Source organism: Actinobacillus indolicus, assembly GCF_004519515.1.
GTDB lineage: Bacteria > Pseudomonadota > Gammaproteobacteria > Enterobacterales > Pasteurellaceae > Glaesserella > Glaesserella indolica_A.
In genome coordinates this window covers 519,042-634,384 of record NZ_CP038145.1, presented here as the reverse complement: position 1 = coordinate 634,384, position 115,343 = coordinate 519,042, and the positions used below count along the sequence as shown (strand labels likewise).

The 115,343-nt window shown below is 40.3% G+C and carries 106 protein-coding genes and 1 riboswitch (1 of these 107 only partly in view); of the genes, 72 read left to right on the top strand and 34 right to left on the bottom strand.

Translation table 11 applies throughout. From position 1 onward, the window contains the following. Together EXH44_RS02990 and luxS are read right to left on the bottom strand one after the other, a co-directional pair. Positions 1–677: the beginning of an ABC transporter ATP-binding protein gene (locus EXH44_RS02990; protein WP_162856209.1), read on the bottom strand. 1,165 nt of this gene lie to the left of the window's left edge; only the first 677 of its 1,842 coding nucleotides appear in the window; the start codon lies at positions 675–677; the stop codon falls past the left edge of the window. Positions 678–737: 60 nt separating this feature from the next. Continuing rightward, entirely contained in the window at positions 738–1,247 is a 510-nt protein-coding gene (gene luxS / locus EXH44_RS02985; RefSeq protein ID WP_162856208.1) for an S-ribosylhomocysteine lyase, read from the bottom strand. A gap of 244 nt (positions 1,248–1,491) precedes the next feature. On the opposite strand from luxS, the gene typA reads away from it, so the two are divergent. Both typA and EXH44_RS02975 read left to right on the top strand, forming a co-directional pair. Next, positions 1,492–3,339 (top strand): translational GTPase TypA, encoded by a 1,848-nt coding sequence (gene typA / locus EXH44_RS02980; protein WP_162856207.1) that lies wholly within the window; start codon positions 1,492–1,494, stop codon positions 3,337–3,339. 45 nt (positions 3,340–3,384) lie between these two features. Next, positions 3,385–3,648 (top strand): GrxA family glutaredoxin, encoded by a 264-nt coding sequence (locus tag EXH44_RS02975; RefSeq protein ID WP_135676153.1) that lies wholly within the window; start codon positions 3,385–3,387, stop codon positions 3,646–3,648. A 36-nt stretch (positions 3,649–3,684) separates the two neighbouring features. Here EXH44_RS02975 and EXH44_RS02970 read toward each other — a convergent pair whose 3' ends face one another. The 4 genes from EXH44_RS02970 to malK all read right to left on the bottom strand — a co-directional run bounded on the left by EXH44_RS02970 (position 3,685) and on the right by malK (position 9,384). Then, on the bottom strand, positions 3,685–5,742 hold the full coding sequence (locus EXH44_RS02970; protein WP_162856206.1) for an alpha-amylase: 2,058 nt from the start codon (positions 5,740–5,742) through the stop codon (positions 3,685–3,687). A 159-nt stretch (positions 5,743–5,901) separates the two neighbouring features. Further along, a complete protein-coding gene (gene malM, locus EXH44_RS02965) occupies positions 5,902–6,756 on the bottom strand; it encodes a maltose operon protein MalM (RefSeq protein WP_162856205.1) in 855 nt (284 codons plus the stop codon). Positions 6,757–6,916: 160 nt separating this feature from the next. Further along, positions 6,917–8,194, bottom strand: a complete 1,278-nt coding sequence (locus EXH44_RS02960; RefSeq protein WP_162856204.1) for a maltoporin — start codon at positions 8,192–8,194, stop codon at positions 6,917–6,919. A gap of 50 nt (positions 8,195–8,244) precedes the next feature. Continuing rightward, positions 8,245–9,384, bottom strand: coding sequence for a maltose/maltodextrin ABC transporter ATP-binding protein MalK (gene malK / locus EXH44_RS02955; protein WP_162856203.1), 1,140 nt, complete (start codon positions 9,382–9,384; stop codon positions 8,245–8,247). 323 nt (positions 9,385–9,707) lie between these two features. Here malK and malE point away from each other — a divergent pair, with 323 nt between their 5' ends. The 4 genes from malE (at position 9,708) to malQ (ending at position 15,730) form a co-directional block, all read left to right on the top strand. Beyond that, a complete protein-coding gene (gene malE / locus EXH44_RS02950) occupies positions 9,708–10,892 on the top strand; it encodes a maltose/maltodextrin ABC transporter substrate-binding protein MalE (protein ID WP_162856202.1) in 1,185 nt (394 codons plus the stop codon). 155 nt (positions 10,893–11,047) lie between these two features. After that, complete coding sequence (gene malF / locus EXH44_RS02945; RefSeq protein WP_162856201.1) at positions 11,048–12,604, top strand: maltose ABC transporter permease MalF; 1,557 nt, start codon at positions 11,048–11,050, stop codon at positions 12,602–12,604. A 113-nt stretch (positions 12,605–12,717) separates the two neighbouring features. Then, a complete protein-coding gene (malG, locus tag EXH44_RS02940) occupies positions 12,718–13,608 on the top strand; it encodes a maltose ABC transporter permease MalG (protein WP_005826016.1) in 891 nt (296 codons plus the stop codon). Positions 13,609–13,717: 109 nt separating this feature from the next. Continuing rightward, positions 13,718–15,730, top strand: coding sequence for a 4-alpha-glucanotransferase (gene malQ, locus EXH44_RS02935; RefSeq protein WP_162856200.1), 2,013 nt, complete (start codon positions 13,718–13,720; stop codon positions 15,728–15,730). A 34-nt stretch (positions 15,731–15,764) separates the two neighbouring features. Here the strand turns inward: malQ and recB are convergent, their stop codons facing one another. Next, a complete protein-coding gene (gene recB, locus EXH44_RS02930; RefSeq protein ID WP_162857520.1) occupies positions 15,765–19,364 on the bottom strand; it encodes an exodeoxyribonuclease V subunit beta in 3,600 nt (1,199 codons plus the stop codon). Between the two features lie 121 nt (positions 19,365–19,485). On the opposite strand from recB, the gene rep reads away from it, so the two are divergent. From rep to treC, 8 genes are all read left to right on the top strand, one after another. Beyond that, positions 19,486–21,507 (top strand): DNA helicase Rep, encoded by a 2,022-nt coding sequence (rep, locus tag EXH44_RS02925; protein ID WP_162856199.1) that lies wholly within the window; start codon positions 19,486–19,488, stop codon positions 21,505–21,507. Between the two features lie 113 nt (positions 21,508–21,620). Further along, positions 21,621–23,456 (top strand): dihydroxy-acid dehydratase, encoded by a 1,836-nt coding sequence (ilvD, locus tag EXH44_RS02920; RefSeq protein WP_162856198.1) that lies wholly within the window; start codon positions 21,621–21,623, stop codon positions 23,454–23,456. Between the two features lie 86 nt (positions 23,457–23,542). Continuing rightward, positions 23,543–24,541, top strand: coding sequence for a DUF3298 and DUF4163 domain-containing protein (locus tag EXH44_RS02915; RefSeq protein ID WP_162856197.1), 999 nt, complete (start codon positions 23,543–23,545; stop codon positions 24,539–24,541). 17 nt (positions 24,542–24,558) lie between these two features. Then, on the top strand, positions 24,559–25,386 hold the full coding sequence (locus EXH44_RS02910; RefSeq protein WP_135676339.1) for a ZIP family metal transporter: 828 nt from the start codon (positions 24,559–24,561) through the stop codon (positions 25,384–25,386). Between the two features lie 94 nt (positions 25,387–25,480). Then, positions 25,481–25,810 (top strand): YbaB/EbfC family nucleoid-associated protein, encoded by a 330-nt coding sequence (locus tag EXH44_RS02905; RefSeq protein ID WP_005712069.1) that lies wholly within the window; start codon positions 25,481–25,483, stop codon positions 25,808–25,810. A 66-nt stretch (positions 25,811–25,876) separates the two neighbouring features. Next, positions 25,877–26,482 carry a recombination mediator RecR gene (gene recR / locus EXH44_RS02900; RefSeq protein ID WP_162856196.1) on the top strand — a complete coding sequence of 202 codons (606 nt, stop codon included), beginning with the start codon at positions 25,877–25,879 and terminating at the stop codon, positions 26,480–26,482. 172 nt (positions 26,483–26,654) lie between these two features. Then, positions 26,655–28,079 (top strand): PTS trehalose transporter subunit IIBC, encoded by a 1,425-nt coding sequence (gene treB / locus EXH44_RS02895; RefSeq protein WP_162856195.1) that lies wholly within the window; start codon positions 26,655–26,657, stop codon positions 28,077–28,079. Positions 28,080–28,155: 76 nt separating this feature from the next. Then, positions 28,156–29,781 carry an alpha,alpha-phosphotrehalase gene (treC, locus tag EXH44_RS02890; protein ID WP_162856194.1) on the top strand — a complete coding sequence of 542 codons (1,626 nt, stop codon included), beginning with the start codon at positions 28,156–28,158 and terminating at the stop codon, positions 29,779–29,781. A gap of 38 nt (positions 29,782–29,819) precedes the next feature. On the opposite strand, the gene rapA is transcribed toward treC, so the two are convergent. Beyond that, on the bottom strand, positions 29,820–32,732 hold the full coding sequence (gene rapA / locus EXH44_RS02885) for an RNA polymerase-associated protein RapA (protein WP_162856193.1): 2,913 nt from the start codon (positions 32,730–32,732) through the stop codon (positions 29,820–29,822). Positions 32,733–33,115: 383 nt separating this feature from the next. Here rapA and EXH44_RS02880 point away from each other — a divergent pair, with 383 nt between their 5' ends. Further along, on the top strand, positions 33,116–35,413 hold the full coding sequence (locus EXH44_RS02880; RefSeq protein WP_162856192.1) for an autotransporter domain-containing protein: 2,298 nt from the start codon (positions 33,116–33,118) through the stop codon (positions 35,411–35,413). A gap of 54 nt (positions 35,414–35,467) precedes the next feature. Here EXH44_RS02880 and EXH44_RS02875 read toward each other — a convergent pair whose 3' ends face one another. Continuing rightward, positions 35,468–36,790, bottom strand: coding sequence for an anti-phage deoxyguanosine triphosphatase (locus EXH44_RS02875; protein ID WP_162856191.1), 1,323 nt, complete (start codon positions 36,788–36,790; stop codon positions 35,468–35,470). A gap of 70 nt (positions 36,791–36,860) precedes the next feature. Between EXH44_RS02875 and rlmD the strand changes: the two genes are divergently transcribed. From rlmD to EXH44_RS02860, 3 genes are all read left to right on the top strand, one after another. Beyond that, on the top strand, positions 36,861–38,180 hold the full coding sequence (rlmD, locus tag EXH44_RS02870; RefSeq protein WP_162856190.1) for a 23S rRNA (uracil(1939)-C(5))-methyltransferase RlmD: 1,320 nt from the start codon (positions 36,861–36,863) through the stop codon (positions 38,178–38,180). Positions 38,181–38,304: 124 nt separating this feature from the next. Continuing rightward, positions 38,305–39,732 carry a type I glutamate--ammonia ligase gene (glnA, locus tag EXH44_RS02865; RefSeq protein WP_162856189.1) on the top strand — a complete coding sequence of 476 codons (1,428 nt, stop codon included), beginning with the start codon at positions 38,305–38,307 and terminating at the stop codon, positions 39,730–39,732. A gap of 62 nt (positions 39,733–39,794) precedes the next feature. Next, a complete protein-coding gene (locus tag EXH44_RS02860) occupies positions 39,795–40,490 on the top strand; it encodes a VIT1/CCC1 transporter family protein (RefSeq protein ID WP_162856188.1) in 696 nt (231 codons plus the stop codon). 78 nt (positions 40,491–40,568) lie between these two features. Here EXH44_RS02860 and lolE read toward each other — a convergent pair whose 3' ends face one another. Together lolE and lolD are read right to left on the bottom strand one after the other, a co-directional pair. Continuing rightward, the gene (gene lolE / locus EXH44_RS02855) at positions 40,569–41,819 is read right to left on the bottom strand and encodes a lipoprotein-releasing ABC transporter permease subunit LolE (protein WP_162856187.1); all 1,251 of its coding nucleotides are present in this window, start codon (positions 41,817–41,819) and stop codon (positions 40,569–40,571) included. Next, positions 41,819–42,505, bottom strand: a complete 687-nt coding sequence (lolD, locus tag EXH44_RS02850) for a lipoprotein-releasing ABC transporter ATP-binding protein LolD (protein WP_162856186.1) — start codon at positions 42,503–42,505, stop codon at positions 41,819–41,821. Before lolD ends, lolE begins: the two co-directional genes overlap by 1 nt. 286 nt (positions 42,506–42,791) lie before the next feature. Between lolD and EXH44_RS02845 the strand changes: the two genes are divergently transcribed. The 14 genes from EXH44_RS02845 to artM all read left to right on the top strand — a co-directional run bounded on the left by EXH44_RS02845 (position 42,792) and on the right by artM (position 55,244). Then, positions 42,792–43,130 carry a carboxymuconolactone decarboxylase family protein gene (locus EXH44_RS02845; RefSeq protein WP_162856185.1) on the top strand — a complete coding sequence of 113 codons (339 nt, stop codon included), beginning with the start codon at positions 42,792–42,794 and terminating at the stop codon, positions 43,128–43,130. Between the two features lie 9 nt (positions 43,131–43,139). Beyond that, positions 43,140–43,499, top strand: a complete 360-nt coding sequence (locus EXH44_RS02840; RefSeq protein WP_162856184.1) for a rhodanese-like domain-containing protein — start codon at positions 43,140–43,142, stop codon at positions 43,497–43,499. Between the two features lie 208 nt (positions 43,500–43,707). Next, the gene (eno, locus tag EXH44_RS02835) at positions 43,708–45,018 is read left to right on the top strand and encodes a phosphopyruvate hydratase (protein WP_162856183.1); all 1,311 of its coding nucleotides are present in this window, start codon (positions 43,708–43,710) and stop codon (positions 45,016–45,018) included. Between the two features lie 117 nt (positions 45,019–45,135). Then, positions 45,136–45,552 (top strand): DUF2251 domain-containing protein, encoded by a 417-nt coding sequence (locus EXH44_RS02830; RefSeq protein ID WP_162856182.1) that lies wholly within the window; start codon positions 45,136–45,138, stop codon positions 45,550–45,552. 97 nt (positions 45,553–45,649) lie between these two features. Further along, complete coding sequence (adk, locus tag EXH44_RS02825) at positions 45,650–46,294, top strand: adenylate kinase (RefSeq protein WP_135672903.1); 645 nt, start codon at positions 45,650–45,652, stop codon at positions 46,292–46,294. Positions 46,295–46,511: 217 nt separating this feature from the next. Next, positions 46,512–48,110: an ABC transporter substrate-binding protein gene (locus tag EXH44_RS02820; RefSeq protein WP_162856181.1), complete on the top strand. Its 1,599-nt coding sequence runs from the start codon at positions 46,512–46,514 to the stop codon at positions 48,108–48,110. A gap of 98 nt (positions 48,111–48,208) precedes the next feature. Then, on the top strand, positions 48,209–49,213 hold the full coding sequence (locus EXH44_RS02815; RefSeq protein WP_160442191.1) for an ABC transporter permease subunit: 1,005 nt from the start codon (positions 48,209–48,211) through the stop codon (positions 49,211–49,213). A gap of 133 nt (positions 49,214–49,346) precedes the next feature. Further along, complete coding sequence (locus EXH44_RS02810) at positions 49,347–50,240, top strand: ABC transporter permease subunit (RefSeq protein WP_162856180.1); 894 nt, start codon at positions 49,347–49,349, stop codon at positions 50,238–50,240. A 10-nt stretch (positions 50,241–50,250) separates the two neighbouring features. Continuing rightward, the gene (gene dppD, locus EXH44_RS02805; protein ID WP_035491070.1) at positions 50,251–51,234 is read left to right on the top strand and encodes a dipeptide ABC transporter ATP-binding protein; all 984 of its coding nucleotides are present in this window, start codon (positions 50,251–50,253) and stop codon (positions 51,232–51,234) included. A 13-nt stretch (positions 51,235–51,247) separates the two neighbouring features. Next, on the top strand, positions 51,248–52,228 hold the full coding sequence (locus EXH44_RS02800) for a peptide ABC transporter ATP-binding protein (RefSeq protein ID WP_162856179.1): 981 nt from the start codon (positions 51,248–51,250) through the stop codon (positions 52,226–52,228). Positions 52,229–52,388: 160 nt separating this feature from the next. Beyond that, positions 52,389–53,123 (top strand): arginine ABC transporter ATP-binding protein ArtP, encoded by a 735-nt coding sequence (artP, locus tag EXH44_RS02795; protein ID WP_162856178.1) that lies wholly within the window; start codon positions 52,389–52,391, stop codon positions 53,121–53,123. A 32-nt stretch (positions 53,124–53,155) separates the two neighbouring features. Beyond that, complete coding sequence (locus EXH44_RS02790) at positions 53,156–53,884, top strand: transporter substrate-binding domain-containing protein (protein WP_162856177.1); 729 nt, start codon at positions 53,156–53,158, stop codon at positions 53,882–53,884. A 5-nt stretch (positions 53,885–53,889) separates the two neighbouring features. Further along, positions 53,890–54,561 carry an arginine ABC transporter permease ArtQ gene (gene artQ / locus EXH44_RS02785; protein WP_135672896.1) on the top strand — a complete coding sequence of 224 codons (672 nt, stop codon included), beginning with the start codon at positions 53,890–53,892 and terminating at the stop codon, positions 54,559–54,561. After that, on the top strand, positions 54,561–55,244 hold the full coding sequence (gene artM, locus EXH44_RS02780) for an arginine ABC transporter permease ArtM (RefSeq protein ID WP_162856176.1): 684 nt from the start codon (positions 54,561–54,563) through the stop codon (positions 55,242–55,244). The genes artQ and artM overlap by 1 nt, the downstream gene beginning before the upstream one ends. A 33-nt stretch (positions 55,245–55,277) precedes the next feature. Here the strand turns inward: artM and nudC are convergent, their stop codons facing one another. Beyond that, a complete protein-coding gene (gene nudC, locus EXH44_RS02775) occupies positions 55,278–56,039 on the bottom strand; it encodes an NAD(+) diphosphatase (protein WP_162856175.1) in 762 nt (253 codons plus the stop codon). A gap of 177 nt (positions 56,040–56,216) precedes the next feature. Here nudC and purD point away from each other — a divergent pair, with 177 nt between their 5' ends. Next, a complete protein-coding gene (purD, locus tag EXH44_RS02770) occupies positions 56,217–57,509 on the top strand; it encodes a phosphoribosylamine--glycine ligase (protein WP_162856174.1) in 1,293 nt (430 codons plus the stop codon). Between the two features lie 40 nt (positions 57,510–57,549). On the opposite strand, the gene uvrD is transcribed toward purD, so the two are convergent. After that, positions 57,550–59,733 (bottom strand): DNA helicase II, encoded by a 2,184-nt coding sequence (uvrD, locus tag EXH44_RS02765; protein WP_162856173.1) that lies wholly within the window; start codon positions 59,731–59,733, stop codon positions 57,550–57,552. Between the two features lie 210 nt (positions 59,734–59,943). On the opposite strand from uvrD, the gene EXH44_RS02760 reads away from it, so the two are divergent. Further along, complete coding sequence (locus EXH44_RS02760) at positions 59,944–60,444, top strand: OmpA family protein (protein WP_162856172.1); 501 nt, start codon at positions 59,944–59,946, stop codon at positions 60,442–60,444. 63 nt (positions 60,445–60,507) lie between these two features. Here EXH44_RS02760 and EXH44_RS02755 read toward each other — a convergent pair whose 3' ends face one another. Continuing rightward, positions 60,508–60,720 carry an HP1242/YdcH family protein gene (locus tag EXH44_RS02755; RefSeq protein ID WP_162856171.1) on the bottom strand — a complete coding sequence of 71 codons (213 nt, stop codon included), beginning with the start codon at positions 60,718–60,720 and terminating at the stop codon, positions 60,508–60,510. Positions 60,721–60,898: 178 nt separating this feature from the next. On the opposite strand from EXH44_RS02755, the gene EXH44_RS02750 reads away from it, so the two are divergent. Together EXH44_RS02750 and EXH44_RS02745 are read left to right on the top strand one after the other, a co-directional pair. Continuing rightward, complete coding sequence (locus EXH44_RS02750; RefSeq protein WP_162856170.1) at positions 60,899–61,702, top strand: pyruvate formate lyase-activating protein; 804 nt, start codon at positions 60,899–60,901, stop codon at positions 61,700–61,702. Continuing rightward, the gene (locus EXH44_RS02745; RefSeq protein WP_162856169.1) at positions 61,702–62,640 is read left to right on the top strand and encodes a LacI family DNA-binding transcriptional regulator; all 939 of its coding nucleotides are present in this window, start codon (positions 61,702–61,704) and stop codon (positions 62,638–62,640) included. The genes EXH44_RS02750 and EXH44_RS02745 overlap by 1 nt, the downstream gene beginning before the upstream one ends. Here EXH44_RS02745 and EXH44_RS02740 read toward each other — a convergent pair. The 9 genes from EXH44_RS02740 to EXH44_RS02700 all read right to left on the bottom strand — a co-directional run bounded on the left by EXH44_RS02740 (position 62,637) and on the right by EXH44_RS02700 (position 68,590). After that, complete coding sequence (locus tag EXH44_RS02740; protein ID WP_162856168.1) at positions 62,637–63,257, bottom strand: LysE family transporter; 621 nt, start codon at positions 63,255–63,257, stop codon at positions 62,637–62,639. The two genes, EXH44_RS02745 and EXH44_RS02740, sit on opposite strands and share 4 nt — an antisense overlap. Position 63,258: 1 nt before the next feature. After that, the gene (locus EXH44_RS02735) at positions 63,259–63,732 is read right to left on the bottom strand and encodes a phosphatidylglycerophosphatase A family protein (RefSeq protein ID WP_162857519.1); all 474 of its coding nucleotides are present in this window, start codon (positions 63,730–63,732) and stop codon (positions 63,259–63,261) included. Continuing rightward, positions 63,732–64,700 (bottom strand): thiamine-phosphate kinase, encoded by a 969-nt coding sequence (gene thiL, locus EXH44_RS02730; RefSeq protein ID WP_162856167.1) that lies wholly within the window; start codon positions 64,698–64,700, stop codon positions 63,732–63,734. The genes EXH44_RS02735 and thiL overlap by 1 nt, the downstream gene beginning before the upstream one ends. Before the next feature lie 8 nt (positions 64,701–64,708). After that, complete coding sequence (gene nusB, locus EXH44_RS02725; protein WP_162856166.1) at positions 64,709–65,122, bottom strand: transcription antitermination factor NusB; 414 nt, start codon at positions 65,120–65,122, stop codon at positions 64,709–64,711. Between the two features lie 78 nt (positions 65,123–65,200). Next, complete coding sequence (gene pilQ / locus EXH44_RS02720) at positions 65,201–66,493, bottom strand: type IV pilus secretin PilQ (RefSeq protein ID WP_162856165.1); 1,293 nt, start codon at positions 66,491–66,493, stop codon at positions 65,201–65,203. A gap of 9 nt (positions 66,494–66,502) precedes the next feature. Then, complete coding sequence (locus EXH44_RS02715) at positions 66,503–66,844, bottom strand: hypothetical protein (protein ID WP_244238743.1); 342 nt, start codon at positions 66,842–66,844, stop codon at positions 66,503–66,505. Positions 66,845–66,888: 44 nt separating this feature from the next. Next, positions 66,889–67,419 carry an ATPase gene (locus tag EXH44_RS02710; RefSeq protein ID WP_162856163.1) on the bottom strand — a complete coding sequence of 177 codons (531 nt, stop codon included), beginning with the start codon at positions 67,417–67,419 and terminating at the stop codon, positions 66,889–66,891. Then, positions 67,416–67,937 carry a hypothetical protein gene (locus EXH44_RS02705; RefSeq protein ID WP_162856162.1) on the bottom strand — a complete coding sequence of 174 codons (522 nt, stop codon included), beginning with the start codon at positions 67,935–67,937 and terminating at the stop codon, positions 67,416–67,418. Before EXH44_RS02705 ends, EXH44_RS02710 begins: the two co-directional genes overlap by 4 nt. Beyond that, complete coding sequence (locus tag EXH44_RS02700) at positions 67,913–68,590, bottom strand: competence protein ComA (protein WP_162856161.1); 678 nt, start codon at positions 68,588–68,590, stop codon at positions 67,913–67,915. Before EXH44_RS02700 ends, EXH44_RS02705 begins: the two co-directional genes overlap by 25 nt. A gap of 156 nt (positions 68,591–68,746) precedes the next feature. Here EXH44_RS02700 and EXH44_RS02695 point away from each other — a divergent pair, with 156 nt between their 5' ends. The 5 genes from EXH44_RS02695 to EXH44_RS02675 all read left to right on the top strand — a co-directional run bounded on the left by EXH44_RS02695 (position 68,747) and on the right by EXH44_RS02675 (position 75,441). Beyond that, entirely contained in the window at positions 68,747–71,374 is a 2,628-nt protein-coding gene (locus tag EXH44_RS02695) for a penicillin-binding protein 1A (protein ID WP_162856160.1), read from the top strand. A gap of 227 nt (positions 71,375–71,601) precedes the next feature. Further along, on the top strand, positions 71,602–72,123 hold the full coding sequence (gene aroK, locus EXH44_RS02690) for a shikimate kinase AroK (protein WP_162856159.1): 522 nt from the start codon (positions 71,602–71,604) through the stop codon (positions 72,121–72,123). 14 nt (positions 72,124–72,137) lie between these two features. Beyond that, on the top strand, positions 72,138–73,226 hold the full coding sequence (gene aroB / locus EXH44_RS02685; protein ID WP_162856158.1) for a 3-dehydroquinate synthase: 1,089 nt from the start codon (positions 72,138–72,140) through the stop codon (positions 73,224–73,226). A gap of 9 nt (positions 73,227–73,235) precedes the next feature. Then, positions 73,236–74,054 carry a Dam family site-specific DNA-(adenine-N6)-methyltransferase gene (locus EXH44_RS02680; RefSeq protein WP_162856157.1) on the top strand — a complete coding sequence of 273 codons (819 nt, stop codon included), beginning with the start codon at positions 73,236–73,238 and terminating at the stop codon, positions 74,052–74,054. Between the two features lie 28 nt (positions 74,055–74,082). After that, positions 74,083–75,441: a sodium-dependent transporter gene (locus EXH44_RS02675; RefSeq protein WP_162856156.1), complete on the top strand. Its 1,359-nt coding sequence runs from the start codon at positions 74,083–74,085 to the stop codon at positions 75,439–75,441. A gap of 41 nt (positions 75,442–75,482) precedes the next feature. Here the strand turns inward: EXH44_RS02675 and EXH44_RS02670 are convergent, their stop codons facing one another. From EXH44_RS02670 to argR, 5 genes are all read right to left on the bottom strand, one after another. Continuing rightward, positions 75,483–75,941, bottom strand: coding sequence for a pyridoxamine 5'-phosphate oxidase family protein (locus tag EXH44_RS02670; protein ID WP_162856155.1), 459 nt, complete (start codon positions 75,939–75,941; stop codon positions 75,483–75,485). Positions 75,942–76,090: 149 nt separating this feature from the next. Continuing rightward, entirely contained in the window at positions 76,091–77,017 is a 927-nt protein-coding gene (locus EXH44_RS02665) for a LysR family transcriptional regulator (RefSeq protein WP_162856154.1), read from the bottom strand. 182 nt (positions 77,018–77,199) lie between these two features. Continuing rightward, positions 77,200–78,834, bottom strand: coding sequence for a glutamine hydrolyzing CTP synthase (gene pyrG / locus EXH44_RS02660; protein ID WP_162856153.1), 1,635 nt, complete (start codon positions 78,832–78,834; stop codon positions 77,200–77,202). A gap of 95 nt (positions 78,835–78,929) precedes the next feature. Next, positions 78,930–79,811, bottom strand: coding sequence for a TIGR01777 family oxidoreductase (locus EXH44_RS02655; RefSeq protein ID WP_162856152.1), 882 nt, complete (start codon positions 79,809–79,811; stop codon positions 78,930–78,932). Beyond that, entirely contained in the window at positions 79,811–80,272 is a 462-nt protein-coding gene (gene argR / locus EXH44_RS02650; RefSeq protein WP_162856151.1) for a transcriptional regulator ArgR, read from the bottom strand. Before argR ends, EXH44_RS02655 begins: the two co-directional genes overlap by 1 nt. A 195-nt stretch (positions 80,273–80,467) precedes the next feature. Here argR and mdh point away from each other — a divergent pair, with 195 nt between their 5' ends. The 4 genes from mdh to trxB all read left to right on the top strand — a co-directional run bounded on the left by mdh (position 80,468) and on the right by trxB (position 83,695). Next, a complete protein-coding gene (mdh, locus tag EXH44_RS02645; RefSeq protein ID WP_162856150.1) occupies positions 80,468–81,412 on the top strand; it encodes a malate dehydrogenase in 945 nt (314 codons plus the stop codon). Between the two features lie 102 nt (positions 81,413–81,514). Beyond that, a complete protein-coding gene (locus tag EXH44_RS02640; RefSeq protein WP_244238742.1) occupies positions 81,515–81,781 on the top strand; it encodes a DUF3761 domain-containing protein in 267 nt (88 codons plus the stop codon). Between the two features lie 47 nt (positions 81,782–81,828). Continuing rightward, a complete protein-coding gene (locus EXH44_RS02635) occupies positions 81,829–82,677 on the top strand; it encodes a co-chaperone YbbN (RefSeq protein WP_162856149.1) in 849 nt (282 codons plus the stop codon). A 67-nt stretch (positions 82,678–82,744) separates the two neighbouring features. Next, entirely contained in the window at positions 82,745–83,695 is a 951-nt protein-coding gene (trxB, locus tag EXH44_RS02630; RefSeq protein ID WP_135675583.1) for a thioredoxin-disulfide reductase, read from the top strand. A gap of 59 nt (positions 83,696–83,754) precedes the next feature. Here trxB and EXH44_RS02625 read toward each other — a convergent pair whose 3' ends face one another. Next, positions 83,755–83,967 (bottom strand): cold-shock protein, encoded by a 213-nt coding sequence (locus tag EXH44_RS02625; RefSeq protein ID WP_162856148.1) that lies wholly within the window; start codon positions 83,965–83,967, stop codon positions 83,755–83,757. Positions 83,968–84,224: 257 nt separating this feature from the next. Between EXH44_RS02625 and proQ the strand changes: the two genes are divergently transcribed. The 6 genes from proQ to EXH44_RS02595 all read left to right on the top strand — a co-directional run bounded on the left by proQ (position 84,225) and on the right by EXH44_RS02595 (position 90,593). Then, the gene (proQ, locus tag EXH44_RS02620) at positions 84,225–84,761 is read left to right on the top strand and encodes an RNA chaperone ProQ (RefSeq protein WP_162856147.1); all 537 of its coding nucleotides are present in this window, start codon (positions 84,225–84,227) and stop codon (positions 84,759–84,761) included. Positions 84,762–84,792: 31 nt separating this feature from the next. Next, positions 84,793–86,799 carry a carboxy terminal-processing peptidase gene (prc, locus tag EXH44_RS02615; protein ID WP_162856146.1) on the top strand — a complete coding sequence of 669 codons (2,007 nt, stop codon included), beginning with the start codon at positions 84,793–84,795 and terminating at the stop codon, positions 86,797–86,799. Between the two features lie 85 nt (positions 86,800–86,884). Next, the gene (locus EXH44_RS02610) at positions 86,885–88,489 is read left to right on the top strand and encodes a L,D-transpeptidase family protein (RefSeq protein ID WP_162856145.1); all 1,605 of its coding nucleotides are present in this window, start codon (positions 86,885–86,887) and stop codon (positions 88,487–88,489) included. Positions 88,490–88,642: 153 nt separating this feature from the next. Then, positions 88,643–89,197, top strand: coding sequence for a peptidoglycan L,D-endopeptidase MepK (gene mepK / locus EXH44_RS02605; RefSeq protein ID WP_162856144.1), 555 nt, complete (start codon positions 88,643–88,645; stop codon positions 89,195–89,197). 15 nt (positions 89,198–89,212) lie between these two features. Next, positions 89,213–89,842 carry an MBL fold metallo-hydrolase gene (locus tag EXH44_RS02600; protein WP_162856143.1) on the top strand — a complete coding sequence of 210 codons (630 nt, stop codon included), beginning with the start codon at positions 89,213–89,215 and terminating at the stop codon, positions 89,840–89,842. Between the two features lies 1 nt (position 89,843). Beyond that, positions 89,844–90,593 (top strand): MlaA family lipoprotein, encoded by a 750-nt coding sequence (locus tag EXH44_RS02595; RefSeq protein ID WP_162856142.1) that lies wholly within the window; start codon positions 89,844–89,846, stop codon positions 90,591–90,593. Between the two features lie 107 nt (positions 90,594–90,700). Here EXH44_RS02595 and kdsB read toward each other — a convergent pair whose 3' ends face one another. The 3 genes from kdsB to EXH44_RS02580 are packed head-to-tail and all read right to left on the bottom strand — an operon-like array spanning position 90,701 to position 92,600. After that, a complete protein-coding gene (gene kdsB, locus EXH44_RS02590) occupies positions 90,701–91,456 on the bottom strand; it encodes a 3-deoxy-manno-octulosonate cytidylyltransferase (protein ID WP_162856141.1) in 756 nt (251 codons plus the stop codon). 8 nt (positions 91,457–91,464) lie between these two features. Continuing rightward, positions 91,465–92,031 carry an elongation factor P hydroxylase gene (locus EXH44_RS02585; RefSeq protein ID WP_162857517.1) on the bottom strand — a complete coding sequence of 189 codons (567 nt, stop codon included), beginning with the start codon at positions 92,029–92,031 and terminating at the stop codon, positions 91,465–91,467. Between the two features lie 5 nt (positions 92,032–92,036). Then, entirely contained in the window at positions 92,037–92,600 is a 564-nt protein-coding gene (locus EXH44_RS02580) for an NAD(P)H nitroreductase (protein ID WP_162856140.1), read from the bottom strand. A gap of 108 nt (positions 92,601–92,708) precedes the next feature. Here EXH44_RS02580 and sppA point away from each other — a divergent pair, with 108 nt between their 5' ends. From sppA to EXH44_RS02490, 18 genes are all read left to right on the top strand, one after another. Next, positions 92,709–94,574, top strand: coding sequence for a signal peptide peptidase SppA (gene sppA, locus EXH44_RS02575; RefSeq protein ID WP_162856139.1), 1,866 nt, complete (start codon positions 92,709–92,711; stop codon positions 94,572–94,574). Between the two features lie 153 nt (positions 94,575–94,727). Then, on the top strand, positions 94,728–95,726 hold the full coding sequence (locus tag EXH44_RS02570; protein WP_162856138.1) for a RodZ domain-containing protein: 999 nt from the start codon (positions 94,728–94,730) through the stop codon (positions 95,724–95,726). Positions 95,727–95,728: 2 nt separating this feature from the next. Next, the gene (gene ispG, locus EXH44_RS02565) at positions 95,729–96,838 is read left to right on the top strand and encodes a flavodoxin-dependent (E)-4-hydroxy-3-methylbut-2-enyl-diphosphate synthase (protein WP_162856137.1); all 1,110 of its coding nucleotides are present in this window, start codon (positions 95,729–95,731) and stop codon (positions 96,836–96,838) included. A gap of 22 nt (positions 96,839–96,860) precedes the next feature. Beyond that, positions 96,861–97,850 (top strand): 2-hydroxyacid dehydrogenase, encoded by a 990-nt coding sequence (locus EXH44_RS02560; protein ID WP_162856136.1) that lies wholly within the window; start codon positions 96,861–96,863, stop codon positions 97,848–97,850. A 64-nt stretch (positions 97,851–97,914) separates the two neighbouring features. Next, positions 97,915–99,204, top strand: a complete 1,290-nt coding sequence (gene hisS, locus EXH44_RS02555; protein WP_162856135.1) for a histidine--tRNA ligase — start codon at positions 97,915–97,917, stop codon at positions 99,202–99,204. Positions 99,205–99,213: 9 nt separating this feature from the next. After that, the gene (locus EXH44_RS02550) at positions 99,214–99,834 is read left to right on the top strand and encodes a YfgM family protein (RefSeq protein WP_162856134.1); all 621 of its coding nucleotides are present in this window, start codon (positions 99,214–99,216) and stop codon (positions 99,832–99,834) included. A gap of 130 nt (positions 99,835–99,964) precedes the next feature. Further along, the gene (pnuC, locus tag EXH44_RS02545; protein WP_162856133.1) at positions 99,965–100,648 is read left to right on the top strand and encodes a nicotinamide riboside transporter PnuC; all 684 of its coding nucleotides are present in this window, start codon (positions 99,965–99,967) and stop codon (positions 100,646–100,648) included. Positions 100,649–100,739: 91 nt separating this feature from the next. Next, complete coding sequence (gene hda, locus EXH44_RS02540; protein WP_162856132.1) at positions 100,740–101,450, top strand: DnaA regulatory inactivator Hda; 711 nt, start codon at positions 100,740–100,742, stop codon at positions 101,448–101,450. Further along, positions 101,451–102,077 carry a cytochrome c biogenesis heme-transporting ATPase CcmA gene (ccmA, locus tag EXH44_RS02535; protein ID WP_075606521.1) on the top strand — a complete coding sequence of 209 codons (627 nt, stop codon included), beginning with the start codon at positions 101,451–101,453 and terminating at the stop codon, positions 102,075–102,077. Positions 102,078–102,086: 9 nt separating this feature from the next. Further along, entirely contained in the window at positions 102,087–102,749 is a 663-nt protein-coding gene (gene ccmB, locus EXH44_RS02530; RefSeq protein WP_135675549.1) for a heme exporter protein CcmB, read from the top strand. Between the two features lie 46 nt (positions 102,750–102,795). Then, entirely contained in the window at positions 102,796–103,536 is a 741-nt protein-coding gene (locus EXH44_RS02525; protein ID WP_162856131.1) for a heme ABC transporter permease, read from the top strand. Between the two features lie 8 nt (positions 103,537–103,544). After that, positions 103,545–103,742 carry a heme exporter protein CcmD gene (gene ccmD, locus EXH44_RS02520; RefSeq protein WP_162856130.1) on the top strand — a complete coding sequence of 66 codons (198 nt, stop codon included), beginning with the start codon at positions 103,545–103,547 and terminating at the stop codon, positions 103,740–103,742. 151 nt (positions 103,743–103,893) lie between these two features. Further along, positions 103,894–104,868: an IS30-like element ISApl1 family transposase gene (locus tag EXH44_RS02515; RefSeq protein ID WP_075283441.1), complete on the top strand. Its 975-nt coding sequence runs from the start codon at positions 103,894–103,896 to the stop codon at positions 104,866–104,868. A gap of 113 nt (positions 104,869–104,981) precedes the next feature. After that, positions 104,982–106,382, top strand: coding sequence for a DASS family sodium-coupled anion symporter (locus EXH44_RS02510; protein WP_244238741.1), 1,401 nt, complete (start codon positions 104,982–104,984; stop codon positions 106,380–106,382). 240 nt (positions 106,383–106,622) lie between these two features. Beyond that, positions 106,623–107,798, top strand: coding sequence for a phosphoglycerate kinase (locus EXH44_RS02505; protein WP_162856129.1), 1,176 nt, complete (start codon positions 106,623–106,625; stop codon positions 107,796–107,798). Between the two features lie 104 nt (positions 107,799–107,902). Continuing rightward, positions 107,903–108,982, top strand: coding sequence for a class II fructose-bisphosphate aldolase (gene fbaA, locus EXH44_RS02500; RefSeq protein ID WP_162856128.1), 1,080 nt, complete (start codon positions 107,903–107,905; stop codon positions 108,980–108,982). Positions 108,983–109,045: 63 nt separating this feature from the next. Then, positions 109,046–109,846, top strand: coding sequence for a peptide ABC transporter ATP-binding protein (locus EXH44_RS02495; protein WP_162856127.1), 801 nt, complete (start codon positions 109,046–109,048; stop codon positions 109,844–109,846). Positions 109,847–109,863: 17 nt separating this feature from the next. Then, positions 109,864–110,502 carry a nitroreductase family protein gene (locus tag EXH44_RS02490; RefSeq protein ID WP_162856126.1) on the top strand — a complete coding sequence of 213 codons (639 nt, stop codon included), beginning with the start codon at positions 109,864–109,866 and terminating at the stop codon, positions 110,500–110,502. A gap of 14 nt (positions 110,503–110,516) precedes the next feature. Here EXH44_RS02490 and EXH44_RS02485 read toward each other — a convergent pair whose 3' ends face one another. Further along, on the bottom strand, positions 110,517–111,305 hold the full coding sequence (locus tag EXH44_RS02485) for an SDR family oxidoreductase (RefSeq protein ID WP_162856125.1): 789 nt from the start codon (positions 111,303–111,305) through the stop codon (positions 110,517–110,519). Between the two features lie 98 nt (positions 111,306–111,403). Between EXH44_RS02485 and EXH44_RS02480 the strand changes: the two genes are divergently transcribed. Both EXH44_RS02480 and gorA read left to right on the top strand, forming a co-directional pair. Continuing rightward, entirely contained in the window at positions 111,404–111,937 is a 534-nt protein-coding gene (locus EXH44_RS02480; RefSeq protein ID WP_162856124.1) for a TIGR00645 family protein, read from the top strand. Between the two features lie 55 nt (positions 111,938–111,992). Then, the gene (gorA, locus tag EXH44_RS02475; RefSeq protein WP_162856123.1) at positions 111,993–113,363 is read left to right on the top strand and encodes a glutathione-disulfide reductase; all 1,371 of its coding nucleotides are present in this window, start codon (positions 111,993–111,995) and stop codon (positions 113,361–113,363) included. A gap of 44 nt (positions 113,364–113,407) precedes the next feature. On the opposite strand, the gene queC is transcribed toward gorA, so the two are convergent. Continuing rightward, positions 113,408–114,067 carry a 7-cyano-7-deazaguanine synthase QueC gene (queC, locus tag EXH44_RS02470; RefSeq protein WP_162856122.1) on the bottom strand — a complete coding sequence of 220 codons (660 nt, stop codon included), beginning with the start codon at positions 114,065–114,067 and terminating at the stop codon, positions 113,408–113,410. A gap of 3 nt (positions 114,068–114,070) precedes the next feature. Next, a riboswitch (PreQ1 riboswitch) is annotated at positions 114,071–114,115 on the bottom strand. Between the two features lie 234 nt (positions 114,116–114,349). Here queC and EXH44_RS02465 point away from each other — a divergent pair. Beyond that, positions 114,350–115,222: a pirin family protein gene (locus tag EXH44_RS02465; protein WP_162856121.1), complete on the top strand. Its 873-nt coding sequence runs from the start codon at positions 114,350–114,352 to the stop codon at positions 115,220–115,222. The last annotated feature ends 121 nt before the right edge of the window (positions 115,223–115,343 follow it).

The following is a 115,343-nucleotide window of genomic DNA, read 5'->3' as shown; positions in this document are numbered from 1 at the left end:
CGTCCAGTCATTAAACTACGGGCATCGGACTGCTCTTGAGATGCCTTTGCCAAACGTGGCACAAAGAACCAGACACTCACACCGAGTACAACCACCCAAAGCATAAAAGGTAGCAATAGCCACGCATCGAATTGCAATAAAATGACGCTGGATGTGGTGAAGTAGATCACCACATAAACCACCATTTCAATAAAGGTCATCACCACGTCCCGTGTGGCTAATGCTGTTTGCATCACTTTAGCAGAGACTCGTCCTGCAAATTCGTTTTGGTAGAAACTCATGCTCTGCCCAAGCATTAAACGGTGGAAATTCCAACGTAAACGCATCGGGAACACACCCTGCATACTTTGAAAACGGAAACTGGCGTAGAGATAGGTGGCGATAAAGCCAAGTACGATCACAAACAGCATAAATAACATACTGTGCCATTTTTCCGCTAATAATTGTGACGGACTGTACTTGCCGACCCAATCGACAATCTCCCCAACAAATTGGAATAACGCCGCATCGGTCACGCCGATAATCACACTAAAGAAAATCGCTGCGGCTAAATAAGGGCGCATGCCTTTAGTGGCATTCCAAATAAACGGGATTAATTTCGCTTTCGGTGTTTGGGGAATATCGTCGGGATAAGGATCGATTCGGCTTTCAAACCATTCAAAAAGCTTGTTTATCATAACTTTCCTTAAAAAATAAATTCCCCCTGAATACAGGGGGAGCAAAATGAAAATAACCGATTATGGATTTAACAATTTCTCATCTAATGCCAAATCTTCGTTACGATTCACGCCAATCGGCTGTTTTAACACATTACGAGCGATTTCGTGTGCATCGGCTAAAGAGTGTTCTTTATAAGAGCCACATTGATATTCGTTTAATTCAGGGATTTTAGACTCATCCGGTACTTTCTCTAACGCATCACGCATAGAGGCTTCCCACGCTTTTGCTACTTCTTCAGCTGAAGGTGAACCAATTAACGACATATAAAATCCCGTACGACACCCCATCGGCGAAATATCAATAATTTCAACGCTCTCGCTATTTAAGTGATCACGCATAAAACCCGCAAATAGATGCTCCATCGTATGAATACCACGTGGCGATAAAATCTCAATGTTCGGGTGGACAAAACGTAAATCAAATACAGTAATGGTATCGCCCTTCGGGGTTGTCATGGTTTTTGCAACACGTACCGCTGGGGCATTCATTTTAGTGTGATCCACTTTAAAACTATCTAGTAAAGGCATAACGATTCTCCAATAAATAAAATTATTTAGGGATTATAGCCTATTTAAGCCTGAGTTTTCATACAAGCGGTAAGTTATTCGAAATAATTTGCAAATTTTTACGCCAATCTGACCGCTTGCTTTCTAGTCAGTTTGGCGAAAATTCTGTATAATCGCCCGTCTTTTTGTGATCTCTATCACAATTCAGGATTCGTCTGGTGGGGTATCCCACCATTTTTATACTTTCAAAAATAAAGAAATTTCAATGCAACAATTAGATACTCAAAAATTGCGTAATATCGCAATCATTGCCCACGTTGACCACGGCAAAACCACTCTCGTTGATAAATTATTAAAACTTTCAGGCACATTAGATACTTCTCGTGGTGATGTCGATGAGCGTGTTATGGACTCAAACGATCTTGAGAAAGAGCGTGGTATTACCATTCTCGCGAAAAATACCGCAATTAACTGGAATGGCTATCGTATCAATATCGTAGATACCCCAGGACACGCGGACTTCGGTGGTGAAGTTGAGCGTGTACTTTCCATGGTGGATTCGGTATTACTTGTGGTTGATGCCTTTGACGGTCCAATGCCACAAACCCGTTTCGTAACCCAAAAAGCGTTCTCTCACGGTTTAAAACCAATCGTGGTTATCAACAAAGTTGACCGCCCAGGTGCGCGTCCTGATTGGGTTGTGGATCAAGTGTTTGATTTATTCGTAAACCTTGGTGCAACGGATGAACAGTTAGACTTCCCAATTATTTATGCTTCTGCATTAAACGGCGTGGCTGGTTTAGAACATGAGGATCTTGCACCAAACATGGATCCACTCTTTGAAGCCATCGTAGAACACGTTTCTCCGCCAGATGTTGAGCTAGATGCGCCATTCCAAATGCAAATTTCGCAGTTGGATTACAGCAAATATTTAGGTGTTATCGGTATCGGTCGTATCAAACGTGGTACGGTTAAACCAAATCAGCCTGTCACTGTGATTGATTCAGAAGGTAAAACTCGTAATGGCCGTATCGGCCAAGTGTTAGGCCACTTAGGTTTACAACGCTATGAAGCCACCGAAGCTTATGCAGGCGACATCATTGCAATTACCGGTTTGGGCGAATTAAACATTTCAGATACCCTTTGTGATGTTAACAACGTAGAAGCGTTACCTGCTTTATCGGTTGATGAACCAACCGTAACCATGTTCTTCTGTGTAAATACCTCTCCGTTTGCAGGACAAGAAGGTAAGTTTGTTACCTCTCGTCAAATTTTAGAACGTTTGAAGAAAGAGCTTGTTCACAACGTGGCATTACGCGTAGAAGAAACCGATGACTCTGATATTTTCAGCGTATCGGGTCGTGGTGAATTGCACTTGTCTGTGTTAATTGAAAATATGCGTCGTGAAGGCTATGAATTAGCGGTATCTCGTCCAAAAGTTATCTTTAAAGAGATCGATGGCCGTAAACAAGAGCCGTTTGAGCAAGTAACTATTGATATTGAAGAACAGCACCAAGGTTCTGTGATGGAAGCCTTAGGTATCCGCAAAGGTGAAGTGCGTGATATGGTTCCAGATGGTAAAGGTCGTACTCGTTTAGAATACATTATCCCAAGCCGTGGTTTAATTGGTTTCCGTAACGAATTTATGACAATGACATCAGGCACAGGCTTACTTTACTCAAGCTTCAGCCACTATGACGATGTAAAACCAGGTGAAATCGGTCAGCGTATTAACGGCGTATTAATTTCAAACGGCACAGGTAAAGCTCTGGCTTACTCACTTTATGCATTACAAGATCGTGGTAAATTAATGATCGATCACGGTGCAGAAATTTATGAAGGGCAAGTCATTGGTATTCACAGCCGTTCAAATGACTTAACAGTAAACGCATTAGAAGGTAAAAAACTCACCAATATGCGTGCATCGGGTAAAGATGATGCGTTAACACTCACTACGCCAGTAAGAATGACGCTAGAACAAGCGTTAGAATTTATCGATGACGATGAGTTAGTCGAAGTGACCCCAGCTTCTGTTCGTGTTCGTAAAAAATTACTGACAGAAGTAGAACGTAAACGTGCAAGTCGTACCACGACAAGTACCAGTACGAAATAATGAAAATTAGGGGCTGAAATGCCCCTAAATTATAGGAGATTGAATATGTTTGTAGAAATTTACGGCCGACTAAGTTGCCCTTATTGTGTTCGAGCAAAACAGCTTGCAGAAAAAATGAAAGCAGAATTGCCTGATTTCGATTTTAAATTTGTTGATATGATCGCAGAAGGTATCGAAAAACAAGATTTAGAACCGCGTGTAGGTAAGCCTGTTGCAACCGTGCCACAAATCTTTTTAGATGATGTTCACGTTGGTGGATATTCAGATTTTGCACCGCTAGTAAAAGAAAAATTCGATATTTCTCTCTAACAAAAATGCCATACAACAGTATGGCATTTTTTATCTCTATTTCCCCGCCCAAACAATCATCACTTTGTCTTTTCCATCTTGTCGAGAAAATGCAAAGTATTTGCTGGTTTCGAGGATTTTTTGTTCGCCGTTACCAATAGCAGTGTGATGTTGGCGGAATTTTGCAAGGGTTTGCCAATGTTTCATCAAGGCTTGATGCTCGGTGCTTTTTGCCAAATCCTGCCAGTTCATATCCGATCTTGTGCCTTGAATTGGATCCGATCCTGTTGCTCCGAATTTTCGACCACTTTCATCGCCGTAATAAATTTGTACTGCGCCCGGTGAGAGAAGCAATAAACTGCCTGCAGTTTTCTGTTTATCGACATTATTTTGGCTGTCATCGTGGAAGAACAAGCGGGTATCGTGCGAAGAGAGATAGCTTAACACGTTGAGATTGCTCAGTTTTTCACTCATTTGTTGATAAGTCGGGGCAATTTTGGCAAAGCAACTGAGTGCCTCTTTTGCTTGATCTTGGAAGCTGAAGTTGATCATTGCATCAAAGCCGTTGTTGTAATAATCGCTGGTATGAACGCCGTGTCCCCACGCCTCGCCCGTCATCCAGAATTTATCGCCAAAGGATTGATTTGGATGAGCTTTTTGCCATTTTTCCAAGGCTTTTTCTGCTGATTGTTTCAATTCCAACCAAGTGCTTTTTTCTACGTGTTTAGCGGTATCGACACGGAAACCATCCACGCCGTATTTTTCTACCCAGTTGGACAGCCAACCAATCAGATAATCGCGGACTTTAGCATTTTCACGGAATGTAGCCTGTGTATCAGGTTTATTTGCAAAAAATTCGGGCAATCCGACCGCTTGTTCGCTTTCGGTTTTGAGGTCAGGGAGCGATGCCAGCGACATTTTCAGGTCATCAAATTTCGGGCTGTCGTAATCACCGATGTCGGAACGAAGCCACGCCTTGCCCCACCATTTTTGCCACGCTTCTTTATCGCTAAAGTTAATTAAATTGTTGAACGAGTGCCAGTTTTGACCTGCTTTTGGTGTCCAATTCGTCCAATGTTTGCCGAGCGTTTTCTCAATGTCTTCGCCTTTGAGATGTAATGCGCCAAAGCCATACTGTTGCATATCGGCAAGCGTCGCATAGCCGGTGTGGTTCATCACAATATCGAAAATAACACGAATGCCACGTTTATGGGCTTGGTCAATAAAGGTTTTCAGATCGTCTTCACTGCCCATATTGGCATCAATTTTCGTCCAATCTTGGTGGTAGTAGCCGTGGTAAGCGTAGTGTGGGAAGTCGCCTTTTTCACCGCCACCAACCCAGCCGTGAATTTGCTCAAGGGGCGAGCTGATCCAAATCGCATTTACGCCGAGTTGTTGTAAGTAATCCAGTTTTTGTGTCAGTCCTTTCAAATCACCGCCGTGGAAAGTGCCGATTTCGTCTTTACCGTCTTTTTTACGTCCGTAGCTGTTGTCGTTGCTCGGATCGCCGTTATAAAAGCGGTCGGTTAGAACAAAATAAACAGTGGCGTTTTTCCAAGTAAAAATCGGCTCAGATTTAACCGCTTGCGCCGGTTCTAAGAGCAATAAGCCGTTACTGTCTGCGGACGGTGCCATAATGACTTTTCCATTTTGCACTTTTGCTGTATTACCTGAATAGAAATCTCGCACGGTTTCTCCGTCTTTGAACAGGCTAGAAACTTCAATCTCTAACGGCTTGCCGTCCCATTTCGGACAAACTTGGACTAATTCATTAGCGCTTTTGGTTGCCTCTACAGTCAATTTTGCCGTTGGCGTGCCACTTCGCATATCAATTTCTACGCTGTATTTTCCGTCACGGAACAGCCGGGTAGATTCGGCAGGATCTTTGCAAGGCACAAGGCTGACGACTTGATTTAATTTCAATGCGGTTTGCGGTTGGTAGCATTGTTGATTGAGTGAGAATTGGAAGGGATAATTGCCTTTTTTGAGCTGGGCGTGCGCTTGGTAGAGCAGTTTTTCGTTGGATTCAAAAGTTGGGAAATGTTCACTCTGCCATTGATTTGCCGAAAGGCTAGCGGATGCAAAAAGTGAAAGCCAAAGTAGTGATTTTTTCATTTGGGTTTCCTTGTGTGGTGAAATAGGGAATTATTCCCTATTATCATTTGTAGGGGTGGGGTTTATCCCCACCCGTTAAATCTGATATTGTGTCGGGCGGGGATAAACCCCGCCCCTACGATAGATTCAACATCCCTGATTGACTAAAGATGAGAGAAATCACTTCGCCGAAACGTGTTTAATAAAAATCTGGCGCGGTTCTTTTAAGCCAAGCTGTTCCGCTTCATTGACCAAGTTCATCGCTTTATTCACATCGTTATTTTTCAACGCTTTTAATACGGCTTGATTGAAATAATCTTCGGTGCTGGATTCGACCGGTTGTGTCGGTTTAGTTGCTGATTTTGTTGCAACCGCGGTGGTGCCGACTTGGGTTGGTGCAGGGGTTTTGGCTTCAAATAATGGGCCGTTTAAACCGATAAACTGACTGGATTGAATGTCGTCCACTTCTACATTGACTTTACCTTGGTTGCTATGTGTGACGGTAATATCTGCAATCGCCGGCGGTTGGTTGCCTTTTGCTTTTGCCAAGAGTTTGGCTGGGTGTGTCATCGTGGTTTTACCCTGTAAATCTTGCTCGGTGGTATAAACAAGCAAGTAGATGAAATCTTGATTTGCCGTTGGGGTGAGGCTGAGTTCCGCTTGATATTGTGCCGGACTTAAACCACGTTCTTCGCTGAATTTAAATTGGGAAGACGGATAAGTCATCGCAGGGTTAAATTGTGCATCTAAAATCAAGGCATTCGGGACGAAGACCGTATTATCTTTTTGTACCGAGCTTGTGATGTTAAGTTTAATCGTGCCTTGATTCGCGGGGATTTTGTATGCCACAACCGAACCACTTGCGCCCGCTAATTTGTTCGCAAGGGTTGCCACATTCGTTTCGTTATTTTGTGAAAGCGTAATATCTTGCCATTGAATTTTGGCTAATTCTGCTTTTGTTGGTTGTAATGATGTAGCTGATAATTGAGATGCAAGAAATAGGCTTGAAAGGAAAAGGGCAATTTTGGTTTTCATAAATCCTCCGAGAAATTACCGTGGGCTATACGCCAGTGGCTTAAGAAGTGTTGTAGGGGTGGGGTTTATCCCCACCCGTATTACCTTTAACGGGCGGGGATAAACCCCGCCCCTACGAAAGGCATAACCTAGGGCATAAGCCCTAGGACTTAAGAGTGGCTTACCACCAAGCTTCAAATTGAACACCGCCAACGAATTCGCCGTCTTTCGCTTTATAGCCCGCGTCTGTACGGTTTGCAGTGTTAAATTTGTCATTCCAATGTGCGTAAGTACCGAATACACGGATTGCAGGACGTGCCCAAATGCTTGAGCCAGCTTGCCATTGTTGTGCAAGGGTGTATTTGGTTAAGCTGTTTTTCTTGCCTGTTGCTTGGTCTTTGATTACATCGTAGCCCACTTCAGCAATAGTACTCATGGTGTCATTCCATTTATACATTGGACGAACTCCAGCAGAGTACCAAGTTTTGCCTTGTTTGTTATCTAAGTCTGTTTTTTCGTAGATTAACGCATACATCACTTCAACTTTATCGCTTGCTTGAACAACGCCTTGGTTAATTAAGCGAAGCATATGACCACGGTTGCTAGATAAAGAACCTTGAGCGTGACCGTTGTTCCAAGATGTCATCGAATCTTTTGCATATTGAACGGTGAATTTGTTGAAGCCACCGAAGAAGTTGCCTTGGGTATATTCAGCGGTTGCCATATAACCATTTTTGGTTGCATCACTGTTTACATAAGCTGAATCATCTTTTTTATGTGCGTTTGCGTAGTCAAAACCAAGTTCTAACGAGCCGTCTTTCCAAAGTTCAATGCCAGCTAAACGTACATCAAAGATATCGTTATAGACATCTTTTTTGGTTGAACGATCGCTCTTATAGCTTTTTGTTGCATAGTCATAGTAGTAAGAGAATGCACCGCCAGCTTCTGTATCACGAGTGACTGCTAAAGAGAGTTTACCGATACCCACATCAATATTCTCAACCCCTGCGCCCGGGCCTGAAATATCCCAGTAGTAGAAGTCGTTCATATGCACATCGTGGCGTTGATAGAAGCGTTTACCTGCCCATAATGTTGCGCCCGGCAAGCTGTCTGCGAAGTTTTTGAATTGAACGTTTAATTCACGTAATGCTGGGCTGGTTTCAGTCCAGTCATTGTTTTGTAACGTACCACCGTAAGCCACGTTGGTATCAAAATAAATGGATTTTTCACCGGCTTTATAAAGCTCTTGACCAAGTTTAAATTCTGCATAGGTATCAGATTCGTTACCTAAACGGTATTTTGAACCACCGCCATTTACGGTAAAGGCAGATTGTTCACCACCGCCTGATGTCCAGCCGATACCAGAACGCGCATAACCGTGGAAATCTACCGCGAATGCTGAAGTAGAAAGTAAAGCACCTGATACTAATGTAGCGAGTAAGCTTTTATTGATATTCATAGGAAACTCCTTGATCTCTTTTATTAAGGTTTGACATTATGAAAAAATCGTTAAACACCCAGTTCTTTAAATAAACGTCTGCATGCGGTGCCGTCTTCTTTGAATAAGTGACAGCGGTTCGGGTTGATTCCGACAGACATTTCATCGCCTTCTTCAACTAATACAATGTCGTTTTGGCGATAGACGAGACTTTGCTTGATCGGTGGCATTTCTACGTGAACTTGGGTTTCATTTCCAAGCTGTTCCACCACTTTAACCGTACCGGTAATACACACTTCACTCTGTTCACAAGGCAGTAAATGTTCTGGACGGATACCTAACGAGAGGTTATCGCCAACATTTACCCCTGTGCTATCCACTGGGATCCAGAAATTGAGGTGAGTTGAGTCAGGTAATTCAACTTTTACCCCACCTTCTCTTACATCAATCACTTTCACCGGTAAGAAGTTCATTTTTGGTGAACCGATAAAGCCAGCAACAAAGCGGTTTGCAGGGTAGTGGTAAAGTTCTAATGGTTTACCGACTTGGGCAACGTTAGTGGTAATTTGCGTGTTGTTTCCAAGGGCTTGTAGTACCACGATTTTGTCTGCAAGGGTCATTGCTTCCACTTGGTCGTGGGTAACGTAAATCATTGTTCTACCTAACTTTTTATGCAGTTTGGAAATTTCCACACGCATTTGCACACGAAGAGCGGCATCAAGGTTTGAGAGTGGTTCGTCTAATAAGAACACTTCAGGTTGAGAAACAAGTGTACGACCAATGGCAACACGCTGACGCTGACCACCTGAGAGTTCTTTTGGTTTACGTTGCAACAGGTGGGCAAGTTGTAAAATTTCAGCCACGTGATTCACACGTTGCTCGATTTCTTCTTTTGCTTTACCAGCCAGTTTTAAACCGAAAGACATATTTTCTGCCACGTTTAAATGAGGATAGAGGGCGTAAGATTGGAAAACCATCCCGATATTACGTTTGGCAGGCGGTACATCATTCATACGAGTTTCGCCAATGAAAAGATCACCAGAAGTAATATCTTCTAAGCCAGCAATCATACGCAATAGGGTGGATTTACCACAGCCAGATGGGCCTACAAACACCACAAATTCGCCTTCTTTTATATCTAGGTTAATATTGCGTGAGATATGCACATCGCCGTATGATTTGTTTACACCAATGATTTTTACATTTGCCATTGTCTCGTCCTCTAGGTTACTACTTGTTTTATGGGTGCCAAGCTTACTCATTAGCTTTAGCATTGAAATCATACTTTGAGAAAAAATTTTTCACGAGCGTTAAAAAAAAGTTCAGTCGAAAAAATAGATTTTTTGTGATGTAGATCACAAATTTACACTCTTTTTTTGTGATCCCTTTCACACTTCTTTTAAAAATGGTCAAAAATGTGATACAGATCACTAAAAGGATGAGGGGGGATGATAAGGGGGTATGATGAAGTATGAGACGAAATCATCCACTATTCGATTGCCAAAATTTCATTTAACCAAATGAGGAAACCATCATGAAAAAACTTACTACAGCAGCCTTAACCGTATTAGCAGGATTATGTATCGCGCAAGGCGTTAATGCAAAATTAGTCGAAGGACAACTTAACATTTGGATCAATGCCGATAAAGGTTATAACGGCTTGGCAGAAGTGGGTAAAAAATTTGAAGCAGAAACTGGTGTAAAAGTGGTTGTTGAGCACCCAAGCAAATTAGAAGAGTTATTCCCACAAGTCGCTTCAACAGGTGACGGCCCAGATATTATTATTTTCGCACACGACCGTATGGGCGGTTATGCACAATCAGGCTTATTAGCTGAAGTTCACCCAAGTGCAGATTTCAAAGCAAAATTATCTGATATTGGTTGGGAAGCGACCAAATATAACGGTAAACAAATTGCTTACCCAATCGCAGTTGAATCACTTTCTTTAATCTATAACAAAGATTTAGTGCCAGAAGCACCGAAAACATGGGAAGAAATTGAGAAATTAGATAAAGATCTCAAAGCCAAAGGCAAAAATGCGATTATGTGGAACTTAGCAGAACCGTATTTCACATGGCCAATCATCTCTTCTCAAGGCGCGTATGCATTTAAAGTGACTGCAAACGGCTACGATGCGAAAGACATCGGTGTAAACAATGAAGCAGCACAAAAAGGCTTACAATTTGTCGTTGATCTTGTAAAAAATAAAGTGATCAATGCTGATACCGATTATTCTGTTGCAGAAGCCTCTTTCAATAAAGGCGAAACGGCTATGACCATCAATGGTCCGTGGTCTTGGGCAAATATTGAGAAAAGCGGTATTAACTATGGCGTAGCCGTATTACCAACCTTAAACGGCAAAGCAGGTAAACCATTCGTTGGCGTATTAAGTGCAGCGGTAAATGCTTCAAGCCCTAACCAAGACTTAGCGAAAGAGTTCTTAGAAAATCACTTATTAACCGATGCTGGTTTAGAAACAGTGAACAAAGATACTCCGTTAGGTGCTGTAGCACTTAAGAGCTACCAAGCGAAATTAGCGGCGGACCCACGTATCGCAGCAACGATGACCAATGCGGAAAATGGTGAAATTATGCCTAACATTCCACAAATGAGCCGTTTCTGGTATTCAGAAAAAGCAGCGATTGACAGTGCGGTAAATGGTCGCCAATCTGTCAAAGCGGCATTAGATGAAGCACAAGCGAAGATTGAAAAAGAGTAATCGCCATAAAAAAATGGGACACGAAGCGTCGTGTCCCTACAAAAATTAAGATATCGTAGGGACGCCACGCTTGGCGTCCAAATTAAACAAGCGGTCTTATTCTTTTCATTTTTTGCAATTTCTTCCTCGCAGCACTAAAACAAGGAAAAATTAAAATGCTAACCTCCACTCATTCTACCACTTCACCAGCTCAACTTTGGGGCAAGAGAGCACTTGTTGGCTTCCTTTACCTCATTGCGTTTTATCTGGTTTTTACGATTTATTTGCAGGGTGAAATTCTTTTTGCATTATTAACCCTCGTTGTTGTTACCTCGGGTATTTTTGTTTTTAGTTCAGAACGAGCATACCGTTGGCGCTATCTTTTCCCTGGCGTTTCCGCAATTGGCATCTTTGTGGTTTTCCCTCTTGTGTGTACCGTTGTTATTGCTTTTACCAATTATAGCGGTTCTAACCAATTAGCTTTTGAACGAGTGGTAGGTCAATTACAAAGCCAACGTTACTTTGCCGGCGAACGCTATGATTTTAAATTGCTTGAAACTGCTGACAGCCAATATCAGTTAGTGCTTGAGAATAAAAATACGCAAAAAAATTACCTTTCTACACCGCTTGCATTAAATAATTTAAAAGGCGATGTAAAAATGGAAGAAGTGGCGGCTTTACCTGAAAACAAAGTTGCACCACTCAAAATCATTACGCAAAATCGCCAACAATTACAAAGTATCAATGCGATTTTACCTAACGAAGAAAGCCTCACAATGAGCTCACTTCGTCAATTCTCACAACAAAAAGCCCGCTTTAGTTATGATGAAGCCAATCAAGTTTTAACAAACAATGAAACGGGCGAACGCTTCAAACCAAATGATGATGTCGGCTTCTTTGAGCAAATTGATGAACAAGGTAACTTTACCGGTAAACGTGTTGAACCGGGTTATACCGTAGCAATCGGCTGGCAAAACTTCGTGAAAATCTTAACTGACGAAGGCGTACAAAAACCGTTTATTCAAATCTTTATCTGGACAGTCACTTTTGCATTCTTAACTGTCGTGTTTACCACTCTACTCGGTATGATTTTCGCATCGCTGGTACAGTGGGAAGCGTTAAAAGGTAAAGCCGTTTATCGTTTACTGTTAATTCTACCTTATGCAGTACCGGGCTTTATCTCTATCCTTGTATTTAAAGGTTTATTTAACCAAAGTTTCGGTGAGATTAACTTAATTTTAAATAACTTATTCGGTATCCGCCCAGAATGGTTTAATGACCCATTCTTAGCCAAAACAATGTTGTTAATCGTGAATACTTGGTTAGGTTATCCATATATGATGATCGTATGTATGGGGTTATTAAAAGCCATTCCAACGGATTTATATGAAGCCTCATCTATTGATGGTGCATCGGTATGGCAAAACTTTACCAAAATCACCATGCCGTTGTTAATTAAACCGTTAATGCCATTGATGATTGCGAGTTTCGCCTTCAACTTCAATAACTTCGTGTTAATCCAATTATTAACTCAAGGTCGTCCGTCAATGATCGGAACCAGTACACCGGCAGGACATACCGACTTGTTAGTAAGCTACACCTACCGTATCGCTTTTGAAGGTAGCGGTACGCAAGACTTCGGTTTAGCGGCGGCAATCGCAGTAATCATCTTCTTACTCGTCAGCGGATTAGCGTTGTTCCAAATTCGTTTGACCAAATTACAACAGGATTAAAAATAAGGGACACGAAGCGTCGTGTCCCTACAATCACATCCGAAAAAATAAAGTAGGGACGCCACGCTTGGCGTCCAATAAGATAAGTTATTACAAACATAGGAAGTAACACTATGGCTATCGTTCAACCTAAATCAATGAAAGCACGTTTATTTGCAACGCATTTCTTTCTTATTGTATTCTGTGCGTTGATTATGTTCCCTTTACTGATGATTTTAGGGATCTCACTTCGCCCGGGTAACTTAGCACTGGGGGAAATTATCCCAAGCCAAATTTCATTAGAACACTGGAAACTGGCACTCGGTTTTAGTGTAACTAATGCGGACGGCACTGTTACCCCACCGCCATTCCCTGTACTACTTTGGTTATGGAACTCGGTTAAAGTCGCAGGTGTTACGGCAATCATTACCCTAGCACTTTCCACTACGGCAGCTTACGCTTTCGCACGTTTACGCTTTGCAGGCAAATCAATGCTGTTACAAAGTATGTTGATTTTCCAAATGTTCCCAGCCGTGCTTTCACTTGTGGCGTTATATGCGTTATTTGACCGCTTAGGAACTTATGTGCCGTTCTTGGGCTTAAATACTCACGGCGGTGTGATCTTCGCTTACCTTGGTGGTATCGCAATGCACGTTTGGACGATCAAAGGCTATTTTGAAACCATTGATAAATCCCTCGAAGAAGCCGCCGCACTTGACGGTGCAACCCCGTGGCAGACATTCCGTTTGATTTTATTACCATTGTCTGTGCCAATTTTAGCGGTGGTGTTCATTCTTGCCTTTATCTCTGCAATTATCGAAGTACCCGTTGCTTCTCTTTTATTGCGTGATGTGGAAAATTACACCCTTGCGGTTGGTATGCAACAATATCTGCACCCACAAAACTACTTATGGGGCGACTTCGCAGCAGCGGCAATTTTATCCGCCATTCCAATTACCTTAGTCTTTATCATCGCACAACGCTGGTTAGTCGGCGGATTAACGGCAGGCGGGGTGAAAGGATAAACATAATGGGACACGAAGCGTCGTGTCCCTACAATCACTTCGTTAATATTTCAGTAGGGACGCCACGCTTGGCGTCCGTAAATAAATTACCATTCGGGAAACAATAACAATGAAACAAAACCACCCATTTTTAAATCGTTACTTCGTGGATGAACACGGTCGCCGTATTTATGCCCAACCGTCCGTTTATGGCAAAGTGGCAAAATTGCTCGGTTTGCAAAAAAGTCGCAAAATCCTACCGCTTGTGAAAGTTGTCAAACAAGGCGAACAAGTCTTTATTCCGCTTTTTGTGGCGGATAAAACCCAAACCGTTCACGCAAACTGGACGCTGACCCTTGAAAGCGGTGAGATTTTAACGGGAAAATGCAAACGTAACAGCATTGACCTGCCTCGTGATTTACCCCTTGGTTATCATCAATTAAGCCTAAACGGTACAACTGCAGAATGTCGCATTATCGTTACCCCTGAGCGCGCTTACCAACCGCAAGAACTGGCGGAGCATAAAAAATTATGGGGCGCGATTTTACAGCTCTACACCCTACGTTCAGCACAAAACTGGGGGATCGGCGATTTTGGTGATTTAGCGGAATTTTTGACGAAATTAGCGGAAAAAGGTGGTGATTTTGTCGGTTTAAACCCAATTCACTCGCTATTCCCTGCCAATCCTGAAGGGGCAAGCCCTTACAGCCCGTCTTCTCGTTTATGGCAGAACATTGCTTATATCAATGTTGGGGCGATTGAAGCTTTCCAACAAAGCAGTGAAGCACAAGCGTGGTTTAATTCGGCGGATATTCAACGCCAATTAAACGAAGCTCGCCAAAAAGATTATGTCGATTATTCACAAGTGATGTGGCTGAAATTGCAAGGCTTACGCTTGGCGTATGAACAATTTAAACAGCAAGATCAAACCGCTTTCGAGCAATTTATTGCCGAAAACGGCGAAGCCTTGAAAGTGCAAGGTACTTTTGACGCCCTACATCAATGGCTCTCTTCTCAATTCAGCGAACAATGGGGCTGGAACTGCTGGGACGCAAAATATCAAGATTATCACACCGCTGCAGTACAACAATTCCAACAAGAACAGAGCGATTTAGTCCGTTTCTATATGTGGTTGCAATTTGTGGCACAACAACAGCTTAAAGCCTGTAACGAACTGGCAAAACAGCTCGGTATGCCAATTGGTTTCTACCGTGACTTAGCCGTTGGTGTGGCGGATAACGGGGCGGAAACGTGGGCGGATAAAGATCTGTTCGTGTTAGGGGCATCTGTGGGTGCACCACCGGATATTATGGCTCCTCAAGGACAAAACTGGGGCTTATCGCCAATGCACCCTGAAGTGTTACAAGCGCGTGGCTATCAGCCGTTTATCGACCTACTGCGTGCCAATATGAAAGATTGTGGGGCGTTGCGTATCGACCATATTCTCGGCTTTGCCCGTTTATGGTGGGTGTCGAAAGGCGACTCGGCGAAAAACGGCGCTTATGTGAAATATCCGTTAGAAGATTTACTTTCAATCTTAGCCCTTGAAAGCCAACGTCACCAATGTTTAATCATTGCGGAGGCCTTGGGGACTGTACCAAAAGGAATGTTAGAAACCCTTGAAAGCAAAGGTATTTTAGCCTACAACATTTTCTATTTTGAGTACGATCATCAAGGTAGCAAACCGTTGGCGAACTATCCGTATCAAGCGATGACCACCTTAAGTACCCACGATTTACCAACAGTACAAGGCTACTGGAAAGGCTATGATTTCGAGTTAGGACAAAAATATGGTGTTTACCCGAATGAGAAAGTGCTGAACATTTTAAGAAATGCTCGCCACTCAAACAAAGAAGCGATCCGCCGTGCCGTTGAAGCAGTTCAACCGTTAGAAGCAGACAGTGCAGGCGTTACGCAAACCTTCAACCACCAGCTACAAAGCTATGTGGCAGATACCAACAGCGTATTATTTGGCTCTCAACCGGAAGACTGGCTCAATATGTTAGAACCTGTGAATATTCCAGGAACTAGCACCGAATATCCAAACTGGCGTAGAAAATTGAGTAAAACTACGCAAGAGATTTTTGCGGATAGTAGTATTAGTGCATTGCTACAAAATATTGAAGCGAAACGTAATCAATAATGAAGTAAAAGGTGGGGAGACCCACCTTTATGTTTTACCCAAACAATTGATCCATCTCTTCAATCAACTCCTGACTTGGTTTATCAAAATAAACACCGCTATTTGCTTCACCATTCATTCCTCGTAGGAATAAATAAGCCACACCGCCAAAGTGCTGCTCGTAGTCATAATTTTCCCCTAAGCGAGCGCTTAAATAGCGGTGAACGGCAAGGGTATAGAGTAAATATTGCAAATCATAGCGGAATTGCCCCATTGTTTTGGCTAATTTTTCGGCTTGATAATCTTGTGGCAGATAGCCTAAAAAATTGGATTTATAGTCAATTACATAGAACTTGCCGTCAATTTGGGCAATACAATCGACAAAACCACGCACAAAGCCTTCTAGGTTATATAAGGTCAAATCAGGCAACTGTTTGGCTAAGGGGCTATGTTTTTTCAGTAGCTGATTCAGTCGATATAAGGCTTCTTTGTTTGATAAGCGTAAATAAAATTGCCATTCGTTCAAGCGTTTATTTGTAAAAATCTGCGCTAAACTGACCGCTTGTTCACCAAATGGGGTTTGAATAACTTGCTCAAACCACCTTGTTAAAGGCTCAAGCCACGCTTCGTCTAAATCAAGTTGTTCACACAATGTTTGTAATTGCGTTTGATCCACCGCTTGTTGAAAATCCCAATGCTCAAAGAATTTATGCAACAGATTACCGACTTTCGTGCTATGTGGAAATTGGTAACGACTATATGGCTGAGCGTTCTCTTCAAGAAAATCTGATACGATGAACTCTGTGCGGTCATAATCTTGAGCTTCGTCACCAAAAGTAGCAAGCGGTGTGTTTTGCCCTTTATTTTGCAAACGTTCATTTTGAGCCTGTAATGCCGTAAAGCTAGTAATTTGCCCAACGGTGCGAATTGTGCCAGTAAAGGATTTGGCTTCAATATCAATAGGTTGTACGAGTGTTGGTTGCCAATCGTCTTCAGGAATATCATTCTCAAGAGAAAAGATCTCGGCTTGTATCCCTTTATGCTCAATATAACTTTCTGTCGTTTGACTCGGTGCTTTTCCGCCTAATTCAATTTCACCATTTGTGAGTAAATAACTCATACCATTCCAATTTTTATCAAATTGGGCAGGTAATATACAATTTAATTGATATTTGGCTCGTGTGATTGCCACATAAAGTAATCGTAAGCCTTCGGAAAACTCTGCTCTATTGATATAGCTTTTAATTTCACTCGATTGAGAACCAAAACTCCAATGAGCATTGCCGTCTTTATCCTGATAGATAGCCATTGATTTACTTTTAGCAGGTTGGCTTGCTTTAGCCACAAATGGCAACCAAACCACAGGGTATTCCAACCCTTTTGAGCCGTGAATAGTCACGACTTTGACCAAACTCTCTTCGCTCTCTAAACGCTGTTTTTGTTCATCGGCGTAGCCATCGGGATTATCTAATTGTTGTTCATACCAACGTAGCAAGGCAGATTCGTTCTCTAAATTTGGCATTGCCCCTTGTAGTAGTTCGGCTAAATGCAACAGATCGGTAATGCGACGTTCTGCATTCGGTAAAGCATTGATCCGTTGGATAATATTCTCTTTCACAAAAATTTGGTGCAACATCGGTAAAATCCCCTGATGTAGCCAAACTTGTTGATAGCCCACAAAGGTTTCCACCACATTATCCCACGCTTTTTCATCTTGTTTGATATTAAAAATATCGGTCGATGTTAAGCCCCAAAGCGATGTGCCAATGGCTGAAAGCAAGCTGGATTGACGATAAGGGTTTAAACACGCAGAAAGAATAAAGCGTAAATCTTGTGCTTCTTGGGTTTCATAGACGCTGTTTCGTTCAGAGAAAAAGACTGATGGAATATGGCGTTTTAATAATTCTGCTCGGATTAAGCTAGCTTGTTTATGGCTACGCACAAGGATCGTAATGTCTTTCGCTTCGAGCGGTCGATATTCACTTTCTTTTTTTTCATCTTCTTTTTTTTCTTTTGGTAAGGTAATTAAACCTTGCTCACTTTTTTTCAGCTGTTGTTGAATTTGGTAAGCACAATGCTCCGCAGCAAGCTGTTCTTTAAATTCTGTGGAAATTAAGAAATATCGGGTTGCTTGTTCGCCAATTAATTTTTCAGCATTGTCTTTAGCCTTAACAGGCTGGAATGGAATATCTTTATATAAAAATGGATGATGGCTTCCTTCTGGAAACTGAAATAAACGATTGCAACTATCCACTACTTCAGGCACAGATCGCCAGTTACGGTCAAGGGTTGCTTGTTCCTGAACTTCATTCTTCGCTTTTAAATAGGTGAAAATATCAGCACCACGGAATTTATAGATCGACTGTTTTGGATCGCCGATCATAATAAAACCTTGTCCGCTACTATTTTGCCCCATAAAGATACGCTGAAACACTTCATATTGCTGTTGGTTCGTATCTTGGAATTCATCAATCATCGCAAACGGGTACAAGGCTCGGATTTGTTGGGCTAAGGTATCCCCACGCTCTGATTGCAAGGCGGAGAGCAAAAAGCTCAACATATCGCCAAAACTTTTCTCTTTATGCGTTTGCTTATAATCGGTGAGTTTTTGGCGTAGATGCATTAAGAATTTATAATGTAAGAAAGCTTTTAGTGTCTCTTGTTGAGCTTTAAAGTGCTCTTGATAATGAGTTAAAAAAGCCTGATTTTGCTCTAAAATCGGGTGCTGAAGTGGCGTAAATGCTTTTTTCGTTGCAGATATAACGCAATCTTGGCAAAAATAAATAAAACTTTCATAAGGAAATTCAATGGAACTTCCAGTTGCCCATTTATTAAGATCACAAATCCACGCTTCCACTTTCTCTACCTTATAACTCCCTCGAGAAAGTTTGGTTTCATGAATCTCATTTAAAATCAGTGCACGAGATTCTTCCACAATAGATAACCAATGTCTTTTAATTTCTGTTAAGAAGCTTTGATATTCTGCCACAAAGGTTGAAAAATCATTATTCATCCACTTTTGTTCAATGCTAAGTTGGAGTTGATTTTTATAAAGATAGTTTTTTATTTCATTAAGTGCACTTGCTGGACTTTTTACTTCTTTATTTATAAGTGCGCTTTCTTCTAATCCCATTGGATAAAACAGCTCTCGCCACGTTTCTTCACTCAAACGATTAAGCAGTTCGCTTTCGTTCGTCAATAAATCAATATCAAAACGAACGCCAGAATCAAAGGCAAACTGGAATAACATCTTTTGACAGAAGCTATCAATCGTAAAAATACTGGCTAAATCCATCTCACGCTCTGCGATTTTTAAGCGTAATAACGCTTCATTTAAACGTGGTTGAATATCGAGATAAAGATCTTTAAGAAACGGATCTTTGCCAAATTCTTTTTGTGCCTTATCTGTGTCTGGATCTTTAAACCATTTTCCTACATTGGCGAGTCTTTTACGAATCCGATCACGAAGCTCTTGTGTCGCTGCCTTGGTAAAGGTCACTACAAGAATTTGCTCAACGGTTAAAGGCGCACAGCCAACACCTAAAATCAAACGCAAATATAAATTTGCCATCGTATAGGTTTTGCCCGTGCCCGCAGAAGCTTCAATTAAACAGGATTGATTTAAAGGTAAACGTAGCGCATCTAAAGTTTTCATCATCGTAAAAAAGCAGTAAAAATATCGGCTATTTTACCACCCAAAACACAAGCGGTCAGTTTTATTCGACAATTTGCAAAAAATCACTAAAATCATACCGCTTACATCAAAGGGAAATACCATGAAACTCAATCCACAACAACAACAAGCGGTAGAATATGTCAATGGGGCTTGCCTTGTGCTGGCGGGTGCCGGTTCGGGCAAGACACGGGTGATCATCAATAAAATTGCACATTTGATTGCCCGTTGTGGTTATTCGCCCAAGCAGATTGCAGCGGTGACTTTTACCAATAAAGCTGCCCGTGAAATGCGTGAGCGTGTGGCACATTCTATCGGTAAGGAAAGCAGTCGGGGATTGACGATTTCAACCTTTCATACCCTTGGTTTTGAGATTTTAAAACGTGAATATAAATTACTCGGCTATAAGTCGGGGATGACGCTGTTCGACGAACACGATCAGCTGGCGTTGTTGAAACATCTGTTGCCTGAAAATGTGACGGAAGATAAAGATCTGCTGAAGTTACTGGTGGCGACCATTTCTAACTGGAAAAACGATCTGCTTTTGCCCGATCAGACGATTGCCTTAGCAAAAAGCGATCGTGATCGGGTGTTCAGCCATTTTTACGACCAATATCAAAACCAGCTCAAAGCCTATAATGCCTTGGACTTTGATGATTTGATTATGTTGCCGACCTTACTGTTTAAGCAGTTTCCTGAAGCCAAAGAGCGTTGGCAACAGAAAATTCGTTATCTGTTGGTAGACGAGTATCAAGACACCAATACCAGCCAATATGAATTGATTAAGCTGTTGGTTGGTCACGAGGGCAATTTTACCGTGGTGGGCGATGACGATCAGTCGATTTACTCGTGGCGTGGTGCAAAACCGGAAAATATGGGGCGGCTGCAACAGGATTTCCCGAAGCTCAAGGTGATTAAACTGGAACAAAATTACCGCTCTAGCCAACGGATTTTGCATTGTGCCAACATTCTGATTGATAACAACGATCACTTATTTGATAAACGCCTGTTTTCGCAGTTGGGCGAGGGTGAGAAACTCAATGTGATTGAAGCGAAAAATGAAGAACACGAAGCGGAACGCATTGTCGGTGAGTTGATTGCTCACCGTTTTTCACGCAAAACCAAGTATAAAGATTATGCGATTTTGTATCGTGGCAATCACCAATCTCGCTTGTTGGAAAAGTTGCTGATCCAAAACCGAATTCCCTACAAAATTTCAGGCGGAACTTCTTTCTTTGCTAAAGCTGAAATCAAAGATATGTTGGCGTATCTGCGTTTGTTGGTGAACCAAGATGACGATGCGGCATTTTTACGCATTGTGAATACGCCGAAACGGGAAATTGGGGCTGCGACGCTCGAAAAATTAGGGCAACTTGCCAATGAAAAACAGGTGAGTTTGTTTGAAGCAATTTTTGATTTTGAACTGATCCAACGTTTAACCCCGAAGCCTTATCAAGCCTTGCAGGATTTTGCGCGTTGGGTGGTGGAATTGTCCGATCAAGCGGTCAGATCCGAACCGAAATCTGCAATTCAAGGTATGCTGGCGAAAATTCAATATGAAGCCTATCTCTACGAAACGGCGGCAACCCCGAAATCCGCAGAAATGCAAAGTCGCAATGTGCAAACGCTGTTTGAATGGGTGGAGAAAATGTTGGAAGGCGATGAACTCAGCGAGCCAATGAGCTTAAATCAAGTCGTCACCAATTTGACCCTAAGAGATATGATGGAACGTGGCGAAGGTGATGACGAGAGCGATCAGGTGCAACTGATGACGCTACACGCGTCCAAAGGATTGGAATTTCCTCACGTTTTTTTGATCGGTATGGAAGAAGGCATTTTGCCTCACCAAACCAGTATTGATGAAGATAATGTGGAAGAAGAGCGTCGTCTGGCTTACGTTGGCATTACTCGTGCGCAACAGACGCTTACTTTCTCTTTATGCAAAGAACGCCGTCAATACGGCGAAGTGATTAAACCTGAAATCAGCCGATTTTTACTCGAATTACCGCAAGATGATTTGCAATGGGAAAAAGACAAACCGCAATTAAGCGAGCAAGAACGCCAACAAAAAGTTTCTACTGGATTAAATAATCTCATGGCAATGGTAAAAGCAAATAGAAAGTAGCGTTCCTGTAAAAATCGGTTAGAATGCGATCATTAACAAGCGGTCTGATTCTGCAAATATTTTGCAAAATTTTTTAGATTAAAACACAACATCAACATTTGGAGAGATTATTTATGCCTAAATTACGTTCAGCGACCAGTACACAAGGTCGTAATATGGCAGGGGCACGAGCTTTATGGCGTGCAACGGGAATGAAAGAGAATGACTTTGGTAAACCGATTATTGCGGTGGTGAACTCCTTTACCCAATTCGTACCAGGACACGTTCATTTAAAAGACTTAGGACAAATGGTTGCTGAGCAAATTGAAAAAGCAGGTGGCGTGGCAAAAGAGTTTAACACCATTGCAGTTGATGACGGGATTGCGATGGGACACGGCGGTATGCTCTATTCTCTGCCGAGCCGTGATTTAATTGCGGACAGCGTGGAATATATGGTGAACGCACATTGTGCCGATGCGATGGTCTGTATTTCAAACTGCGACAAAATCACCCCAGGAATGTTAATGGCGGCGTTGCGTTTAAATATTCCAACAATTTTCGTTTCTGGCGGTCCGATGGAAGCGGGTAAAACGAAATTATCTGATCAAATCATTAAGTTAGACTTAGTTGATGCGATGGTGCAAGCTGCTGATAGAAATGTATCAGACGAAGATGTGTCCGCCATTGAACGTTCCGCTTGTCCAACTTGCGGTTCTTGTTCGGGGATGTTTACCGCAAACTCAATGAACTGCTTAACTGAGGCGCTTGGTTTAAGTTTACCAGGCAACGGCTCTTGCCTTGCGACACACGCTGATCGTAAACAGTTATTCTTGGATGCAGGTACGCAAATTGTTGAGCTATGCAAAAAATATTATGAGCAAGATGATTTGTCCGTTCTTCCGCGTTCTATCGCAAGCAAAGAAGCCTTTGACAATGCAATGAGCTTAGATATTGCAATGGGCGGTTCAACTAACACCGTTTTACACTTACTTGCTGCTGCACAAGAAGCGGAAGTGGATTTCACCATGGCGGATATTGATCGCCTTTCTCGCAAAGTTCCTTGCTTAAGCAAAGTGGCACCAAATACAGCGAAATACCATATGGAAGATGTTCACCGTGCAGGTGGGATTATGGCAATTTTAGGCGAGCTAGATCGTGCAGGGTTATTGAACAACCAAACTCGTACGGTGTTAGGCTTAAGCCTTGCGGAGCAGATTGCGAAGTACGACATTGTGTTAACCAAAGATGAAGCGGTACATAAATTCTTCCGTGCAGGGCCGGCAGGTATTCGCACCACTAAAGCCTTCTCACAAGACACCCGTTGGGATACGGTCGATGATGACCGCCAAAATGGTTGTATCCGTAGCAAAGAATTCGCGTACAGCCAAGACGGTGGTTTAGCAATGTTGTCGGGCAATATTGCCTTAGACGGCTGTATCGTCAAAACCGCAGGGGTGGACGAATCAATCTTAAAATTCAAAGGCGAAGCCATTGTGTTTGAAAGCCAAGAAGATGCTGTTGCAGGCATTTTAGGTGGAAAAGTACGAGCAGGACACGTTGTGGTTATCCGCTACGAAGGCCCTAAAGGCGGACCGGGTATGCAAGAGATGCTTTATCCGACTAGCTACTTAAAATCTATGGGTTTAGGCAAGGCTTGTGCCTTATTAACGGACGGTCGTTTCTCTGGCGGTACATCAGGCTTATCAATCGGACATTGCTCACCAGAGGCCGCTGCAGGTGGACTAATTGGGGTTGTTAAAGATGGTGATACCATTGAAATTGATATTCCAAACCGTAAAATCGAACTGGCTGTGCCTGAAGCTGAGCTTGCTCAACGACGCGCAGAACAAGATGCGAAAGGCTGGAAGCCAGCAAACCGTCAACGTGAAGTCTCTTTTGCATTAAAAGTGTATGGACATTTTGCGACCTCTGCGGATAAAGGTGCAGTTCGAGATAAAACCAAAATTTAATTAAACACAAGCGGTGGGATCTTTCTGACATTTTGCAAAATGAAAAGAAAATCTCACCGCTTGTCCAATCACTCTAAGGAGCCATTATGAAAAAGTCCTTCATTGCAATAGCGATTTCTTCTGCGATTTTTTTATCTGCTTGTGATGATAAAGAAAAAAATGCATTAACTGCTCAAGTACAGCAATCTACGCAGGAAATTTCTCAATTAAAAAGTGATTTAGAGAAAACGAAAGCTGAGTTAGACAATGCGAGTAAAGAATTAGTTGATCTAAAAGCTGAAGCGGAAAAAGCAAAATCAGCTTTCCCTGCACTAAGGGTTGAGATCGAAACACTTTTTGATAAGCAAGAAGTGGTAAAACATAAAAAAGATCCGAATAGCGATGATGAATTTTTTCGAGAAGAAACGCTTGTTCAAGTAGGCATTACGCTTCCTAAGACCAACATCGAATGGTTAGATACGTTAATTTATAACGAATTTATTCAAAATTGGAGCGGAGAATTTGATGCTCAAGGCAATAAAATTCCAGTACCAAAAGTAGAAAAAGGCAAAGAGCGTGAAACGGCATTGAAGGTTATTCAAAAACAGTTTGATGCAATGATTGCTGATGCGAAAGAAAATCCAGCTATCGCATATACAGAAGTGATGAATAGTAATTATGTCTATCAGCGTAATAATTTAGTGGTTTTTTCCCAATTTTATAATAGCTATACAGGTGGCGCTCATGGAATGTATAGTACAACATACTTGAATATTGATACTGATAAACAAGCTATTATTAAGTTGTCTGATCTCTTGTCAGAGAAAGAACAAGCAGCTTTGAAAGAAACACTATGGAATCGCTATGTGGACGAATGGGCGCTATTATCTGGTGATAATAGTGAACCTTTTAGCGCTAAAGCAGAGTTAACTTTCTCCGAAGAATTCTATTTTTCAGAATCAGGCATTACATTTGTTTATCCACCTTATGCTTTAGGTCCTTTTTCAATGGGTGAAGTAGAACTAACATTATATTGGGGTGAGATTAATGAGTTCTTACCCAAAGAGTATCAAGGCCGAGACAAGTATATTGAGGCGGGTTTTTAAGTGTTAATGGTATAACAATGCTAGATTACTTTTTATCTTTACACCCTGCAATGCAAGCACTGCTTGCAGGGTTGTTTACTTGGTTTTGTACCATTTTTGGATCCGCTTTTGTCTTTTTCTTTAAAACGGTAAATCGCAAAATTTTAGATTCAATGATGGGCTTTGCCGGTGGGGTTATGATCGCTGCATCGTTTTGGTCTTTACTCGCACCATCACTTGAATATGCTGAACCGAGCTATGGCAGTTTAAGTTGGATTCCTGCCGCTGTGGGCTTTTTAGCGGGCGGATTTTTCATCCGTGCGATTGACTATATTGTGCCACATTTGCATTTGAGCAAATCTATTGAAGAAGCCGAAGGGATTGAGTTAAAACGCAAATTGCCTAAATCTATGCTACTTTTTCTCGCAATTACGATTCACAATATCCCTGAAGGATTAGCGATTGGCGTTGCTTTTGGTGCAGTAGCGGCTAATGTAGCAGGTGTTGATGCTTCGATTATGGGAGCGATTGGTTTAGCCATTGGGATTGGCTTGCAAAATATTCCTGAAGGCTCTTCCCTTGCACTGCCGATTCGAGGTGAAGGGAAAAGCCGTATGAAAGCATTCACTTACGGATCATTGTCTGCCATTGTTGAGCCGATTGCCGCAGTGATTGGTGCATTATTTGTGATTTCAATGACAGCAATTTTGCCTTATGCTCTTGCATTTGCGGCAGGTGCGATGATTTTCGTTGTGGTTGAAGAGCTTATTCCAGAATCACAAAGTAATGGAAACACCGACATTGCTACACTCAGTTTAATGCTTGGATTTGTTATTATGATGATTTTAGATGTCGCATTAGGCTAATTGCAAAAAATTCCTTAAATCTTACCGCTTGCACCGACAGAATGTGTTCAGTAGAATGCGAGCGTTTTTTATTAATTTATCACGAGGTTATCAAATGTTTGGAAAAGGTGGCTTAGGCGGCTTAATGAAACAAGCTCAGCAAATGCAAGAGCGTATGCAAAAAATGCAAGAAGAGATCGCACAATTAGAAGTAACTGGTGAATCAGGTGCTGGCTTGGTGAAAGTGACAATTAATGGTGCACATAACTGCCGTCGTATCGAAATCGATCCATCATTAATGGAAGATGATAAAGAAATGGTAGAAGACTTAGTCGCAGCAGCATTCAACGATGCCGTTCGCCGTGCAGATGAAATGCAAAAAGAAAAAATGGCAAGCGTTACTGCGGGTATGCAATTACCGCCAGGTATGAAATTCCCATTCTAATCATCTAATTAATCACTTTAAGTAGGGGCAATTTGCCCCTGCTACTATTTTTATATCATATCAATTATGCAAAGTAGCCCTTTACTTGAAAATCTTATGGAAGCCTTACGAGCCTTACCAGGCGTAGGTCCAAAATCCGCACAACGTATGGCGTATCATCTTTTACAACGTAACCGTTCAGGTGGTGTGAATTTAGCTAAAGCATTGAGCGAAGCAATGACTCACATTGGGCATTGTAAATCTTGCCGTACCTTTACCGAAGAAGATGAGTGTGCTATCTGCCAAAACTACCGCCGTCAAATGAGCGGACAACTTTGTGTCGTTGAAATGCCAGCAGATATTCAAGCGATTGAACAAACAGGGCAATTTTCAGGGCGTTATTTTGTATTAATGGGGCATTTATCTCCCTTAGATGGAATTGGACCACGTGAAATCGGTTTAGATTTACTGCAAAAACGTTTAGAAGAAGAATCTTTCCACGAAGTGATCCTAGCAACCAATCCAACGATTGAGGGCGATGCTACTGCAAATTATATTGCGGAGATGTGTTCCATTCACAATATTAAAGTCACTCGCATTGCACACGGGATTCCTGTTGGAAGTGAATTAGAAATGGTTGACGGAACAAGTCTTTCTCATTCGTTTGTTGGAAGACGAGATATCTCTCTTTAATCTTTCTTATTTGGGCACAAACAAGTGCCCAATTCTTTTTCCTCCTTTAATCCTTAAATAGTCATTTTGTCTAAATTTTGTGATCTTGATCACATACTGGGAACGTTCCCGTTGATAATGTTTAGGCAAAATCTATAATTTGCACAATTTTATTACTCCATTAGGATTTATTATGGCTAAACAAAAAATCGATCCACAAAATATCGATAAACTTGTGGAATATGTCGGTGGTCGTGACAATATTGCAACTGTGATGCACTGTATTACCCGTTTACGCTTCGTGTTAAACGATGAAAGTAAAATCAATGCTAAGGCGATTGAAGAATTACCTATGGTAAAAGCGAACTTTTCTACTGGCGGTCAATATCAAGTCGTGATTGGGCAAGAAGTGGGCGATTACTACAAACTATTATTGGAAAAAACAGGCTTAGCAAGCGTCGATAAAGAGCAAGTGAAAGCCGTTGCACGCCAAAACCAAAAATGGTATGAAAGTGCAATTTCTCATATGGCGGATATTTTCATTCCGTTATTGCCAGCCTTAATCAGCGGAGGTTTAATTTTAGGTTTCCGCAATGTGATCGGCGACATCAAAATGTTTGAGGACGGTACCAAAACATTGGTAGAAATCAGTGCGTTTTGGGCAAGTATGCACTCGTTCTTATGGTTAATCGGCGAAGCGATTTTCTTCTTCCTACCAGTCGGTATCTGTTGGTCTATTGCACGCAAAATGGGAACATCACCAATTTTAGGTATCGTACTTGGGGTTACCTTAGTTTCATCACAGTTGATGAACTCTTACGCATTAGGATCTCAAGTGCCTGAAGTGTGGGATTTTGGTTTCTTTTCAATTGATAAAGTAGGTTATCAAGCCCAAGTTATCCCCGCGATTATGGCTGGTTTAACGCTCTCCTACATTGAACGTTTTTTAACAAAAATCGTGCCAGATTTCTTGAATTTAATCATTGTACCCGTGACATCAATTATTTTAGCGGTATTCTTAGCCCACGCAATTATCGGCCCTATCGGTCGTGAAATCGGCAATGGCGTAGCTTATGTGGTGAAAGCAGCAATGACAGGTGAATTTGCCCCAATCGGAGCGGCATTATTCGGTTTCTTATATGCACCGTTAGTAGTGACAGGCGTTCACCAAACTTCCCTTGCGATTGATATGCAAATGATCCAAAGCATTGGCGGCACACCGGTTTGGCCTTTAATTGCACTATCCAATATTGCTCAGGCATCAGCAGTCGTTGCGGTATTAATTATGGCGAAAAAAGCAAGCGTGCGTGAAGTAGCGGTGCCTGCGGCATTATCTGCTTACTTAGGTGTTACCGAGCCTGCAATGTATGGTATTAACTTAAAATACCGTTTCCCAATGTTATGCGCTATGATTGGTTCGGCTTGTGCAGCATTAGTCTGTGGTTTTGCTGGCGTATTAGCAAGCAGTATCGGTGTAGGTGGTTTACCAGGTATTCTCTCTATTCAACATCAATTCTGGGGCACCTTTGCGATTGCGATGTTAGTAGCAATTATCGTCCCAATTTTATTAACCATGATGGTTTATAAACGTAAAGTGTTGAAAGGCGAAATCGAATAATTGGATAAACAAGCGGTCGGATTTGCAAAATTTTTTACAAATCTGACCGCTTGTATTTTTTATTTTAGGAAAAAAGATGAACAACAAAAACTGGTGGCAAAACGGGGTGATTTATCAAATCTACCCAAAATCATTCCAAGACACGACTGGGAACGGCACGGGCGATATTCAAGGGATCATCAAACGCCTTGATTATTTACAAACCCTCGGCATTGACGGCATTTGGATTACACCAATGTACGTTTCGCCACAAATTGACAACGGCTACGACATCGCCGATTACCGCAATATCGACCCAAGTTACGGCACAATGGCGGATTTTGAACAACTAATTGCCGAGGCACACAAACGCAATATCCGTATAGTTATGGATATGGTGTTCAATCATAGTTCTACCTTCCACGAATGGTTTAAACAAGGCGAAGATCCAAACAGTCCATACCACGACTACTACATCTGGAAAGAACAACCGACTAACTGGAAATCCAAATTCGGCGGTTCGGCGTGGAAATGGTCGGACAAAGCACAAAAATACTACTTGCACCTATTCGCCCCTGAACAAGCAGATTTAAACTGGGAAACCCCAAAACTGCGGTCAGAATTATTTGATATTTGCAAATTCTGGGCAGAAAAAGGCATTGACGGCTTGCGTTTAGACGTGGTGAATTTGATTTCCAAACCTGAAAAATTTGAAGATGATTTTGAAGGCGACGGTCGTCGTTTTTATACGGACGGACCAAAAATTCATCAGTACTTACAAATGTTAAATCAAAACGCCTTAACGCCATACGGCTTAATGACTGTCGGCGAAATGTCGTCCACCAAATTGGAACACTGCCAACAGTACGCCAATTTGAACGGTTCGGAATTGTCGATGACCTTCAATTTCCACCATTTAAAAGTGGATTACCCAAACGGCGAAAAATGGACGTACGCAAAGCCTGATTATGTGGAATTGAAGTCCATCTTCAACTACTGGCAACAAGGTATGCACGGCAAAGCGTGGAATGCGTTGTTCTGGTGTAACCACGACCAACCGCGTATCGTTTCCCGTTTTGGCGATGAAGGCGAACTTCGCACCACGTCGGCAAAAATGTTAGCGATGTTGCTGCACGGTATGCAAGGCACGCCGTATATTTATCAAGGGGAAGAAATCGGAATGACTAACCCGAATTTTGCCACCATTGAAGAATATCGTGATGTGGAAAGCTTAAACGCCTATGCGGAACTGAAAGAAAAAGGTGTTAGCGAAGATATGATTATCAAAATTCTTGCGCAAAAATCCCGTGATAATTCACGCACACCTGTGCAATGGGACAGCTCGAAAAATGCCGGTTTTTCCACAGGCACACCGTGGATTGATGTGGCACGCAATTACAATGAAATCAACGTAGAACAAGCACTTTCAGATAAAAATTCCGTGTTCTACACCTACCAACAGCTAATCGCCTTACGCAAAAAATTAGTTGTGCTAACCGATGGTGACTATCAAGATTTACTGCCACAACATCCGTCCGTTTGGGCTTATCAACGCACCAACACAACGGAAAAATTGACGGTAGTGGCGAATTTGAGTAATCAAGAGCAGACAGTAGCGCTTACATTACAAGGCACTATCTTAATGAATAATAATGATGAAATAGATATAACATCTAATCAGGTTACATTGAAACCTTATCAAGCAATTTATTTGCTAGCTTAAATTTAATAATTAAAGGCGGTTTTAACCGCCTTTATTATTTATGCCTGATTACTCACAATCACCCTTAAACTATCCAATCGCCAATTTGCTTGGTCTAGGTGTTTCAGTGATACTTCTCGCAACTGCTCTAAGGCTTGGATTTCATCAGCACGAATGTTTTTGTTCACCGCTTGTAGTGATGTCAAGCGGTGTAATTCAGCACCTAAAGTGTGATCCGCATTCTGTTTTGCTTGTTCAATCAAGGCTTGTGCTTGTGGCACAACTTTTTCATCACTGAATGCAATCAGCTTCTCAATATCACCACGAGCCATCTTCGCAATTTTATTTGCCATCTGTTTATTGACCGGCTTGAGCTGTTTTTCTAGCCCTGCAAACGACACCTGCGCTGCCATATCGTTGCCTTTGTTATCCAGCAAGATACGCACAGGCGTTGGTGGTAGGAAACGGGTGAGCTGTAAATCTTTTGGTGCTTGGGCTTCTACGATATAGATCGCTTCAAGCAGTAACGTGCCTGCCGGCAAGTTTTTATTGACGAGTAATGAAACCGCACTCTTACCTATATCACCTGACGTAATAAGATCGATTCCGTTGCGGATCATCGGGTGATCCCACGTTAAGAACAACACATCTTCTCGCATTAGGGCAAGTTCACGGTCAAAAGTCACGGTGTTGCCTTCTTCAGAAAGTCCAGGGAAATCAGGCACCAGCATATGTCCTGTCGGACTTATCACAATGCTTTTTTCGCCTAAGTCTTCCTGTTCTAAGCCAATCACATCAAATAAATTCAAGGCAAAATTGACTAACTGCGGATTGTCGTCTTGTTCAGCAATAGCTTGAGCTAATTGTTGAGCAGTTTCACCGCCGTTCGAGTTGAGTTCTAACAGACGATCTCGCCCTTTTTCTAATTCCACTTTAAGCTGTTGCTGGCGTTTATGGGTCTGTTCCACAAAGGCTTCAAAGGCTTCGCTACGTTCAGGATTGAGTAGGTAAGCGGTGAGTTCCGCATTAAATTCTCTAAATAACGTCGCCCCCATCGGACAAGTTTCTTCAAAGGCATTTAAGCCACGATGGTACCATTCCGCCAAGATCAACTGGGTGGAATGATTGAAACACGGCACATAGATTTCAATGTCGTGTTTTTGCCCGATACGGTCTAAACGCCCAATATTTTGTTCGAGCAAGTCCGGGTTATCAGGCAGATTAAACAGCACTAAACGGCGTGCAAACTGGAAGTTTCGACCTTCTGAGCCGATACTTGAGCTAATTAGCACCTGCGCACCATCTTCTTGTTGAGCAAAGTATGCAGAGGCTTTATCTCGCTCCACAATCGACATTTTTTCGTGGAACACCGCAGAGCGAATAGCTTCTTTTTCACGCAACACTTGTTCTAGCTGAATGGCAGTATCCGCTTGTTTACAAATCACCAGAATTTTTTCATCACGATGATTTTTCAGGAAGGTAATTAACCATTCAATGCGTGGGTCAAACTCGTGCCACTTCGCATTTGGGTTCATACGTTGGAATAGGCGTTCAGGGTAGAGCAGATCTTCCATCTTATTTCCGCCCATCATACCTATTACTTTCAAGGCATTTGCATATTGCGTTGGCATTTCCAGCACAATTTCGTTGTAAATACGGTGTGGGAAGCCTTTTACGCCTTGACGAGTATTGCGGAATAACACACGGCTTGTTCCGTGTCGGTCAATTAACTCACTGATTAACTCTTGGCGGACTTCCCGACGCTGTTCTTCGCTCGCTTCCGAGTTAATGATACGGAACATCGGCTCAACATCTTCTTCCGCCAGCAATTCACTGATACTTTCCTGCTCTTTGGCACTTAACGGCTTATCGTTCAGCAAGGTAGCAACCGCATCGGCGACTGGCTGATACTGTTTCTGCTCTTCCACAAAGGCTTGATAATCGTAGAAACGGTCAGGATCTAGCAAGGCTAAACGAGCAAAATGGCTCTCTTGTCCTAATTGCTCAGGGGTCGCCGTGAGTAACAAGACCGCTGAAATCTGTTTGGATAGTTGTGCGACAAACTGATATGCCATACTTGGATTTTGCTCGTCCCATTCCAAATGATGAGCTTCATCAACAATCAACATATCCCAATCGGCATCAAGCACCAGTTTAGCACGCTGTGGATTTGCCGATAACCAATCAATAGACGCAATCACTAAGGCTTCCGTTTCAAACGGATTTTCACTGATGTCGTTATTATCTTCATCTTTCTTCGTGAAATCGGCACAACGTTCTTCATCAAACAGTGAGAAATTCAGGCTAAAGCGACGAAGCATTTCAACCAGCCATTGATGTTGCAAACTTTCCGGCACAAGCACCAACACACGATCTACTCGCCCAGAGAAAAGCTGTTGTTGCAAAATCATACCTGCTTCAATGGTTTTACCTAACCCCACTTCATCTGCAAGTAACACTCGGGGGGCAAGACGTTGCCCGACTTCTTTAGCAATATGTAATTGATGGGGAATTAGGCTTGCACGAATACCACGCATTCCACGCAGTTCAGATTGAAACTGGGCTTGTTGATGTTTCAAGGCACGATAACGCAGGGCGAAACGATCACTGCGATCAATTTGGGCAGAGAATAGACGATCCTGCGGTTTACTAAAACTCACTTTATGATCGAGTTGCATTTCAGGCAGAACGCTCTCTGCTTGAGTATCGACACGTTTACCTAAATAGAGTACAACCCCTTGATTTTCAACGACATCTTCAATATCTAACTGCCAGCCGTCAACACTGGTAACACGATCGCCTTTTTGGAATTGCACACGGGTTAAAGGGGCAACGGCAACAGCGTACACACGTTGTTCGTCCGATGCAGGAAATGAAAGGGTCACAGTGCGGTTATCCACTGCGGTGACAATGCCTAATCCTAAGTTATTTTCCGACTCACTAATCCAACGTTGTCCGACTACAAAGCTCATACTTACCTCTCTGCTGTTCTACTAAAATTTTCGGGGGTATTTTACCTGATTTTGAATCAACAAGCGGTAAGATTTACAACGAATCTTGCAATTATGCCACAACGGCATACTTCGCTTTTGCATAACGGCATCAGGCTATTTTCAAATCGTGGAATACCCCTTAAATATTTTATTTAAGTTTAGTCAATTTATTAAACAAATGTAAGCACTCATCGTTAGGCTTGACTCTTATTTTTTTTTTTACAATAGGAGAAATTTTATTCATTTTTTAACCTGAGGCTCACTTATGGTTATCTTCAATGGCTACCCACATTCCTTTACCAACAGCGCGATATGCTTGCTATCGTCCTTTTCTATTACGTTTACTATTTAGGAGTCTTACGATGAAAAAACATTCTCTCTTTGTTCAGTCAAAATCCTTTCCATTTGCCCTGAGTGCATTAACCCTATTAATCGCAACTGCCAGTACTCAAAGCTTGGCAAATGGCACTAGCCCTACAATTGAAATCGAAAAAATTTCCTTCGGTGGAGAATATGTGGGTGGCATTAGTGCCGATGGGCGTTATATTGTGAGTAAAGCTTACAATGATAACGGGAAAGGTAGATTCACCCTTTGGCACGGTGAGAACTGGCAAACCAAAACCGACCTTGGCACCTTCAGAAGTGATAATTTAGGCTGGTCTGATGCTAACAACATCAACGCCGATGGGCGTTATATTGTGGGGTGGGCTGAGAATGATAACGGGAGACGTAGAGCCATTGTTTGGCACGGCGAGAACTGGCAAACCAAAACCGACCTTGGCACCTTAGCAAGTGATAATTCAGGCGACTCTGGGGCTGGGGACATCAACGCCGATGGGCGTTATATTGTGGGGTCGGCTTATAATGATAACAGGAAAACGAGAGCCACCCTTTGGCACGGTGAGAACTGGCAAACCAAAACCGAACTTGGCACCTTAAGAAGTGATAATTTAGGCTGGTCTGATGCTATCAGCATCAACGCCGATGGGCGTTATATTGTGGGGAGGGCTGACAATGATAACGGGGAAGAGAGAGCCACCCTTTGGCACGGTGAGAACTGGCAAACCAAAACTGACCTTGGCACCTTAAAAAGTGATAATTCAGGCAACTCTTGGGCTACAAACATCAACGCCGATGGGCGTTATATTGTGGGTGGGGCTGAAAATGATAACGGGGAATATAGAGCCACCCTTTGGCTCGGTGAGAACTGGCAAACCAAAACCGACCTTGGCACCTTAAAAAGTGATAATTCAGGCGAGTCTAGGGCTGGAGCCATCAACGCCGATGGGCGTTATATTGTGGGTGGGGCTGAAAATGATAACGGGGAATATAGAGCCACCCTTTGGCTCGGTGAGAACTGGCAAACCAAAACCGACCTTGGCACCTTAAAAAGTGATAATTCAGGCGAGTCTAGGGCTTACCGTATCAGTGACGACGGCAGTGTGATTGGCGGTTGGGCGAATAGCGATGATGCTGAACAAGTTGCGACACTTTGGAAAATTCGCAATCTTGATGTAGTAAAAGAGAATGTTGAGCCTACGCCTAACTCTGATACAGTGACAGAGAATGTTACCCCTACACCTAACCTTGATGTGGTGAAAGAGAATGTTGAGCCTACGCCTAACTCTGATACAGTGACAGAGAATGTTACCCCTACACCTAACCTTGATGTGGTGAAAGAGAATGTTGAGCCTACGCCTAACTCTGATACAGTGACAGAGAATGTTACCCCTACACCTAACCTTGATGTGGTGAAAGTGAATGTGGAGCATACTCGCCAACTCTTAAGTGAAATGGGGGTAAGCACACTCGCCCTGACAGAAAGCCAACGCCTTGCCTTACAACGCTTACATTATTATTGTAGCCCATCTGTGGCAGGCAAATTCTGTTACCAGCTAGATGCTGAGTGGTCACAACAGGGTAAAGTGAAAGACTCTGCCACTACGCTTGGTGTGGGGTATCGTTTTCTTCCACAGTTAAGTATGAACCTAAAATTCGACCGCTCATTTGCACGCCACTTGCCAGCACATTACCGTAAACAAAGCAGTAATCACGGAATAGGGATTGCCTTTACAGCACATCTGCCAACCGAAAATGGCGAGTGGTATTTACAACCAAGTTTTGCTTGGAACAGCTATGATGTCCAAATCGTTCGCCCTGTATTAGACCATACAGAAGCAGGCGTAGGTAATAGTAAAATGAAAGGGAAATCTTACCGCTTGACCGTGGGCAAAACCTTGAATTTTGCTGAAAATAAATGGGTGGATGCTTATGTGGGCGTAGAACATAGCCAAGTAAAACGCAGTGGCTATACGGAGCAAAATGCGGAATTTCCTGTTACCTTTGCAGGCTTAACCGATAAAAACACTGCTTTGTTTGCTGGTATTCAGACTAAATTGCCAATTACACAACGCCTTGCGTGGTTAGGTGGCGTGGAAGTGGCTCGTTCACTTAACTCAACCCCTGCAACCTACAATGCGACAGCAGACTATATCGGGCAATTTAGCTATCAAGAAGAGAGCCGTAAAAATAGCTTAAAATTCAGCACGGGTTTAAATTACCAAATTACCCCTGCGATTGCCTTTAGTGTTCAACCTTACTATAACGTGACAGGTAAACATCATCGTGGTGTTAGCCTTGGCGTAAAAGGTGAGTTCTAAACGATTATTGAAAAAGTTGGGGCGGACACGGTGTTCGCCCTTTTTTTTTGAAATCTACAAACTTTGATACAACTTAAACGCTTGTCCATCAGACATACTCGCAAGATAGTCGCAAATCACCCTTGGGCGTTGCAGTTCATCTGCTTGAGTCCAACGTTCCGCCACCGATTTAGGCAGTAAGCGAGTTGGATCGCAACTGAGCATATCAAACAGATCCATCAAAATTCGCTGACCTTTGTATTCCACTCGTTGCGTTTTGACATCGCAAATAACGTATTGATAGACAAAGGTTTTTAGTACATCTAACACCGCTTGTACTTCCGTTGGCAATATCGCATTAAAACGCAGTAGTGGCTCTTCAAACTCTGCGGTTTCTGTCCATTTTACATTTGTTACAAAATAATTGACTAATGCCCCAATCACATCTTTGCGTTCATAGCGGTGGCTTGAGAACAATTTTTTGCTGATATCAGGTAACATTTTTTGAATCCAAGCCGATTCACATTGAGAGAAGGCTTGTTCCGCATTTTGCCACGATTGCGGCGTGACCATTCCGCCAACAATCGCATCTTCTAAGTCGTGAACCCCATAAGCAATATCATCAGCCAATTCCATAATACTGCAATCTAAGGATTTATAACGGGTTTTGTGGGGAAGCTGTGGATCTTGGCTTATTTCAATTTGTTGAAATAACGCTCTATCTGCGACAGAAAGCGGTTCAAGCACCCAGTCAAAAAAGTGAGCGTCAGCACGGAAAATCCCCTTGCTTGTTTTTAAATCGTGCAAGTTGATATAACGGCTATTTGGAATCGCTTTTGGAGTTTGTGGCTGAGTTAAATCAATAAAGGTGGGATATTTGATGATACCCAACAAGGTGCGACGAGTCAGGTTCATTCCTGCATTTTGGGTGTAAGGCTCAAGCTGAGTGACAATGCGAAAGGACTGCGCATTCCCTTCAAAACCGCCAAAATCCTGCATTTTATAATTCAATGCCATTTCACCACCGTGTCCGAAAGGGGGATGACCGATGTCGTGGGCAAAGCATAGGGATTCCGTCAAACTACGAGAAGGTAATAAAGCGGTGAGATCTTCATTGAATTTTGCAAATTTTGGATTGGAACAGACCGCTTGAAAGCCTTGTCTATCTTCCGCCAATTTGGCTCTTAAGCTACTGCCAATTTGAGCAACTTCTAGGGAATGGGTTAAACGTGTGCGGTAAAAATCATCTTCGCCCACTGCGTGAATTTGTGTTTTGGCTTGTAAGCAACGAAAGGCTTCCGAGTGTAAAATGCGTCCCCGATCTCGTTGGAAAGGGGAACGGTGATCTTGTTCGCGTTGTTTGTCTGCAATAAAACGTGATGTCCAAGCTGAATCCATTTTATTTTCCTCCTTAGTCACGGTTTAGGCTATAATAGCGGATAATTCTTTTTGTTTAAACCTTATTCAAATGGCACTTTTTTATTCTGACAATTCTGCAAAAAAATCCGCAAAACCGACCGCTTTACAGACCTTTCATATCCAATCTTTAGACTATCAGGGATTAGGCGTGGCGAAAGTCAATGGCAAAACGTGGTTTATTGAAAATGCGTTACCGAATGAAAAGGTGGAAGCCAAGATTATTGAAGATAAACGCCAATATGGACGAGCGACAGCGGTACGATTTTTACAAAAATCCGCAGATCGCCAAACGCCATTTTGCTCAATCTATAACCAATGTGGTGGCTGTCAAATGCAACACATTCCACTGGCTTTACAGCGAGAAACCAAGCAACAGACGCTTTTTAACCGTTTACAAAAACTTCAAGCAGAGCCTATCGCATTTGAGCCAATGCTTGTCGGGCAAGGTACAAACTACCGTCGTAGAGCAAAGCTGAGTATGGCGGTTCAAAAAAATACCTTAGTGGTTGGCTTTCGCCAAGCGAATACGCAAGAGATTATCCCTCTAAATCATTGCGATATTCTTGAGCCTGAACTTAATACGCTTTTACCCAAATTACAGCAACTTTTTGCCAGTTGGAAAAATAAAAAACAGCTAGGGCATATTGAGCTGGTTCAGGCGGATAATGGGGTTGCATTGCTGTTACGCCATATCGGCGAGCTTCATTCACAAGACAGTGAAAAATTACAACGCTTTGCGGAGCAAGAAAATCTCTTGCTGTTTGTGATGACCGATAAAGATCAGATTAGCCAATGGCGTGGTGAAGTTCCTTATTATCAAATCAACAGCTTAACACTTCATTTCTCGATCCGTGATTTTATTCAAATTAACCGAGAAATGAACAAGCAAATGGTGAACAAAGCGATAGCGTGGCTCGATCTGCAACCGACAGATCGTGTGCTTGATCTCTTTTGTGGAATGGGGAATTTTACCTTGCCTATCGCACCGCTTGTGGAAGAAGTGGTTGGCATAGAAGGGGTTGAGCCGATGGTTGCACAAGCTAAACAGAATGCTCAAACAAATCAGATTAACAATGCGAAGTTCTACCAAACCGATCTGGATAAACCTTTTGTGGATCAGTCTTGGGCGAAAGCACATTTTAATAAAGTATTGTTAGATCCTGCTCGTCACGGTGCTTATTTTCTTTTAGAATATTTAAGTGAATTAAATGTCGAAAAGATTGTCTATGTATCCTGTAACCCTGCGACACTGGTTCGAGATGCTGAAAAATTGATGACACAAGGTTATCGATTAGAAAAATCAGCGATGATTGATATGTTTCCCCATACGGCGCATTTAGAATCTATCTCATTATTTGTTAAAAATTAACCATCAAAAAAACTAATCATAAAAATTAATTTTTTTCATTGATATTTCTTTTTCTTGTGGTATTTTAAAAGCGTCTAAGACAATTTTCTATTTTTTAATAACTATTTCAAAGAGGATTACCCTTATGTCTAATGCAAATGCAATTGCTCATGTAGCAAAACTGATTCGTGAAAACGACATCAAATTCGTTTTATTGAAATTTACCGATATTAAAGGTAAAGAACATGGTGTTTCATTACCTGTATCGCTTGTTGCGGATGATTTAGAAGACCTTTTTGAAGAAGGTAAAATGTTTGATGGCTCATCTGTTGAAGGTTGGAGAGCGATCAATAAAGCAGATATGCTATTGATGCCAATTCCTGAAACGGCAGCGGTAGATCCTTTCGCACGTATTCCTACATTAACTTTACGTTGTAGCATCTATGATCCAAACACAATGCAAAGTTATGATCGTGACCCACGTTCTATCGCAACTCGTGCGGAAAGCTATTTAAAATCAACGGGTGTTGCTGACAGTGTAATGTTCGGTCCAGAGCCAGAGTTCTTCTTATTTGAAGATGTGCGTTTCAGTACTGACATGAATAATGTGTCTTATCACATTGATGATATTGAAGCGGCGTGGAACACGAACCGTAAATATGAAAGTGGTAACACGGCTTATCGTCCATTGAAAAAAGGCGGTTACTGTGCTGTTGCACCTATCGACACCGCACACGATATTCGTTCTGAAATGTGCTTAATTTTAGAAGAATTTGGTCTTGTTGTTGAAGCACATCACCATGAAGTTGCAACGGCAGGTCAAAACGAAATTGCAACACGTTTTAACAACTTAACCTTAAAAGCTGATGAAACCCAAATCTATAAATATGTAGTACAAAACGTGGCGCTTGAACATGGTAAAACAGCATGCTTTATGCCAAAACCATTTGCAGGTGACAATGGATCAGGTATGCACTGTAATATGTCATTAAGCAAAGACGGTAAAAACGTCTTTATGGGCGACAAATATGCAGGACTTTCTGAAACAGCATTGTATTACATTGGCGGTATCATCAAACATGCTAAAGCATTAAATGCGTTCACAAACCCAAGCACAAACTCATATAAACGTTTAGTACCGGGTTTTGAAGCACCAGTATTATTAGCGTATTCGGCAAGTAACCGTTCTGCATCAATCCGTATTCCAGCGGTAACAAGCCCGAAAGCAACCCGTGTTGAAGCGCGCTTCCCAGATCCACTTGCTAACCCATACTTATGCTTTGCGGCATTATTAATGGCAGGTCTTGATGGTGTGATCAATAAAATCCACCCAGGCGATGCAATGGATAAAAACTTATATGATTTACCTCCTGAAGAATTAAAAGAAATTCCAGCGGTATCAAGCTCACTAGGTGAAGCGTTAGATAACTTGGAAAAAGACTATGAGTTCTTAACGCAAGGTGGCGTATTCAGTAAAGATTTCATTGATGCTTATATTTCAATGAAACGTAAAGAAGTTGAGCGTCTAAACATGACTCCACACCCAGTGGAATTTGAAATGTATTACGCATAATTTCTCTTCTATTGTAAAATGCAAGGCGACTATTTGGTCGCCTTTTTTTATCGGGATGTATTATGAAGATTAAACACGGAGAACATCATTTAAGCCACCGTAGTAATTGGTTACGTGCGGGAGTACTTGGTGCAAATGATGGCTTGATTTCAATAGCAAGCTTAATGACAGGTATGGTTGCTGCACAACCTGAATTTAATACCTTACTTCTAACTGGGGTGTCTGCCTTAGTTGGCGGTGCTATTTCTATGGCGGCAGGAGAATATGTGTCAGTATCCAGCCAAGCGGATACTGAAAAAGCAGACATGGAAATGGAGAAAAGAGAGTTAGAAATTCATCCAGAAGAAGAATTACAAGAGCTGGCGAGTATTTACCAACAACGAGGTTTAACACCTGAACTCTCCATGGAAGTCGCTAAGCAGTTAACTGCACATAATGCACTTGATGCGCATATGCGAGATGAAATTGGGATTTCAGAAGAATCATTTGCTAATCCACTTCAAGCTGCATTTTCATCAGCTGCTGCCTTTGCAGTAGGTGCAGCAATCCCTCTACTTGTCATTTTATTGCTACCAATGAATATGCTTTTAGGGGCATTGATTATTTCAACGCTCGTTGGATTAGCCTCGCTAGGGTATATTTCTGCTAAGCTTGGTGGTGCCCCTGCGTTACCTGCAATTTCCCGCATTGTTATCTGGGGTGTAATTGCAATGGGCATTACAGGGATTATTGGTAAAATTGTAGGAGTGAGTGTTTAATATACATTAAATGTTATTGAACTATGAGAGATGTGCATAGTAGACAAAATAAGTATTATTTTGTCTACTATGTCCCTATTAATGCCCACTTAACACCTTCGCAGGTTCTAATTTAGACGCTCTAATTGCAGGATAAAGGCTTGCGATTAGGCTTAAAATTAGGGTGGCGAGAAGTACCCAAACAATGTCTAGCCAATGAATTTCGCTCGGTAAAAAATCAATAAAATAGACCCCATCTGAGAGCAATTTCATTCCGATTACACTTTCAAACCATTTAATAATTGCAGTTAAATTCATTGACACAATCACACCTAACACCACGCCGAATAACGCCCCTTTCATACCTGAAATCAAACCGTACCAAAGGAAAATATGTTGAATAAAGCGGTTGTTTGCCCCTAAGGTTCGCTGAATGGCAATATCGCCCTGTTTGTCTTTGACCGCCATTACTAAAGTTGAAATGATATTAAAGCACGCCACGCCAATCACAAGTACCATCGCAATGTACATCACCGTGCGGATCAGTTGAATATCGTTGTACATATAGCCAAATTTATCAATCCACGTTTGCATATATAGTTGCTGTGGGTAATTCGCTAATTCAGGGAAGGTAATCTCTCTGACTTGAAACGGCTGTTTCACTGCTAATTCAATGCCTGTATATTGGCTTGGTTTCAGTTCTAACAGCTCTTGGGCTTTTGCAATCGGAAGCAATGCGTAACTGTGATCAAGCTGTCCGTCTAAACGCAAAATACCCGTCACCGTTAAGCTAAAACGCAAAGGTTGAGCCAATTTGCCGTCGTCAGTTGGCTGTGGCAATAACAGGGTGACTTCATCGCCAACATTAATATCCAAAGAGCGAGCAATTCCAGCCCCTAAAATTAAACCGCCCTCTTGTTTGAACGCTTGCCATTGAGCTTGTGGAATAAATTGAGTGAGCTGGCTCACTTGTTCTTGTTTGGTTGGATCTATCCCTCGAACCTGTGCAATTTTTAGCTGGCTACCGTTTTCAATCAAGCCAGTAAAGCTGACAAACGGCGATAAAGCGGTCACATTAGGGTTATCTTTTACGATATTTTCAAGGCGATCACCTTGAACAATAGTCGCTGATTTGCTTTCGCCATACGCCATAATTTCAGCGTGGGGAACAACGGAAAGCACCCGTTGATTTAGCTCTCGTTCAAACCCGTTCATCGCACTTAAGCCAATAATCAACACCGCAACGCCTAACGCAATGCCGACACTTGAAAAGAGCGAAATCAACGACACCAAGCGATTTTTCTGTTTGCCACGCTGATAACGCCAACTGATAAAAAATGGGGTATTCATCAGTTACCCTCACGCAGTACGCCGTCTTGCATAATTAAACGGCGGTTTAGTTTGTTAGCTAAATTCAAGTCGTGGGTCACTAACAGGAAAGCAATCTGCTGTTCTTGATTTAAACGCTGAATTAGCTCAAAAATACTCTCGGTTGTTTTTTGGTCGAGATTACCAGTCGGTTCATCAGCAAGGACTAACGCAGGGTTATTCACCAACGCACGAGCAATCGCAACACGCTGGCGTTCACCGCCTGATAACGCCGAAGGTCGATGGGTAATTCGGTGAGCCAATCCGACCGCTTGTAGCATTTTTTCGGCACGATCTTTGGCTTCCGTTTTATTTTGTTGCCCGATTAACATTGGCATCATCACATTTTCCAACGCAGAGAAATCCGCCATTAAGTGATGAAATTGATAGACAAAGCCCAGATGTTGATTGCGTAATTTTGCAAGGGCATTGCTACTGAGCTTTTGCAATGATTGTCCTTTGATAAAAACCTCGCCGTCACTCGGTTGATCTAAACCACCAAGGGTGTGTAACAAAGTACTTTTGCCTGAGCCAGAGCTACCAACAATCGCCACAAGTTCGCCTGCATTCATTGAAAAGGAGACATTTTTAAGCACCTGAGTAGCATTTTCGCCCTCTTGATAAAATTTGCTGATATTTTCACAGCGAAGAAGTTCGTTTGAAGACATTTTGTTTTACTTTTCAGAAAGAAATTATTGTGTTTCATCTTAAACAAAAAACGTGGCGGACGCCACCTGAAAACAGCAGGTATTATGTAGTACCTGCTCAAACATTTAATTTTTTCGTAGGGGCAGGGTTTATCCCTGCCCGAATATCAGAACTTACGGGCGGGGATAAACCCCGCCCCTACATAAATTTTCCTAACATTAACTTTTGTGCTATTGCTACATAATATCGGAAAACAGTAGAATTGAACTAGCACTCTACTTCTATTAATAATCGGAGAAAATTATTATGTCATTTCAAAATTGGACAGAGCATACTGCTCACGTTAAAAAATCATTCGGTGAATTAGGTAAAAAACACCCTAAAATGTTACAAGCCTACATCAGCTTAGATCAAGCCGCAGCTACCGAAGCCTTAGATGAGAAAACCCGTGAACTCATTGCTATTGCTGTTGCTATCACAACTCGATGTGAAAGTTGTATCAGCGTTCACGCCGAAAAAGCAGCAAAAGCAGGTGCAACGGAAAGTGAAATTGCAGGGGCATTAGCCACAGCGATTGCCTTAAATGCAGGGGCTGCTTACACTTATGCATTAAGAGCCTTAGAAGCGGTTGAAGAACAAAAATAGGTTAGCCCAATGAAAACATTGACTTCCTTAGCCGTTGCGTTAATCGGTTTAGCCGTGATTGAACCTAGCTTTGCCACTGAACCCCAAACCGTTCAAACACAAGGGCAAAAAGCAAAAGGGATTTGGATTGATGTTCGTAGTGCAGAAGAATACCAAGCAGGGCATTTAGAAGGGGCATTAAATGTGCCACATACGGATATTGCTACTCAGATTGCGAAAATCAGTCCAAATAAAGATGAGCCGATTAATGTATATTGCCGTTCAGGAAGACGCTCCGAACTAGCCTTAAATGAATTGAAAAAATTAGGTTATACCAACGTTACCAATCAGGGCGGTTATACTGAATTGTTGCAAAAAGGCGTCAAGTAAGCGGTACGATTTCATTCAACATTTACACGAAAGGCAATATTTCTACAATGTTGCCTTTTTTGTATGTCACAAAATGCCTTGTTCGATCAAATAACCCATAATTTTTTGTGAAGTACATCACTTTTTTACAAGACAAAACCCTAAAATCCCATTACTATATACACGTTTTTTCAACATTAACTATTAACTCTCATAGAGGATATTAACAATGGCAAAAATCGTTAAAGTAATTGGTCGTGAAATCATTGACTCTCGTGGTAACCCAACTGTTGAAGCTGAAGTTCACCTTGAAGGTGGTTTTGTTGGTTTAGCAGCTGCTCCATCAGGTGCATCAACAGGTTCACGCGAAGCATTAGAATTACGTGATGGCGACAAAGCACGTTTCTTAGGTAAAGGTGTATTAAAAGCTGTTTCTGCAGTAAACAACGAAATTGCTAATGCAATCGTAGGTAAAGATGCATCTAACCAAGCTGAGATCGACCAAATTATGATCGACTTAGATGGTACAGAAAACAAATCCAAATTTGGTGCAAACGCAATTTTAGCGGTTTCTTTAGCAAATGCGAAAGCTGCTGCTGCATCAAAAGGTTTACCACTTTATGCGCACATTGCAGAGCTTAACGGTACTCCAGGCGTGTACTCTATGCCATTACCAATGATGAACATCATCAACGGTGGTGAGCACGCGGACAACAATGTTGATATCCAAGAATTTATGATTCAACCAGTGGGGGCATCAACATTAAAAGAAGCACTTCGTATCGGTGCTGAAGTATTCCACAACTTAGCTAAAGTATTAAAAGCGAAAGGCTTAAATACCGCTGTGGGTGACGAAGGTGGTTTCGCTCCAAACTTAGCGTCTAACGCAGACGCATTAGCGTGTATCAAAGAAGCGGTAGAAAAAGCAGGTTATGTTTTAGGTAAAGATGTAACTTTAGCAATGGACTGTGCGTCTTCTGAGTTCTACAACAAAGACAACGGTTTATATGAAATGAAAGGTGAAGGTAAATCATTCACTTCTCAAGAATTTACTCACTACTTAGAAGGTTTATGCAAAGAGTACCCAATCGTGTCTATCGAAGATGGTCAAGATGAGTCAGACTGGGAAGGTTTCGCATACCAAACTAAAGTATTAGGTGACAAAGTTCAATTAGTAGGTGACGACTTATTCGTAACCAATACTAAGATCTTAAGCCGTGGTATCGAAAATGGTATCGCAAACTCAATCTTAATCAAATTCAACCAAATCGGTTCATTAACTGAAACTTTAGCTGCAATCAAAATGGCTAAAGATGCAGGTTACACAGCGGTTATTTCACACCGTTCTGGCGAAACTGAAGATGCAACAATCGCTGATTTAGCAGTTGGTACAGCAGCAGGTCAAATCAAAACAGGTTCAATGAGCCGTTCAGACCGTGTTGCGAAATACAACCAATTAATCCGTATCGAAGAAGCATTAGCTGCAGCAGGTACACCAGCACCTTTCAACGGTCGTAAAGAAGTGAAAGGTCAAGCATAATTTGCGTTGATTTATTGAATATAGCCACCTTGAGAAATTGAGGTGGCTTTTTTGTTAAAGCATTACCGCTACAAGCGGTAAGATTTTGATAAAAATTTGCAAAATAGGAAAAGAACAATGCTCTATTCAGTCCTAAACGATCATATTACGCTCGGCACGCCCTATCGCAACGGTGCTCATTCCATTAAACACGAGCATTTAGTTGTGATGTTTGAAGATGATGGCGAAACAGGTTATTTCTATGCAATGGATTTACATCAAGAAGCTCAACCTGTGGTCGATAGCTTATTTGTCTACCGTGTCAGCGATGTCAAACCCGAAACCCTAAAAGAGCCACGCCGTTTTCAGATCTGTTGGTCAGATGATGGCTACAAAGCATTTTTGCTGTTAAATGATTATCCACATGCTGTGTTTGATTTCCGTGAATTTGTTGGCTATAACCATACCAAATTCCCTGAACCCGAATTAGGCAGTATGTGGCGACACAAAGAAACGACACAAGAATTAGTTGAGAAATGGTTAATCGGTCAATAATGATAAATATCAATATTGTCGATAAATCTGATTGCAATTTTGAGCGGTAATCGGTAAGGTTACCACTTAATTATTTTTTACTGTTAGAGGTTTTCCTATGAAAATTATCCTGTTAGGTGCACCGGGTGCAGGTAAAGGCACTCAAGCTCAATTTATGATGAATAAATTCGGTATCCCACAAATTTCAACGGGCGATATGTTCCGCGCTGCGATTAAGGAAGGAACTGAACTTGGTAAACAAGCAAAAGCATTAATGGACGAAGGTAAATTAGTACCTGATGAACTAACGGTTGCATTAGTGAAAGATAGAATTGCTCAACCTGATTGTGCAAACGGCTTTTTATTAGATGGCTTCCCACGTACTATCCCACAAGCCGATGCATTAAAAGAGGCTGGCGTAAAAATTGACTTCGTACTTGAATTTGATGTGGCAGATGAAGTCATTGTAGAACGTATGAGCGGCCGTCGTGTTCACCAACCTTCAGGCCGTACTTATCACGTGGTTTATAATCCGCCAAAAGTGGAAGGCAAAGATGATGTGACAGGTGAAGATTTAATCATTCGTCAAGATGATAAACCTGAAACCGTATTAGAACGTTTAGCCATTTATCATAAACAAACCAAGCCATTGATTGCTTACTATACCGCTGAAGCAGAGGCAGGTAATACCCAATATCATCGTTTAGATGGTACACAGCCAGTTGAAGCAGTAAGTGCAGAGTTAAATAAAATTTTAGGCTAATCTGCAAAAAATTAACAAAAACTGACCGCTTGTTTAGATTTCAGCGGTCTTTTTGTTTTAAAAATCTGTGAAGTGGTTAAAATTTTGTAAAAAAATAGTAAAAAGATACTTCTTGCATAAAAAAAAGTATTGCGATTCATAAAAAAACTTGTATATTTCGAATGGCTGGGCAACCGTTTAGCCCCAACTAGCACAAAAATACTTTTGGAGTGAAATAATGAAAAAACTAGCACAACTTTCTTTAGTGGCTTTAGCTGTTGCTGCATCAAGCACAGCAATGGCATCAACAAAAACATTTATCTATTGTATGGAAGCATCGCCTTCTTTCTTTAACCCACAATTTGGTACAGATGGTCCAACGCTAGATGCCTCTGGGCAAGCTATCTTTAACCGTCTAACCGATTTTCAGCCAGGTGAAACCAATGTTGTGCCTTCATTAGCAGAAAAATGGGATGTATCTGAAGATGGTAAAACCTACACATTCCACCTCCGTAAAGGTGTGAAATTCCATGAAACAAAAGATTTCAAACCAAGTCGTGATTTTAATGCGGATGACGTGCTTTTCTCATTTAATCGTCAATTAGACCCTAACCACCCATATCACAAAGTTTCTGGCGGTAACTACGAATACTTTATCGGCATGGATATGCAAAATATCATCGATAAAGTGGAAAAAGTAGATGATTATACCGTTAAAATCAGCTTAAAAGTGCCAAATGCACCATTCCTTGCTAACTTAGCGATGGACTTTGCTTCTATTTTATCTGCAGAATATGCTGATAACATGTTAAAAGCGGGAACACCAGAAAAAGTGGATAACAACCCAGTTGGAACTGGTCCTTTCCAATTTGTAGATTACCAAAAAGATGCACAAGTACGTTATAAAGCGTTTGAAAACTACTGGCAAGGTAAAGCGAAAATTGATCGCTTAGTCTTCTCAATCACGCCTGATGCGTCGGTGCGTTATGCGAAACTGCAAAAAGGCGAATGCCATGCTGCGCCGTATCCAAATCCAGCGGATATTGAAAAATTAAAAAATGATCCAAACGTGACACTCATGAGCCAACCAGGCTTAAACGTGGGTTATTTGAACTTTAATACACAAAAAGCGCCATTTGATAATGTGAAAGTTCGCCAAGCACTAAGCTATGCAATCAATAAAGATGCAATTTTAGAAGCGGTTTACCAAGGTTCTGGTCAAAAAGCGAAAAACCCAATTCCACCAACAATGTGGAGCTATAATGATGCCGTACAAGATTATGAATATAATCCTGAAAAAGCGAAAGCATTATTAAAAGAAGCTGGACTTGAACAAGGTTTTGAAACAGACTTATGGGCAATGCCAGTCTCTCGTCCATATAACCCGAATGCTCGCCGTATGGCAGAACTTATTCAAGAAGACTGGAAAAAAGTGGGCGTAAATGCCAAAATTGTCAGCTACGAATGGGGTGAATACATCAAACGTATGCGTTCTGGTGATCACCAAACAGGTATGATGGGTTGGAATGGTGACAATGGTGACCCAGATAACTTCTTGAATACCTTATTAAGCTGTGCAGCAGTTGAGCAAGGTTCTAACTATGCGAAATTCTGTCACAAACCGTTTAATGATGTCGTAACACAAGCGGCTCAAGAAATTAATCATGAAAAACGTGTAGAGCTTTATAAACAAGCTCAAGTGATTTTCAAAGAACAAGCACCATGGGTAACGATTGCACACTCAACAACGTACTTCCCTGTACGTAAAGAAGTTACTGGTTATAAAGTGAGTCCATTCTCATTACATAACTTCTATGGTGTAGATTTAGCGAAATAATTCTAGCTAATGCCTATTTAGGCAATATTGAAAGCGGTGAGATTTTGCAAAAGATTTGTAATATCTCACCGCTTGTAGTTAAAAATAGAGAATACTGAATGTTTCAATTTATTCTTAAACGTATTTTAATGGTTATCCCAACCTTTATTGCGATAACCTTGATTACCTTTGCTCTCGTGCATTTAATCCCAGGTGATCCGATTGAGATCCGAATGGGTGAACGTGGTTTAACCCCCGAAGTTCACGCACAGATGATGGCACAGCTTGGCTTAGATCTTCCGTTACACGAACAATACTTTAATTATATCAAGGGTGTATTTCAGGGGGATTTAGGTAATTCGTTTCGTAATAACGAACCTGTACTGAAAGAATTTTTCACCCTTTTCCCTGCAACCGTGGAGTTAGCCTTTTTTGCTCTGTTGTGGTCGTTGGTTGCTGGTATTTTGTTTGGTGTGATTGCGGCGGTGAAGAAAGAGTCGTGGCTTTCCCACGCTATTTCGTCGATCTCTTTAACAGGCTATTCAATGCCGATCTTCTGGTGGGGCTTAATTTTAATTCTGTATTTTTCAACGCCATTAGGCTTGCCAGCCTCAGGGCGTTTACCAGCAGAATACTGGATCGAAGCCGAAACTGGCTTTATGTTGATTGATACTTGGAATTCTGACGAACCAGGCGCATTTGTTGCGGCGATTAAATCGTTGATTTTGCCTGCGATTGTACTTGGTACTATTCCATTAGCCATTATTACCCGTATGACCCGTTCTTCAATGTTGGAAGTGTTAGGCGAAGATTATATCCGCACCGCCAAAGCGAAAGGGTTAAACACAACACGTATTGTGATTATCCACGCCTTGCGTAATGCGTTAATTCCAGTGGTAACGGTGGTCGGTTTAATTGTGGGGCAACTGTTATCAGGGGCAGTTTTAACCGAAAACATTTTCTCTTGGCCGGGGATCGGAAAATGGATTATTGATGCGATCAACTCACGAGATTACCCTGTGCTACAAGGTTCGGTGTTGATTATTGCTACCTTGATTATTTTAGTGAATTTAACCGTAGATTTAATTTACGGCGTGGTTAATCCACGGATTAGACATACTTAAAAGAGAATTCCCTTTTTCAAAGAAATGTAGGGGCGGACCGACGTGTCCGCCCGAAAACAACAAAATTATATGGGCGGACACACCGGTCCGCCCCTACGAATATTAGGAATAGATTTATTTGTTGGAGTAATAAATGTCTTCTCAAGTAGAAACAACCTCACCAGCCCCACTAACGCCTTTACAAGAATTTTGGCTCTATTTCCGCCAAAATAAAGGGGCGGTGATTGGTTTAACTTTTATTGTGATTGTTGGGCTTGCCTGCATTTTTGCAGAGTTTGTCGCCCCTTTCGATCCTATTGTGCAAAACCGCAGTGCATTACTGTTACCGCCGGCGTGGTTTGAAGGCGGTAATTCTGCCTATTTACTCGGTACAGACGACATTGGGCGTGATATTCTTTCTCGTATTATTTATGGTGCAAGATTATCGATTTTTATCGGTCTGTTGATCGTAGTGATGTCCTGTATTCTGGGAGTCATTTTAGGTTTATTGGCGGGTTATTATGGCGGCACTATTGATATCGTGATTATGCGTTTTGTCGATATTATGCTTGCTATTCCAAGCCTATTATTAACCATCGGCGTTGTTACAATTCTTGGACCTTCGCTACTGAATGCGGCGATTGCGATTGCTGTGGTGTCTATTCCAAGCTATGTGCGTTTAACCCGTGCTTCCGTATTAAGTGAAAAAAACCGTGATTATGTGACCGCTTCCCGTGTGGCTGGAGCTGGCGTATGGCGTTTGATGTTTATTGTGATTTTGCCAAACTGTTTGGCACCGCTGATTGTCCAGATGACAATGGGGATCTCTAATGCGATTTTAGAACTGGCTGCACTCGGCTTCTTGGGTATCGGCGCACAGCCACCGACACCAGAACTTGGCACAATGCTTGCTGAATCTCGTGGTTTTATGCAATCGGCAAACTGGTTAGTGACTATCCCAGGTTTAGCGATTCTATCTCTCGTGCTTGCCTTTAACTTAATGGGTGACGGCTTGCGTGATGCACTTGATCCAAAATTAAAACAGTAAGGGGAACGAAATGGCATTATTAAAAGTAGATGAACTTTCCGTTCACTTTGGCGATAAAAAAGCCCCGTTTAGAGCAGTGGATCGAGTAAGTTATGAAGTCAATGAAGGCGAAGTGTTAGGTATTGTGGGCGAGTCAGGTTCCGGTAAATCGGTCAGTTCTCTTGCAATTATGGGGTTAATTGATTTCCCTGGACGTGTAATGGCAAATTCGTTACGTTTCAACGGACATAATCTGCTTGATTTAAAACCAAAAGAGAAGCAGAAAATTGTCGGTGCTGATGTGGCGATGATTTTCCAAGATGCAATGACAAGCCTGAACCCAAGTTACACTGTGGGTTATCAAATTATGGAAGCCTTGAAAGTTCACCAAGGCGGTTCAAAAGCGTGGCGAAAAGAGCGTGCGATTGAATTATTGACGATGGTTGGTATTCCTGACCCAACATCTCGTTTAGAGGTCTATCCGCACCAACTTTCAGGCGGTATGAGCCAACGTGTGATGATCGCCATGGCGATTGCTTGTAACCCCAAATTATTGATTGCTGACGAGCCGACAACGGCGTTAGATGTGACTATTCAAGCGCAAATTATTGATTTATTGCTTGAGTTGCAACGCAAAGAAAATATGGCGTTGATTTTGATTACCCACGATTTAGCCTTAGTCGCCGAGTCGGCTCACCGCATTATCGTGATGTATGCAGGGCAAGTGGTGGAAGAAGGCAAATCTGAACAGATTTTCAAATCACCGCTTCACCCTTATACCCAAGCGTTATTAAAAGCACTGCCTGAGTTTGCGGAAGGTAAATCTCGCTTGCAGTCACTACCGGGTGTCGTACCGGGTAAATATGACCGTCCGCAAGGTTGCTTGCTCAACCCACGCTGTCCGTATGCAACGGATTTATGCCGACAAAAAGAGCCAGAGCTACGCACGGTAAACGGCAGACAAGTGAAATGCCATACGCCGTTGAATGAAAGTGGATTGCCACAACCAATTTAGTAAGAAGATAAATATGCAAAACAATACCCAAAACCCACCGCTTCTCAATGCGGTGGATCTCAAAAAATACTACCCTGTAAAAAAGGGAATGTTTAGCAAGCCGAAACTGGTAAAAGCGGTGGACGGCGTTTCTTTTACCCTTGAACGTGGCAAAACCCTTGCTGTGGTGGGCGAATCGGGCTGTGGTAAATCAACTTTAGGGCGTATGCTCACCATGATTGAACCACCAACAGAAGGGGAATTGTTCTACAACGGACAAAATTTCTTAGTCAGCGATACGGAAACGGAAAAATTACGCCGTAAGAAAATCCAGATCGTTTTCCAGAACCCTTATGCGTCGCTTAATCCACGTAAAAAAGTCGGGGCAATTTTAGAAGAACCTCTGCTTATTAATACCGAATTGTCTGCACAAGAGCGTAAGGCACAAGTGTTAGAAATGATGGCAAAAGTGGGGTTAAAACCTGAGTTTTATGACCGCTATCCTCATATGTTCTCAGGCGGACAACGCCAACGTATTGCAATAGCCCGAGGTTTAATGCTGAAACCTGATATTGTGGTGGCAGATGAACCTGTGTCGGCTCTTGACGTATCTGTCCGTGCACAAGTATTAAACTTGATGATGGATTTACAAGAAGAGCTTGGACTGTCCTATGTATTTATCTCTCACGATTTATCGGTGGTAGAGCATATTGCCGATGAAGTGATGGTAATGTATTTAGGGCGTTGTGTAGAACAAGGCAACACCAAGGATATCTTCGGCAACCCACGCCACCCTTATACCCAAGCCTTGCTATCAGCCACGCCACGTTTGGAAGCGGAACATCGCCGTGAGCGAATAAAACTTACAGGCGAATTGCCAAGTCCGCTTAATCCACCGAAAGGCTGTGCCTTCCACGCTCGTTGCCGTTTAGCGACAGAACGTTGTAAGCAAGAACGCCCAGAGCTAAAAACCTATGAAAATGGCACAAAGATAGCCTGTTTTATGGTGGAATAACGTTTTATTCATTCGTCACATGATACAAGCGGTACGATTTTGCAAAAATTTTGCAATCGTACCGTTTCTTTTTGAAAAATTTGTAAAAATCACTTGCATAGTTATGCAATAAAATCTAATATCTATTCAAACTTAGAGATATGTATAGGATTTAACTTAAATGGCTATTCGCATTAGTGATGTCAATTTCTTTTACGGCTCAAGCCAAGCCTTATTTGACATTAATTTGAATATTGAAAAAGGGGATACTGTTGTTTTACTTGGCCCAAGTGGCGCAGGGAAAAGTACCTTAATTCGCACCTTAAATTTAATGGAAGTCCCACAGTCTGGTCAGCTTGAAATTGCAAATCATAAGTTTGATCTGACCGCTAAAACAGATGCTAAACAAGTGGCATTATTGCGTAAAGAAGTGGGTATGGTATTTCAGCAATACCATTTATGGCCACATTTAAGTGTCATGCAGAACTTGATTGAAGCCCCAATGAAAGTGTTGGGTTTAACGAAAGAGCAAGCAATAGAAAGAGCCAAAGGTTTGTTAGCACGTTTGCAACTTACGGCATTTGCAGAACGTTTCCCATTACAGCTTTCAGGCGGTCAGCAACAGCGTGTCGCGATTGCAAGAGCCTTGATGATGCAGCCACAAGTTTTATTATTTGATGAACCAACGGCTGCACTTGACCCTGAAATTACAGCTCAAGTTGTTGATATTATTAAAGAATTACAAAACACAGGAATTACACAGGTTATTGTGACTCATGAAGTTTCTGTTGCGCGTAAAGTTGCCACTAAAGTGGTTTATATGGAACAAGGTAAAATTGTAGAGATGGGTGACTCAAGCTGTTTTGAACAACCTAAAACAACCCAATTTGCACAATATCTTTCCCATTCAGATTAATAACAAAATTTAGATTAATAGGAGTTTATCTTATGAAAAAATTATTTTTAGCGACCGTATTAGCGGCAACAACATTCTCAGCTTATGCAAATGACAAAATTACGTTTGCTATGGAGCCAAGCTATCCACCGTTTGAACTCACCAATGAAAAAGGTGAAATTATTGGCTTTGATGTAGATGTTGCAAATGCTATTTGTAAAGAAATCCAAGCAACCTGTGAATTCAAAGCACAAGCATTTGATGCGTTGATCCCTAGCTTAATTAAAGGTCGTGGTGGTTTTGATGCTGCCATTTCAGCGATTGATATTACAGAAGCGCGTAAAAAACAAGTTGCCTTCTCTGACCCATACTATGAAAGTTCTGCAAGCTTTATCGCATTAAAAGGTAAAGCAGATTTAACAACAGCAAAAACTGTCGGTGTTCAAAATGGTACAACCTATCAACAATACGCTAATGCTGAAGCAAAACAATACCAAGCAAAATCTTATGCAAGCTTACAAGATGCGATTTTAGACTTAAAAAATGGTCGTATTGATTTAATCTTCGGTGATACAGATGTATTAAGAGATATTTTAGGTAAAACACCTGAAGCAGATTTTGTTGGCGAAAAAGTGACAGATAAGCGCTACTTCAACAACGGTTTAGGTATTGCAGTAAAACAATCAAATACCGCTTTAGTTGAAAAATTAAACAAAGGTATTGCTGCAATCAAAGCAAGTGGTGAATATCAAAAAATTTATGATAAATGGATGACTAAATAATCATTATGTATTTTGATTATCTTCCCTTATTGCAATCTGCAACCCTAATGACCTTAGGGTTAGCAGTTTGTTCGCTTTTAGTCGGAATGATTTTATCTATTCTGTTTGTTTCGTTAGAAACAAGCAAATGGGCAGTCATTCGTAAAAGCACCACCGTTATTCTTGCCTTATTACGTGGTTTACCTGAAATTCTCGTTGTTTTCTTAATCTATTTCGGCGCACCTGAAGTGATTGAAATGGTCACGGGAGAATATGTTGAATTAGGTGCATTTGGTTGCGGTGTTGTCGCCCTTTCCATTATTTTTGCTTCTTATGCTTCTCAATCTTTACGGGGCGCTATTCAAGCCATTCCGTTAGGACAATGGGAGTCTGGCGCAGCATTAGGACTTAGCCGTAGTTATACTTTTATCAATATCGTCATGCCACAAGTTTGGCGCCATGCCTTACCTGGTTTAAGTAACCAATGGCTTGTCTTGTTAAAAGATACCGCGCTTGTTTCATTAATTGGCGTACATGATTTAATGCGTCAAACGGAATTAATTAATACCACAACTCACCAACCATTTACGTGGTACGGTACAGCGGCATTAATTTACCTTGGTGTAACTTTAATTAGCCAAGTGATTATTCGTAAATTAGAGCTACGCTTCACTCGTTTTGAAAGAGGGGGTAAATAATGTTGCAAGAATACTTTATGGTGATTATCCAAGGTGTTCCAACCAGTTTACTTCTCACCTTTGTTTCATTGATTGTGGCATTTTTCCTTGCCGTAGGGTTAACGTTCCTACTCTCAATGGAAAATCTTGTGATCAAAGCGGTGATTAATGGTTTCTTAACCTTATTCACGGGAACGCCGTTACTGGTACAATTTTTCTTGATTTATGCAGGACCTGGACAATTCCAATGGATTGTAGATAGCCCATTCTGGTCGCTACTTTCAGATGCATGGTTCTGTGCGATGCTGACCCTTGCGCTAAATAGTGCTGCATACTCTACGTTATTGTTCCATGGCGCAGTAAAAGCGATTCCAAAAGGACAATGGGAAACCTGTGCTGCATTAGGATTAAGTCGATTACAGACACTAAAAATCCTTGTTCCTTATGCGTTAAAACGTGCATTACCATCTTATAGCAATGAGATTATCTTGGTATTCAAAGGAACATCATTAGCTTCAACCATTACTATTATGGATATTATGGGCTATGCTCGTCAGCTTTATGGAACTGAGTATGATGCCTTAACGATCTATGGTTTGGCTGGTGCAATTTACTTAGTGATTACAGGCATTATGACTGTTATTTTACGTAAGGTGGAACGTAAAGTGCTTTCATTTGAACGCTTAGAAGCAGAAAAAGCCTAAGTAACAGGAGCAACGCAATCGCGTTGCTCTTTTTTATGCTTGCTTACATAACTCAAGTGTTGCTTGAATCAGCTTTAAGGCAATCGTGCCTTCTGGTGGCAACTCTGGTAAGGCTTCATCACAATGAAACCATTTCGCATCACAGATCTCTTCTTCCTGCAACCTAATCTCGCCACTATCATAATCCGCTAAAAAGCCCAACATCAATGAATTAGGGAATGCCCAAGGCTGACTACCAAAATAGCGTAAGTTTTTAATTTTAATCCCACTCTCTTCCCAAACTTCACGATGAACTGCATTTTCGATACTTTCCCCAGCTTCAACAAAGCCTGCTAAGGTTGTATAAATCGTACCCTTATGACGTAAATGATTGGCTAATAAAATCTGTTTATCTCGTCTCACCGCCACAATAATCGAAGGGCTGATGGTCGGGTAAATTCGATGATGACAATTTGGGCAATGTAGTGCCATTTCATTTTCAGCCATCACCAAAGGCGTTGTACAACGCCCACAATAACGATGCGTATTGAGAAAGTGATTAAGAGAAACCGCCCGATGCAATAAGTTTCGCAATGTTTCTTCACGAAAAAGTTGAGAGCGTAGATTCACAAAGGTTCGATGTTGATCCCGTTCATCTGCTTGTAGCAGAAAAAAAGGTGTCGAATGATATTCTCCAATTTGAATGGGCTGATGATGCTCAAAACCAAATTGGCTGATTGAACCTAAAGGAATCTCATCATTAACAAGGCAAATGTCAAAATCTCGGACTAAAATCCAGTATGCAGAGCGACTCATATCTTTCCTTATAAAAAAATGGGATAGTCAAATTATAAGATAAAAGTGACTTTATGCGTTTTTTTCTTTTAGCTTTGAGATAAATTCGGTAAAATAGCACGCAAACGTTTGCGCAATTGTTTACAAGCGGTCTGATTATCTCAATATTTTGCAAAATTTAACCTATGGGGAATATAAATGAATATTTTAATTATCGGTAACGGTGGACGTGAGCACGCATTAGCTTGGAAAGTTCGTCAATCTCCTTTAGCCACAAAGGTGTTTGTTGCACCAGGTAATGCAGGCACAGCCACAGAGCTAGGCATTGAAAATGTCGCGATTTCAGCCACAGACATTCCTGCATTAGTTAAATTTGCTCAAGAGAATCAAATTGGTTTAACCATTGTTGGCCCTGAAGCACCGCTTGTGATTGGTGTGGTTGATGCTTTCCGAGCAAATGGCTTAAAGATTTTTGGTCCAACCCAATCTGCCGCCCAATTAGAAGGTTCAAAGGCCTTTACTAAAGACTTCCTTGCACGTCATCAAATCCCAACCGCAGAATATCAAAACTTCACTGAAATAGAGCCTGCTCTCGCCTATCTCAAAGAAAAAGGTGCGCCTATCGTGATTAAAGCGGATGGTTTAGCGGCGGGCAAAGGTGTGATTGTTGCCATGACATTAGATGAAGCGGAAGATGCTGTAAAAGATATGCTTTCAGGGAATGCCTTTGGTGATGCAGGTAGCCGTGTTGTTATCGAAGAATTTTTAGATGGTGAAGAAGCCAGCTTTATTGTTATGGTCGATGGTAAACACGTTGAACCTATGGCAACAAGCCAAGATCACAAACGTGTTGGCGAAGGCGATAAAGGCTTAAATACCGGGGGAATGGGCGCTTATTCCCCTGCCCCCGTGGTAACCGCAGAGATTCACCAACGTGTCATGGAAGAAATCATTTATCCTACCGTTCGTGGTATGGCAAGTGAAAATAACGAGTACACAGGCTTCCTTTACGCTGGCTTGATGATTATGCCAAATGGTCAGCCTAAAGTAATTGAATTTAACTGTCGCTTTGGCGATCCTGAAACACAGCCTATTATGATGCGTTTAGAATCTGATTTAGTCGAACTTTGCTTAAAAGCGTGTGACGGCAAATTAGATGAAATCCAATCTAAATGGTGCGAACAAGCAGCGCTTGGCGTTGTATTAGCGGCAGAAGGCTATCCAGGTGATTATCGTAAAGGGGATGAAATCACTGGTATTCCAACAGAAACGCAGCAAGATGAAAAAGTGTTCTTAGCCGGTGTTGAGCTACAAAATGGAAAATTAGTTACTAATGGCGGACGTGTTTTGTGTGCAACCGCATTAGGCTCAACCGTCTTTGATGCTCAACAAAAAGCGTTGAGACTTGCAGAAAAAATTCAATGGCAAGGACGATTCTATCGTCGTGATATTGGATATCGAGCTGTTGCAAGAGAGAACAATCTAAAATAGTTGAAATAAGCCGAGTTTAATCACTCGGCTTTTTGTTTCATTAAACTTTTTCCAACTTCGCTACTTTCGCAATCAACCACTTAATGCCTTGTTGTACAAAGGCAATTTGCAGACGAGTATGATCGCCACTGCCTTCTACATTAATGATTGTGCCTTGTCCAAATTTCTCATGGCGAACTTTCTGTCCCATTTTCCAACCACTATCTTCTTGTAAACGAGCGGTCGGATTGGCTTGTGGTTTTGCAAAAGTAGCAGGGCGATTGATACTTCCACGCAAGCGGACTTCTCGGATATGCTCTTCAGGCAGCTCGCCAATAAAACGTGAAGGTAAGTGGCGTTCTTCTTTGCCGTACAAGCGGCGACTTTCGGCATAGCTGATCGTGAGCTTTTTCTTCGCTCGTGTAATACCGACATAAGCTAAGCGACGTTCTTCTTGCAAGCGACCTTCGTCGAAACTCATTCCGCTTGGGAAAATCCCTTCTTCAACCCCAACGATAAATACCCGTGGAAATTCCAAGCCTTTGGCTGAATGTAAGGTCATTAATTCCACATAATCTTGATGTGGTGAAGCCTGTGTTTCGCCAGCTTCAAGGGAAGCGTGAGTTAAGAAAGTGGTGAGATCGGTCATCTCTTCTGCTTCATCTGGTTTTACAAATTGGCGTGTTGCGGTCACTAACTCCTCTAAGTTCTCAATACGAACTTCGCCTTTTTCCCCTTTTTCTTGCTTATACATTTCATAAAGCCCAGATTTTTTAATCACAAAATCCGTTTGTTCAAACAGTGGCATTTCTTCGGTTTCTTGTTCAAGTGCGTTAATCAGTTCGACAAAGCGAAGCAGGGCTGAGGCAGAACGTCCTGAAAGATGTTCTTCTTGAACAGCCACTTGGATTGCTTGCCACAAGGTGATTTGGCGAGTTCGAGTAAGCTGACGCAAAATATCTAAGGTGCGATCCCCTATTGCTCTTGGCGGTGTATTGACCACACGTTCAAAAGCAGCATCATCTTGGCGGTTAGCGATTAAACGTAAATAGGCTAGGGCATCTTTGATCTCTTGGCGTTCAAAGAACCGCATTCCGCCATAAATTCGGTAAGGAATGTTAGCTTGAATTAAGGCTTCTTCAATAACACGGGACTGAGCATTACCACGATAAAGCACAGCACATTGATTAAAATCGCCTTCATCTTCTTTCCATTGCTTGATCTGTGAAGCGACAAAGCGAGCTTCATCTAATTCATTGAATGCACAATAAATATCAACTGGATCGCCGTCGCCTTTATCTGTCCAAAGATTTTTCCCTAAACGGTTGTCATTGTTTGCAATTAACGCATTTGCCGAATTTAAAATATGCCCTGTGGAACGGTAATTTTGTTCAAGGCGAATAGTTTGTGCGTTGTCATAATCATTCAAGAAGCGTTGAATGTTTTCCACTTGAGCTCCACGCCAGCCGTAAATAGATTGGTCGTCATCGCCCACAATCATGACTTTGCCCGTTTTTCCTGCTAATAAATGAATAAGATCGTATTGAATGTTATTGGTATCCTGAAATTCATCGATCAGAATATGCTGAAAACGTTGCTGATAACGTTGTAAAATCAATGGGTTATATTTGAATAATTCATAAGCACGGATTAAGAGTTCTGCAAAGTCCAACAACCCTGCACGATCACAAGCCTCTTGATAGAGTTGATAAAATTTAACAAGCTGTTGTGAATGGGGATCATCGTGGGATTGTTTGAGATCTTTTGCTCTTAGCCCCTGATCTTTTTGAGCATTGATAAACCACGCAACTTGTTTCGGTGGAAACTGTTTTTCATCTAAATTATGTAATTTGAGTAAGCGTTTAATCAAACGTTGCTGATCTTCCGTATCCATAATCTGAAAATCTTGTGGCAGATTGGCATCAAGATAGTGAGAGCGAAGTAAGCGATTTGCAATGCTATGGAATGTACCAACCCACATACCGAATAAGCGGTGATCGCTAGATTGCGATAGGGTATATTCAATGCGATGACGCATTTCCGTTGCGGCTTTATTGGTAAAGGTCACAGCAAGAATATTGGACTCAGCAATATTTTCAACGCCAATTAACCATGCAATACGGTGGGTAAGCACACGGGTTTTCCCACTACCTGCACCTGCTAACACTAAATAGTTGCCAATAGGGGCTGCTACCGCTTCTCGTTGCTTATCATTTAAGCCGTCAAGTAATAAAGAAAAATCCATCTCCGCCTCTTTATGTGATTTTATACAGTAAATATGGCTATTATAGCGTACAAGCGGTGAGATTTGGCGGATTTTTTGCAACTTTTAACTAAAACATTTTTTTATTTTGTTTAATAAAACGCCTTTTATCTTGTCTTTTTGAGCAGAAAAATTTAGTATAGTAACTGGTTTTATCTTTTAACCGTTTTATTATTTTTTAAGGAAATTATAATGATTAAAAATGTCACAAAATTAGCGGCTGTTTCAACGGTAACTTTACTTCTTGCTGGCTGTTTTTCTGCATCAAGTATTAACCGTGATATGCAAGCTCCTGCAGTAGTTCCTGCTCCTGTAGCAAAAGCAACTCCTGCACCAGCTAAAGAGTATGTATTAAGTGGCGACTTCTTATTTGATTTTGATAAGTCAAACTTAACAGCGCAAGGTAAATCTACGCTTGACGGTATTGCAAAAGAAATTAATAGTTCAGGTGCAAATCGTGTAACTGTAACAGGTTATACTGACTATTTAGGTTCAGATGCTTATAACTTAAAACTTTCACAAGCTCGTGCTAATACAGCTAAAGCTTATTTACAAGCTCAAGGCGTAAAAGCGAACATTAAAGCTGTTGGCCGTGGTGAAGCAAACCAAGTTAAAGCATGTAAAGGTGTAACTGGTCAAGCATTAAAAGACTGCTTAAAACCTAACCGTCGTGTAGTGATTAAAGCAGAATAATCTTTTCTATATTAAAAAGCGGATTAAGTTATCATACTTAATCCGCTTTTGCTTTATGGCAATTTATCCTTTACTTTTTAAGATAGAATAAAGCTCATCTTTGATATGAAGTTTTTCTTTCTTGAGAATCTCAACTTCTGTATGTGTTGCGAGTTCAATATTAGCTTCCATGTTTTTAATTCGCTGATCTAGTTCATTATGTTTATCAAAAAGGCGGGCAAAATGAGCATCTTCGGTTTTGAGCTTAGTGATTAAGTCTCTGTATTCTGGGAACATAATTGACTCCTATGTTGTGAATAATTGGAACCATAGTATCACCTTTCCTTTTCTTAGCGCAGACAAAATCTTTAAAATTTGAAGTGGATCACAAAATTTTCCTATAAAATCTTCATGCTAAATTTTGCCATTTCGCGGTATAATGCGATCAATTTCAGCTATTTGACATCACAGTATTATGCGTCGTTTTATTTTTATCTCTCTTTGTTCTCTTATTTTTAGCCAAATTGCTCAAGCAAATTGGCAGAAAATTAATGATGTAGATTATGTTTGGGGACCATTCAAAATTTATAATATTTCATTATTTTCAGAAACAGGTGATTATGTAGAAAGTACACGCCCTTTAATGCTGACATTGAAATATGCAAAACCAGTGGATGGGCGAGATTTTGCTATATCTCTTGCGCGTTCGTGGTCAAATTTGGGGATAACACTTAAAGATCAGGACGACGTTGTAGATCGTTTACGTAAGATTTTACCGAACATTAAAAAAGATGATGTACTAAGTTATATCGCTTTGGAAGATAAGGGATATTTTGTGCTAAATGACACAATAATTCCTGAGGAGTTTAATAAAGAATTTAGTGATGCCGTGGTTGCAGTTTGGCTAGATCCTCGTGTAGAAATAGGTCGTAAGTTAATTCAGAAAAAAGAGCAAGAGAAAACATTTGTAGCAAATATGCCACAAGTAGTAAATAGCCATGAAGAGCAAGAATCTCTTCAAAATGTAGAGCAAAAAGATGTATCAAAAGAGCCAACTCAGTTGAATAATGAAACTATAAGCAGTAAACCGCCTTCAGTACAGAATGATGTTAATACATCAGAGGCAGTTTCTCCAAAACAAGAAAATAATAAAACTGAAGAGACTGAGATGAAAGAAGAAAATAAAGTATCTCCATTAAATGAAAAGAGTGATGACTCAGAAATTGAAATTATTCCTGCGAGTGATCCTATTCCAGATAATCCAAAGCCAACAATTTAATGAAATATACGATTAAAGACATCGCTTTACTTGCTAATGTAGGGAAATCTACAGTTTCTAGAGTGTTAAATGGCGATCCTAATGTTTCAGAAGAAACTCGCCAACGAATTCAAGAGATCATTCATAAAGTTGGCTTTGAACCTAATCGTATCGCAAGAGCAATGAGAGGAGCTACAGATCCTGTTGTTGGTGTCATTGTTACGCGTCTAAATTCCGTTGCAGAATCCCAAACATTGAGTGCTATTTTGCATGAGCTTTATCAAAAGGGAATTACACCTCTCATTGTCGAAAGTCAGTTTCAGCCAGAGTTAGTACTTAAACATTTTCAATTGTTTAAACAACGTCAAGTCGATGGCATTATTCTTTTTGGCTTTTCTCAATTAAACCTTGATATTCTTAAATCCTGGAAAGGCTCTTTAGTCACTATCGCTCGAAGTTATCCTGAAATATCTTCCGTCGTTTATGATGATGAAAAAGCGGTTGAAGCATTAATGTTCAAGCTTTATATGCAAGGACATCGTGAAATTGCCTATTTAGGGGTGAAAGATAGCGATGAAACGACAGGTAAACTACGTAACCAGAGTTATTTAAATTTTTGCCAAAAATATGAGCTTAGCCCTAATCTGATAAAAGTAGAGCTAGGTGCTGAAAGTGGTTATCAAAATGTCGGATTTCTTTTTGAAAAACCAATATCTGCTTTATTGTGTGCAAGTAGTAGCTTAGCTGTTGGTGCTTTGAAATATATGCAAGAAATTGGGCAAATCCGACCGCTTGCATGTATTGGTAAAAACGAAATGTTACAATTTGTTGTGCCAAAACTCATGAGTTTAGATTTTGGCTATCCCCAAGCGGGGAAAGGAGCTGTTGCGCTTTTATTGCAACAGCTAGATGGCAATAAGAATATAGAGCAGATCAGAGTGACATTCGGGCAACTTTAGATCAATGCACTGATTCCTTCATAAACGAGTTTCCCACCAAATAAGATAAATACAGCCCCAGCAAAATTATCTAGATAGCGGTTATATTTGGCATAAAAATGACGGATAGCAGGTCGAGAAAATAGCAAAGCGACAAGCCAGAAATAAACTACTGCACTACCCACCAAAATGGCAAGTACCGCAAGTAAGTCCGTTAATGTCGAGAGATTGGCAACGTAACCAGCTAAAACACTACTGAAAAACACCACAATTTTAGGGTTGGCAAGGTTAATCATTAACCCTTTTAGAATTTCTTTAACGGCAGAAGTCGCTTGTGATGTTGATGTTGCCGAGCCAATTTCTGCATTTTTCGTGATTTGCACCATTTGAATGCCACTATAAGCAAGATAGCTTCCACCACAAATCATCAGCACAAATTGAAATGAAGGGAAATGTTTATTGAGAAATGCCAAGCCAAACAAAGTGAGTAATGCCCAAAATGCAACGCCAATAGAAATACCGATAGCCCCTAAAATCGCATTTCGGCGAGTGTCTGCCATTGCTTTACGGCTGACATAGAAAAAATCAGGGCCAGGGCTAATTAAGCCTAGTAATTGTACGAAAAAAATTGCCCACATTTTAAATGTACCAAGAGATCAAATAGAGAGAAATAATCGAATAGAGTGCCGCTAAAATATCATCAAACATAATGCCTAGTCCGCCTTGCAGATGTTCATCAAAATAGCGGATAGGGTAGGGTTTGAGAATATCAAACAAGCGGAAAGTGACGAAGGTCAGCAGATAATAGAGCCAGTTGTGTTCAGGCAGAAAACAGAAGATCACAAACACTGCAACAATTTCGTCCCAGACGATCCGCCCATCATCGTGTACGCCAAGATTGTGACTGGTTTTGTCACAGATATAGCACCCAGCAACAAAAGCGATCAAGCTCAGTAATACAAAAAAGAGCGTGCTTTCTGTGATGTGCCACAATAAGATCGCTACCCCTAAACCAGCCAAAGTTCCCCAAGTGCCAGGGGCAGGTTTGATTAGCCCTGAACCAAAGCCGAATGCGAGAAAATGAATAGGATTTTTTAAATTTATCTTCATTATTAATTAAAATGATCAAAGCCAACTTGATTAGGCTGTGGATAAACAGTGCCGTGTTTTAGTAAGGTTAAACGACCGCTTGTTTCGGTGATTTTACCGATACAATGGCAAGAAATGCCTAAATCTGCAACGGCTTGCTCCATTGCAGAACGGTTTTCTTCTGATATGGTAAAGCAGAGTTCATAGTCTTCCCCTCCCGTTAAAGCAAATTGTTCTGCCTGCTCTTGTGAATAAGTCTGTAATAGTGGTGTTGAAAGCGGTAACTTATCCACATTAATTTCCGCTCCGCAACCACTTCGCTCTAAAATATGCCCTAAATCTGCTAACAATCCATCGGAAATATCAATCGCACATTGTACGTAGTTGAGCAAACATTGTCCTAATGTCACTCTAGGTGTTGGGCGTAAATGGCGTTGGATTAAATAGTGTTGAGCGTCGGTCAATGCGGCTGGCGGATTGAGTAACAGAGCTAACCCTGCCGAGCTATCGCCTAAATGCCCTGAAACATAGATAAGATCACCCACTTGTGCTTTATGGCGGAATAACCCTTTGCCTTTAGGCAGAAATCCTTGTGCAGTCAAGGTGATCGCCAAGTGACCTTTGGTGGTATCACCGCCGATTAAAGCGGTTTGATGCTCGGCTAAAATAGCAAAAAGCGATTGGCTAAAGCTATCAAGCCATTGATGATCAACGTCGGATAAGGTTAATGCTAAGGAAACCCAAGCGGGTTTTGCCCCCATTGCTGCGAGATCGCTCAGATTAACCGCAACGGATTTATAAGCTAAATCAGCAGGGGAAATCGTAGGAAGAAAATGCGTACCAAGCACTAAGGTATCCGTGGTAATGGCGAGTTGATGATCCGTTGGAATTTCTGTTACCGCACAATCATCGCCCACGGAAAGTAAAATATCTTGGTGATCTAACCGCTTGTCACGGCTAAAATAGTGCTTTATCAAATCAAACTCGCCCATTGCAATCCTTATTTGCGGTTTAACACAGGGGCTAATTTATCTAAAACGCCATTGACATATTTGTGGCTATCGTCAGAACCGAATACTTTTGCCACTTCAATCGCTTCATTAATGGCCACTTTGTAAGGCACATCTAATTCAAATTTTAGCTCGTAACCTGCTAAACGTAAGATAGTACGTTCAATCGGGTCTAATTCATTATCTGCACGATCTAAATATGGACGAAGAATATCATCAATAACATCTATATTTTCTACTGTACCGCGTAACAATTTACGGAAATAAGGCATATCTACGCCTTGCATATCTTGATCGGTCACAAAGGCTAATTCAACTTGTTCAATACTATTTTGCGAAATGTACCAAGAATAAAGTGCTTGCACCGCACATTCTCTCGCACGACGACGGGGAGAAACTTTCATAAAACCTCAATTTATCGAAATAAAAATAGTCGGCAATTCTAACACATTGTAGCCTTTTCCCGCAAAATAAAGGTGAAGTTATTTCAGTTTTCCAGTCTCTATTTTTTCAGATTTTACAATGTAAGGCGTAACAAAAATCACTAATTCTCGTTTAGAGATTTTATCTTGGCTTTGGCTAAATAAGGTTTTAATCACAGGGATACTGCCTAAAATAGGGACTTTATCTTCGCCTTTGGAAATTAAGTGTTGAAAAATACCGCCTAACACAATAGTCTCACCGTGTTTGGCTAGGACTTGTGTATTAATTTCCTGTTTATCAATCGTCACCATCGTATTATTCATTTGGTTATTGGGGGAGTTTTGGCTGATAGCGAGATCTAACAAAATCTGATTTTGTTTAGAGATATGTGGCGTGACTTCTAGCCCCAAAACGGCTTCACGAAATTCAATATCCGTCATTTCTTCTTTCTTACTATATACGGCATAAGGAATCTCTGTACCTTGTTTGATACTTGCTGGCTTCTTGTCCGTTGTCAGTAAACGTGGGCTAGCAATAATTTCAATATTATTTTCACGTTCCAATGCGGTGAGTTCTAAATCAAGTACACGGCTATTGATTGATGCAATTTGTAAGGCAATCGAAGCAGACGGCGTTACGGGAAAATTGACATTTAAGTTACTGGTGGTTAATCCATTTCCTTCTAAATTTCCTGCAAATTTATAGTGATTTTCGTTAGGAGAAAATAAGCCCCAACGTACACCAAGTTGTTGTAAATGTTCACTACTAATCGTGACAATTCGGGCTTCAATCGCAATTTGTTCCGTTGGTTTATCCAGTTTCTGAATAAGTTGAGTAAAATTTTTAACGGAAGCAGCACTGTCTTTGACGATAATGCTATTACTGCGATCATCAAAGTGAATATAGCCATTCTCAGAGAGTAAATTTCCCTGTCCTTTGGTTAAAGATTCGATCACTTCTGATGCTTTGGAATAATGTAATTTGATCGTTTTGGTAATTAATTTAGGGGGCTGTGGTATAGACGGAGCTGATTCCACTATTGGCTTCGTTAAATTAGCGATATTTTTATTTTCTTCTTCTTTTTTATGGCTAAGGTAATAAATATTATTTTCCTTTTTTAAATGAAGTTGGTGTGTTTTAACTAAACTATTTAAGATTTCATCAAAATGGCTTTTTTCTACTCTGAAGTTTTTCGTATCTTTAATCTCATCTGAAATCGTAATGTTTTTTCCTGTTTCTTCAGCCAAATAACCAATAATTTCTGCTGTAGGGGAATTTTTTATAGAAAGCGAAATTTGTTGGTTTGCTAATACAGGAAAGGTAGCAAAGAATAGCAGGAATAAATAACGCATAAGATACTCCTAAAATTTTAAAGTGAATAATTTAGGGGATTGGCAATTTTCTGTTTTTTGCCAATGAATATAGCGGACAGATTTAAAATCAATCTCTTTAATTTGAATAAAGGAATGGCTTAAATAGTCGTTAGGATATAAATCAATAAGCTGTTTTTTATCATCTAAAAAAATCGCTCGGATTTTATCGTCGATCTGAATGATGCCGATGAGCTGTAATTTATCAAAATCTGTGGCGAGATTAATTTCATTCACCTTATCTATTGGTGTACAAGCGGTGAGTTCATCTTGATCTTTTGCAATTTGGGGCTGTTCTTGGCTAGTATCCTTCGCATAAAAGGGATCTGCCATAGTGACAGCGCTCAGAAAGATAAAATAGAAAAAGCATAATCGCATTATTGTTCTCCTGTGTCAGCTTGAAAAAGTAAAGTGGCATTGAGTTGAATGTATTTCTGTTTTGTTTTTTTAGTTAAATGGACTTCCTGAAATTTAACTATTGTTAATTGATTAAGATCAGCGATAGCATTAAGTACTTTTTGCGTAGATTGGCTAATTAATAAATAGATTTTTCTTTCTTCCATATTCCATTGAATACTCTCAATTTCTACGCTGTTTTTATCTAAAATCTGCTGAATTTGTTGATTTATTTGGGTTAATAATTCACTTTTATCTTGAGCAAGTTGATAACGTTGTTTTAATAATTTTAATTGTTGCTGTTTATGCCCGATAATCTGTTTAACTTCAATGAGCTGTTTTTGTTGCTGATCTATTTTTTGATTAAGATAAAAATAATTTCCAATTGGAAATGCTATAATCAATAAAAATACTCCAGACAGAATAAGTCCTTTACTTTTGTTTAAATAATATAAGCCACGATATAATGGGTGTTGGGGCATTAAATAATACTTTGATAAGAACAATTTCATTCTTTTTCCTTTAAATCAATATGTAGGCTAAATTCAATCTCACTTTTTTCACGCGTTTCAAATTGTTCTATTTGATAAATGTAATTCATTGCCTTTAATTGCTGTTCAAGCTGACTAAATTGAGTAGGGTTAGAGACTTTACCGGTGAGTTTAAAGACGGTATGTTCTGCTTGGTACAGTTGGGCTATCTCAATAATCCCTGATAATTTAATGCCTGACAGATAATTCAAAAACGCGGTAATCTGGTTGTTTTCTAGGCTTTGTGTGCTTTTATTTTGTGATTGCAAGGTCAGTTGCTCAATCTGTTGGGTTAACGTAGATTGTTGCTCTTGGTTTTGTTGTAACTGTTGAGCCAAAGTGTGAAATTGATGTTGTTGCTGTTGATTTTGCCAATGGACAAGCAACGCCAGTAGTGTGCTAATCACAATACAAGCGGTGAGATAGCTGAGATTTTTTACGGATTCTGTCAGCCATTGATGCTGACGATAGCCATTTAGATTGATGCCTTGCCATTCCATAGGCTCGCTCCTAATGCAATGAGATAAGGATAAAAATGGGGAATATCGTTTGTTTGGGAAAGTGTTTCTACATTGAATACAGGATTGTCTGTTAGATTCTGTTTTTCAATGGTAAGTTGTTGATCTTTATACTGAATAAATTTATCTTGAAATTGGTAACAATATTTTTCGATATCTTCCTGTGCAATTTCGCTTAAATAAGCTATCCCCCTTAAAAGGCAATGTAGTTCACAATCTAAAATAGCTTTGTCTTCCCACATTTCACTTTTTCTTAATGCGTATAGTTTTATTTGATAGAGCTGATTGCTATCTAATGGAGTCACTTGGTAGTCAAAGGCGATTTCTGAGAGGTCTAATGGCAGTGATTGCTTTAAAATCGGTATCGCTTGTTGCTCTATTTTTAATGATGACTCTAAGCTAGGTAATATGAGCGTTTTTCGCCAGATATGCGAATAAGAAACGGCTTGAACAAGCTGATAACTACAGGGAAATTGTTGTAGGAAACTATCCGCTTCTACTTTGCTTGAAAAGTAAAAAGAATGGGGCTGTTCTTGCTCAAAATAGACGATACAAGCGGTATTTTCTTGCCAAAAAAAGCCAACTTGAATCGGTTTAAGTGGTGCTTTTGTGCAAAGCTGAAAGAATTTACCCATATTTCCCTCGAATAAAAAATAGATTCTGACATCAATTAAAACTATAATTAACTGTTTTATTCTGCTTATATCTTTAAACAGAGTATTATTTTTTCGGATTTAGGTTATCTTTACCTAGAATTATCCTTTCGTCATTTAGCAAAAGAGAATTTTTCGATGAAGATCGTAAAAATCATATTTAGTGCTTTACTTACACTAATAATTGTGGGTCTAGTTGCAGCAGGTTTTCTTTATGTCCATTTAAAAGAAGACTTGCCTGATGTAGCAAGCCTAAAAACCGTTGAACTTCAACAACCTATGCAGATTTTTACCGCAGACGGTAAACTCATTGGAGAAGTGGGGGAACAACGCCGTATTCCTGTGAAACTTGCCGATATTCCGCAAACCTTAATTGATGCGATTATTGCGACGGAAGATACCCGTTTTTATGAACATAAGGGGATCGATCCTAAAGGCATTATGCGTGCCGTTTGGCGTTCAAGCCAAGGGGATACGCAAGGGGCGAGTACCATTACGCAACAATTGGCGAGAAACTTCTTTTTATCTCCTGAGCGTAAAATGGAGCGTAAGTTAAAAGAAGTAATTTTAGCGTTAGAAATTGAAGAAAATCTTTCTAAGAATGAAATTTTAGAGCTATATCTCAATAAAATTTATTTGGGATATCGCTCTTATGGGGTGGCAGCAGCTGCAAAAATCTACTTCGGCAAAAAGCTTGATGAGTTAACTTTATCTGAAATTGCAATTATTGCGGGTTTACCAAAAGCCCCTTCTACGATGAATCCACTTTTTTCAGTGAAACGTGCTGAAAATCGCCGTAATGTTGTGCTTGGTCGTATGTTGGAAATTGGTAAAATTACAAAAGAGCAATATGAACAAGCCAAATCAGAACCAATTAAAGCAAAATATTATGGCGCAGCATTAGAATTTAAAGCTGATTATGTAACAGAAATGATTCGTCAAGAAATGGTTAAACGCTATGGCGAAGAAGTTGCTTATACTAAAGGTTTCCAAGTATTTGCGACAGTGTTATCTGCTGATCAAAAGGAAGCGCAAGATGCCTTGCGTAATAATTTGATTGATTATGATCGTCGTCATGGCTGGCGTGGGGCAGAGAAGTTATGGAGTCCTAAAGAGAGTGCGTGGGACGAAGAAAAGATTATCGATCACTTAAGTAAATTACCAAGCTCCGAGCCTTTTATTGGTGCTGTCGTATTAGCCATTTCAAAAGATAAAGCGAATATCATGCTACCAACAGGAGATCGCGCAGAAATTAAAATGTCTAGTATGCGCTGGGCGAGAAAATTTATTAATGATTCAGCGCAAGGTAAAGCGCCTACTCAAGTGAAAGATGTGATCAATGTTGGAGAACAAATTTGGGTTCGTCAAAATAGTAAGGACGAATGGGAGTTAGGGCAAATTCCAGATGTTAATTCAGCATTAGTTTCACTAAATAGTGATAATGGTGCGATTGAAGCGATTGTTGGTGGTTTTAGTTTTGAACAAAGCCGTTTTAATCGCGCGACACAATCTTTAGTACAAGTGGGATCTTCCATTAAACCATTTATTTATGCTGCTGCATTAAATAAAGGATTAAGTCTTTCGACAACCTTAAGTGATACGCCAATTACTATTACAAAACGCGGACAAAAACCGTGGACACCGAAAAATTCACCGAATGTTTATGAGGGTTCGTTGCGTTTACGAGTAGGTTTGGGTAAATCCAAAAACGTGATGATGGTACGTGCAGTGCAGATGGCTGGTGTAGAGTATGTAGCGGGTTACTTACAACGCTTTGGCTTCCAAAAAGAGCAATATCAAGCGACAGAAGCATTGGCATTAGGGGCGGCTTCCTTTACGCCGTTAGAAATGGCTAGAGGATATGCAGTTTTTGATAATGGTGGCTATTTAATCGAGCCTTATATCATTGACCGTATTTTAGATAGCTCAGGTAATGAACTCTTTAAAGCAAACCCTGCGATTGCGTGTTTAGAATGTAATGATAAGCCTGTGATTTATCCTGAACCAGAGTATTTTGATTTTGTAAAAATTGAAGAGAAGAAACAGTCTTCTGAAGAAGTTGTTGTTGAGTCTCCAAAGGATGATGATAATGATGCGATTCCAGAGTTAGATATTAGTCCAACGGCGAAGCAAGATGCACCAAGTTTAATGGCAAATGCTGCTGCAACAAGCCAAGAAATTCGTTATGCACCAAGAGTTGTTAGCGGTGAAATTGCCTTTTTAATGCGTAGTGCTTTAAAGACAGCAATTACAGGGGAACCAGGTCAAAGTTGGAAAGGGACGAGTTGGCGTGTAGCCAATGAAATTAAGCGTAAGGATATTGGTGGTAAAACTGGGACAACCAATAATGCAAAAGTGACATGGTATGCTGGCTTTGGGGCGAATTTAGTGACTGCAGTCTATGTTGGTTTTGATGATAATAAGCGAGAATTAGGCCGTGGTGAAGCCGGTGCGCAAACGGCATTACCTGCTTGGATCAAATATATGAAGGTCGCATTAGCTGACAAAGAAGAGCGTGCCGAAGTATTGCCTGCAAATATCATTGAAGTTAAAATCGATCCAACAAGTGGCTTCCTAGGCAATGGATTAACAGAGTTCTTCATTAAAGGCACCGAGCCAACAAAACGCTATATTGTACAAAAAGCTGTTCAAGCGCCTGGACAATTGCCTGGACAATCTCAACCAAAACAGCATGAGGCACTAGAACAGCGTTTAGGTTTACCTCCACCAGGTGTTTTACAGCACCAAGGAAAAGAATTATTCTAAAATGTGATAATTCTCTTTGTTTAGGTTGAAAAGTAGGGCGATTTATTGAGATAATATCGCCCATCTTTATTTTGGGGCGATTTGTGGAAAATTCAGTAAATAAGTGTTTTAATTTTAATCACTTTTGTAAAATTCAACATAAAACAGACCGCTTGTATTATACAAGCGGTCTGTTTTTTCAAATAATCACAAATCAATAATTTTAATTTTTATTCTTTAGAAAAATAATGGCAGAAAAACGTAATATTTTCTTAATTGGTCCTATGGGTGCTGGTAAAAGTACTATTGGACGTCAATTAGCACAAATGCTAAATATGGATTTTTTGGATTCAGATGCTGTAATTGAAGAGCGTGCAGGTGCTGATATTGATTGGATTTTTGATATTGAAGGGGAAGCAGGATTTCGTAAACGTGAAGAGCGTGTACTAAATGAGCTAACCCAATCGCATGGTTTGGTACTTTCAACAGGCGGTGGTTCTGTGCTTTCCAAAGATAACCGTAATGTCCTCTCTGCTCGTGGTATTGTGGTTTATCTTGAAACCACCGTAGATAAACAGTTTGAGCGTACTCAACGTGATAAAAAACGTCCGTTATTACAAACGGAAGATCCGTATCAAACGTTGGTCGAACTGGCGAAAATTCGTAATCCGCTTTATGAAGAAATTGCAGATATCATTTTGCAGACTGATGAACAAAGTGCAAAAGTAGTCGCAACGCAAATCATTGATATGATTGATAATTTACAGTAACTAAGGATGTCTATATGTTGCAAGTCAATGTGGAATTAAAAGAGCGTCGTTATCCTATTTCAATAGGTGACGGATTATTAGCAGATCCAACGAGTTATCATCCATTAAAGTCAGGAGATAAAGTGATGATCGTGTCTAATCCAACGGTTGCTTCCCATTATCTTGCAACGGTAGAACAAACGCTAAGTGCTATTGGCTGTAAAGTCGATTCAGTGTTGATTCCCGATGGTGAGCAACATAAAAACCTTGATTCACTCAATCTTATTTTTACCGCATTACTTGAAAAAAATCATAATCGTGATTCAGTATTAATTGCGTTAGGTGGTGGTGTTATTGGTGATGTAGCAGGATATGCTGCAGCGTCTTATCAACGAGGTATCCGTTTTATTCAAATTCCTACCACCTTATTGGCACAAGTGGACTCTTCCGTTGGAGGAAAAACGGCAGTAAACCACCCGCTTGGTAAAAATATGATTGGGGCATTTTATCAGCCCATTTCGGTTATTGTTGATACAAATACCTTAAAAACCTTGCCCAAACGTGAAGTGAGTGCAGGCTTAGCGGAAGTAATCAAATATGGTGCGATTTTTGATATTCAATTTTTTGAATGGCTTGAACTGCATATTGATGATCTCGTTTCCCTTGAACAGTCTGCGTTAGAGTATTGTATTCAACGTTGTTGCCAACTGAAAGCCGATGTGGTGGCTCGTGATGAAACAGAAAAAGGCGATCGTGCTTTGTTAAATTTGGGTCACACCTTTGGACACGCTATTGAAGCACACCTAGGCTATGGTAACTGGTTACATGGGGAAGCGGTTGCCGTTGGGATGCTTGAAGCAGCAGCCTTATCTCATATTCTTGGTGATCTCACGGAACAAGATGTAGCTCGTTTAGAAAAATTGATTGCTCGTGCAACGTTGCCAACGATTTCACCAGATGGTATGCAACCTGAAGAATATTTGCCTTATATGTGGCGAGATAAGAAAGTATTAAGCGGTCAGTTGCGCTTGATTTTATTAAAATCACTTGGTAAGGCTTATGTTACTGCTCAAGCGACAGAAAACCAAGTTTTAGATGCCATTCGTCGATTTACTCAATTCTAAACCTCGATAATGAAACAGCGAGCCTTTTTAAAATGGGCAGGTGGAAAATATCGCCTGACCGATGAAATTAATCGGCATTTGCCAAAAAAGGCTTGTCTTGTAGAGCCTTTTGTTGGTGCAGGCTCGGTGTTTCTTAATTCCAATTTTGAGCGTTATATTCTTGCGGATATTAATCCTGATCTGATTAATTTATTTAATGTAATTAAATTAGATGTGGAGAAGTATATTCGAGAAGCAAAAACGCTTTTTAACGATCCCCAAGCTAATAGTGCAATATTTTATTATGAGCGGCGTGCGGAATTTAATTTTTCTCAAGATGCATTTCGTCGTTCTGTTCTATTTCTCTATTTAAATCGTTTTGGTTTTAATGGGTTATGCCGTTATAACCAGAAACATGAATACAATGTGCCTTTTGGCGATTATAAAACACACTATTTCCCAGAAAAGGAGCTACGTTCTTTTGCAGAAAAGGCACAAAAAGCAATATTTATTTGTGCGGATTTTCATCAAGTCTTTCAATATTTGTTAGAGAATCCTGATGATTATGTGGTTTATTGTGATCCACCTTATGCTCCTCTGAACCAAGAAACCAATTTTACCCATTATGCGGGTGGTGGTTTCTCTCTTGAGCAGCAGATAGCGTTAGCTGAGAGAGCGAAACAAGCTCAGAAAGCTAAAATTCCTGTGCTCATTTCAAATCATGATACTGAGTTTACTCGGCAAATCTATCGTGGAGCGAAAATAAAGAAACTGAAAGTGCAACGTCATATTGGTCAATCCAGTGACTCTCGAATTAAAGTCGATGAACTTTTTGCTCTGTTCTCTTAACTTCCTTTTGTATGCAGTAGGAAAAAATATGAATACACAACCCCAAGAACGCCAATCGTGGTCAAATCGATTGGCATATATTATGACCGTAGCAGGTGCAACCGTTGGTTTTGGTGCAACGTGGCGTTTCCCTTATTTAGTCGGAGAAAATGGTGGCGGAGCTTATGTAGCCTTATTTTGTATCGCAATGATCGTTATCGGTATTCCGATGATCTTAGTAGAAAATGTGATTGGTCGCCGTATGCGAGTAAATGCCATTGATGCCTTTACTGGAAAAGCGAATGGTAAAGCCATTCACCCTGCGTGGAAAATCTTGGGTTATATGGGATTGTTAGGATCTTTTGGTATCCTTGCTTACTATATGGTGCTTGGTGGTTGGGTATTAAATTATATCGGCAGTCTTGTGACAGGCGGTTTAGATCTCTCATCACCTGTTACCGTAGAAACCACATCTGCCTATTTCAAAGAGAGTATTTTCAACAGCCCGGTTACCATTCTGGCTTATACAGGCTTGTTTGTCTTAGTAAACTACTTCATCTTAGTCAAAGGCATAGTTGATGGTATTGAGCGTTCGGTTAAATATTTGATGCCTTTACTCTTTATTTTCTTAATCATTATGGTGATCCGTAATGTCACTTTACCTGGGGCAGCGGAAGGGATTAAATTCTATTTAATGCCTGATTTCTCAAAAATTACACCGCAATTATTTGTCTTTGTATTAGGACAAGTCTTCTTTGCTCTGAGCTTAGGTTTCGGCGTATTAATTACCCTTTCAAGCTACTTAGACAAAAAAGAAAATCTGGTGAGAACAGCGACAATCACAGGGGTATTAAATACAGTAATTGCAGTAATGGCAGGCTTTATGATCTTCCCATCACTCTTTAGCTTTGGCATTGCCCCAAATTCAGGCCCAACTCTCGTCTTCCAAAGCCTACCGATTGTTTTCTCTAATATGTGGGGCGGTACGATCTTTGCCATTATTTTCTTTGGCTTATTAGTGGTTGCAGCATTAACGACTTCATTAACCATCTATGAAGTGATCATCACCGCGCTACAAGAAAAAACAAAAATGAGTAGAAAAATGGCGATATTTTGGACTTTAACACTCATCTTTATTTTAGGTAATGTGCCATCTGTTTTAGGTGATAATGTTTGGAAAGATGTCACCATTATGGGTAAAAGTATTTTTGATGCTTTTGATTATATTAGTGGAAATATTTTATTCATCCTTACTGCATTAGGTAGTGCTATTTTCGTTGGCTTTGTCTTAAAAGATGAAGCGAAGGAAGAGTTAGGGGCAGGGAAAACATTAACGAATTTGTGGTTTAATTACGTTCGTTTCGTCATTCCACTTATTATCCTTGTGATTTTCTTTAAATCACTTTAATCATTAGAGATAAGGGAAAGCAATTGCTTTCCCTTTGTTTTTTATACAGGAATATTGTCTGGTATGATATTGTTTTGAGATTCATTTCTTTTCCATTCTACTGTGGAAAATAAACCTAATGAGTTATCAATAAGCCTTACGTATTCTAATTGCACTTCCCAAATGGATAGTTTGTCGATAAGTTCATGGGAATATTCTTTTTTATATAATTCCTTTGCGGTTTCGTATTCTTTTCCCTTAAGAAGTTTAGTTTTTCCCGTAAATTGAATCCCTTGTAATGAAGGGTGAAAACGAGTCGGAGTAAATATCGTTCCTGATACATTAGGATTTTCTTGCATAACCTTACTATGATAAGTTTGTTCTCCAGTAACATAGATCAGGCGACGATTTTCCTCATCAAAAACATAATAAAATGCATTTGCCCATGGAAGATTATTTTGAGAACAACATAATGTGCAGAGATATTTTTTTTGAATAAAAGAAAAGATGCGCTTTTGCATATTGATGTACCTTAAATGCAATACATTGATTTTAATCGAGTTTGACTTAACGCCGAAAAAAATATACAACTAAATGGATTACAAAACAACCGCCAATTTACATTAATGGTTGTTTTGTCAGCAAAATATAGAAAGGTAATTTAATGAATTTATTCTAAAACAAGTAGGCTAGGAAGTGAGCTAAAACTTTCAGATTTTACAGTATTATGAAAATCCGTAATATATGCCGCATTTGCATCGTTTTCTCGTATAGCACTATAAAGTTTACTATATAGACCATACTCTGTAATTTTACGAGCAACGACATAGCCCCTTTCTAAATAAGGTTTTACCGCCCAATAGGGTAATGCTGCAACGCCACGTTTACTTGCGACTAATTGAATAATTGCAATAGTTAGCTCGCTTGTTCTACGTGCAGGATTGATACCAGCAGGAAAAAGGACTTTTCGTAATAAATCGAGCATATCATCGGGTACAGGATAGTGAATTAAAGTCTCATCACGGAAATCTTCAGCTTCCCATACTTCTTTTTGTGCTAAAGGATGATCTTTAGAGCAAATCGCAACCATTTCGTAAGAAAAAAGGGGGGTATAGGATATTCCTGAAATTTCTTCTATTTCAGATACGACAGCCCAATCTGCTCGGTGAGTGAGTAATAGCCCAACCGTATCCGTATGGAATCCAGATACGATATCTAATTCTACAAGCGGCCAACTTTTACGGAATGCGTCCATCGCAGGCATGAGCCAATCAAAACAAGTATGGCACTCCACTGCAATTCTTAATTCTCCTAATTCCCCTTGTTTAATGCGTGCAACATCTAATTCAGCTTCCATAACTTTAGGTAAAATGTCATAAGCAAGCTGAACTAAACGTTCTCCAGCAACGGTGAAACGAATAGGTTGCGTTTTTCGTTCAAATAAAGTGAGGTCGTATTGGTCTTCCAATAGCTTGATTTGATGAGAGAGTGCAGACTGTGTTAAATGAACACGTTTAGCTGCTAAAGAAACGCTACCACTTTCTTTTAATGCTTGTAGGGTTTTTAGGTGGCGAAGTTCAAGGAAGATGGGTTTCATTATTTAAAATTCTCATATTAAGAAATAATAATATGAAAAATAATAACATTAATTATTTAATAAGGTAACTTAAACTTATATGGAGAGTAATTATTCTATATTGACGCATCACAGTGATGCATAAAAAAGGTCAGTTTCTTTGCAAAATTTGCAACTAAACTGACCGCTTTTAGTATTAAGGATTAAGCGTTTTTACCTTGATGCTCTTTCGCTGCTTTTACAAATCCTTCAAATAACGGATGTCCGTCACGTGGAGTAGAAGTAAATTCTGGGTGGAATTGTGCTGCGATAAACCAAGGGTGGTTTGGCACTTCAATGATTTCGACTAATTTACGATCTGCCGATAAACCGCTCACTTTCAAGCCTGCAGCTTCAATTTGTGGAAGTAATGTATTGTTTACTTCATAGCGGTGGCGGTGGCGTTCAACGATCGTTTCAGCCCCATACACTTCGCGTGCTTTTGTGCCTTCGATTAAGTGGCATTGTTGTGCGCCTAAACGCATTGTACCGCCTAAATCTGATTCATCTGAGCGAGTCTCAACATTCCCTGATTCATCTTGCCATTCGGTAATTAAACCAACGACAGGTTGTGGGCAGTCTTTATCAAACTCTGATGAGTTCGCTTGGGTTAAACCTGCAACATTACGAGCGTATTCAATCAATGCAATTTGCATACCTAAACAAATACCCAAGTATGGAATTTTATTTTCACGCGCATATTGTGCAGTACGGATTTTCCCTTCCACACCACGATAGCCAAAACCGCCAGGGACTAAAATCGCATCAACCCCTTGTAACACTTCAACACCTTTGGTTTCTATATCTTGTGAATCAATATATTTAATGTTCACCGTTAAACGATTTTTCAAGCCTGCGTGTTTTAATGCTTCATTGACCGATTTGTAAGCGTCTGGTAACTCAACATATTTACCGACCATACCAATAGTCACTTCACCCGTTGGGTTTGCTTGTTGGTAAAGCACTTGTTCCCATTCAGATAAATCTGCTTCTTTGCAAGTTAAGCGGAAGCGATCACAAACGAAATCGTCTAAACCTTGCGATTTTAATAACGCTGGAATACGGTAGATAGAATCAACATCTTTAAGAGAAATAACCGCACGCTCAGGAACATTACAGAATAACGCGATTTTCGCACGTTCATTTGCTGGGATCATACGATCTGAACGGCAGATCAACACATCCGGTTGAATACCGATAGAGAGCAACTCTTTCACTGAGTGCTGTGTTGGCTTGGTTTTCACTTCACCTGCCGTTGGGATATATGGCACAAGGGTTAAGTGCATAAACAACGTTTTTTCGCGACCTACATCAACGGCTAATTGACGTAATGCTTCCAAGAACGGTAACGATTCAATATCGCCTACAGTGCCACCCACTTCAACGATTGCAACATCGTGACCTTTACCACCTTCAATCACGCGTGCTTTGATTTCGTTCGTAATATGTGGAATAACTTGGATCGTTGCACCTAAATAGTCACCACGACGCTCTTTACGCAAAACTTCTGAGTAGATCTTACCGCTTGTAAAGTTGTTCGCTTTGGTCATTTTGGTACGGATAAAACGCTCATAGTGACCTAAGTCTAAATCCGTTTCTGCACCGTCTTGAGTCACGAATACTTCACCGTGTTGCGTTGGACTCATCGTACCTGGATCGACATTGATATAAGGATCAAGCTTCATAATAGTGACATCTAAGCCACGCGCTTCAAGAATTGATGCTAACGACGCAGCCGCAATGCCTTTTCCTAAAGAAGAAACAACACCGCCCGTCACGAAAATATAATTCGTTGCCATTTTGTCTGCCTTTTGTGTGATAAATCGAGTTGAAATTCGGAATGGAATAAACCATCAGGACGGGAGCGTAGTTTACAGCAAAATACGTTGTGAATCTAGCCCTGAAATTCGAGTACTTTTTCTAAGCTATCTTCAAACACAAAGCCCATCTCCGTTAAATGCTTTGGTACAAGCGGTTGGTTATCGAGTAATAATTGCGAACGCTCACCCAATAGACATTTTAAGATAAAAGCAGGCACGTTAAAAAAGGCTGGGCGACCTAACATTTTTGCCAGAGCCCCATTAAAGTCTGCATTTGTCGCCGATTTTGGCGCAACGAGATTAAACGCACCTTGGCATTGTGAGTGATTTAATAGAAATAAAATAGCACGAATTTCATCATTTAAGGAAATCCAAGCCCAATGCTGTTTACCTGAACCCAATTTTCCACCCAGTCCTAAACGATAAAGGGGAAGCATCTGCTTTAATGCTCCGCCTTGTTTATCTAACACAATCCCTGTACGAATCAAACAGACACGTGTTTTTTCACTTTGTGCTTTTAAAGCACTGGCTTCCCATTGTTGACAAAGTTGGGCGGGAAAAGCCCTGCCACAAGCGGTCAGTTCATCATAATTTTTTGCAAAAGGAAGATCGCCATAATAGCCCGTGGCTGATCCTGAAATGAAGGTATGGGGTGGTGTTGAACTCGCTTGAATACGTGCAACAAGTTGTTCTGTGATGTCAAGCCGACTTTGTAGTAATATCTGCTTTTGTTTTGCTGTCCAAGCTTTATCAAAAATAGGTTCACCAGCGAGATTAATCACCGCATCAAACTGATTGAAATTTTCGACATTTGCCAAATTTTGGCAATAAGTCACCGCTTGTTGAGACGGTTTTTGTTGGCGAGTGAGCACAGTTAATTGATGCCCTTGTTGAATGAGTGCATGGCATAACGCTGAGCCTATAAAACCGGTTCCGCCGGTGATAAAAATATTCATTAGAGTGAGGTCTCGAAAAGTTCAGTAATATGCTCAATTAAGCTGGCAATCGTCATCTCACGAGTTGGAGTGATAAAAATAGTATCATCGCCTGCAATCGTCCCCAGTATGCCTTCAGCTTTCCCCATAGAATCAAGTAGGCGAGCAATTAATTGGGCTGCGCCAGGGCTTGTACGAACTACGATTAATACATCGTTATGGTCGATATCAATCACCAAATTTTTTAGCGGACTGGATGTTGTGGGAACACTTAATTCAGCAGGAAGTTGGTAAACCATTTCCATCTTGGTATTACGGGTGCGAACTGCGCCAAATTTTGAGAGCATACGAGAGACTTTGGATTGATTAATATGCTCAAAACCCAATTCTTGCAATGCGGTAACAATTTCACTTTGAGAGCTAAATTTTTCTTCTTTTAAAAGTGATTTAAAGGCTTCATTTAGCGAGTCAATTTTTTCCACAGTGCATCCCTTTTATTCAAAAATTTCTTAAATATGCAAAATTATTGCTTATTTATTCACAAAAAACAATCTAAACCGATTTTTTTTCTCGAAAATTTGCGCTAGGTCGCAAAATTACACTTTGCTATTTGAAAATCTATACTATTTTACATACACTTCTGGCATTAAATTTACATAACCTATAAGGAGAAATCTATGAAAGTTGCAGTATTAGGCGCAGCAGGCGGTATCGGTCAAGCACTAGCTTTATTATTGAAGTTACAGCTTCCAGCAGGCACAAACCTTGCTCTTTATGACATCGCACCAGTGACTCCTGGGGTTGCAGTGGATGTAAGCCATATTCCAACCGCAGTAAAAGCCGTTGGCTATGCAGGTGAAGACCCAACTCCAGCGTTAGAAGGTGCAAATTTAGTGTTAATTTCAGCAGGTGTGGCACGTAAGCCTGGTATGGATCGTTCAGATTTATTTAACATCAATGCAGGTATTGTTCGTAACTTAATTGAAAAAGTTGCGACAGTTTGCCCAACAGCTTGCGTAGGTATTATTACAAACCCAGTGAATACGACAGTTGCAATCGCAGCAGAAGTATTGAAAAAAGCGGGTGTTTATGATAAACGTAAATTGTTTGGTGTGACATCGTTAGACGTTTTACGTTCCGAGACCTTTGTTGCTGAATTAAAAGGTAAAGATGTGAGCCGTGTGAAAGTGCCTGTGATTGGTGGTCACTCTGGTGTTACCATTCTTCCATTGCTTTCACAAGCCCATGAAGAAGATAAATTAGACTTTACCGCAGAAGAAGTTGAAGCGTTAACAAAACGAATTCAAAATGCAGGTACTGAAGTGGTTGAAGCAAAAGCTGGTGGCGGATCTGCAACGCTATCTATGGCACAAGCTGCAGCTCGTTTTGCAAATTCAGTCTTGAAAGGCTTGACTGGCGAAAAAGTGGTTGAATATGCCTATGTTGAAGGCAACGGTGAATATGCACGTTTCTTTGCACAACCTGTGGTTTTAGGCTTAAATGGTGTGGAAGAATTATTACCAATTGGTGAAATTAGTACTTATGAAGAAGCAGCAATTCAAGGCATGATCCCAACGCTAAAAGCAGATATTGAATTAGGCGAGAAATTTGTCAACGGTTAATCCTTGAAATTTTATTGTATAATCGTCATTATGTAAGCCGAGAACAGTAATGTTTTCGGCTTTATTTCTATATATGTAATTACTATTTTCTTAGGATCGATTATGAAAAAATACAGTATTATTACTATGCTGACGGCAATAGCGATGTTGACTGCTTGTAGTTCAGGTGAAAAAGTTGAAGTGGTTAAAGCTCCATCTTCTTCAAACGTTGCACCTACAAAAGTTTCCCAAACACAATTACCTGAGAATTTACCAAGTAATGTGACTGCAATTTGCCGAGATGGAACTTATTCAACAGCAACGGATAGCTCTGCTTGTTTGGGCAACGGTGGTGTATCAACAATCATTAATCGTTATCACGCAGAATAAACATTTAGAGCGGTGAGTTTTCTCACCGCTTCATCTTTAGGGATTTTATGGATTATATTATTAATGTTAATGAAACGAATTTTAGTGAAATAATTAAGGCAACAGCTGAAGTGCCTGTGGTATTCCATTTTATTTCACCACGTGAACCGAGTTCATTGGAGATGGAATCGCTTTTTCGACGTTTATCTGATGAATATCCAAAGCAATTTTTATTAGCGATTATTAATTGTGATGATCACCCTATGATTGCATCACAGTTTCGTGTACAAGCGGTGCCAACGAGCTATTTTTTTGCAGATGGTCAACCTGTGGATGCGATTCAAGGCGTAGTAAGTGAACAGGAACTACGTATTCGATTGAGTAATATTCTCCCGAAAGAAGAAGAATTAAAGTTTGCTCAGGCGCTTGAATTTTTAGAAGCAAGCCAATATGACTTAGCGCTTCCCTTATTAAAAAATGCATGGGAATTAACAGAGAAGAAAAATAGCGATTTTGGGTTACTGTACGCAGAAACTTATATTGCGATGAAGCAGATTGAACCGGCTAGAGATATTTTAGCGCAGATCCCGATTCAAGATAGAGACAGTCGTTGGCAAGGCTTACAAGATCAAATTCGTTTATTAGAACAAGCCGCAGATTCACCAGAAATTCAGCAACTTCAAGCGGAGTATGCAAAGACGCAAAAACCTGATATTGCCGTTAAATTAGCGAACCAACTTCATCAAGTTGGAAAAAATGAAGAGGCGTTAAATTTGCTATTTGAATGGTTGAAAAAAGATCTTAGTGCAGGGAATGGCGAGATAAAGACTCAATTTTTAGCTATCCTTTCAGCGATGGGAAATGCAGATCCGTTAGTGGCAAAATATCGTCGACAACTCTATTCCCTATTATATTAATTGATTTACAAGCGGTGAGATTTTTGCAAAATTTTGCAAAAAAGTGACCGCTTGTATGGAGAAAACAATGGCAACAAAACACGCAAAATTATTAATTTTAGGCTCAGGCCCTGCAGGATATACGGCGGCAGTTTATGCGGCTCGTGCAAATCTCAATCCTGTTTTAGTGACAGGAATGCAACAAGGCGGTCAATTAACAACAACGACGGAAATTGAAAACTGGCCGGGTGAATTTGAAGAGATGACTGGGCCAGATTTAATGGTCAAGATGCAGAAACATGCAGAAAAATTTAACACAGAAATTATTTTTGATCACATCAATAGTGTTGATTTTTCACAGCGTCCTTTTACATTGAAAGGGGACTTTAATACCTTTACTTGCGATGCGTTGATTATTGCAACGGGAGCTTCTGCAAAATATTTGGGCTTACCGTCAGAAGAAGCCTATAAAGGCCGTGGCGTTTCTGCTTGTGCAACCTGCGATGGTTTTTTCTATCGTAATAAACCTGTTGCGGTGATTGGTGGTGGAAATACTGCTGTAGAAGAGGCGTTATATTTATCCAATGTGGCATCAGTTGTTCATTTGGTTCACCGTCGTGATACCTTCCGTAGTGAGAAGATTCTCATTGATCGTTTGATGAAAAAGGTGGATGAAGGCAAAATTATTCTTCATACCAATAGCGTTTTAGATGAAGTGCTAGGCGATAACATGGGCGTTACGGGCGTTCGTTTAAAATGTACTCAAACAGGTAATGAAGAACAGGTAACATTAGATGGTGTGTTTGTGGCGATTGGTCACTCACCAAATACTGACATTTTCAAAGATCAACTTGAGTTGAAAAATGGCTATATTGTGGTTAAGTCTGGTTTAGAAGGTAATGCGACAGCAACAAGCGTTGAAGGGGTATTTGCGGCAGGAGATGTAATGGATCACAATTATCGTCAGGCAATTACTTCTGCAGGAACAGGCTGTATGGCAGCACTTGATGCAGAGAGATTTTTAGAAAGCCAAATGTAGTGAACTGAAAGCCATTTGTAAACAGACAAATGGCTTTATCATTTAACTAGGCGAGATTATTAGATTACCTTAACATTTGTGGCAGATGGACCACGTTCAGATGTTTGAATATCAAACTCTACTTTATCGCCATCTTTTAAGTTACGATAAGAGCTTTCGCTGATGATTGCTGAAAAATGTACGAATACATCATCCCCACTTTGATCTGGCGAGATGAAACCGAATCCTTTCACAGAATTAAACCACTTAACTGTTCCTGTTAATTTTGACATAAGTTATCCTTGTTTTACGAAATAGTACAAAATACGTTGAAAATTTCAACATCTTGGCATTAGAGCATTTCTCAAGATAGAAGGCAAATATTATTTTATTCTAGATTAGGAATAAAAAAATTCGGTGATATTGCTGAACTTATCAGAAAGTCTATGGACTACTCATATTAAATAAAATATAGTAAGCAACATTTTATGTCCATATTTACTTGGCATAACGTGAAGAAATTAATTTTTGTTTTAAAATGGAAAACACTATGTCTGAACAACAACTTGAAAACGTTCAAAATCAAAAAACAGCCCTTACAATTAAAGAAGCCATTGCTTATTTAGCTGAAAAATTCCCTCTCTGTTTTAGTCTAGAAGGTGAAGCCAAACCACTTAAAATTGGTTTATTCCAAGACCTTGCGGTTGCGTTAGAAAACGATGAAAAAGTCAGTAAAACGGTATTGCGTCAAACATTACGTGCATACACCATGAGCTGGCGCTATTTGCACGCGTGTAAGGAAGGGGCTATGCGTGTTGGATTACAAGGTGAGGATGCTGGCGTGGTCGATGCGACTCAAGCAGCTCATGCAGCCCAATCTTTAGCAGAAGCAAAAGCTGCTTATTCAGAACGTCGCGCACAGCAAATGAAAGAAAAGCGTAAAGAAGAGCGTAAGGCATTCTTTAAACAAAAAGCTCGTGAAGAAAATGCAAAGAAACGTACAGATGCGAGAAAGCAAGATGCACCTAAGGCATCTCTAGAAAGTTTAGCTGCGTTAGAAAATAAATTTGGTAAGGGTAAAAGATAGTTATTATTTATCTTATTCTCATAGGAACCGTATGAAAAAGAATAAATTATCTGTTGTTTTAGGTTTATGGCTAGGCAGTTTTGTATTGAATGCTTTCGCTGTTGAACCAGAGATGAAAGAAAGTGAATTAGTTCTTCCACAGCCAACGGAACAACACAGTCTTTCTACTAAGCGAGTAACCGCACGTTTAACGCAATCGCATTACCATAAATTCCAATTAGACGATGCGTTTTCTGCGAAAATTTTTAATCGTTATATTGATTGGTTAGATGGCGCTCATAATACTTTTTTACAATCTGATGTAGATAGCTTGAAAGAAAAGTATGCAACAAAGTTAGATGAAGCATTGTATGAAGGCAAATTAGATATTGCCTTTGAAATGTACGATTTAATGACAAAACGTCGTTATGAGCGTTATAAATATGCACTTTCTTTGTTAGATAAAGAACCTGATTTAAAAGGGAATGATCAAATTGAAAACGATCGTGAAAAAGCACCATTTCCAAAAACGACTGCAGAAGCGGATGAACTGTGGAAACAACGTGTTAAAAACGACATTATTAGCCTTTATTTAAAAGATAAAAAATGGCCTGAAATTAAAAAAACACTTGTAAAACGTTATAACTTAGCGATCCGTCGTCTAACACAAAATAAAGCCGATGATATTTTACAAGTGTATTTGAATGCCTTTGCCCGTGAGATTGATCCACATACCAGTTATCTTTCGCCAAGAGCAGCGAAACGTTTCCAAGAAAGTATGAACCTTTCGCTAGAAGGTATTGGTGCTACACTTGAAATGGAAGATGATATTACTAAAATTAAATCATTAGTTCCTGGTGCACCAGCAGCAAGAAGTAAAAAAATCAGTGCAGGAGATAAGATTGTCGGGGTCGGCCAGTCTGCGGATAAGATTGAAGATGTGATTGGCTGGCGTTTGGATGATGTTGTCGATAAGATTAAAGGTAAAAAAGGCTCTAAAGTTTATTTAGAGATTGAACCTGAAAAAGGTGGTAAAACGAAGATTATCACCTTAGTGCGAGATACTATTCGCTTAGAAGACAGTGCCGCGAAATTGACGATGGATAAAATTGATGGCAAAAATATTGCTGTGATTAAAATTCCTGGATTCTATATTGGTTTAACCAAAGATGTCCGTAAACTCTTAGCGGAGATGAAAACCAAAAAAGCGGATGGTTTAATCATTGATTTACGTGAAAATGGTGGTGGTTCTTTAACAGAAGTAGTTGAATTAACAGGATTATTTATTAAAGAGGGACCAGTGGTTCAAGTTCGTGATGCGTTTAACCGTATTAAAGTTCACGAAGATCCAAGTAATTCGGTGGAATATGCTGGTGATATTATGGTGATGATCAACCGCCATAGTGCTTCAGCCTCTGAAATTTTTGCTGCAGCGATGCAGGATTACAATCGAGCCATTATTGTTGGGCAGACAACCTTTGGTAAAGGGACTGTTCAACAAAGTCGTTCATTGAATATGGTCTATGATTTGGATCAGGAACCATTAGGTTTTATCCAATATACTATCCAAAAATTCTATCGAATTAATGGTGGTAGTACCCAATTAAAAGGGGTGGATGCAGATATTAATTTCCCTGCAATCATTAATGCAGAGAAAACAGGCGAGAGCTTTGAAGACAATGCGTTACCTTGGGATAAAATTCCTGCAGCCACATACAGTGAAACAGGTAAGGCTCGTGATGCGGTTGCACAATTAACAGCAAAACACGAAGCGCGTATTGCGAAAGATCCTGAGTTTATTACCTTAAATGAGGATATTGCGATACGTAAAGAAAGAGATGATCGTAAATTTACCTCATTAAATTTGGAAGAGCGTCTTGCTGAAAATAAAGCGGATGAAGCCAAACGTTTAAAAGATTTGAATGCACGTTTTAAACGTGAAGGTAAGAAACAAATTAAAGATATCGAGCAGTTACCAAAAGACTATGAAGCACCTGATTTCTTCTTAAAAGAAACAGAGAAAATGATGGTAGATTGGTTACAATTTGATAAAAAATAATAATTTCGGTTATAATGCCCAAACTTTCAGACCGCGTTACAAGCGGTCTGTTTTATTAAAAGTTTTGCAAATTGGATTTTAAATAATGAAAACATTTAAGTTTTTACCCTTAGTTGTATTTTCAAGTATGGCTATTGCGGAGACTACCACACCTTCTGTTGTTGAAGCTGCGCCTGTCTCAACATCAACTGCTGTAGAAGTTGTTTCTGTTCCTGCAACAGTATCAACGCCAGTAGTAAGTGAACCAGTATTACCTCAATTAAGTTTTGAAGCTCAGCAGGCTCGAGCAGCAGAGATGGCTAAAAAAGCAGAGTATATTCTGCAACAAGAGGAAGAAAAACGTATTGCAGCACAAAAATTAGCTGAAGCGGAAAGTCGTATTAAACATGAAGTGGGTGGAAATCAACTTTTATTAAGCAGTGCTACAGCAAAAGCGTATTTAGACAATGATTTTGCTCCATTGTGGAATGATAAACAGGCAGAGAAAATTTTCTTAAAAGAATATGCAGTATTTGCTGCAAGTGGAGTATCTGCAAAATCAGCAAAAGCATTACAACAGATTCTAAATACCAATGCAGGTTTAGCGCGTGATATTTTATTAACAGATAGCTTCTTAGATTATCTATATTACAATAAAAATGTGGGTAGAAATGCAAACCAATGGTTATATAACATTGGAAGTTATTCGACAAAAGCACCTACAGACGCTCAAATTACCTCTTGGGTAAGAGCAAGCAAAAATGGTTCAGCAGGACAATTTGTTGCGAATTTAGTGCCACGTAACCATATTTATCAGGAAACGGTTCAACGTTTATTTGCAATGTCTCCAAATGGCACTGCAAGTAATGCGAAGAAATCGGCAAAAAATAAAAAAGCAGTCACAACGGATGCAACTCCAGCTCCAACGGGCAGTAGCTCGTTTACAAAACTCGCATTAAATGCACAGCGTTTACGTTTAATCCCAAGCTTTAATAATGGTTTATTCGTTAACATTCCGAGTTACCAGCTTTACTACTTCAGAGATGGCAAATTAGCATTACAATCTAAAGTGATCGTAGGTCGAGATGACCGCCGTACACCGGTTATGTATAGTAAGTTAAGTAATGTGGTTGTAAACCCACCTTGGAATGTTCCTGCGAGCATTAAGAATAAAGACTTAGTGCCGAAATTACGTCGTGATCCTGGTCTTGCAGATAGACTTGGTTATGAGATCATTGATGGTAGCGGCAATAAAATCAATGCGAGAAGTATTAACTGGGCTGCTTACGAGGGTAAAAATAACTTCCCATATCATATTCGTCAAAAAGCAGGTGATGATAGCGCTTTAGGTCGTTATAAATTTAATATGCCAAGTTCCGATGCGATTTATTTACATGATACTCCAAATCGTGGATTATTTGGTCGTACAGATAGAGCGTTAAGTTCTGGATGTGTACGAGTGGCAAAAGCGGATGAACTTGCAACACTTTTATTAAAAGAAGCAGGTTGGTCTGACAGCAAGAAACAGAGTGTGTTAGCTAGCAATAAAACTACATCTGCACCAATTCGTTCAGATAACCCAGTATATTTGTACTACGTTACTTCTTGGGTTGAAGGTGGTAAAGTTTATACCTTACCTGATATTTACAAGTTAGATACGAACTTGCCTAAGGTATCTATTGATTGGGCTAAAGTTAAAAATGTGATTTAATTCTCAAAATAGGTAAATTCCGAGAAATTTTTATAGGTTTCTCGGAACTTTTTCTTTATCCTGATGACTTTAGCACACAGAGTGATTTATCGTTAATAGTATTAAGGAGAGTATTGACGATAAATCATTATCCAAAATAATGAGGACAATTAAATGGAACAAACAAATTTACAGCGACGTAAGTGGTTATCGCTAGGAGGCATCGTACTTGGCGCTAGTTTATTGCCAAATTTAGCCAGCGCCATTGTATCAACTCCAAAGCCAATGATTTTACGTTTACGTAGAGCAAGCACCGGGGAATCGTTATCGGCAGGGTATTCTGCGGGTGGCTTTGCTGCAAAGGATCGTTCTCGATTGAATTACATTATGCGTGATGTGCATATTGATCGTGTTAAAAATATTGATCCACAACTTTTCGTGAAACTGACGCAAATTCAATCTCGTCTTGGCGCTCGTAATTCAGAGATTACCATTTTAAGTGGCTATCGTTCTGCTCAAACAAATGCGAGATTACGTCGTCGTAGTCGTGGGGTTGCAAGTAATAGCTACCATATTTTAGGCAAAGCAATTGATTTCCATATTGAGGGTATTCCATTAGCTAAAGTGCGTAATGCAGCTGAAAGCTTATCGAATGGTGGTGTAGGATATTATCCTCGTAGCAACTTTGTACACGTAGATACAGGCCCAGTAAGAACTTGGCGTGGTTAATAGCGGTTAGTTTATATGTTTAATTTGCAAATCATCCCTGTGAGCGCCTTTCAGCAAAATTGCTCTATTATCTGGGATGAAAATAAAAATGCAGCAATTATTGATGCTGGGGATAATGCTGAGACGATTATCCAGTTTGTCGAAGAACAAAAATTAAATGTACAAAAACTGCTGATTACTCACGGTCATCTAGATCATATTATGGCGGTAGATAAGTTAAGAAAGCATTTCGATGTGGAGGTATTTGGCTCACACGTAGATGACAAAGAACTCTTTGAACAGCTGCCAGATATTTGCCGTCAATATGGCTTTCCTGAAGTGCCTGCGTTTTTACCTGATCACTGGTTAAATGCAGGCGATCGCGTTTCTGTTGGACAGTTAATTTTTGATATTCGCCATTTACCGGGTCATGCACCGGGCCACATTGGTTTTTTTGATTTTCAAAATAAAGTTGTATTTAGCGGCGATGTGTTATTCCAAAATAGTATTGGACGTACAGATTTATATAAAGGAAATTTTGAACAACTGATTCATTCTATTCAAACCCAACTATTTGATTTAGATGATGATTTTATTATTATTCCTGGGCATGGTCCACACACAACCATTGGGCGTGAAAAGAAAAGTAACCCATTTTTAAAATAGTATGAAAAAAATTAAGCAACTACTTATTGTCGGAACAACCCTCCTTTTAGCAGCTTGTTCCTCTAGCATTGATCCTGAAACAGGTGTGCGTAAAGATCCTTTAGAAGGATTTAACCGTGCAATGTGGAAAGTGAACTACGAATACCTTGACCCTTATGTTCTCGAACCTGTAGCCAAAGGCTGGAAAGATTATGTTCCTAGTCCAATTAAAACAGGCTTAGTCAATGTGGCGAACAACCTTGATGAACCTGCAAGTTTTATCAACCGCCTACTTGAAGGTGAGGGTGAAAAAGCGATGATTCACTTTACACGTTTCTGGTTTAATACCGTATTTGGTTTAGGTGGTTTGATTGATTTTGCGAGTATGACAAATGATTTGAAAATCGATGATGGTCGCCGTGAATTTGGTCACACACTAGGATCTTATAATGTTCCGACAGGGCCTTATATGATGTTACCTGCTTATGGGCCTGCAACGCCTCGTCAAGATTTAGGTCGTTTAGCGGATATGACTTATCCGACATTATCATTATTGACGACGCCATGGGCGTTAACAAAATATGTGGTACAAGGCATTGATTCTCGTGCAAATTTATTGGGGCAAGAGGCTTTGTTAAAACAATCTCAGGATCCTTACGCAACCTTTAGAGAAGCCTATTTCCAAAATCTTGAATTTAAAGTGAAAGATGGAAAAGCAAATTCAGATGGGAAAGAAACTTTATCTGAAGAAGAATTAAAAAATATCGATTAATAGAAAGCCCAGAATGTTAAATTCTGGGCTTTTTTCTTGGCTACAAGCGGTGAGAACAGAACAAAATTTTGCAAAAAATCGTTGATCTCTGACCGCTTGTGTATGATTTATTGAGACAAAATCTGTCGGACACGTTCTAAATCTTCAGCGGTATCTACGCCCACTTGTGGCGCTTCTTTGGCGAGTTCTAAATGAATCTTTTCACCGTGCCATAAAGCTCTTAATTGCTCGAGAGATTCGAGTTGCTCTAATGCCGTTGGCTCCCAAGCCACATATTGCTTAATAAAGCCAGCCTTGTAAGCATAAATACCAATATGGCGAAGGTAATTTTGTTGTTGAACAAAAGCATCATCACAATTTGGAAAATGGTCTCGTCCAAATGGAATGGTTGCACGAGAGAAATAGAGTGCCATTCCGTTTTTATCAGTCAATGTTTTGACCACATTCGGATTAAATAGCTCTTCACGAGTAGTCAGTTTCACCGCAAGGGTTGCCATATTAACTTGATGTTTATCCAAGTTTTCTGCCACCTGAGAGACAATCACAGGCGGAATAAGCGGTTCATCGCCTTGTATGTTCACAATAATTTCATCATCAGCAATCGCCATTTTCTCAATGACTTCTGCTAATCGTTCTGTGCCTGAGTTATGTTTATCTGACGTTAAGCAGACTTCTCCACCAAAATTTTTGACGACTTGCTCAATTTCAGGGTGATCTGTTGCAACAATAACACGGCTTGCACCCGCTTGTTGTGCTTTTTCCCAAACATGTTGAATCATTGGTTTACCCACGATATCTAACAAGGGCTTGCGGGGTAAGCGAGTGGAAGCATAACGGGCGGGAATAATGACGGTAAAACGCATAAAAGCTCCTAGATTCTCGATATATCAAATTTAGCTAAATCAATCATATTAGGCGTGCCATAATATTCACAGAGCGCTTGACGTAGCTGTTCTGTACGTTTTGGTAATCCTTTTTCTGCATAGATTTTTACTTGATCATAAACTGCTTGCTTAAAGGCAGAATTATCTCCAGCATCGCCTGTTAAATTATCAGCACTCGCAAAATAGCGGAAATTTGCAGCGGTTGCCAGTATCCATTCAATCGCTTGAGGTTTAACTTCGACTTGCTCAAACTCTCGTTGACGCTCTGCGGAACGTCCATCAGGCTCGTACCAATAACCGAAGTCTTCTAATTTACGGCGTTCTGTGCCTGCGACTAACCAATGCGCCACTTCATGTAATCCGCTACTGTAAAAGCCATGGGCAAATAAAATAACATTGTAAGGGCGTTCGCTTGTGACATTGCCTTCATCAATAAATGCAGGCAGATAAATGGGATAGTCACCGCCACGTTCTAAACGGGTGTTGTAGCTTTCGGAAAAGCAACTATCGAAAATACGAATTAAATCTTCGTAGTGATGTTCATGTTGATTCATCATATTTACTTTATATAGGTCACAAAAGGGGTAATATCTTCCGTTTGGCTTGCCATGGTAATTTCATCGGATTCAACGGGAGAGCCAATCATCACTAGCGCCACAATCTGATCTTGCTCACGACAATCAAATGATTTTCTCATAGACGAACCATTAATCCACTTGTTTGTAATCCAACAGGTTTCAAAACCTTGGGCATTAGCGGCAAGTTGCATCGCATAGGTAGCACAACCAGCAGTGAGCATCTGCTCCCAAGCGGGTACTTTAGGTAAATCTTTTTCAATTTTAGCAATAACGGCAATGACCATTGGCGCTCTTGTCGCTAATTTCTCTGCTTTTACATTACCTTCTTCCCCAAGAGATAATTCACTTGCAGCATCTAATAAGTATTGGCGAAATTGTGTCATACCAGTTTGTTCAATCACAACAAAATGATAAGGCTTCAAACGACCATGATCGGGCGCTCGTACGGCGGCTTTTAAGATATTTTCTAATTGTTCTGCATTTGGTGCAATTTGCCCAAATTTTTTACTTGAACGGCGACGTTGTAGTAAGTCTAACGCATCCATTTAAGTGCTCCTCTAGGTAAAATTTGTGGGGAAGAATAGCATATTTTATTAAGTTTTACCTGATTTTATGGTAGTTTAGCGGTCAATTTCATCAATCAAGGAAACCGTATGTTGAGTGTTTTAAAAGGTATTTATCGGGTCTTTAAATGTATTCGAGAGTTGGTTTTGAGCATCTTTTTTATCTTATTCGTCTTACTCTGTTTTGCATTAACGGCATTATTAGGCAGTGGTCCGAAAGGGCAAAAAGAGATGATTCCTTTTGAAAAAGGGGCATTAACACTCAATTTAGATGGTTATTTGGCGGATAATCATGATGAGTTTACCGATTTTAAACGTTTGCTTCGTTCTGAATTGGGTGGAACCGATGAGTCAATGAAGATTTCAACCTTTGATGTGGTTAGAGCGATTAGTAAAGCGCAATATGATGAAAAAATCACAGGTTTAGTGCTTGATTTGACTTATTTTATCGGGGGGGATATTCCTTCTTTGACATTTGTGGGTAAAGAGATCGAGCGTTTTAAACAATCAGGTAAACCCGTGATTGCGATTGGCGAAGCGTACAGTCAGAAGCAGTATTACTTGGCGAGTTATGCCGATAAAATTTATTTAAACAAAGCTGGATTTGTGGATCTACACGGGCTCAGCTATTCCAATCTCTACTTCAAATCGTTATTAGATAAAATTGAAGCCGTACCGCATGTTTTCCGTGTTGGGACTTATAAATCTGCAGTAGAGCCGTTTTTAAGAGATGATATGTCACAAGAAGCTCGAGACAATGCACAGCTTTGGCTAGGAAAATTATGGGATCGTTTTAGTGAAGATATTGCTAAAAACCGTGATATTCAAGCGAAAGAGATTGTGCCTGAGCCTAGCCGTTTATTACAGCAATATAAAGAAATGAAAGGCGATGATGCGCAATACGCGCTAAAGCAAAAATGGGTAACGGAATTGGCAACCTACAAGCAAATTCGCGAGATGTTAATTGCGCAGTTTGGTGAAGATCTTGAAGGTAATTATAACAGCATTGACTTCTTGGATTACGCTTCAATGTTATCGGATCGCTTTAATGTTTCAGGCGAGAATAAAATTGCTGTGATTAATGTAGAAGGGGCGATTGCGCTTGGCGAAAGCGATGAAGAAGTGGCTGGAAGTGATACCATCATTAAACTGTTGCGAGATGCACGGGAAGACAAGGCGGTGGAAGGTGTTATCCTTCGTATTAATAGCCCTGGCGGAAGTGCGATGGCATCAGAGCTTATTCGACAAGAAGTGGAAGATTTACAGCAGTCAGGTAAACCTGTTGTCGCATCTATGGGCGGAATGGCTGCATCTGGCGGATATTGGATTGCCGCAACAAGCGATAAAATCATTGCAAGCCCAACGACACTAACAGGTTCTATTGGGATCTTCGGTTTATCGGTTAGCTTTGAAAAAACAGCGAAAAATGTGGGGATTAATGAAGACGGTATTACTACGTCGCCTTTTGTACAACAAAGTAGCTTAAAACCTTTATCAAAAGAGCAGGCTGAGATGATCCAAATAAGCATTGAGCATGGATATGATCGTTTTCTTGATTTAGTCAGCAAAGGGCGAAAAATGGAGAAAGCGGATGTGGATAAAGTCGCACAGGGTCAAGTGTGGCTAGGTGAAACAGCCTTTGAAAAAGGGCTTGTGGATCAACTGGGTGACTTTAATACAGCCTATATCGCAGTGAGTGATTTAATCAATCAGAAACGCAAAGCGCAAGGTAAAAATGAAATCGAAGCCTTTAAAACACAATGGTTTATTGATCAGCCTGATGATCTGCTTAGCCAAGTGATGCGAGATTTTAAACTCAATCTAAAAACGAGTTTAATCACTTGGTTAGATTTACCTTTTGCACAACAAGCCAAAACGCAGTTAGGAACGCTTTCTCGATTTAATGATCCAAAGCAGAGCTATCTTTACTGCTTAAATTGTGGAACGGTGAATTAACAAGCGGGTAGATTCTCTCACTTTTTTACAAATTTTATAGGACACATAATGCAGTGTCCTATAAAATACATCTTTTCCAAGATTGAGGATTGCAAAACAGGCTTTACCTCTTTAAACTTCTCAACTAATTTTTTATTTCCAAAAGTAACGACGATGATTGAAACAACCACCCTTTCTTTAGGACAACAGCTCAAACATGCACGTGAAGCGTTAAATTTAACGATTGATGACGTGGCTCAAAAAACGAATCTTAAGAAAAATCATATTGAATCTCTTGAGAATGATATTTTTATTTTACAAAACGTACCGCCAGCGTTTGTTCGTGGCTATGTAAGAAACTATGTGCGCTTTTTGCGCTTACCTGAAGAGCTGATTGGCTCAGTAAATTATGGTGAAGTGACTATTCCAAAAGAAGTGAAAAAAGCTGCACCTATTCCAGTTAAAAACCAAAAATCGCAAACCCGTTGGGTGAAGGGTTTGACATGGTTAATCTTACTTGGTGCTGTGGGGATGACATTAGCTTGGTGGTGGCAAGAACATCAAAAAGATCAAGCTAGCCGTGAGCAGTTGATCGTCAATACATCAGAAAATAACGTAGCTACTACGACATCATCTGAAAATAGTGGCGCATTAACATTACCTGCAACCACGTCAGCATCAACGACGGATACTGCAACAACTGCGTCAGTAGTGGCGGAGCCGACAACGACTAATGTAGAAGCTGCATCAACGCCAGCTCAAACAAGTTCAGCAACAGAGCCGGTTAAAACGGAAGAAGTAAAAGTTGAAGTGCCTGCAACACCTACGGCAGAAACAGCAACTCAAGCAGAGCAGCCAGTCAATGTATTGCAACAACCTACGACAACAGAAACTACTGAAGTGGCAGCTGAACAGCCGCAAGCTACAATTAACGAAGAATTGCGGATTGAAATTACAGGGGCTGAAAGCTGGATTACTGTTCGTGGTGCAAAAAACAAACGCCTTGCAGAAAAACTGTATAAGTCAGGTGAAGTATTAAGTTTTAACGATAACGAACAATATCGTTTAACTGTGGGTGCACCTGCTAATGTCAAAATTTATTACAAAGGGCAAGTTGTTCCACTGAAAGTAGATGGACGAGTTGCACGTTTCAAATTACCTTTAGCGAACTAAATATGTTAAAAGAACCACCTATTAAGCGTCGTCAATCGACCAAAATTTATGTCGGTAATGTGCCTGTGGGGGGCGATGCGCCGATTGCTGTTCAGTCAATGACGAACACAAGAACCACAGATGTGGAAGCGACTGTGGCACAAATCAAAGCTCTTGAGCGTGTCGGGGCGGATATTGTGCGAGTGTCTGTGCCAACAATGGACGCAGCCGAAGCCTTTAAATTGATAAAACAGCAGGTAAAAGTACCACTTGTCGCAGATATTCACTTTGACTACCGTATTGCGTTGAAAGTGGCGGAATATGGCGTGGATTGCTTGCGTATCAACCCGGGCAATATCGGCAAGGAAGAGCGTATTCGTGCGGTGGTAGACTGTGCGAGAGATAAAAATATTCCGATTCGTATCGGTGTAAATGCAGGCTCTCTTGAAAAAGATATTCAAGAGAAATTCGGCGAGCCAACGCCAGAAGCCCTGTTAGAGTCAGCACTTCGCCACGTTGAGATCTTAGATCGTCTTAACTTCGATCAATTTAAAGTGAGTGTGAAAGCGTCCGATGTCTTTTTAGCCGTCGAATCTTACCGCTTGTTAGCTAAAGCGATCAAACAACCGATCCATCTAGGCATTACGGAAGCAGGCGGTGCAAGAGCTGGAGCGGTGAAATCCGCAATCGGTTTAGGTTTGTTACTTTCAGAAGGGATCGGCGATACGCTTCGTGTTTCATTAGCCGCAGATCCTGTTGAAGAGATCAAAGTTGGCTTTGATATTCTAAAATCCTTGCGTATCCGCTCTCGTGGGATCAACTTTATCGCTTGTCCGACTTGTTCGCGTCAAGAGTTTGATGTGATCGGTACGGTCAATACTCTTGAACAACGTTTGGAAGATATTATTACACCGATGGACGTATCCATTATTGGCTGTGTGGTGAATGGTCCAGGTGAAGCGTTGGTGTCTGATCTTGGTGTGACAGGCTCAAATAAAATGAGCGGTTTCTATCTTGATGGCGTTCGTCAAAAAGAGCGTTTTGACAATGATAAATTGATTGACCAGCTCGAAGCAAAAATTCGAGCTAGAGTGGCAGAACAGCATAATCGTATTGATATTGCTCAGATTTAATTTTTATTTTTAGGAAAGCACAATGAAAGTCGCCGTTTTTAGTACCAAAAATTATGATCGAAAATATCTCGAATTAGTCAATGTGAAATACCATTTTCAGATTGAATTTTTTGATTTCATGCTCAATGAGCGTACGGCTAAAATGGCAGAAGGTTGTGATGTCGTTTGTATCTTTGTGAATGATGATGGTAGCCGAGCAGTGCTTGAAAAGTTGGCAAAAGTGGGCGTGAAAATGATCGCTTTACGTTGTGCAGGCTTTAATAATGTAGACTTACAAGCAGCCAAAGAACTTGGTATTCAAGTTGTTCGCGTACCTGCGTATTCCCCTGAAGCTGTGGCTGAACATACCGTTGGCTTAATGATGACGTTAAACCGCCGTATTCATCGGGCTTATCAGCGTACCCGTGAAGCTAACTTCTCTCTTGAAGGGCTTATCGGATTTAATATGTACAAACGTACCGTTGGGGTGATTGGCACAGGGAAAATTGGTATTGCGACAATGCGAATTTTAAAAGGCTTTGGAATGAATATTCTTGCCTTTGATCCATTTAAAAATCCTGTTGCGGAAGAAATCGGGGCAAAATATGTCACACTTGACGAACTTTATGCGAAGTCTGATGTAATTACACTACATTGTCCAGCAACCCCAGAGAATTACCATCTCTTGAATAAAGAAGCTTTTGATAAAATGAAAGACGGCGTGATGATCATCAACACCAGCCGTGGTTCATTGATTGATACCCCTGAAGCGATTGAAGCCTTAAAACGCCGTAAAATCGGAGCTTTAGGTATGGACGTTTATGAAAACGAGCGTGATCTTTTCTTTGAAGATAAATCAAATGAAGTGATTTTAGATGATGTTTTCCGCCGTTTATCTTCTTGCCACAACGTGCTTTTAACAGGACATCAAGCATTTTTAACAGAAGAAGCCTTGATGAATATCTCAGATGTGACTTTACATAATATGGATTGTTTGCATAAAAATATTGCTTGTGAAAATGCGGTAAATTAATCCAACAAGCGGTCAGTTTTAGCGAAAATTTTGCAAATATTGAAAAATAATTAGGAACAATAACATGTCAAAAACAATTCAAGCTTTACGCGGTATGAATGATCTTTCTCCAACTGAAACACCATTATGGCAATGGGTTGAAAGCAATATCCGTGATACTTTTGCAAGTTACGGCTACACAGAAATGCGTAGTCCGATTATGGAATCCACCGACTTATTTAAACGTGGTGTCGGTGAAGCGACAGATATTGTCGAGAAAGAGATGTTTACCTTTACCCGTAGCGAAGAAGCGGGCGAAAGTTTTACTCTTCGCCCTGAAGGTACAGCAGGTTGCGTGCGAGCGGCGATTGAACACGGTTGGATTTACAACCAAGAACAACGTCTATGGTATATCGGCCCGATGTTCCGCTATGAGCGTCCGCAAAAAGGTCGTTATCGTCAATTTCATCAAGCAGGCGTTGAGATTTTCGGGATCCCAAATGCAGAAGCGGATGCGGAATTGATTGTGCTAACCGCTCGCTTATGGGAAAAATTAGGTATCCGTGAACACGTGACTTTACAGCTTAACTCAATCGGCGGATTAGAAGTGCGTACTCGATACCGTGAAGCTCTAGTCACTTTCTTGCAAAATCATTTGGACGTATTAAAGCAAGATCCTGACAGCGAACGCCGTTTAACGACCAACCCATTACGCATTTTGGATACCAAAAATCAAGCGTTGCAAGCGGTATTAAACGATGCACCAAAACTTCACGATTTTTTAGATGACGAATCGAAAGCACATTTTGCAAGACTTTGTGCCATTCTTGATGAAATGGGGATTGCCTACGAAGTCAATCAAAAATTAGTGCGTGGTTTGGATTACTACAATAAAACCGTATTTGAGTGGGTGACTACGGCATTGGGCGCACAAGGCACGGTTTGTGGCGGTGGTCGCTATGATGGCTTAGTTGCACAACTCGGCGGACACGCAACGGAAGGTGTTGGCTTTGCAATGGGCTTGGAGCGTTTAGTCTTGTTAGTGCAAGAAGTGAACCCGAATGTGCAATTACCAAGAGCGGTTGATATTTATGTGGTTCATTCAGGTGAAGGCACAACGGTAGCGGCATTCCGCTTGGCGGAAACCTTGCGTAATGCGTTTCCACAACTTCGCACAATGCTGCATACAAGCGGTGGGAATTTCAAAAAACAATTCAAACGAGCCGATAAATCAGGGGCAAAAATCGCTCTAGTGTTAGGTGAAAGTGAAGTCGCCGAGCAGAAAGTGGTAGTAAAAGACCTATTTGGCGAAGCGGAGCAAATCACCGTTGCCCAAGCTGATTTAATCAATGAATTAACAACGCGTTTTGCATAGGGAGCAGAAATGAGCGATTATCTTAATAAAACCGAAGAACAGCAGTTTGAAGAAGCAAAAAGCTGGTTTAAAGAAAATGGCACACCGATTGTTGTGGCAATTTTTCTAGTTGCAGCTGCAACATTTGGCTGGAACTACTGGCAAAAACACCAAATTGAAGTAGCTCAAACCACATCAGCAAGCTATCAACAAGTGATGGAAAGCTATTTGCAAAATCCTGAGAAAAACGCACCGCTTGTACAAAAATTTATTGCGGAGAATAAAGATTCAAGCTACGCGGTATTTGCTCAACTCGAAGAAGCAAAACAAGCGGCAGATAAAGGTGATTTTGCGACAACAAAAACGTTATTAACACAGGCGTTAGGTTCGACAATGGATGCAACATTACAAAATGTGATCCGTTTTCGTCTTGCCGCAGTGGATTATCAGCTAAAAGAGTTTGATGCAGCATTAGCAACACTTTCTCAAATCAAAGATACCGCGTGGGATTTCCGTAAGCAGTTATTAACAGGTGATCTGTTAGCTGCAAAAGGTGACAAGGCGGCTGCGAAAAGTGCTTATGAGCAAGCGAAAGAAAAAGCAGGCGATGGCGACAAAATGTTAATCGATATTCGATTAAATAATCTATAACAGTTGAAAAGGGATTGCGAATGCAATCCCTTTTTTGTGAACTAGTTCGCATAAATGTAATTTATATTTTACATTTTTGGTTAATGAGGCGTAAAATAGGTCTATCTAATATCACATTTATGAGGTCTTTATGAACTATTCATTATTGCTGAGTCAAATCAAAGAAGAGCTATTTAGTGGTTGGAAACCCTTTGAAGTTATTTGGCTCTTTCTCTTTATTGCTGCCCAAGTTGGCGTTTATATCCATTCTCCAGATTCCTTATTAGGCATGATTGCAGGGATTTCAGGCTTAATCTGCGTTGTCTTTGTCAGTAAAGGAAAAATCAGTAACTATTTCTTTGGCTTAATCTTTGCTTACACCTATTTTTATGTAGCTTGGGGGGCAAATTTTTTAGGCGAAATGAACACCACACTTTATGTTTATATTCCAGCGCAGTTTATCGGTTATTTTCTTTGGAAACAAAATATGCAAAAAACCGAAGGATCTGATGCAGTTATTGCAAAATCACTTTCAATCAAGGGTTGGATATTTTTAGCCGCATTTATCACCATTGGAACACTTCTATTTGTGCAAGCGTTAAATGCAGCTGGTGGTAGTTCAACAGGATTAGATGGCTTAACTACAATTATTGTGGTTGCTGCTCAAGCATTAATGTTATTACGCTACCGTGAGCAATGGTTGCTTTGGATTGCGTTGAATATCCTTTCTATCGTTCTTTGGGCTGAAAATCCGTCTATGTACATTATGTATTCAGCGTATTTATTGAATTCACTATACGGTTATTATAACTGGACGAAATTACAAAAAGCTTAAAGAAAAATCACTTATAAATCAAAGGTTGAGACTTCTCAACCTTTCTTTTTTCCGTTATCCTTTACGCAAATTTTTTCTCTCAGATAATACTTTGCAACTGACTTTACCTATTCATCAAATTGATGATGAAACGCTAGATAATTTTTATGCAGAAAATAGTTTATTGCTATTGGATTCGTTACGTCAAAATTTTGACAACGTACAGCAACCATTTTTCTATATCTGGGGTGGAAAAAGTAGTGGCAAAAGCCATCTGCTTAAAGCAGTGAGCAATCACTATCTGATGAATCAACTTTCTGCAACTTATATTCCTTTGGATAAATCGCACTATTTTGCACCAACGGTATTAGATAATGCAGAACAATTAGATGTGATTTGCTTGGACGATTTACAAGCTGTGGCTGGTGATGAAGAGTGGGAATTAGCAATTTTTGATCTCTTTAATCAAATACGTGAGCAGCAAGGGCTATTTAGCCAAGGTAAGAAAACACTATTATTAATTAGTGCGGATTGCCCACCGAGTCAACTGGCGATTAAATTACCGGATCTTCGTTCTCGACTTACTTGGGGTGAGGTATATCAGTTAAATGATTTAAATGACGATCAGAAACGGATTATTTTACAGAGAAATGCGCTAAATAAAGGTTTAGAACTTTCTGATGAAGTGGCGAGTTTTCTATTAAAACGTTTAGATCGAGATCTACAAGCATTAATGACTCAATTAGACATTCTCGATCATGCGTCTTTACAAGCTCAACGCAAGCTCACACTTCCTTTTGTCAAAGAAATTTTAGGACTATAAATGGATCAACTTTCGCTCATTAATATTGCCTGTGAACGTGGTGAAACTCGCTTGTTTGAAGGCTGTTCATTGACTATTTCAAGTGGTCAATGGTGGCAAATCGAAGGGCATAATGGCATTGGAAAAACCAGTCTATTGCGGATTTTAGCAGGGCTTGCGGTGGCGGCAGAAGGCGAAGTGCAGTGGAATGGTGTTAAAATTCAGCAACAACGAGATCAATACTACGCTAATCTCTTTTATTTAGGGCATCACGCAGGGGTTAAGCCTGAACTGACCGCTTGGGAAAATTTACGTTTTTTCCAAAAAATTCAGGGATTGCCTTTAGATGATGAAGCCCTTTGGAATGCCTTAGGAAAAGTGTCGTTAATTGGGCGTGAAGATTTGCCTTGCTCACATTTGTCGGCAGGGCAACAACGTCGAGTGGCACTGGCAAAATTATGGCTGACCAAAGCGACACTGTGGATTTTAGATGAGCCTTTTACTGCGATTGATAAAAAAGGGGTCGCGGAACTGATCGCCCATATTGAACAGCATTGTGAGCAAGGGGGAATGGTGATTTTTACCAGCCACCAAACCGCAGAAAGCGACAAAGTCCAAGTGTTATCGTTAGATCCATTTAAAGTATAAAATAACCCTATGATTTTACTGACCATTATTCAACGAGAATTAACCATAGCCTTTCGTAAACCTGCGGAAATTTTAAACCCTTTATGGTTTTTCTTGATTATTATCACAATGTTTCCGCTTTTAATGGGCCCTAATCCTGAATTACTCGCTAAAATAGCCTCTGGAACTGCGTGGGTTGCGGCGGTGCTTTCAGCCTTGCTCTCTTTTGAGCGACTATTTCGTGATGATTATTTAGACGGTTCATTAGAGCAGTTGATGTTGCTTCCCGTCGGCTTGCCGCAAGTGGCGTTAGCAAAAGTGATTGCTCATTGGTTATTAACTGGATTGCCTTTAATTCTGCTTTCGCCGATTACGGCGATTTTGCTTTCGCTTGAAACAGAAGTGTGGTGGGCATTGGTTTTAACCCTATTGTTAGGTACACCGATTTTAAGTTGCCTTGGGGCAATCGGGGTTGCATTAACCGTTGGGCTAAGAAAAGGCGGTACGCTACTCAGTTTATTGATTTTACCGCTCTTTCTACCTGTGTTAATCTTCGCTGCCGCTGTGTTAGAAGCCTCAACCTTAAATATGGGCTATACAGGGCAACTTGCTATTTTAGGGGCAATGTTAGCTTTAGCATTGACCTTTTCTCCTTTTGCTATTGCTGGGGCATTACGTGTCAGCTTGCAATAACAAGCGGTTAGTTTAGGCAAATTTTTTGCAATAATTTGGAGTTTTTATGTGGAAATGGTTACACCCTTATGCAAAGTCTGAAACACAGTACCACTTGCTAGGGAAAGTGCAGCCTTGGCTAGGTGGCATAAGTTGTTTGCTACTTTTAGCTGCATTTATTATTGGCTTGGGTTTTGCCCCAAAAGATTATCAACAAGGCGATAGTTATCGCATTATTTTCATTCACGTTCCTGCCGCGATTTGGTCGATGGGTGTTTATGGCTCAATGGCTGTTGCTGCATTAATTGCAGCCGTATGGCAAATCCGTCAAGCACATCTAGCAATGATCTCAATGGCACCGATTGGCATGGTTTTTGCCTTTCTTTCTCTAGTGACTGGGGCAATCTGGGGCAAGCCGATGTGGGGAACTTGGTGGGTATGGGACGCACGTTTAACCTCAGCCTTAGTGTTGTTTTTCCTCTATCTTGGCGTGATGGCACTCTATTCTGCTTTCCAAGATAAAAATACAGGGGCAAAGGCAGCTGGTGTACTTTCAATGGTAGGCGTTATCAACTTACCGATTATCCACTTCTCAGTAGAGTGGTGGAACACGCTACATCAAGGGGCAACCATCACTAAATTTGATAAACCCTCAATGGCAACCGAAATGTTAATCCCATTATTGTTGGCGATTTTCGGCTCAATGATCTTTATGATTTGGTTAAGCATCGTGCGTTATCGCAGTGCTTTACTTCAAGACGAACGCAAACGCCCTTGGGTGCGTGAACTCGCAAAATTAAGTAAATAGGAGAGAATATGACCTTTCAATTTGCATCACTTAGTGATTTTTTCTCAATGGGCGGTTACGGCTTCTATGTATGGCTCTCTTATGGGATTACCTTTCTTTCTGTCGGTTTGTTAGTTTGGCAAAGTAAACGTGAAATTCGTCAGACGTTGCAGTTGGCGAAGAAAGAGTTATTAAAAGAAGAACAATTAAAGAAGAAGCGCGAATAACAAGCGGTTAGATTGATTAAAAAATTTACAAAAGGCAGGCGAGTATCGTCCGCCTTTTATTTTGTGCTGAATTTACAATCCAAGTGCAACAAAAAAAGAAGTACTCATCAACTAGAATATAATTTTGTTTCCACACAAAAACCATTTCCAAATGATGAGTACTTCCTACCGACATCTTACAATAAACGAGCGAGAAAAGATAATGATTTTACTCGCACAGGGCAAAAAACAAGCAGAAATTGCCAAAGCACTGGGACGTAGCTCCAGCACCATTTCTCGCGAGCTGAAACGACACGCTCTAGAAAGCTACAGTGCAACGAACGCACAAAACAGCTATTTGAAGCATCGTCAAAACAGCAAAGCACAGCGCAAATTAGAGCAGCCTGAATATTTCAATTTGGTGCAAGAAAAGTTTCTGACAGAAAACTGGTCGCCCGAACAAATCAGCGCACGATTAAAATTGGAAAAATCTGAATTATCCATTAGTTATTCAACCATTTATCGTGGTATTTATTCAGGGTTGTTTGATATAGGCGAACGCAAAGCCAGTCGCAAACTGCGCCACAAAGGCAAAACACGGCATACAAAAAATCATCATGAAAAACGTGGCAAAATTCAGATATCCAACCATTTGAACGACCGTCCCATTTCGGCGCAAAATCGCAGTCGCTTTGGGCATTGGGAAGCCGATACCGTACTGGGTAAAGCGGGTGGAGCTTGTTTGCTGACGCTGACGGAACGCAAAAGTCGTTTTGAGTTGGTGAAGAAAATTCCTGCCAAAAAAGCCGAAGCAGTCCAAAAAGCCATGATTGAATTGCTGGATTCACATATATTGCGGTCAATTACGCCAGACCGTGGTAAAGAATTTGCCCAACATCGTTTGGTAACAGAAGCACTGGGTGTAGAATTTTACTTCCCCGAGCCGCATCAACCGTGGACACGGGGAACGAATGAAAATACAAATGGGTTACTTCGTGAATACTTTCCGAAGCACCAAGACATCAATCAGTGGAGCGAAGTTGATATTCAACAGGTGGTCAATAAACTGAATTTACGACCACGTAAATGTTTAGGTTGGAAAACACCTTATGAAGTTTACTTCAAAAAAACGTTGCACTTGGTTTGACAATTCAAGGTTAAAAAATTGTGAGGTGACTCACAAATTCAGCGGTTGCTTGTTTTTTTAAAACTCCAGTTTGTTATAGTAGCTCCAATTTATTCATCATGTGGGAGTAAGCTATGTCAGCAACAACTCAACAACCTGTCACAACAGACAATAAAACTATGAGAAATGGGCTAATCCTTATTTTTGATATTATTTTATTTTTTGTATTACTGAATACATTACCTTTTGAACCAGCAGCAACGAAAGGACTTGCTTTATTGGTCTTTGTTGCAGTGTTATGGTTAACCGAAGCATTGCATGTCACTATTACCGCATTATTAATTCCAATTTTAGCGATTGGCCTCGGATTAGTGAAATCTAAAGAGGCATTAAGTGCATTTGCGGATCCAACTATTTTCCTTTTCTTTGGTGGCTTTGCGTTAGCGACTGCGTTGCATATTCAGCAACTTGATCGTTTAATTGCGAATAAAATTATGGCTATGGCTCGTGGTAAGTTATCCGTTGCTGTTGTTTATCTGTTTTCAGTTACCGCATTTTTGTCTATGTGGATGAGTAATACCGCAACAGCTGCCATGATGTTACCTTTAGCAATGGGAATTCTTAGTAAACTAGATAAACATGAAAACCATAATACTTATATATTTGTTTTATTAGGTATCGCATATAGTGCAAGTATTGGTGGAATGGGAACCTTAGTAGGAAGTCCTCCAAATGCTATTGTTGCTTCTCAGTTAAATTTAAGTTTTGCTGATTGGTTAAAATACGGTTTACCAATAATGTTTATTTTGATGCCGTTAATGATCGGTACCCTCTATGTTGTTTTTAAACCTAAATTTAATGTAACCTTTGAACATAGTTTTGAAACTATTGAATTAAATCGAGATAGAATCATTACTTTAGCGATTTTTGGATTAATTGCATTCTGTTGGGTTTTTGGAGATAAGGTAAATCCAGCACTTTCTGGGTTGTTAGGGCTAGAGGGAAAAATTGCAAGTTTTGATAGTATTGTTGCACTTTTTGCGGCCGTGTTAATTTGTATCACACGTGTTGCGAGCTGGGAAGATATTCAAAGTAATACCGAGTGGGGTGTATTAATGCTTTTCGGTGGTGGCTTAACTTTAAGTGCAGTATTAGGTAAAACTGGGGCAAGTAAAGTTATGGCTGATGGTATTGTCTTTATGATTGAAGGGGGACACTTTTACTTAATTGGTTTAATTGTGGCAGCCTTTATTATTTTTCTAACCGAATTTACATCAAATACAGCGAGTGCGGCACTATTAGTTCCTATTTTTATCTCTATTGCTCAAGCATTAAATATGCCACCAGTCGGGCTTGCTTTAATCATTGGATTAGGGGCTTCTTGTGCCTTTATGTTGCCAGTTGCAACACCACCAAATGCGATTGTATTTGGTACGGGACAAATCAAGCAGAGTGAAATGGTGAAAGCAGGTTTTTGGCTCAATATTATTTGTATCTTCGTGATTGCTACTGTAGGTTATTTATTCTGGTTGTAATCAGTACTTCGATGCATTACAAGCGGTCACTTTGTGGCCGTTTTTTGCATGTTAAAGAATAAATTACCTTTACTCTCTTGAAATATTTTTAGAAAGTCTATGTCAAAGAATATAATTACTTTATTTTATGAAGAAATTCATAAGATCAACGAATAATTTGATCTACATTACCCAAAATGTAATGGAAACTGATATAATCACCCTGTTTTTTATTTTTGAAAATCAAAAGAGGAACTAACTATGTCCGTAAAAAAAATGGCAGATCTTGACCTAGCAGGTAAACGCCTTTTCATTCGTGCAGACCTTAACGTGCCAGTTAAAGATGGCAAAGTCACATCAGACGCTCGTATCCGTGCAACAATCCCAACGTTAAAATTAGCCTTACAAAAAGGGGCTAAAGTGATGGTGACATCGCACTTAGGTCGTCCGACAGAAGGTGTATTTGAAGAAGCAAATTCGTTACAACCTGTGGTTGATTATTTAAATGCTTCAGATTTAGGGGTTCCTGTTCGCTTAGTGCGTGATTACTTAGATGGCGTTGATGTACAAGAAAACGAAATCGTAGTACTTGAAAACGTACGCATTAACAAAGGTGAGAAGAAAAATGATCCTGAGTTAGCGAAAAAATATGCAGCACTTTGTGATGTATTCGTGATGGACGCATTCGGTACGGCTCACCGTGCGGAAGGTTCAACTTACGGTGTAGCAGAATACGCACCAGTTGCTTGTGCAGGTCCATTACTTGCAGCAGAATTAGATGCATTAGGTAAAGCATTAAAAGAACCACAACGCCCAATGCTTGCAATTGTAGGTGGTTCAAAAGTTTCAACTAAATTGACTGTATTAGACAGCCTTTCAAAAATCGCTGACCAGTTAATCGTAGGTGGCGGTATCGCAAATACATTCATTGCGGCAGAAGGCCACAATGTAGGTAAATCATTATACGAAGCAGATTTAATCCCTGAAGCACAACGTTTATCTAAAGCAACAAACATTCCTGTTCCAGTTGATGTGCGTGTTGGTTTAGAATACTCTGATGTTGCGCCAGCAACACACAAAGCAGTAAACGAAGTGACTGCTGAGGAATCAATCTTTGACATCGGTGATAAATCAGCGGAAGAGTTAGCAGAAATTATCCGTAATGCAAAAACCATCCTTTGGAACGGTCCAGTTGGTGTATTTGAGTTCCCTAACTTCCGTAAAGGTACAGAAGTGGTTGCTCAAGCTATTGTTGATGCGACAGCAAACGGTGCATTCTCAATCGCAGGTGGTGGTGATACATTAGCAGCAATTGATATGTTTGGTATCGCAGATAAAATCTCTTACATTTCAACAGGTGGTGGTGCGTTCTTAGAATTTGTAGAAGGCAAAGTTTTACCAGCGGTTGAAATTTTAGAGAAACGTGCGAACGGTTAATTAAACGTTCTCGTAGGGACACACTGAGTGTGTCCGCTACTGAAATCCTGATGGACACACGCAGTGTGTCCCTACAAATTGTGAATTATTGAGGGTAAATCAAAATGGCAAAATTATTAGACATTGTAAAACCAGGCGTTGTAACAGGTGATGACGTACAAAAAATCTTTGCATATGCAAAAGAACACAATTTCGCACTTCCAGCAGTAAACTGCGTAGGTTCAGATTCAGTAAATGCAGTATTAGAAACAGCAGCTCGTGTTAAAGCACCAGTTATCGTGCAATTCTCAAATGGTGGTGCTCAATTCTACGCTGGTAAAGGTATCAAACCAGCAAGCGGTGCTCGTGCAGATGTTTTAGGTGCAATCGCAGGTGCAAAACACGTTCACGAATTAGCGAAAGAGTACGGTGTGCCCGTGATTCTTCATACAGACCATGCTGCGAAAAAATTACTTCCATGGATCGATGGTATGTTAGACGCAGGTGAAAAACACTTCGCTGAAACAGGTCGTCCATTATTCTCTTCACATATGATTGACCTTTCAGAAGAGCCAATCGAAGAAAATATGGAAATCTGCAAAAAATACCTAGAGCGTATGAGCAAAATTGGTATGACCCTTGAAATCGAAATCGGTATCACTGGTGGTGAAGAAGATGGCGTAGATAACAGCGATGTTGATGAGTCACGTTTATATACACAACCAGAAGATGTGTTATTCGTTTACGATTCATTAAACCCAGTAAGCCCACGTTTCACTGTTGCAGCAGCGTTTGGTAACGTACACGGTGTTTACAAACCAGGTAACGTAAAATTAAAACCATCTATCTTAGGTGCATCACAAGAATTTGTTTCTAAAGAGCGTAATCTTCCAGCGAAATCAATCGACTTCGTGTTCCACGGTGGTTCAGGTTCTTCACAAGAAGAGATCCGTGAAGCAATCGGCTACGGTGCAATCAAAATGAACATCGATACCGATACACAATGGGCATCATGGGCTGGTATTTTAGATTACTACAATGCAAACAAAGATTACTTACAAGGTCAATTAGGCAACCCAGAAGGTCCTGATTCACCAAACAAAAAATACTACGATCCACGCGTTTGGTTACGCAAAATGGAAGAGTCTATGTCTAAACGCTTAGAGCAATCTTTCATTGACTTAAATTGTGTAGATGTATTGTAATTTGTAAAAAATCTAACTAAAAAGACCGCTTGCAAAAGCGGTCTTTCTTTATTGACAAAGATTATGGCACTTCCACTTCTCGATATTCAATCCATTAGCAAACGCTTTACTGATCGCATAGGCATTTTCCGTAAGCAAGACTTTTATGCCGTAAAAAATGTCTCTTTTAACTTATATCATCAAGAAACCCTTGCGATCATCGGAGCAAACGGGGCGGGAAAATCAACCTTAGCGAAAATGCTTGTCGGAATTACTGAGCCGACTTCAGGCAAAATGTTTTTCAAAGACAATGAATTGGTTTATGGTGATTACGCATTTAGAGCAAAAAAGATCCGAATGATTTTTCAAGATCCGAATGATGCTTTTGATCCTAATTATAATATCGGGCAAATTTTAGATTCACCTTTGAAACTCGCGACCAATCTTTCAGAAGAAAGACGCAATGAACGGATATTCAAAACCTTAAAACTCGTTGGCTTGTATCCTGAACATGCACTAGTACATATTAAAGAGACATCAAGCAGTCAAAAACAGCGTATTGCGTTGGCAAGAGCGCTGATTTTAAATCCTGAAGTGATCATTATTGATGATACGTTGAGTACCTTAGATTTCTCATTAAAAACACAGTTGACCAATTTGATGTTAACGTTACAAGAACGATTAGGCCTTTCTTATATTTATGTTGGGCAAAATTTAGGGCTGATTAAACATATTGCAGATAAATTGATGGTGATGGATAAAGGTGAAGTTGTGGAGTATGGTAATGCCAAAGAGTTATTATTAAACCCGCAACATCCTATTACGATTAGATTAATTGAAAGCCATTTTGGGCAACGCCTAACGGAAGAAGCTTGGGCGCGTTAAAAATAAATGGAGATATTATGCAACTGATTGATGCAATTAAACAACGTAAAACAATTAAAATGTTTCAAAGTGGCGTGCAAATTCCTCGTGAAGAAATTCTCGAAATAATTGAGCTCGCACAGTTAGCTCCATCTAAAGCAAATCTACAGCCTTGGCGATTTGTTGTAGTTGATGATAATGAACAGAAAAAACAGCTTGTAGATAAAGTCGCTTTTAATGGGCCACCTTGTGATAGTGCTTCAGCTGTGATTTTTATTTTAGCCGATTTGCATTATGAAAAATTATTAGATGATGTGTTAGATCACTCTATTGCAAGTGGCTGTTTACACCAAAATTTTCGTCAAAATTCTTTCAATTTCTTAATGGGAGTACATAATAGCTTAACGCCACAAGAAATTAGAGATCAAGTGCTGATTGATTCTAGCTTAGTTGCAATGCAACTGATGCTAGCTGTGAAAGAAAAGGGCTATGATAGCCATGCCATTGGTATTTTCGATCGCCATGCTGTGTTGAATGTATTAGAAATTGATCCTGAACGTTATGCCCCTGTCATGTTACTCGCTGTTGGTAAAGCAGCAGTTCCTGCATTGCCAAGTGCAAGGCTTTCAACGGACTATACAGTCTCATGGAACAATGGACAGGGTTTTAAAAAATAAAACTTAGGATGATTTTATATTTTAAATATGTCAGCATATTGGTAATCAAAGCCAAGTTGCTGGCATATTTTATTTGCGGCAATAATCCTCTTCATCGGTTGATTATCAGGTAAAAAATGTGGGGGCGTTAATTGGAATTGCTTGGCTATTTCGCCATAGTATTCTGATCGAGTTGGATGTAAAGGTGAGCATAAATGATAAATTCGTTGTTTTTGAGGTGTTTCCAGAAGTAGTTGAATAGCCCGAATACAATCATTAAGATGGACTAAATTAACAGGTTGATTGGCGCCAGACAAATTGCTTTTTCCAGCTAAATAATGAATCGGATGTCGATTTTTCCCAATGAGTCCACCAAGTCTCAAAATATCGCAATGAATATCAAGGGTCAGTAGCCATTGTTCAACTTCAACGAGCTTTTGAGTTGTCGGGGATGTGATTTCCGTTGGACTTTCCTCATCAAATATGCCTTGAGTATTAGGAAAGACAGAGGTAGAACTTATGAAAATAACGTGTTCTAGATTTTGCAAAATCCCGAGAGAAACTAACCGCTTGATCCCTTCAATATAGTTATCTTCTGAACGAGATGGCGGAATATTTATAATCATTCTTTGGCTATTGAGAATTTCGCTTGGAATGTAAGACAACGATAAATCGAGTTGGATACAATCTATTCCTTCTTCTTGTATTTGTTGTACTGCTAGAGCTGTTCGCTTTGTTCCAGAGACTTCCCAGCCTTGTGTTTTTAAATGGTGAGCAAGCGGAAGACCTAACCAGCCTAATCCAATAATCGATACGGTATTCATGTTTTCCTTGTCTATATTCATCTTATCTAAGCTCTACATATTATCTAAAAAAATTGTTAAAATCGCACTATGATTAATTTCAATTCATGTTGGCAACTATGGATTCACAAACAAATATTCAATTAAAACAGAGCATTTTCAGCAAAATTATTTTTGCAAGCCGTTGGCTACAATTACCGATTTATTTGGGATTGATTGTTGTACAGGGGATTTATGCGTATAAATTCTTAAAATCCTTATGGAATTTAGTCGTTAATCTCGGCGTAATGGATGAAAACACGATTATGCTAGCCGTGTTAAATCTCATTGATGTAGTTATGATTGCGAACTTATTAATTATGGTTGTTGTTGGAGGCTATGAGACCTTTGTTTCACGCTTAAATGTGGATAATCATCCAGACCAACCAGAGTGGCTTGATCATGTGAATGCCTCCGTACTGAAAGTGAAATTGTCGATGGCGATTATTAGTATTTCATCGATCCATCTGCTTCAAACCTTCATCAATGCCTCAAAATTAAGCTCTGAAACAATGATGTGGCAGTTATTGATCCATGTTGGTTTTATTTTATCGGCGATTGGAGTGGCTTACACCGATAAATTATTAAACAGTGTTGCTCACACTAAACACTAATTTTGCAAAAAATAGCGGTAATCTCACCGCTTGTATTTATTAAGGAATCTTTTTTATGACTAAACATTATGACTATATCGCTATTGGTGGCGGTAGTGGCGGTATTGCTTCAATTAATCGAGCAGCAAGCTATGGCAAAAAATGTGCGATTATTGAGGCTAAACACCTCGGTGGAACTTGCGTAAACGTAGGCTGTGTGCCGAAAAAAGTGATGTTCTATGGCGCTCAAATTGCTGAAGCGATCAACCACTATGCCCCAGATTATGGCTTTGATGTGACGGTTAATCATTTTGATTACAGTAAGTTGGTTGAAAGCCGCCAAGCCTATATTGGACGTATTCATACTTCTTACAACAATGTATTGGCAAAGAATAATGTGAATGTTATTCGTGGCTTTGCAAAATTCGTGAATAAGAATACCGTTGAAGTTGCGTTGGCGGACGGTGACGTAGAGCAAATTACGGCAGATCATATTTTAATTGCAACGGGCGGTCGTCCAAGTCGCCCTGCGATTAAAGGGGCGGAATATGGCATTGATTCTGATGGTGTTTTTGCCTTAAACGATGTACCAAAACGTGTTGCGGTTGTGGGGGCTGGTTATATTGCCGTTGAATTAGCCGGCGTATTAAATAGCTTAGGGGCAGAAACTCATTTATTCGTTCGCCAACACGCTCCTTTACGTAATTTCGATCCGCTTATTGTAGAAACCTTATTAGAAGTGATGAACCAAGATGGTATTCAACTTCATACTCACGCGATTCCGAAAGAAGTTGTTAAAAATGCGGACGGTTCTTTAACGTTAAAATTGGAAAATGGTGAAGAACAAAGCGTAGATTGCTTGGTATGGGCGATTGGTCGTGAGCCAGCAACAGACGTGATTAACCTTGAAGTCGCAGGCGTGGCCACAAATGAACGTGGCTTTGTGAAGGTGGATAAATTCCAGAATACCAATGTTGAAGGCATCTATGCCGTAGGCGATATTATTGAAGGCGGAATTGAATTAACGCCTGTTGCCGTGGCGGCAGGTCGTCGTTTATCAGAGCGTTTATTCAATAACAAACCTAATGAACATTTAGATTACAACCTTGTTCCAACCGTGGTTTTCAGCCATCCGCCGATTGGTACTATTGGTTTAACAGAGCCAAAAGCGGTTGAGCAATATGGTGCGGAGAATGTGAAAGTCTATAAATCTTCTTTCACTCCAATGTACAGCGCAGTAACACAACATCGCCAACCTTGCCGCATGAAATTAGTTTGTGTCGGTAAGGAAGAGAAAATTGTCGGCTTACACGGCATTGGTTTCGGGGTGGATGAAATGATTCAAGGTTTTGCAGTGGCAATCAAAATGGGGGCAACTAAAGCTGATTTTGATAACACAGTCGCCATTCACCCAACAGGCTCGGAAGAGTTTGTGACTATGCGTTAAGCGAAAAAACGGAGCGAAAGCTCCGTTTTTTGTTATTGAAAATTTTAAGAATTCTGTTTTTCCTCTAAATATTCATTCAACCCTTTTTCGCGTAGCAGACAGCTCGGACAAGTATGGCAACCATCTTCCACACCGAGATAACAGGTGTGAGTATATGCTTGGATATAGTCAAATACCTCTAATTGATCGGCTAACGCCCACGTTTCTTTTTTCGTGAGATACATGAGTGGTGTGAGTATATTAAAATTATAGTCCATCGCCAAATTGAGTGTCACATTCATTGATTTGACGAAAACATCCCTACAATCTGGATAGCCACTAAAATCAGTTTCACAGACACCAGTATAAATCGTTTGTATTCCTTGGCTTTTAGCATAAATAGCCGTATAAAGTAAAAAGAGAGCATTTCGCCCATCAACAAAGGTATTTGGTGTATTACCTATTTGCCGGATTTCTGATTGCTCATCCATTAAAGCGTTTGATGTGATTGTCTTAATAACAGATGTATCAACTATCGTTTGTTTTATTCCAAGATCTTGAGCAATCCATTGTGCTTTTTCTAACTCAATAGCGTGCCTTTGCCCATATTGAAAGGTAATCGCTTCAACATTACTCTTTCCAAATGCTTGAATAGTAAGAAATAAACAGGTAGTAGAATCTTGCCCTCCAGAAAAAATGACAATAGCTTTTTTGTTTTTGTTCATATGTATTCCTTAGTTTTTTTGCGTGGGAGGTTTACGAACCACGATGAATAAACAAGCGGTACGATTTTGCAAAATTTTTACAGAATCGTACCGCTTGCAAGGGTAGCTATTATAATGATTTTAACTTAATTTACGATTTTTCCCTTTTATTATTCGTTAATTTGAAATAGTTTATTGATATAAATGATATTTATCAATTATATTGAGATAGTATAATGCGTGTCATCAAGAGCGATGTTACTGAAAACTCGCTATATTCAATAATTAACAAAGGATAACAAAATGAAAAAAGTCGCAAATGTACACTATGCACCACAAAAACATTGGGTTGGTAATGGTTTCCATGTACAGTCTATGTTTACTTACAACGATACGGATAAAAATTTAGATCCGTTTTTAATGATGGATTATAACCCGCCTCGTCATTTTGACGGTGGACGTAAATCAGATTTCCGTGGTGTTGGCGAGCATCCACACCGTGGCTTTGAAACTGTGACGATTGCGTACCAAGGCGAAGTGGCACACGCCGACTCTTACGGCGGTGGCGGAGTTATCGGTGCTGGTGATGTGCAATGGATGACGGCAGGTTCGGGTGTAATGCATGAAGAGTTTCATTCAGAGCGTTTCTCTAAAGAAGGTGGTATGTTTGAAATGGTGCAACTTTGGGTCAATTTGCCGAAGTCACATAAAATGACTACACCGAAATATCAAGCAATTACTTCAGCAGAAATCCCTGTAGTACAGCTTGAAGATAATGCAGGATCTGCACGTATCATTGCAGGGGAATTAGCAAGTACTTCGGGAGTAGCATCTACTTTCAGTCCGATTAATATGTGGGATGTTGTGATGAATGCTGGTAAAGCACATATATTCGCCGTACCTGAAAGTCATAATCTTATCATTTTAGTGTTAGATGGTACTGTGCAAATTAATGGAGAAGATATTGCGCGTAGAGGTCAGTTAGTAACCTTTGAGCGAGGAGGTAAAGATGTGCAGATTGAATCAAATAATGAAGCAAAATTATTGATTCTTACAGGTGAGCCACTGAATGAGCCTGTTGTAGGATATGGGCCATTTGTGATGAATACAGATGCAGAAATTCTTCAAGCAATGCGCGATGTTCAAGAAGGCAAATTTGGACAAATTGCTAAATAAGTTATAAATATACAAGCGGTGATATCTTTAAAATATTTTGCAAATACTAAAAGATCACCGCTTTTTGTATTTTATCTGCCCTTTTCGATCTTTATTTCATCAAAAGATCATTTTTTTCAAA

Excerpts from the sequence above, each read along its gene's own strand:
- rapA (WP_162856193.1), bottom strand. The coding sequence starts at position 32,732 with ATGAGCTTTGTAGTCGGACAACGTTGGATTAGTGAGTCGGAAAATAAC.
- gorA (WP_162856123.1), top strand. The coding sequence starts at position 111,993 with ATGACTAAACATTATGACTATATCGCTATTGGTGGCGGTAGTGGCGGT.
- EXH44_RS02480 (WP_162856124.1), top strand. The coding sequence starts at position 111,404 with ATGGATTCACAAACAAATATTCAATTAAAACAGAGCATTTTCAGCAAA.
- rep (WP_162856199.1), top strand. The coding sequence starts at position 19,486 with ATGAAACTCAATCCACAACAACAACAAGCGGTAGAATATGTCAATGGG.
- EXH44_RS02715 (WP_244238743.1), bottom strand. The coding sequence starts at position 66,844 with ATGGCAGATCCCTTTTATGCGAAGGATACTAGCCAAGAACAGCCCCAA.
- EXH44_RS02700 (WP_162856161.1), bottom strand. The coding sequence starts at position 68,590 with ATGGGTAAATTCTTTCAGCTTTGCACAAAAGCACCACTTAAACCGATT.
- kdsB (WP_162856141.1), bottom strand. The coding sequence starts at position 91,456 with ATGCGTTTTACCGTCATTATTCCCGCCCGTTATGCTTCCACTCGCTTA.
- EXH44_RS02580 (WP_162856140.1), bottom strand. The coding sequence starts at position 92,600 with ATGGATGCGTTAGACTTACTACAACGTCGCCGTTCAAGTAAAAAATTT.
- ccmB (WP_135675549.1), top strand. The coding sequence starts at position 102,087 with ATGATTTTACTGACCATTATTCAACGAGAATTAACCATAGCCTTTCGT.
- malM (WP_162856205.1), bottom strand. The coding sequence starts at position 6,756 with ATGAAAACCAAAATTGCCCTTTTCCTTTCAAGCCTATTTCTTGCATCT.
- recB (WP_162857520.1), bottom strand. The coding sequence starts at position 19,364 with ATGAAAACTTTAGATGCGCTACGTTTACCTTTAAATCAATCCTGTTTA.
- EXH44_RS02640 (WP_244238742.1), top strand. The coding sequence starts at position 81,515 with ATGAAAAAATACAGTATTATTACTATGCTGACGGCAATAGCGATGTTG.
- EXH44_RS02675 (WP_162856156.1), top strand. The coding sequence starts at position 74,083 with ATGAATACACAACCCCAAGAACGCCAATCGTGGTCAAATCGATTGGCA.
- malQ (WP_162856200.1), top strand. The coding sequence starts at position 13,718 with ATGAAACAAAACCACCCATTTTTAAATCGTTACTTCGTGGATGAACAC.
- EXH44_RS02800 (WP_162856179.1), top strand. The coding sequence starts at position 51,248 with ATGCAAAACAATACCCAAAACCCACCGCTTCTCAATGCGGTGGATCTC.
- purD (WP_162856174.1), top strand. The coding sequence starts at position 56,217 with ATGAATATTTTAATTATCGGTAACGGTGGACGTGAGCACGCATTAGCT.
- EXH44_RS02745 (WP_162856169.1), top strand. The coding sequence starts at position 61,702 with ATGAAATATACGATTAAAGACATCGCTTTACTTGCTAATGTAGGGAAA.
- hisS (WP_162856135.1), top strand. The coding sequence starts at position 97,915 with ATGTCAAAAACAATTCAAGCTTTACGCGGTATGAATGATCTTTCTCCA.
- EXH44_RS02815 (WP_160442191.1), top strand. The coding sequence starts at position 48,209 with ATGTTTCAATTTATTCTTAAACGTATTTTAATGGTTATCCCAACCTTT.
- EXH44_RS02750 (WP_162856170.1), top strand. The coding sequence starts at position 60,899 with ATGCGTCGTTTTATTTTTATCTCTCTTTGTTCTCTTATTTTTAGCCAA.
- EXH44_RS02915 (WP_162856197.1), top strand. The coding sequence starts at position 23,543 with ATGAAAAAGTCCTTCATTGCAATAGCGATTTCTTCTGCGATTTTTTTA.
- EXH44_RS02610 (WP_162856145.1), top strand. The coding sequence starts at position 86,885 with ATGAAAACATTTAAGTTTTTACCCTTAGTTGTATTTTCAAGTATGGCT.
- EXH44_RS02905 (WP_005712069.1), top strand. The coding sequence starts at position 25,481 with ATGTTTGGAAAAGGTGGCTTAGGCGGCTTAATGAAACAAGCTCAGCAA.
- malG (WP_005826016.1), top strand. The coding sequence starts at position 12,718 with ATGGCTATCGTTCAACCTAAATCAATGAAAGCACGTTTATTTGCAACG.
- treC (WP_162856194.1), top strand. The coding sequence starts at position 28,156 with ATGAACAACAAAAACTGGTGGCAAAACGGGGTGATTTATCAAATCTAC.
- EXH44_RS02595 (WP_162856142.1), top strand. The coding sequence starts at position 89,844 with ATGAAAAAAATTAAGCAACTACTTATTGTCGGAACAACCCTCCTTTTA.
- prc (WP_162856146.1), top strand. The coding sequence starts at position 84,793 with ATGAAAAAGAATAAATTATCTGTTGTTTTAGGTTTATGGCTAGGCAGT.
- nusB (WP_162856166.1), bottom strand. The coding sequence starts at position 65,122 with ATGAAAGTTTCTCCCCGTCGTCGTGCGAGAGAATGTGCGGTGCAAGCA.
- malE (WP_162856202.1), top strand. The coding sequence starts at position 9,708 with ATGAAAAAACTTACTACAGCAGCCTTAACCGTATTAGCAGGATTATGT.
- EXH44_RS02875 (WP_162856191.1), bottom strand. The coding sequence starts at position 36,790 with ATGGATTCAGCTTGGACATCACGTTTTATTGCAGACAAACAACGCGAA.
- queC (WP_162856122.1), bottom strand. The coding sequence starts at position 114,067 with ATGAACAAAAACAAAAAAGCTATTGTCATTTTTTCTGGAGGGCAAGAT.
- ccmD (WP_162856130.1), top strand. The coding sequence starts at position 103,545 with ATGACCTTTCAATTTGCATCACTTAGTGATTTTTTCTCAATGGGCGGT.
- EXH44_RS02970 (WP_162856206.1), bottom strand. The coding sequence starts at position 5,742 with ATGAAAAAATCACTACTTTGGCTTTCACTTTTTGCATCCGCTAGCCTT.
- trxB (WP_135675583.1), top strand. The coding sequence starts at position 82,745 with ATGGCAACAAAACACGCAAAATTATTAATTTTAGGCTCAGGCCCTGCA.
- pyrG (WP_162856153.1), bottom strand. The coding sequence starts at position 78,834 with ATGGCAACGAATTATATTTTCGTGACGGGCGGTGTTGTTTCTTCTTTA.
- EXH44_RS02515 (WP_075283441.1), top strand. The coding sequence starts at position 103,894 with ATGATGAGTACTTCCTACCGACATCTTACAATAAACGAGCGAGAAAAG.
- EXH44_RS02655 (WP_162856152.1), bottom strand. The coding sequence starts at position 79,811 with ATGAATATTTTTATCACCGGCGGAACCGGTTTTATAGGCTCAGCGTTA.
- glnA (WP_162856189.1), top strand. The coding sequence starts at position 38,305 with ATGTCTAATGCAAATGCAATTGCTCATGTAGCAAAACTGATTCGTGAA.
- EXH44_RS02710 (WP_162856163.1), bottom strand. The coding sequence starts at position 67,419 with ATGAAATTGTTCTTATCAAAGTATTATTTAATGCCCCAACACCCATTA.
- lolE (WP_162856187.1), bottom strand. The coding sequence starts at position 41,819 with ATGAATACCCCATTTTTTATCAGTTGGCGTTATCAGCGTGGCAAACAG.
- EXH44_RS02635 (WP_162856149.1), top strand. The coding sequence starts at position 81,829 with ATGGATTATATTATTAATGTTAATGAAACGAATTTTAGTGAAATAATT.
- EXH44_RS02740 (WP_162856168.1), bottom strand. The coding sequence starts at position 63,257 with ATGTGGGCAATTTTTTTCGTACAATTACTAGGCTTAATTAGCCCTGGC.
- EXH44_RS02820 (WP_162856181.1), top strand. The coding sequence starts at position 46,512 with ATGAAAAAACTAGCACAACTTTCTTTAGTGGCTTTAGCTGTTGCTGCA.
- EXH44_RS02830 (WP_162856182.1), top strand. The coding sequence starts at position 45,136 with ATGCTCTATTCAGTCCTAAACGATCATATTACGCTCGGCACGCCCTAT.
- EXH44_RS02840 (WP_162856184.1), top strand. The coding sequence starts at position 43,140 with ATGAAAACATTGACTTCCTTAGCCGTTGCGTTAATCGGTTTAGCCGTG.
- proQ (WP_162856147.1), top strand. The coding sequence starts at position 84,225 with ATGTCTGAACAACAACTTGAAAACGTTCAAAATCAAAAAACAGCCCTT.
- rlmD (WP_162856190.1), top strand. The coding sequence starts at position 36,861 with ATGGCACTTTTTTATTCTGACAATTCTGCAAAAAAATCCGCAAAACCG.
- EXH44_RS02880 (WP_162856192.1), top strand. The coding sequence starts at position 33,116 with ATGAAAAAACATTCTCTCTTTGTTCAGTCAAAATCCTTTCCATTTGCC.
- EXH44_RS02465 (WP_162856121.1), top strand. The coding sequence starts at position 114,350 with ATGAAAAAAGTCGCAAATGTACACTATGCACCACAAAAACATTGGGTT.
- EXH44_RS02960 (WP_162856204.1), bottom strand. The coding sequence starts at position 8,194 with ATGAATATCAATAAAAGCTTACTCGCTACATTAGTATCAGGTGCTTTA.
- EXH44_RS02525 (WP_162856131.1), top strand. The coding sequence starts at position 102,796 with ATGTGGAAATGGTTACACCCTTATGCAAAGTCTGAAACACAGTACCAC.
- EXH44_RS02560 (WP_162856136.1), top strand. The coding sequence starts at position 96,861 with ATGAAAGTCGCCGTTTTTAGTACCAAAAATTATGATCGAAAATATCTC.
- EXH44_RS02845 (WP_162856185.1), top strand. The coding sequence starts at position 42,792 with ATGTCATTTCAAAATTGGACAGAGCATACTGCTCACGTTAAAAAATCA.
- recR (WP_162856196.1), top strand. The coding sequence starts at position 25,877 with ATGCAAAGTAGCCCTTTACTTGAAAATCTTATGGAAGCCTTACGAGCC.
- EXH44_RS02600 (WP_162856143.1), top strand. The coding sequence starts at position 89,213 with ATGTTTAATTTGCAAATCATCCCTGTGAGCGCCTTTCAGCAAAATTGC.
- EXH44_RS02665 (WP_162856154.1), bottom strand. The coding sequence starts at position 77,017 with ATGAAACCCATCTTCCTTGAACTTCGCCACCTAAAAACCCTACAAGCA.
- EXH44_RS02910 (WP_135676339.1), top strand. The coding sequence starts at position 24,559 with ATGCTAGATTACTTTTTATCTTTACACCCTGCAATGCAAGCACTGCTT.
- EXH44_RS02550 (WP_162856134.1), top strand. The coding sequence starts at position 99,214 with ATGAGCGATTATCTTAATAAAACCGAAGAACAGCAGTTTGAAGAAGCA.
- artP (WP_162856178.1), top strand. The coding sequence starts at position 52,389 with ATGGCTATTCGCATTAGTGATGTCAATTTCTTTTACGGCTCAAGCCAA.
- eno (WP_162856183.1), top strand. The coding sequence starts at position 43,708 with ATGGCAAAAATCGTTAAAGTAATTGGTCGTGAAATCATTGACTCTCGT.
- adk (WP_135672903.1), top strand. The coding sequence starts at position 45,650 with ATGAAAATTATCCTGTTAGGTGCACCGGGTGCAGGTAAAGGCACTCAA.
- uvrD (WP_162856173.1), bottom strand. The coding sequence starts at position 59,733 with ATGGATTTTTCTTTATTACTTGACGGCTTAAATGATAAGCAACGAGAA.
- ilvD (WP_162856198.1), top strand. The coding sequence starts at position 21,621 with ATGCCTAAATTACGTTCAGCGACCAGTACACAAGGTCGTAATATGGCA.
- EXH44_RS02975 (WP_135676153.1), top strand. The coding sequence starts at position 3,385 with ATGTTTGTAGAAATTTACGGCCGACTAAGTTGCCCTTATTGTGTTCGA.
- fbaA (WP_162856128.1), top strand. The coding sequence starts at position 107,903 with ATGGCAAAATTATTAGACATTGTAAAACCAGGCGTTGTAACAGGTGAT.
- EXH44_RS02585 (WP_162857517.1), bottom strand. The coding sequence starts at position 92,031 with ATGAATCAACATGAACATCACTACGAAGATTTAATTCGTATTTTCGAT.
- pnuC (WP_162856133.1), top strand. The coding sequence starts at position 99,965 with ATGAACTATTCATTATTGCTGAGTCAAATCAAAGAAGAGCTATTTAGT.
- sppA (WP_162856139.1), top strand. The coding sequence starts at position 92,709 with ATGTTGAGTGTTTTAAAAGGTATTTATCGGGTCTTTAAATGTATTCGA.
- EXH44_RS02570 (WP_162856138.1), top strand. The coding sequence starts at position 94,728 with ATGATTGAAACAACCACCCTTTCTTTAGGACAACAGCTCAAACATGCA.
- thiL (WP_162856167.1), bottom strand. The coding sequence starts at position 64,700 with ATGGGCGAGTTTGATTTGATAAAGCACTATTTTAGCCGTGACAAGCGG.
- artQ (WP_135672896.1), top strand. The coding sequence starts at position 53,890 with ATGTATTTTGATTATCTTCCCTTATTGCAATCTGCAACCCTAATGACC.
- EXH44_RS02760 (WP_162856172.1), top strand. The coding sequence starts at position 59,944 with ATGATTAAAAATGTCACAAAATTAGCGGCTGTTTCAACGGTAACTTTA.
- EXH44_RS02755 (WP_162856171.1), bottom strand. The coding sequence starts at position 60,720 with ATGTTCCCAGAATACAGAGACTTAATCACTAAGCTCAAAACCGAAGAT.
- mdh (WP_162856150.1), top strand. The coding sequence starts at position 80,468 with ATGAAAGTTGCAGTATTAGGCGCAGCAGGCGGTATCGGTCAAGCACTA.
- malK (WP_162856203.1), bottom strand. The coding sequence starts at position 9,384 with ATGGCAAATGTAAAAATCATTGGTGTAAACAAATCATACGGCGATGTG.
- EXH44_RS02625 (WP_162856148.1), bottom strand. The coding sequence starts at position 83,967 with ATGTCAAAATTAACAGGAACAGTTAAGTGGTTTAATTCTGTGAAAGGA.
- ispG (WP_162856137.1), top strand. The coding sequence starts at position 95,729 with ATGTTAAAAGAACCACCTATTAAGCGTCGTCAATCGACCAAAATTTAT.
- EXH44_RS02490 (WP_162856126.1), top strand. The coding sequence starts at position 109,864 with ATGCAACTGATTGATGCAATTAAACAACGTAAAACAATTAAAATGTTT.
- EXH44_RS02505 (WP_162856129.1), top strand. The coding sequence starts at position 106,623 with ATGTCCGTAAAAAAAATGGCAGATCTTGACCTAGCAGGTAAACGCCTT.
- EXH44_RS02670 (WP_162856155.1), bottom strand. The coding sequence starts at position 75,941 with ATGCAAAAGCGCATCTTTTCTTTTATTCAAAAAAAATATCTCTGCACA.
- treB (WP_162856195.1), top strand. The coding sequence starts at position 26,655 with ATGGCTAAACAAAAAATCGATCCACAAAATATCGATAAACTTGTGGAA.
- EXH44_RS02705 (WP_162856162.1), bottom strand. The coding sequence starts at position 67,937 with ATGGAATGGCAAGGCATCAATCTAAATGGCTATCGTCAGCATCAATGG.
- ccmA (WP_075606521.1), top strand. The coding sequence starts at position 101,451 with ATGGATCAACTTTCGCTCATTAATATTGCCTGTGAACGTGGTGAAACT.
- typA (WP_162856207.1), top strand. The coding sequence starts at position 1,492 with ATGCAACAATTAGATACTCAAAAATTGCGTAATATCGCAATCATTGCC.
- aroB (WP_162856158.1), top strand. The coding sequence starts at position 72,138 with ATGTTGCAAGTCAATGTGGAATTAAAAGAGCGTCGTTATCCTATTTCA.
- nudC (WP_162856175.1), bottom strand. The coding sequence starts at position 56,039 with ATGAGTCGCTCTGCATACTGGATTTTAGTCCGAGATTTTGACATTTGC.
- EXH44_RS02810 (WP_162856180.1), top strand. The coding sequence starts at position 49,347 with ATGTCTTCTCAAGTAGAAACAACCTCACCAGCCCCACTAACGCCTTTA.
- luxS (WP_162856208.1), bottom strand. The coding sequence starts at position 1,247 with ATGCCTTTACTAGATAGTTTTAAAGTGGATCACACTAAAATGAATGCC.
- EXH44_RS02485 (WP_162856125.1), bottom strand. The coding sequence starts at position 111,305 with ATGAATACCGTATCGATTATTGGATTAGGCTGGTTAGGTCTTCCGCTT.
- EXH44_RS02680 (WP_162856157.1), top strand. The coding sequence starts at position 73,236 with ATGAAACAGCGAGCCTTTTTAAAATGGGCAGGTGGAAAATATCGCCTG.
- EXH44_RS02695 (WP_162856160.1), top strand. The coding sequence starts at position 68,747 with ATGAAGATCGTAAAAATCATATTTAGTGCTTTACTTACACTAATAATT.
- aroK (WP_162856159.1), top strand. The coding sequence starts at position 71,602 with ATGGCAGAAAAACGTAATATTTTCTTAATTGGTCCTATGGGTGCTGGT.
- artM (WP_162856176.1), top strand. The coding sequence starts at position 54,561 with ATGTTGCAAGAATACTTTATGGTGATTATCCAAGGTGTTCCAACCAGT.
- mepK (WP_162856144.1), top strand. The coding sequence starts at position 88,643 with ATGGAACAAACAAATTTACAGCGACGTAAGTGGTTATCGCTAGGAGGC.
- malF (WP_162856201.1), top strand. The coding sequence starts at position 11,048 with ATGCTAACCTCCACTCATTCTACCACTTCACCAGCTCAACTTTGGGGC.
- lolD (WP_162856186.1), bottom strand. The coding sequence starts at position 42,505 with ATGTCTTCAAACGAACTTCTTCGCTGTGAAAATATCAGCAAATTTTAT.
- EXH44_RS02860 (WP_162856188.1), top strand. The coding sequence starts at position 39,795 with ATGAAGATTAAACACGGAGAACATCATTTAAGCCACCGTAGTAATTGG.
- dppD (WP_035491070.1), top strand. The coding sequence starts at position 50,251 with ATGGCATTATTAAAAGTAGATGAACTTTCCGTTCACTTTGGCGATAAA.
- pilQ (WP_162856165.1), bottom strand. The coding sequence starts at position 66,493 with ATGCGTTATTTATTCCTGCTATTCTTTGCTACCTTTCCTGTATTAGCA.
- EXH44_RS02495 (WP_162856127.1), top strand. The coding sequence starts at position 109,046 with ATGGCACTTCCACTTCTCGATATTCAATCCATTAGCAAACGCTTTACT.
- EXH44_RS02510 (WP_244238741.1), top strand. The coding sequence starts at position 104,982 with ATGTCAGCAACAACTCAACAACCTGTCACAACAGACAATAAAACTATG.
- EXH44_RS02790 (WP_162856177.1), top strand. The coding sequence starts at position 53,156 with ATGAAAAAATTATTTTTAGCGACCGTATTAGCGGCAACAACATTCTCA.